Source organism: Streptomyces sp. NPDC005004, from assembly GCF_053600675.1.
The window spans coordinates 1-98,236 of the sequence record NZ_JBSGAH010000022.1 but is presented as its reverse complement, the minus strand read 5'-3'; the positions used below and the strand labels follow the sequence as shown (position 1 = coordinate 98,236).

Genomic DNA, 98,236 nt, shown 5'->3' with positions numbered 1-98,236 from the left:
GTGTTCCCGGTGACGAACGGGCTGATCCCGGGGATGCGGAGCCCGGCGCGGGCGGGGACGGGCCGGGCGGGTGAGCCGGGGCGGCCCGCGAAGATCGGGAAGACGCCCCCTGGCCGACGCGGCAGAACAGGCGCCTCCTTGTGGGGCCCGGGCGGCTGATGCATAGTGCAGCGGTGACCGATCCCATGATCAAGTCCGCCTGGGCCGCGCTGGGCGGAGATGCCGGGCTGCTGGCACGGCTGGTTTCCGTGGAGCGTCCCGCGGCGTTGATCGCACGGCTTCCGGTGCAGCGGCTGGCGCGCGCGTGCGTGGGCACGTGCGCGCTGGCCGCCGCCGAACTCGGCGCGCTGCGGGCCGGGCTCGGCACGGTGCCGCGTGCCGTGGTGGACGACGGGGCGGTCGTCACCGCGTTCCACAGCGAGCGGGTGCTGCGGATCGACGGCCGGGCACCGGTCAACTTCGCGCCCCTGTCGCGCTGGTGGCGCGCGGGCTACGGCTGGGTGCGCACCCACGCCAACTACCCGCACCACCGGCTGCGCCTTCTCGGCGCCCTCGGCCTGCCCGACGGCGCCGAACCGGAGGACGTGGAGCGGCTGCTGCTGGAGCGTTCCGCGCTGGAGATCGAGGAGGCGGTGTACGCCGCCGGGGGTCTCGCGGTGGCCCTGCGCACGCCGGGGCAGTGGACGGCGCATCCGCAGGGCACCGAGGTGGCGCTGCGCCCGCTGGTGGAGCGTGCCCCGATCGGCGCGACGTCGGCACGCGAACTCCCGCCGCTGGACGGCAAGTCGGCACCGCTGCTGCCTGCCGCCGGGCTGCGTGTCCTGGACCTCACCCGGGTCCTCGCCGGGCCCGTGGCCACCCGCACCCTCGCGCTGCTCGGTGCCGACGTGCTGCGCGTGGACGGGCCCGAGCTGCCCGAACTCGCCGACCAGCACGCGGACACGGGCTTCGGGAAGCGGTCCACCACCCTCGAACTCACCGCCGACACCAAGGTGCTGGAGGAGCTGCTGGCCTCGGCCGACGTGGTCGTCACCGGCTACCGCCCCGGCGCCCTCGACCGCTTCGGTCTCTCCCCCGAGGCCCTCTCCGAGCGCTACCCGGGCCTCGTCGTCGCACAGATCTCGGCGTGGGGCGCGTACGGTCCCTGGCGCGAGCGGCGCGGCTTCGACAGCCTGGTCCAGGTCGCCACCGGCATCGCCGCCACCGAGGGCTCGACCATGGAGCCCGGCGCCCTGCCCGCGCAGGCCCTGGACCACGGCTCGGGCTATCTGATGGCGGCGGGCATTCTGCGGGCCCTGGGCGAACGGGCCCGCGACGGACAGGGGCGCCTGGTGCGCCTCGCCCTCGCGCGGACCGCGCACTGGCTGACCCACGAGGCGGGACCCGACCCGTCCCTGGGCGGACCGAAGTACGAGGAGGAGGCGTGGCTGGCCGAACGGGACAGCCCGCTGGGGCGGTTGCGGTACGCCCGGCCTCCGGTGTCGTTCACGGGCGGCCCGACGGACTGGGCGGCGCCGCCGGTTCCGTGGGGGTCGAGCGCGGCCACGTGGAGCTGAGGGTCCAATCCGCCTTCTTCTAGGCGCACTTGTCCAATGTGGGTCCCCTTGGCCAGTATCGGCAGGTGAGTTCTCCGCGCCCCCCTTCCGCCACCTCGCCTGAGGTGCGGGCCGACGTGCGGCGCGGCGTGGCGGTGCTGGTCCTCGCGCCGCTCGCCGCGCTCATACCGCTGTGGGGGCCGGGTGCCGCGCTGCACGGCACCGGGGAGGCGGCGGCGCCCGGTGCGGGCGGGACGGCGCTGCTGCGTGGCGTGCTGTTCGCCGCACTGAGCGTGTCACTGGGTGAGCTGTTCGTGAGGAGGCTGGCGGCCGGACTGCCGGGTGCTCCCGGTGAACGGCCCTCCCGTTGGGCGCCGTCGGCGAACGGGGCCGGCTGCGCGGCCGCACTGGCCCTGGCTTCCGTCGTCGCCACCGGCAATCTCGTCCCCCGCGACCTCGGCCAGATCGACCTCGGCGGTCTCTACGCCTCCCGCGACGGGAGGCTGGCCCTGGTGGAGGTCAACGCCTTTCTGCTGGCCGCGCTGTGCGCCCGTTCGCACCGCCCGGGGCTCCAACTGTGGCCGCTGACGGGCGTCTTGGTCGCGGAGGCGCTGCGTGCCCACCCGTCCCCCGAGCACGGCCCGCTCACCGGCTCGCTGCTGACGCTCACGCACCTGACCTGTGCGGCGCTGTGGACGGGCGGACTGCCGTACACCCTGCGGACGTTGCGGGTCTGGCGGGGCGGGCCCGCGGGCGCCGCGCTGCTCGGGAGGTACGCGCGCGTGGCCGCTGTCCTGCTCGGCGCGCTCATCGCGACCGGCGTGTGGAGCACGCTGCGCCGGATGCCGCCGGGCACGGTCCTGGACCAGCTCACGACGACGGCGTACGGGCGCACCCTGCTCGCCAAGGTGCTGCTCGTCGCCGTCGTCGCCGTGCTCGCGCTGTGGGCGCGGGTGCGGCTGGGCCGCGGCGGTGACCCGCTCGCCGCGGCCGCGCCCGCGCGGGCCGAGGTGGCCGTGCTGGGCGCGGTGGTGGCGGTCTCGGGACTGCTCACGGCGCTGCCGCTGCCGATCCGCTGGTCCTGAACCGCCGTGCCCGCGTGGGGTTTCAGCCGTTGGTGACGAGCACCTTGAGGGCCGTGCGCTCGTCCATCGCCTTGTAGCCGTCCGGGACGCCCTCGATGTCCACGGTCATGTCGAAGACCGGGGAGGGGTCGATCGTGCCGTCGAGCACGTCGGGCAGCAGGTCGGGGATGTAGGCGCGGACCGGGGCGACACCGCCGCGCAGGGCGATGTTGCGGTCGAACATGACGCTGAGGTCGAGGCCGGTGCCGCTGCCGTGGGGCACGCCGACGTAGCCGATGGAGCCGCCGTCGCGGGTGATGTGGACGGCCGTGCTCATGGACTGCTCGGTGCCGACGGCCTCGATCACGCAGTGCGCGCCCTGGCCCCGGGTCAGCTCGCGGACCGCGGCGACGGCCTCCTCGCCGCGCGAGGCGACCACGTCGGTGGCACCGAAGCGGCGGGCGATCTCGGTGCGGACCTCGTGCCGGCCGAGTGCGATGATCCGCTCGGCGCCGAGCCGCTTGGCGGCGAGCACGGCGCACAGGCCGACCGCGCCGTCACCGACGACGGCGACCGTGGAGCCGGGGCGGACGCCCGCACCGAGGGCGGCGTGGTGGCCGGTGCCGAGCACGTCGGAGAGGGTGAGCAGGGACGTCAGCAGGTGGTCGTCGGCGGCCGCCTCCTTGGGCAGCGTGACGAGGGTGCCGTCGGCGAACGGCACCCGCACGGCCTCGCCCTGGCCGCCGTCGTAGCCGACGGAGCCCCAGAAGCCGCCGTGCACGCAGGAGGTGGTCAGGCCCTCGCGGCAGTACTCGCAGGTGCCGTCGGACCACATGAAGGGGGCGACCACGAGGTCCCCGCGCCGGACCGTGCCCACCTCGGAGCCGGTCTCCTCGACGATGCCGAGGAACTCGTGCCCGATGCGCTGACCGGGCTGCCGGGCGGCCTCGCCGCGGTAGGCCCACAGGTCGCTGCCGCAGATGCAGGCGCGCAGCACCCGGACGACGGCGTCGGTGGGCAACTGCACCACCGGCTCGGGCACGTCCTCCACGCGCATGTCGAAGGGGGCGTGGATGGTGGTGGCGCGCATGGTGCGGGTCTTTCTCGTGCGAGGGGGCTCGGCGGTGGTCGAGCGCCTCTCACGGTACGCCGTGCCGGGGGCGTGACGCGCGCCCAGGGGGCGCCCGACCAGGGAAAAGGGAGCACCCCGCGTGAACTCGGCGCCCGCGCGGCGGGGTTCACCGGCTGCCCCCGCCCCGGGTGGGCGCGCCGGACGCGAACAGGTGCTCGCCCGGGGTCGCACAGGCATACGGGCCGGGGCCGTACAGGCATACGACGGCCGACCCGGGAGGGCGGGGAGTGCGCCCCTGGGGGCCCTCGGTGTCGGTGGTGGCCCGTATCCTCAGTGACCATGCTCGAAGACCCTGCGACCGCTGTGTCCTCCCCCGCCCCGTGGCCGGCCGTGTATCCGAAGGGATACGCGGTCGTTGACGTGGAGACCACCGGCCTGGCCCGCGACGACCGGATCATCTCGGCCGCCGTCTACCGCCTGGACGCGCGCGGCGAGGTCGAGGACCACTGGTACACGCTGGTCAACCCCGAGCGTGATCCGGGCCCGGTATGGATACACGGGCTGACGAGCGAGGTCCTCGAAGGGGCCCCGCTCTTCACGGAGGTGGCGGCGGAGTTCGCGGCCCGGCTCGCGGACCGGGTGCTGGTCGCGCACAACGCGGTCTTCGACTGGCAGATGATCGCGCGGGAGTACGCGCGTGCCGGCAAGGAGCCTCCGGTACGGCAACGGCTGTGCACCATCGCACTCTCCAAGGAGCTGGGGCTTCCGCTGCCCAACTTCAAGCTGGAGTCCCTCGCGGCCCACTTCGGGGTCGTGCAGCAGCGCGCCCACCACGCCCTGGACGACGCGCGGGTGCTGGCCGAGGCGTTCCGCCCGAGCCTGCGCGAGGCCGCCGCGGGGAACGTACGGCTGCCGCTGCTGGAGTGCCGTCCGCTCACCGAGTGGTCGGACGCGCCCCGCATCGGCCGCCAGGGCGGCGGCGGTTACGGCGGCTCGTCGAGCTGGCGTCCGGCGCGCAAGCGGCCGGCGTGTCCGTACCCCAACCCCGGTCGGTACGAACCAGGCAAACGCCTCAAGCAGGGCATGAGGGTGGCGTTCTCGGGCGACACCTCCACGGAGCGGGATCTGCTGGAGGACCGGGCGACCGAGGCCGGACTGCACGTCGCGACGAGCCTGTCCCGGCTGACCAGCCTGCTCGTCACCAACGACCCCGATTCGGGCACCTCGAAGACGGCCAAGGCCCGCCAGTTCGGCACCCCCGTGGTGGACGAGGCGGCGTTCGGGCAGCTCCTGCGGGACGTGGAGCCCGCCGACGGAGCGGCGTAACCCGCGCGACCGCGACCGCAGGCGGCGCGCCGCACCGGAACCGACCGGCGGGGCGGGACCCGACCCGGCGGCAGGACGGCACCGGGTGGACCGACGGGCACGCCGGACGACGGGGCGGACGGGTGATTCACCGCGACTCGCCCCGCCCCCGCTCGCCCGGCGCCCCGGAACGGCTCACCCTGAGCCGCATGGCGAGATGCGAAGTTTGCGGCAATGACTACGGAATGACCTTCGAGGTCCACGCGCAGGGCGCGGTGCACGTCTTCGACTGCTTCTCCTGCGCCATTCACCGCATGGCCCCCATCTGCGAGCACTGCCGGGTGCAGATCATCGGACAGGGCGTCGAGGTGGAGGGCCACTGGTACTGCGGTGCCCACTGCGCGCGGGCCGAGGGCAGGACGGGGGTGGTCGACCGGGTGTGACCCGGTACCCGCCCGAATGCGCCCCACGGCTCAGGAGTACCGTCGTGGGGTGCACCGCTACCGCTTCCTGCTGACCCTCCAGTGGGTGATCCTCACCCTCGTCGCGATCGCGCTGATCCCGACGATGATCAGGCTCGGCTTCTGGCAGCAGCACCGGTACGAGGAGCGCACCGCCCGCAACGACCTGGTCTCGCGGGCGCTGCACGCCAAGCCGGTCCCGGTGGAACGGCTCACCTCCCCCGGCCACACCGTGACGCGCCTGGACAAGTACCGCACCGTCACCGCGACCGGCACCTTCGACACCGCCCACGAGGTGGTCGTCCGCCGCCGCACCAACTCCGACGGCGAGGTCGGCTTCCACGTCCTGACCCCGCTGCGGCTGACGGACGGCGCCGTCGTGCTGGTCAACCGGGGCTGGATTCCCGCGAACGGCGTGCAGACGGCCTTCCCGAAGATCCCGGCGCCCCCGTCCGGCCGGACCACCGTCACCGGGCGGCTCATGGCCGACGAGACGACGGCGGCCAGCGGCATCAAGAACGTCAAGGGTCTGCCCGACCGGCAGATCATGCTGATCAACAGCGCGGAGGAGGCCCGGCGCCTCGGCGCGAAGGTGGTCGGCGGCTACGTCGAGCAGACCGCGCCCGCGCCCAGGGGCGACACCCCGGAGCAGATCTCCAGCCCGGGCAGCGAGGACGCCCCGCTGAACTACGCGTACATGATCCAGTGGTGGCTGTTCGCCGCCGCGGTGCCGGTGGGCTGGTGGTTCCTGGTCCGCCGCGAGATCCGCGACCGGGCGGAGGCGGCGGCCGGCGGCGCCCCGCAGGACGGCTCGGGGGACGACTCCCCGGGCGGCTCCGGGGACGGCTCCTCCGAGCCCGAGCCCGCCGCCGTATAACGCCCGCGCCGCCGGGAGCCCGGACCGCACACGACCGAGGCGTCACTCCCCCGGCCGCACCGTCTGATTGCCCCTCAGACCCGCCGGGAACCGGCTTCCCGTGAACGCGCGCATCGAGGACTACGCCGTCATCGGCGACGAGCAGACCGCGGCCCTGGTCGGCCTGGACGGCTCGATCGACTGGCTGTGCCTTCCCCGCTTCGACTCCGGCGCCTGCTTCGCCCGCCTCCTCGGCGACGAAGACAACGGCCACTGGCGGATCGCCCCCAAGGGCGCGCACACCTGCACCCGGCGCGCCTACCGGCCCGACACCCTCGTCCTGGACACCGAGTGGGACACCCCCGACGGCACCGTGCGCGTGACCGACCTGATGCCGCAGCGCGCCCGGGTGCCCGACGTCGTACGGATCGTGGAGGGCCTCAGCGGGCGGGTCACCGTGCGCGGCACGCTGCGGCTGCGCTTCGACCACGGCTCGATCGTGCCGTGGATGCGGCGCTCGGACGGTCACCGGGTGGCCGTGGCGGGCCCCGACTCCACCTGGCTGCGCACCGTTCCGCCGGTGCGCACCTGGGGCGAGGACTTCGGCACGCACTCGGAGTTCACCATCGGCGAGGGCGAGCGGGTGGCGTTCGTGCTCACCTGGCACCCCTCGCACGAGCCGCGCCCCCGGCTGATCGACCCGTTCGACGCGCTGGAGTCCAGCGTGCGCGACTGGCAGAGCTGGGCGCGCCGCTGCCGCTACGAGGGGCCGTACCGGGACGCCGTGGTCCGCTCGCTGATCACTCTCAAGGCGCTCACCTACCGTCCGACCGGGGGGATCGTCGCCGCCGCGACCACCTCGCTCCCGGAGAAGCTCGGCGGGGTGCGCAACTGGGACTACCGCTACTGCTGGCTGCGCGACTCCACCCTCACCCTCGGCGTGCTGCTGGCTGCGGGCTACCACGAGGAGGCCGAGGCGTGGCGCGACTGGCTGCTCCGGGCCGTCGCGGGCAGCCCCGAGGATCTACAGATCATGTACGGGGTCGCGGGCGAGCGGCGGCTGCCGGAGAGCGAGCTGCCCTGGCTCCGCGGGTTCGCGCGCTCGGCACCGGTCCGGATCGGCAACAGCGCGGTGGACCAGCTCCAGCTCGACGTGTACGGCGAGGTGATGGACTCCCTCTGGCTCGCACGGCAGGCGGGCCTGTCGCCCCGGCCGCACATGTGGTCCCTGCAGTGCGCGCTGATCGGCTTCCTGCGCTCGCAGTGGCGTCAGCCGGACGAGGGGCTGTGGGAGGTGCGCGGGGGCCGTCGGCAGTTCACGCACTCCAAGGTGATGGTGTGGGTGGCCGTCGACCGCGCCGTCCGCACCCTGGAGCAGCACCCCGAGCTGCAGGGCGACCTCAGGAGCTGGCGGGAGCTGCGCGACGACGTCCACCGGGAGGTGTGCGCGAAGGCGTACGACCCGGAACGCAACACCTTCACCCAGTACTACGGCTCGCGCACCCTGGACGCCGCGCTGCTGCTGATCCCGCGCGTGGGTTTCCTGCCGCCGGACGACCCGAGGGTGATCGGCACGGTGGACGCGATCCGCGCGGGGCTCGGCCAGGACGGCTTCGTGCGCCGCTACGACACCGAGGACCCCGAGGGACCGGTGGTGGACGGGCTGCCCGAGGGCGAGGGCGCGTTCCTCGCCTGCTCGTTCTGGCTGGCCGACGCCCTGCACATGACGGGCCGCACCGAGGAGGCGCGGGACCTCTTCGCCCGGCTGGTCGACCTGTCGAACGACGTGGGGCTGCTGGCCGAGGAGTACGACCCGGTGACCGGCTGCCAGCTCGGCAACTACCCCCAGGCCTTCAGCCACATCGCCCTCGTGAACACCGCCCGCACCCTCTACGGCGGCGAGGAGGCAGGATAGGGGCATGGATCTTGGACTGAAGGACCGGGTGTACATCGTGACCGGGGCCTCGCGGGGGCTCGGCAACGCCGCCGCGCGGCAGTTGGTCGCCGACGGGGCGAAGGTGGTCGTCACGTCACGGGACGCCGAGCGGGCGGCCGACGCGGCCGCCGAGCTGGGCCCGGACGCGGTGGGCGTGGCCGTGGGCAACGCCGATCCGGAGGCGCCGGAGCGGCTGATCGCGGCGGCGCGGGAGCACTTCGGGCGGCTCGACGGCGTCCTCGTGAGCGTGGGCGGGCCGCCGCCGGGCTTCGTGGCGGACGTGACCGACGAGCAGTGGCGGGACGCCTTCGAGTCGGTGTTCCTGGGTGCGGTGCGCCTGGCCCGCGCGGCGGCGGCCGAGCTGGAGCCGGGCGGGGTCATCGGCTTCGTGCTCTCCGGCTCGGTGCACGAGCCGATCCCGGGGCTGACCATCTCCAACGGACTGCGCCCCGGGCTCGCCGGGTTCGCGAAGTCCCTCGCGGACGAGCTGGGCCCGCGCGGTATCCGCGTCGTCGGGCTGCTGCCGGGCCGGATCGACACCGACCGGGTGCGCGAGCTGGACCGGCTCTCCGCCGACCCCGAGGCGACCCGGGCGGCCGCCGAGTCCCGTATCCCGCTGCGCCGTTACGGCACACCCGAGGAGTTCGGCCGGGCCGCCGCCTTCCTGCTGTCCCCGGCGGCGTCCTATGTGACGGGCGTGATGCTGCCGGTGGACGGCGGGTCCCGGCACGGTTTCTGACGTGTAGTCGACTCTCCTCGCCGGGGATCCGGCTTCTGCCCGGTGGTCAGGTGACGCGTTCGGCGCGGTGCCTGACCACCCGCAGCCGGACCTCGGCGGGCAGTGCCGCGAGGCCCGCCGAGTCCCGGGCGCGGGCCAGGGGACCGGAGGTGAACTCCGCGAGCGCGGCCCCGGGGGGCATGTCCGGCTCCAGCCGGAACCACGCCCGTACGGCGGGCGCGCCGCGGCGGCCGGTCAGCAGCACGTCGCTCTGGGCCACGCCCTCCTGCCCCGAGGCGTCCCGGGAGAGGGCGTTCTGCAGGGCCGAGCCGCGCAGCCGCGCGGTGCCGCCGTCGCCGGTGTCGACCCGTACCTCGGAGACCCGGTGACGGCGCAGCACCGACACCAGCCACCACACGCCGATCAGGAACAGGATCGCCAGGCCGGCGATGAGGGCGGGCCACCACCAGCCGGCGTCCCGGAAAGCGGTGCGCTCGGCCCGGCTCAGCAGCACGTCGTGCGCGCTGGAATGGAGCCACCAGCGCGGGAAGGGCGCGCCGAGTCCGGCGGCCAGCACCACACCGCCGAGGGCGAGCAGCAGCAGGCCGGTGATCGCGAGCAGGACCCGGTTGACGATGCCGGTGCGCATCTGGCTCACCCCTTCTTCCCCGGGCGGCGGACCCGGACGGACAGCTTCGGCGGGCGACTCAGCCCCAGCTCGCGGACCGCGCCGTCCAGCGTGGTGTCCAGGTCCTCGCGGACCTCCTCCGGTTCGCGGAAGTGCGAGACCACCTTCACGTCCGCCTTTCTGCGGCCGACCCGTACGTGTGCCTCGCGGACGCCGGAGATGTCCATGGCACGGTCGCGCAGCAGCACGGCGGCCGCCTCGCGGCGCAGCGCGGCGCGCACGTCGGGGTGCGGGCGGCTCATGGGCAGCAGGCGACGCAGTCCCGGCGTGAGCGCGAGGAAGAGCAGCCAGAGTCCGACGGCGGCGACGAAGGCCGCGCCCGCCAGCACCGGGATCGCGTCGACCCGCTGCTCGGCGAGCTGCCGGGCCAGCTCGCGGCGCCAGTACATCGCGGGGTGCCCGGCGCGCACGGCGGCCACGTCGTACAGCAGGAGGCCCGCGCCGCCGATCAGGCACAGGGCGACGAGGGCGGCCGGGACACGGCGCGCGGACCAGAAGCGGCCGCTGCTCCTCTCGGGCGGGGGTACGGGCTGCTCGTCGGGGTCGAGGACGGGCAGGCGGTGGGTGGTGTTCTCGCTCATGACGTCCTCCCGTGCGCGTCACCGGGGGCGGCCACCGGGTGCAGCCGTTCGACCTGGACGACCACCTCGGGCACCGTCATGTTCGCCAGCGCGCTCACCCGTTCGGTGACCCGGCTGCGTACCGCCGCGCAGCGGGCGCCGATGTCGGCCGGGTAGGCGAGTTCGAGGGAGACCCGCACGCGTGCCGTGCCGAACGGGCCGCCCTCGCCGCGGTGGGCGCCGGAGCCGTGGGAGCGCACGGCGACGGTGGCGTGCGGTTTGCCGACGCCCGGCGGGAGCGGGGCGAGGGCCTCGCGGGCCGCCTGCGCGGCGATCTTCGCGACGGCCTTGTCCGCGATCCGGGTGGCGCCGCGCTCGCCCGCCGGGGTGGGCTCCGTGGCCGGACGGTCGGCCGCCGTCGCGCTCACCGCGCTCACCGCCGCCGGTCGCGCCGGCCGTCGCGGGCGCGGAAGAAGTCACCCGGCTCCAGGTCGCCGTCCAGGAAGCGGCCGACGACGAACCCGACGGCTCCGAGCGCCGCCACCAGCAGGAAGGCCCCGAATCCGCCGAAGTACCCGGCGAATCCCAGCGCCAGGCCGGCGATCATGCCGGCCACGGCCATGCTCATAGCGCTCCTCAGTTCGTCAGGCCCCCACAACCCCGATTCCCCCTACGGCGTGGTGCATACGCGCAGCTCACTGAATACGCGGCTGGGAGGGTTCCTCCTCGTCCTCCTCGTCGGGGAGCTTGACGTCGCTGACCGCGATGTTGACCTCCACGACCTCCAGCGAGGTCATGCGCTCCACGGCGGCGACCACGTTCTCGCGCACCGCGCGGGCGATGTCGCCGATGGAGTAGCCGTACTCGACGACGATCTCCAGGTCGAGCGCGGTCTGCACCTCGCCGACCTCGGCCTTCACGCCCCTGGTGACGGCCTTGGAGCCGCCCGGGACCCGGTCGCGCACGGCGCCGAAGGTGCGGGCGAGCCCGCTGCCCATGGCGTGCACTCCGACCACGTCGCGTGCGGCCATTCCGGCGATCTTCTCCACCACGCCGTCCGCGATCGTGGTGCGGCCCCGGTCCGCCGGGTCACCGCCGCCGCGCCGGGTGGTCTTGCGGGTGGACACCTGCGACTCGTCGTCTCCACCGGGGCTCGTCGTCGTCTCGGTCATCGCCGTGGGTCCCTTTCGGTCGTGGTTCCTGGACCACCGTAAGCACGGCTGCGCGAATGCGCGCCAGGTATACGGCAGGCTGGAGGAATGACGGCGGAGTGGACACAGGCGGTACGTCAGCGGCTGGGCGTGGGCAGACTTCTGCCGCTCGGCGGGAGCCGCGACGGCGCGTGGATCTCGGAGCAGGCGGCCGGGGCGGTGCTGGGGAGCGCGGCCAGGGACGAAGTGCCGGGGGTACGGCTGGGGACCCTCAGGATCGGGCTCGCCGATCCGGCGGAGGCCGGGGAACCGGTCGTACCGCCGCCGCCGAGCGCGCTGCCGCCGGGCGCCCTGCGCGTGACGGCGGACTTCGCGGCGGGCGCGGAACGGCCGCTGCCGGTGACGGCGGAACTGCTGCGGACGGCCCTCGCGGACGCGGCGGTCCGGCGGCTCGGGCTGGTGGTCACCGAGGTGGACCTGCGGGTGACGGATCTGCTGGGCCCGGCGGATCCGCCGCCCGAGCCGCGTCGGGCGCCCGCACCGCCGCCGGCCGCCGAGGCCACGGATCCCGACGGCTATCTGGTGGCCACCGCCGCGCGGGCGGTGCCCGGGGTGACCCGGCTGACGGCGGTGCTCGGGGACCGCTGCGGGGTGGTGCGGACGGAACGGCCCGCCGTGCCCGCCTCGCTCCCCCGGCGCCATGTGTGCGTGGAGGTGGCCACCGACCCCGTCCACCGCACCGCCGACGTGGCCCGCGCGGTGCGTACGGCGGTACGAGACGCGCTGGAGGACCATCCGACGGTGGCGGTGCTGGTCACGGCGGTGGAGGAACCGGAAGCGGAGTCCGGTCCCCTCACCTGAGCCCGGTCGTTCGGGGCGAGTGCTCAGTCGCCGATGCCCGCGAGGTCGCGCAGCCGGCGGGTCTGGGCGGCGCGCTCGGCCGTGCGCTGCTCGTCGTAGGTGCGCTCGGGGGCGCCACGCAGCAGGGCCTTGGTCTCCACCACGGCGTCACGGGGCGCGGCGAGGAGCGCGGCGGCCAGGTCGGCGGTCGCCGCGTCGAGTTCGGCCGCCGGGACCGCCGCGTTGGCGAGCCCCGAGACGACCGCCTCCTCGGCGTGCACGAAGCGGCCCGTCACGCAGATCTCCAGCGCGCGGGCGTATCCGACCAGGCCGACCAGCGGATGGGTCCCCGTGAGGTCGGGCACCAGGCCCAGGCTCGTCTCCCGCATGGCGAACTGCACGTCGTCCGCGACGATGCGCAGGTCGCAGGCGAGCGCGAGCTGGAAGCCGGCCCCGATCGCATGGCCCTGGACAGCGGCGACGGACACGAGGTCGTTCCGGCGCCACCAGGTGAACGCCTCCTGGTACTCGGCGATGGTCGCGTCGATCCCGGCGTCGTCACGGCGCGCGAGGTCGACGAAGGTCGGCTCGCCCTCGATCCCCTCCGGCGTGAACATGCGTCGGTCGAGACCGGCGGAGAAGGACTGCCCTTCGCCGCGCAGGACGACGACACGCACGGTGCCCGGCAGCAGCTTCCCCGCCTCGGCCAGCGCCCGCCACATGGCGGGGCTCTGCGCGTTGCGCTTGGCCGGGTTGGTCAGCGTCACCGTGGCGAGCGCGTCGTCGACGGTGAGCCGTACGCCGTCCTTGTCGAGTACAGGAGCGAGGTCCTGGTCGGGCGAAGCCATGGGGCGCCTCCGGTGGGTGCGGTCAGCACGCGGTGCCCTACGGCGCCGCGAAGTGACTGCACAGTAACCACCCGGGCGATCGCACGACCGACCGGGTGGCCACCATCGAAGCCGACGGGCCGCCCGGAGTCAGGACGATGCGGCCTTCTTGCCCCGGGTCGCTCCGCCACGCCCACGCAGCGTGACGCCCGACTCGCTGAGCATCCGGTGCACGAAGCCATACGAGCGGCCGGTCTCCTCGGCCAGCGCCCGGATGCTCGCACCGGAGTCGTACTTCTTCTTCAGGTCTGCCGCGAGCTTGTCGCGCGCGGCGCCGGTCACCCGGCTGCCCTTCTTCAGAGTCTCGGCCACCCGTGCCTCCTCATGGGAAGTGCGCTCTGGTCTTCTCATGATCACCCCTCCGGGGCGGGATGGCCACCCATTCGGCAAGGTCCGTGAGACAAGGTTGTGACGACAGGAGCACATCCCCACATACGGAATCTCGTATTCCAAGGGGTGATGCGCGGAACCGGGGACGCGCGGATCGATGAAGGTCCAGGTCACAGACGCGGAGCGGCCGGCCCCTCCGCCTGGGGGGACCGGCCGCGAAATCCGTGTACGACACACCTCGGTACGAGGAGATCTCACACAGATGAGGGATCACCGATCGGCCGAATGATCCATGTCCGTGGATCACGCAAGGGCGACGAGGTCCGCGTAGTCGGAGCCCCAGAGGTCCTCGACGCCGTCCGGGAGCAGGATGATCCGCTCCGGCTGGAGCGCCTCGACGGCGCCCTCGTCGTGGGTGACCAGGACGACCGCGCCCTTGTAGGTGCGCAGGGCGCCGAGGATCTCCTCGCGGCTGGCCGGGTCGAGGTTGTTGGTGGGCTCGTCCAGGAGCAGCACGTTGGCCGAGGAGACGACCAGGGTGGCGAGCGCGAGACGGGTCTTCTCACCGCCGGAGAGGACGCCTGCGGGCTTGTCCACGTCGTCGCCGGAGAACAGGAACGAGCCGAGCACCTTGCGGACCTCGACCAGGTCCATGTCGGGCGCGGCGGAGCGCATGTTCTCCAGGACGGTGCGCTCGGGGTCCAGGGTCTCGTGCTCCTGGGCGTAGTAGCCGAGCTTGAGGCCGTGGCCGGGGACGACGCCGCCGGTGTCGGGCTGCTCGACACCGCCGAGCAGGCGCAGCAGGGTGGTCTTGCCGGCGCCGTTGAGGCCGAGGATGACGACGCGGGAGCCCTTGTCGATGGCCAGGTCGACGTCGGTGAAGATCTCGAGCGAGCCGTACGACTTCGACAGGCCCTCGGCCATCAGCGGGGTCTTGCCGCAGGGGGCGGGCTCGGGGAAGCGGAGCTTGGCGACCTTGTCGGACTGGCGGACGGCCTCCAGGCCGGAGAGCAGCTTGTCGGCGCGGCGGGCCATGTTCTGCGCGGCGACCGTCTTGGTGGCCTTGGCGCGCATCTTGTCCGCCTGCGAGTGCAGGGCGGCGGCCTTCTTCTCGGCGTTGGCGCGCTCGCGCTTGCGGCGCTTCTCGTCCGCCTCGCGCTGCTGCTGGTAGAGCTTCCAGCCCATGTTGTAGACGTCGATCTGGGCGCGGTTGGCGTCCAGGTAGAACACCTTGTTGACGACCGTCTCGACCAGGTCGACGTCGTGGGAGATCACGATGAAGCCGCCGCGGTAGGTCTTGAGGTAGTCGCGCAGCCAGGCGATCGAGTCGGCGTCGAGGTGGTTGGTCGGCTCGTCGAGGAGCAGGGTGTCGGCGTCGGAGAAGAGGATGCGGGCCAGCTCGACGCGGCGGCGCTGACCACCGGAGAGGGTGTGCAGGGGCTGGCCGAGCACGCGGTCGGGCAGGTTGAGCGCGGCGGCGATGGTGGCGGCCTCGGCCTCGGCGGCGTACCCGCCCTTGGTGAGGAACTCCGTCTCCTGGCGCTCGTACTGCTTGAGCGCCTTCTCGCGGGTGCCGCCCTTGCCGTTGGCGATGCGCTCCTCGTTCTCGCGCATCTTGCGGATCAGGGTGTCGAGGCCGCGCGCGGAGAGGATGCGGTCGCGGGCGAGCACGTCGAGGTCGCCGGTGCGGGGGTCCTGCGGCAGGTAGCCGACCTCGCCGGAGCGGGTGATCTGCCCGGCGGCCGGGATGCCCTCGCCGGCCAGGCACTTGGTGAGGGTGGTCTTGCCGGCGCCGTTGCGGCCGACCAGACCGATGCGGTCGCCCTTGGCGACACGGAAGCTGGCGTTCTCGATGAGGATGCGGGCACCGGCGCGCAGCTCGATACCGGAGGCGGAGATCACGGACAGGCTCCTGGGCGTACGGGACGGGATCGTCGGGCGGTCTGCTGAGGGCGTTCCCGCCGTCTAATGCGCGAGGAGAAAGGCCATGCGGGCAAGTCTAACGGGGGCGGGCAAGGGGATTTCCTGACGCGGGCCCCGCGAGGGCGGGGCTGGTCCGGTGGTGAGCACTGGTCCTGAGGGGGTGCGCGGGTGAGGATGGCGGCAAGGCGCTGGATGTGAGGCCGACGTGGGACGGAAGGTGTGGGGCCGGTGCAGTTCGATGATGACGCGAATCTCGACACGTCCGAGGTGCAGGACGTGCGCGGGAGCCGGATTCCGGGTGGGCGGGCGACCATCGGGGGTGGCATCGGCGGGCTGATCGCGCTGTTGCTGGCGCTGTTCCTGGGGGTCGGGCCGGATCAGCTCGGGCTGTCGTCCGGGGGCGATCAGGCGGCGCCGCAGCCGTCGTCGCTGGGGCAGGTGCAGGAGTCGTGCCGGACCGGCAAGGACGCGAACACGCGGACCGACTGCCGGATGGTGGCGGTGGTCAACAGCGTGCAGGACTACTGGTCGCAGGAGTTCCGCGGCCAGGGCCGGACCTACACCCCGGCGCCGACCGTGCTGTTCACCGGCCAGATCCGTACCGCCTGCGGGGCGGCGACCTCGGCGGTGGGGCCGTTCTACTGCCCCGGCGACCGGAAGGTCTATCTGGACCTGGGCTTCTTCGACGAACTGCGGACGAAGTTCGGGGCGAGCGGGGGTCCGTTCGCGCAGGCGTACGTCGTCGCGCACGAGTACGGCCACCACGTGCAGGACCTGGAGGGCACGCTGGGCCGCACGCAGGACGGGATGACCGGCGAGAACAGCAACTCCGTGCGCACCGAGCTCCAGGCCGACTGCTACGCGGGGGTGTGGGCACACCACGCGACCACGACCCCGGACCCGGCGACCGGGCGGCCGCTGATCACCAGCCTGACCCCGGCGGACATCAAGGACGGTCTGAACGCGGCCGCGGCCGTGGGCGACGACCGCATCCAGGAGGAGTTCCAGGGCCACGTGACCCCGGAGACCTGGACGCACGGCTCCTCGCTCCAGCGCCAGCAGTGGTTCGACCAGGGCTACCGCACGGGCGACCCGGCCCGGTGCGACACCTTCGGCTGACGGGCGGGGGAAGGACCCGGGGCGTTGTCAGTGGCGGGTGTCACACTGAGCGGCGAGTCACCACGGATCCGGACAGGACCGTCCGGAGTACCCGGCGCACAAGGGAGTGATCGCCATGGCGGTGAGGGACGGACGGCCGAGCGTCTACCCGACGGTGCTCTACGCGGACGCGAAGGCCGCGATCGCGCAGCTGACGGAGGCGCTCGGCTTCACCGAGCTGACGGTGTACGAGTCGGAGGACGGCACGGTGCTGCACGCCGAGCTGGCCCAGGGCAACGGCGCGGTGATGGTCGGTTCCAAGGGCCGCGGCGGCGTCTTCGACTCGGTGATGAAGGACGCCGGGCCCGCGGGGGTGTACATCGTCGTGGACGACGTGGACGCCCACCACCAGCGGGCCGTGGAGCACGGCGTGGAGATCCTGATGCCCCCGACGGACCAGGACTACGGCTCGCGGGACTACATGGCGCGCGACGCCGAGGGCAACGTCTGGAGCTTCGGGACGTACGCCCCGGCGATCGCGCTGTGAGTTCCCGAGCCCCGCGGGGGCCGGCCTCCAGGGGGTCTCCCTGAGGCCTGTCTGACCATTACCGTCGTCGCCCGGAGGGCGGCCGCGCCGGCGTCAGGTGTGTGCTCTCGGCGTGTCGGCCCCAGACCCCCGTACTGGACCGTACTGAGGTCTGGGGCCGGCGCGGCGAGAGTGCGTGCATGACGTCGCGCGGCAGACGAGAACGGTCAGACAGGCCCTAGCCGCCGGTGTGCACCTGGAAGGCGGCCCGGCGCACGGCCTTGGCGAGCGCGGGGTCGGGGTGGGCCGCGGCCAGCGCGACCAGGACCTGCACGGTGCGGGGGTGGCCGACGGCGCGCACCTCCTCCAGGAGGGCGGGGACGGTCGGCTGCACGGCGGCCTCCAGGTGCCGCACCAGCATCTCCGTCTCGCCGTGGTCGGCGACGGCGGCGGCGGTGTCGACCCAGAGCCAGGTGGCCTCCTCGCGGGTGAGCACCTCGTGCGCGTCCTCGGGGTCCACGCCGTCGTGCTCGGCCAGCCACAGCAGGGCGTACGGCCGCAGCGCGGGCTCCTCGACGACCGCGCGGACTTCGGGCTCGGCGGGGGCGCCGACGACGCGCAGCGCCTCGAAGGCGAGGCCGCGCAGCAGGGCGTCCTCGCCGCGGGCCGCCTCGATGAGCTGGCCGACGGCGCCGCCGACGGGGCGGGCGGCGAGCCAGGCGCGGTACTCGGCGCGGGCCGCGTTGGGGCGGAGCTGGGCGCAGCCGCGCAGCATGTCCTCGGCGGACTGCTCGATGTTCCCGGCGGGGCTCTGCGCGGCGACGCAGATCTGCTCCAGCTTGACCCAGACGGCCCAGTTGCCGAGCGGGGTGAGGGTGGCGTGGCCGTCGCCGTGGGTGAGGGCGCCCACGGAGGCCAGCGCCTGGACGGCCCAGTCGAGGAGCGGGGCGAGCGGGGCGTCGGCGGGGCCGTCGTCCGGGGCGGCGAGCGGGGCGGGGACACCGGGGGCGTAGGAGACCTCGCAGCGCTCGGTGCGCAGTTCGGTGACGCGCTGTTCGAGGAGGTCCAGGAGCTGCTCGACGGGCACGGGTCCCGCGGAGAGCTGGAGGAAGGAGAGCACCTGGGGCATGGCCGAGACGACCTCGGCGACGGCGGCCGGTTCGTGGCCCGCCGGTTCGGGGCAGGCGAGCGACCAGGCGTCGAAGAGGGCGACCCAGCCGCGCAGGACGGCGCTGTCGTCGCGGTCCCAGGCGCGCAGGCGCCAGCCGGGGCGGGCGCTGTCGCCGTGCACCTCGACGAGTCCGGCGAGCCGGGCGGTGTCCCAGTCGGCGCGGATCTGACGAGTGGTGAGGCCGAGGTCGGCGGCGGCGCGGGCCGCGGTCGCGTCGGAGAGGGTGGCCTTGCCGTCGGCGGTGGCGGCGTCGCTGCCGGGGCCGAGGGCGGAGTCGGCCCAGCGTGCGACGCGGACGGCGCCGGCCAGTCCGGTGCGGGCCATTCTGGCCAGCTCGGCGGGGGCCGGGGTGCCCTCCGGGGGCCGGGGTGCGGCGCGGCGCGGGCGCCGCTGGTTCACAGCTCTGGGGGCGGCGGCCAGGGGTCGCGGTCGGACGAGTCGGAGCCTGGAGTCGCGCGGGATACGGGACGTCACGGGTGCAGTCTTCCGGTTGACGGTCCGAAAACCCAAACGGGATGTCACGGGCGGCGACGGAGAAGGCCAACGCACCAGCTCGACCGAGGGGCGCGGAGTCAGGATCAGGCCATGGCCCCGGGGGCCTCCGGCGGGGTACGAAGTGGCACGGAACCGGGGATTCCGGCTGGCTGAGGGGGTCGGACCGGCGTCCGCGTCCGGGTTCACATCAGCGGCACCAGGAACCGGCGCAGCCGCTCCTCGTACTCCTCCGGGTCGGCGTTCCACATCGCGGCGTGGGGGGCGCCGGGGACGGTGTGGAGGGCGACGAGGTCGGGGCGGCGGTCGGCGAGGCGGCGGGAGTACTGCCAGGGGGCGACCGTGTCGCCGGGGCCGTGGATGATCAGGGTGGGCGCGGGGACCTCGGGCGGGCCGGACCCAGCCGCTCCGGCGGCGCGCCCGGGGCGCAGTCCGGCCCTGCCCTGCGCGGCGCGCACCGCGAGCGGCAGCAGGGGGCGTGGGAGGTGCCGGGCGTGGGCGAGGGCGCGCAGCGTGGACTCCCAGTCGAGGACGGGCGAGTCGAGGATCAGTCCGGCGACCCGGTCGGCCAGCGGGGAGTGCTGGGCGGCGCGCAGCGCCATGGTGGCGCCGGTGGACCAGCCGAGCAGGACGACCCGGTGGGCGCCGTGGCCGACGGCCCAGCGGATCGCGGCGTCCACGTCGCGCCACTCGGTCTCACCGAGATGGTTGATGCCGTCGGGCGGGGCGGGGGCTCCGGCGTCGCCCCGGTAGGAGAGCGCGAGCACCGGAAGCCGTAGCGCGTGCAGGGCGCGCAGCACGTTCAGGGACTGCTCGCGGGTGGCGCCGAGGCCGTGCACGGCGATCACCCAGGTGTCCCGCTGCCCGGGCACGAACCAGGCGGGCAGCAGGCCGTTCCCGGTGGGCACCTCGACGTCGGCGAAGTCCATGCCCAGGGCGGTGCGCGGGTCTCCGACGTGGACGTGGGGCGTCATCCGCACCGCCTCGCCGGGGGTGAGCGTGCCGTGGGTGACGCGTTCCAGGCGCCGTACGACCGTGTCGGCGGTGTGCTCGGCCGAGTCGAGGACGGGTCCGACGACCGCGTGCACGCCATGGCCCGTGATCCCGTACGTGCCCCGCCGCAGCGAGGCCAGATCCCGGGTGAGCGTGATCCGCCCGGCCTGCGTGGCGTGCACGGTGAGCCGGGGCTCGGTCGGCAGCGGCCGCCCCGAGGGCGCCTTCAGCGCGGCCCCGCTCGCATACCGCCCCACGGCCAGGGACACGGCCCCCGCCGCGACGACGGCACCGACGACGGCAGCGGACACTTTGACTGTACGCACGGCTCCAGTGTCGGGGGGCGGGGCGGCGGTGGCCAGCGGAAGCGGAGTTCGCGCTGGTCAGCCCTGCTGGCCGTAGCTCTTCAGGCGGTCGGTCGCCTCGGCAAGTTCCGCCTCCGTCAGCAGGGACGGGGTGTGGCCCGGTACCGAGGAGGCGGTGAGCCACAGGTGGCACATCCACTCCAGTTGGGCGGTGCGGTCGTATGCCTGGGCGAGGGTGTTGCCGTAGGTGAGGGTGCCGTGGTTGCGCAGGAGGCAGCCGGTGCGGCCGGTGAGGGCGGTGACCGCGTGGGCGGCGAGTTCGGGGGTGCCGTAGGGGGCGTAGGGGGCGACACGGACGGGGCCGCCGAGGGCGCAGGTCATGTAGTGGATCGGGGGCAGCTCGGGGACCAGCGTGGAGACGGCGGTGGCGTGCACGGCGTGGGTGTGGACGACCGCGCGGGCATCGGTGGCGCCGTAGACCGCGAGGTGCAGGGGAAGTTCGCTGGTCGGCCTCAGCGTGCCGAGCACCTGGCGGCCGCTCGGGTCGACGCCGGTGATGTCGTCGGGGCCGAGCCGGTCGTAGGGCACGCCCGTGGGGGTGACCAGCACGGTGTCGCCGACGCGCGCGGAGACGTTCCCCGAGGTGCCGACGACCAGCCCCTCGGCGGCCGTGCGCCGCGCGGTGGCGACCACCTCCGCCCACGCCTCGGCCTCCGCCGCGCCGATCCGTCCCGTGTCACCCCGCTGCCGGTCCATGCGCCGATCCTGCCAGCCGGACGGCGACGGCGGGCGGCGTTTTTGTGACGCGGGGGCCGACCGGACCGTACGTCCGATCGAACGAAAATCATGACACAGCACCACAAATCAACCCCCGCTCCCCGCCCCGCACCTTGAATGGGCCTCCGCCGACCGACCGGACGACGACGCTTCACCGCCACCCCGGGGGACGCATGGCCTTCTCTGCCCACCGCCGCGCCGGAGTCCTCGCGACGGCCACCGCGGCGCTCGCCCTGACGGGCACCCACCTCAGCGCCGCCGGACCGCTCCACGCCACGGCCACCGCCCCCGCACCGCACCGCGCCGTCCTCCCCGCGCTCCCCCGGGGCAACGACGTCTCCTCGCACCAGAAGCGCGTGGACTTCGACCGCGCCCGCGCCCGGGGCGCCCGGTTCGCCTACGTCAAGGCGACCGAGTCGACGAACTACCGCAACCCGTACTTCGCCGGGCAGTACGACGGCGCCCGCCGCGCGGGGCTGATCCGGGGCGCGTACCACTTCGCCCGCCCCGACCGCTCCTCCGGCGCCCGCCAGGCCGCGTACTTCGTCCGGCACGGCGGCGACTGGCGCGCCGACGGCGTCACGCTGCCACCCGCGCTCGACATCGAGTACAACCCGTACGACAAGCACCACAAGTGCTACGGGCTGAGCCATCTGCGGATGGTCCGCTGGATCTGGTCGTTCAGCGACGAGGTCCGCCGCGAGACGGGACGCCGCCCGGTCATCTACACCACCGCCAACTGGTGGAACGCCTGCACGGGGCGCAGCCGCGCCTTCGGTGCGAGCCATGCGCTGTGGGTCGCCGGACACGGCGCCTCGGGGCCCGGAAGGCTTCCCGCGGGCTGGCGTTACTGGACGTTCTGGCAGTACGGCGTCAAGGGCCGGCTGCCGGGTGACCAGGATCTCTTCAACGGCTCCGCGAACCGCCTGCGGACCTTCGCGCGCGCCCGCTGACCCAAGGGGCGCCCGGGCCGTGCGGAATCATTCATTCCGGACGGAATCCGGGCCCCCGCTTCCGACACCGTGATGCCCGGCCGAGTTCACCTTCCGTTCACCCAGGTTGCCTACGTTCATCCAGCCAATGACGCTCGAACGATTGCCTGGGTAAATGGAAAGCTTCTCGCTGATCCTCGCGATTGTGGTGGTAACCGCACTCGCGTTCGATTTCACGAACGGTTTCCACGACACCGCCAACGCGATGGCCACGACCATCTCGACCGGTGCGCTCAAGCCCAAGGTCGCGGTGGCCATGTCGGCCGCCCTCAACCTGGTGGGCGCTTTTCTCTCGGTGGAGGTCGCCAACACGATCTCCAAGGGTCTCGTCGACGAGACCGGCATCCGTCCCGAGGTCATCTTCGCCGCACTGACCGGCGCGATCCTCTGGAACCTCCTCACCTGGCTGGTGGGCCTGCCCTCCAGTTCCTCGCACGCCCTGATGGGCGGCCTGATCGGCGCCACCGTCGCGTCGGCGGGCTTCGGCGCCGTCCACGGCGACGTGCTGGTCACCAAGGTGCTGCTCCCGGCCGTCGCCGCCCCCGTGGTGGCCGGTCTGGCCACCATGCTCGCGACCCGGCTGTCCTACGGCGTCTCCCGGGACTCCGGCGGCGAGGCCACCCGCAAGGGCTACCGCGCGGGCCAGATCGCCTCGGCCGGTCTGGTCTCCCTCGCCCACGGCACCAACGACGCCCAGAAGACGATGGGCATCATCACCCTCGCGCTGATCACCGGCGGCGCCATCGCCCCCGGCTCCAACCCGCCGGTCTGGGTCATCCTCTCGGCGGGTCTGGCCATCGCGGCCGGTACCTACATCGGCGGCTGGCGCATCATCCGCACGATGGGCACCGGCCTCACCGACCTGGAGCCGCGTCAGGGCTTCGCCGCCCAGACCAGCGCCGCGACGGCCATCCTGGCCTCCTCGCACCTCGGCTTCTCCCTGTCCACCACCCACGTCGTCTCCGGCGCGGTGATGGGCGCGGGCCTGGGCCGCAAGGGCGGTGTGGTCCGCTGGTCCACCGCGTCCCGGATGTTCGTCGCCTGGGCGCTGACCCTCCCGGCCGCCGCCCTGGTCGCCGCGGGCGCCGAGTCCGTGACCGACCTGGGCGACTGGGGCACCGCCGCCGTCGCCGTCTTCCTGGTCGCCGCGAGCGCCGCGATCTGGAAGATCTCCCGCCGCGAGGTCATCGACCACACCAGCGTCACCCCGGCCGGCGCGCACGAGGAGCCCGCCGGTGTGGTCACCACCGCCATGGCCGCGGTCACCCCACCCCCCGCGGGCACCGTGGCCGAGGGCCTGACGGCCACCATCCCGGCCCCGGCCGTCGTCGAACCGGCCACCGCGACCCCCGTCGCCCCGCCCGCCTCCGCGGCCTGACCCGGTCTCCGAAGGAGCAACCCCATGCAGATCGACTGGGCGGCCATCGGTTCCGTCTTCGGTGTCAGCCTCGCGGCGAGCGTGGCCCTGGTGGTCCTGTTCACCCTGGGCGTCGGCGGGCTCGCCCGCCGCGAGAAGGCCGCCGCGCGCGGCGAGTCGGCCGCCCTCGCGGTGACCGGCGCGTACCTCTGCTTCGCCGCGTGTGCGGCGGCGGTGGCGTACGGGTTCTACCTGATCGTGGCGAAGGCCTGAGCCGACAGCCCCGGCGGCGCATTACGTGTGTGAGGCCCCTTCCGGCACCCGCCGGGAGGGGCCTCGCGCTTCGCCGGCCCCCCCGGCGTACGCCCCGCCTGTGCCTGACGAGGGCCCGATGTGGGCCCGCCCACACTCTCCCTCCGCAGGTCAAGGGCAGGTTGACGGCCCTTCGGGGGGCGTGGTGGACTTCCGGGGCCATGTACGGCGGCAGAAGAGGAAGCCGGTGCGAATCCGGCGCGGTCCCGCCACTGTCACCGGGGAGTGATCCCCGGGAGCCAGGAACTCCTGCCGTCGGTCTCGTCGAACCAGGGCGTGGACACCCTGAGTGAGGACATACCGCCATGCTCGGCTGCCCGTTGAGTACCCCTCCCAGGACCGCTCCCGCGCCCACGGCCGGCTGAGCCGATGGGTGCCGATCGCTCCTACGCGTACGGCGCCGCCGCCGGCCTCCTGGGCGACCTGCTCCTCGGTGATCCCCGCCGCCGCCACCCCGTGGCGGCGTTCGGACGCGCCGCCGGGGCCGTCGAGCGCGCGCTGTGGCACGACCACCGCGGCTGGGGCGCCCTGCACACGCTGGTGTGCGCCGGGGGCGCCGTCGCGACGGGCGCGCTGGCCGAGCGCGCCGTACGCCGCTCCCCCGCCGCGTCCCTGGCGCTGACCGCCGCCGCCACCTGGGCCGTCGTCGGCGGCACCTCGCTGGCCCGGGAGGCACGCGCCGTCGGCCGTGCCCTGGCCGACGGGGACGTGACCGCCGCCCGCGCCCGCCTTCCGCACCTGTGCGGTCGCGACCCGCAGGCGCTGGACGCCGACGGGATCGCCCGCGCCGTGGTCGAGTCGGTCGCCGAGAACACCTCCGACGCGGTCGTGGGCGCCCTGGTGTGGGGCGCGGTGGCCGGGGTGCCCGGGCTGCTCGGCTTCCGGGCCGTCAACACGCTGGACGCCATGGTGGGCCACAAGTCGCCCCGGCTGCGCCGCTTCGGCTGGGCCGCCGCCCGCCTGGACGACGTGGCGGGATGGCCCGGGGCCCGTCTGACCGCGCTGCTGGCGACGCTGGCCGGCCCCGATCCGCGTGGTGCCGTCCGCGCCTGGCGGGCCGACGCCGACCGGCACCCGAGCCCCAACGCCGGTCCGGTGGAGGCGTCGTTCGCGGGCGCCCTCGGCGTGCGCCTCGGCGGCACGCTGTCCTACGGCGGCCGGGTCGAGCACCGGCCCGTGCTCAACGGCTCCGGGCGTCCGGTCCGGGTCACCGACATCGACCGGGCGGTACGGCTCTCCCGCCGCGTCGGTCTGCTCGCGCTCGGCGTGAGCGCCGGGGCGAGCCTGATCCTGAAGGGACGCGGGAAGTGAACGGTGGTCTCCTCGTCGCGGGTACGACCTCCGACGCGGGCAAGAGCGTCGTGACGGCCGGGATCTGCCGCTGGCTGGTCCGCCAGGGCGTGAAGGTGGCGCCCTTCAAGGCGCAGAACATGTCCCTCAACTCCTTCGTCACCCGCGAGGGCGCCGAGATCGGGCGGGCGCAGGCCATGCAGGCGCAGGCGTGCCGCGTCGAGCCGACCGCCCTGATGAATCCCGTGCTGCTCAAGCCCGGTGGCGAGCAGAGCAGTCAAGTGGTGCTGCTGGGCAGGCCGGTGGGCGAGATGAGCGCGCGCGGCTATCACGGCGGACGCCAGCAGCGGCTGCTCGGCACCGTGCTGGAGTGCCTGGCCGAGTTGCGGGGCACGTATGACGCGGTGATCTGTGAGGGGGCCGGTTCGCCCGCCGAGATCAATCTGCGGCGCACCGACATCGTGAACATGGGGATCGCGCGCGGCGCGCGCCTGCCCGTCCTCGTCGTCGGCGACATCGACCGCGGCGGCGTCTTCGCCTCCTTCTACGGCACGCTCGCCCTGCTCTCCCCCGAGGACCAGGAGCTGGTCGCCGGGTTCCTGGTGAACAAGTTCCGGGGCGACGTCTCGCTGCTGGAACCGGGCCTCGACATGCTGCGCGGCCTCACCGGGCGCGACACCTACGGCGTGCTGCCGTTCCGGCACGGGCTCGGCATCGACGAGGAGGACGGGCTCCGCGTCTCGCTGCGGGGCACCGTCCGCGAGTCCACGGTCGCCCCGCCGGTCGGAGAGGACGTGCTGCGGGTCGCGGTGTGCGCGGTGCCGCTGATGTCCAACTTCACCGACGTGGACGCGCTGGCCGCCGAGCCCGGCGTGATCGTGCGGTTCGTGGACCGCCCGGAGGAACTGGCCGACGCCGACCTGGTGGTGGTCCCGGGCACGCGCGGAACCGTGCGGGCGCTGGCCTGGCTGCGCGAGCGCGGCCTCGCGGACGCGCTGGCCCGCCGGGCCGCCGAGGGGCGCCCGGTCCTGGGCATCTGCGGCGGCTTCCAGGTGCTCGGCGAGCGCATCGAGGACGAGGTGGAGTCGCGCGCCGGAACCGTCGAGGGGCTCGGCCTGCTGCCGGTGCGGGTGCGCTTCGCCCGCGAGAAGACCCTCACGCGCCCCTCCGGCGAGGCCCTGGGCGAACCGGTCGAGGGGTACGAGATCCATCACGGTGTCGCCCACGTCCTGGGCGGTGAAGCCTTCCTGGACGGCTGCCGGGTCGGCCAGGTCTGGGGCACCCACTGGCACGGCTCGCTGGAGTCGGACGGCTTCCGGCGCGCCTTCCTGCGCGAGGTCGCCGCCGCCACCGGACGCCGCTTCGTCCCGGCCCCCGGCACCTCGTTCGCCGCGCTGCGCGAGGAGCAGCTCGACCGGCTCGGCGACCTCATCGAACAGCACGCGGACACGGACGCGCTCTGGCGGCTCATCGAGTCCGGCGCGCCGCGAGGACTGCCCTTCATCCCCCCGGGAGCGCCCGCATGAGCACAGTGTTGTTGTTGTCGACCGCCGACACGGACCTGCTGGCCGCGCGTGCCAGCGGCGCCGACTACCGGATCGGCAACCCCGTCCGCGTGGACGTCACCGGCGAGCTGCCGGGGCTCCTGGCGGGCGCCGACCTCGCGGTCGTACGGCTCCTCGGCGGCAAGCGTGCCTGGGAGGACGGGCTCGCCGCGCTCAAGGCGTCCGGTGTGCCGACCGTGCTGCTGGGCGGCGAGAGCGTGCCGGACGCCGAGCTGATGGCCGAGTCGTCGGTGCCCGCCGGGGTCGTGGCGGAGGCGCTGCGCTATCTGGTCGAGGGCGGCCCGGAGAACCTCCTGGAGCTGTCCCGGTTCCTCTCCGACACCGTGCTGCTGACCGGCGAGGGCTTCGAAGTTCCGCGCTCCATGCCGGAGTTCGGGGTGCACGGCGCGTATGCGCTGCGGGAGGGGCGCCCCACGGTGGGCGTGCTCTTCTACCGCGCCCACGAACTCAGCGGCAACACCGGCTTCGTGGACACCCTGTGCGAGGCGATCGAGGCGCGGGGCGCCAACGCCCTTCCGGTGTACTGCGGTTCGCTGCGCGGTGCGGACCCGGCGCTGTACGAGCTGCTGGGGCGGGCCGACGCCCTGATCGCCACGGTGCTGGCGGCGGGCGGCACGCACGCCTCCCAGGCGTCGGCGGGCGGCGACGAGTCGTGGGACATCGGCGCGCTGGCCGACCTCGACGTCCCGGTGCTGCAAGGACTGTGCCTCACGTCCTCGCGAGCCGCGTGGGACGCCTCGGACGCCGCCCTCTCCCCCATGGACGCGGCCATGCAGGTCGCCATCCCGGAGTTCGACGGCCGCCTGATCACCGTGCCGTTCTCCTTCAAGGAGCAGGGACCCGACGAGGTCCCGGTCTACGTCGCCGACCCCGAGCGGGCCGCGCGGGTGGCCGGAATCGCGGTACGGCACGCGGCACTCGAGCACAAGCCCAACGCCGAGAAGCGGATCGCGCTCGTCTTCACCGCCTACCCCACCAAGCACTCCCGCGTCGGCAACGCGGTCGGTCTGGACACCCCCGCCTCGGCGGTCCGTGTCCTGGACGCGCTGCGGGACGCCGGGTACGGGGTGAGCGGATACCCCGCCGGGGGCGACGAGCTGATCCACCGGCTCATCGAGGCCGGCGGCCACGACGTGGAGTGGCTGACCGAGGACCAGCTCGCGGCCGCGCCCGCCCGGGTGCCGCTCGCGGACTACCGGGCATGGTTCGCCACGCTCGACCCGGCGCTGCGCGAGGCCATGGTGCAGGCGTGGGGCGAGCCGCCGGGGAACCTGTACGTGGACGGCGACGACATCGTGCTCGCCTCCCTGCGGTTTGGGAACGTCGTCGTGATGATCCAGCCGCCGCGCGGCTTCGGGGAGAACCCGATCGCGATCTACCACGACCCCGACATGCCGCCCTCGCACCACTACCTGGCCGCCTACCGCTGGCTGGAGAACAGCTTCGGCGCGGACGCGGTCGTCCACATGGGCAAGCACGGCACGCTGGAATGGCTGCCGGGCAAGGGACTCGGGCTGTCGGGCGGCTGCGCCCCGGACGCCGTGCTCGGCGAACTCCCGCTGGTCTACCCGTTCATCGTCAACGATCCCGGCGAGGGCACCCAGGCCAAGCGGCGCGGGCACGCCACGGTGGTCGACCATCTGGTCCCGCCGATGGCCCGCGCGGACACCTACGGCGACCTCGCCAAGCTGGAGCAACTCCTCGACGAGTACGCCCTCGTGTCCGACCTGGACCCGACGAAGGCCCCCGCCGTCCGCGCCCAGATCTGGACCCTGGTCAAGGCGGCCGAGCTGCATCACGACCTGCACGTGGACGAGCAGCCGGAGGACGACGACTTCGACGCGTTCGTCATGCACATCGACGGCTATCTGTGCGAGATCAAGGACGTGCAGATCCGCGACGGACTCCACGTCCTCGGCGGCGGCCCGGAGGGCGAACCGCGCGTGAACCTGGTGCTGGCCGTGCTGCGCGCCTCCCAGGTGTGGGGCGGCCAGGCGAACGCCCTGCCGGGTCTGCGTGCCTCGCTGGCGGCCCATTTCGGGCTGATGGAGAAGGAGTTGCTGGCCGAACCGGGTGCGGCGGTGAAGGTTCCGGTGGAGCTGACCGCGCTGGTCGACGGCCCGGCGCGGACCGGTGCCGACGCGATCGACCTGCTGGAGCAGTTGTGCCGCCGGATCGCGGAGGGGATGGAGGCGCGGGACTGGAACGCGGCTGCCGTGCCGACGGTCCTGGAGGAGGTGCTCGGCTTCGAACTGGCCGAGGCGTCCTCCGTGCTGGAGTTCGCCTGCACGGAGGTCGTGCCCCGGCTGGCGCGGACCACCGACGAGATCGGTCACATCCTCCGCGCCCTGGACGGTGGTTACGTCCCGGCGGGTCCCTCGGGGTCTCCCACGCGCGGTCTGGTCAACGTCCTGCCGACGGGCCGGAACTTCTACTCCGTCGACCCCAAGGCGATTCCCTCCCGGCTGAGTTGGGAGGTGGGCCAGTCGCTGGCCGACTCGCTGGTGCAGCGCTATCTCACCGACACCGGGGGCTATCCGCAGTCGGTCGGCCTCACGGTCTGGGGCACCTCCGCCATGCGCACCCAGGGCGACGACATCGCGGAGATCCTGGCGCTGCTGGGCTGCCGGCCGGTGTGGGACGACGCCTCGCGCCGGGTCACCGGCTTCGAGATCGTTCCCCTGGCCGAGCTGGGCCGCCCGCGCATCGACGTCACGGTCCGCATCTCCGGCTTCTTCCGTGACGCGTTCCCGCACGTGGTCGGGCTGATCGACGACGCGGTGCGGGCGGTGGCCGGGCTGGAGGAGCCGGCCGATGCCAACTACGTGCGGGCGCACGTGGAGGAGGACGCCGCCGAACACGGTGACCGGCGGCGCGCGACGGCCCGCATCTTCGGCTCCAAGCCGGGGGCGTACGGCGCGGGTCTGCTGCCGCTGATCGACGCGCGCAACTGGCGCTCGGACGCGGACCTCGCCGAGGTGTACGCGGTGTGGGGCGGTTACGCCTACGGCCGCGGGCTGGACGGGCGGGCGGCGCGCGGTGACATGGAGACGGCGTTCCGGCGGATCGCGGTGGCGGCGAAGAACGTCGACACCCGCGAGCACGATCTGGTCGACGCGGACGACTACTTCCAGTACCACGGCGGCATGGTCGCCATGGTGCGGCACCTCACGGGCGGCAACCCCGAGGCGTACGTGGGTGATTCGGCCGTGCCGGACCAGGTGAGGACGAGGACGCTCGGTGAGGAGACCCACCGCGTCTTCCGGGCCCGCGTGGTCAATCCCCGCTGGATGGCGGCCATGCGCAGGCACGGCTACAAGGGCGCCTTCGAGATGGCGGCGACCGTGGACTACCTGTTCGGGTACGACGCCACGGCGGGCGTGGTGGACGACTGGATGTACGAGAAGCTCAGCGCGGAGTACGTCTTCGACGCGGAGAACCAGGACTTCATGAAGCGCTCGAATCCCTGGGCGTTGCGCGGCATCGCCGAGCGGCTGCTGGAGGCGGCCGACCGGGGGCTGTGGGCGGAGCCGGACCAGGAGACGCTGGAGCGGCTGCGGGCCACGTATCTGGAACTCGAAGGGGAACTGGAGGGAGACGAGTGAGCACGCATTTCCCGTTCACGGCCGTGGTCGGGCAGGAGGACCTGCAACTGGCCCTGCTGCTCAACGCGGTGGCGCCGAACATCGGCGGGGTGCTCGTGCGGGGCGAGAAGGGGACCGCCAAGTCCACCGCCGTGCGCGCCCTTTCGGCGCTGCTGCCGGAGGTGAGCGTGGTTTCCGGATGCCGCTTCTCCTGCGACCCGGACTCTCCCGACCCCAACTGCCCCGACGGGCCGCACGATTCGGTGGCCTCCGGGCTCCGCCCCGCACGCATGGTCGAGCTGCCGGTCGGCGCCTCCGAGGACCGGCTCGTCGGAGCCCTCGACATCGAGCGGGCGCTGGCGGAGGGCGTGAAGGCGTTCGAGCCGGGGCTGCTGGCCGCCGCGCACCGGGGCATCCTCTACGTGGACGAGGTCAACCTGCTCCACGACCACCTGGTGGACCTGCTGCTGGACGCCGCCGCCATGGGTGCCTCGTACGTCGAGCGCGAGGGCGTCTCCGTGCGGCACGCGGCGCGGTTCCTGCTCGTGGGCACCATGAACCCCGAAGAGGGCGAACTGCGACCGCAGTTGCTGGACCGCTTCGGGCTGACCGTGGAGGTCGCGGCCTCGCGGGAGACGGACCGGCGGGTGGAGGTCGTACGGCGCAGGCTGGCGTACGACGACGATCCCGCCGGGTTCGCCGCGCAGTGGGCCGGCGAGGAGACCGCCGTCCGGCAACGCGTCGTGGCGGCGCGGGAGTTGCTGCCCAAGGTGCGGCTCGGGGACGGGGCGCTCCGGCAGATCGCGGCGACGTGTGCCGCGTTCGAGGTGGACGGGATGCGGGCCGACATCGTGATGGCGCGTACCGCCACCGCGCTGGCCGCGTGGGCGGGGCGTACGGACGTGCTCGCGGAGGACGTCCGGCAGGCGGCGCTGCTGGCGCTGCCGCACCGTCGGCGCCGCAACCCCTTCGACGCGCCGGGACTTGACGAGGACAAGCTCGATCAGACCCTGGAGGAGTCCTCGGAGTCTTCCGGGTCCTCCGGGGACGACGATCCCGATCCCGACGGACCCGGTGGCGGTGGCGGGCAGCCGTCCCCCGACACGGGACCGCGGGACGGTGACGGGGGTGCCGCCGCGTCCGAGGGCGGGGAGCCGGAGGGCGCCGGTGCCGGTGCGGGCGAGCAGACGCCCGCGCGGGCCGCCGAGCCGTTCAGGACCCGGATGCTCAGCGTGGACGGGATCGGGGAGGGCGCGGCCGGGCGGCGTTCGCGGGCACGGACCGAGCACGGGCGGACCACGGGGGCACGGCTTCCTCACGGCGCCCTGACCAAACTGCACTTGGCGGCGACCGTGCAGGCGGCGGCGCCGCATCAGCGGGTGCGGGGGCGTTCCGGACCGGGGCTTGTGCTTCGGCGGGACGATCTGCGGCAGGCGGTGCGGGAGGGGCGGGAGTCCAACCTCGTGCTGTTCGTCGTGGACGCCTCCGGGTCGATGGCGGCCCGGCAGCGGATGGGCGCGGTGAAGGGCGCCGTGCTGTCGTTGCTGCTCGACGCGTATCAGCGGCGGGACAAGGTGGGTCTGGTGACCTTCCGGGGTTCGGCCGCCGAGGTCGCGCTGCCGCCCACCTCGTCCGTGGATGCCGCCGCGGCGCGGCTCGAGTCGCTGCCCACCGGTGGGCGTACGCCGCTCGCGGCGGGGCTGCTGCGGGCGCACGAGGTGTTGCGGGTGGAGCGGCTGCGCGATCCCTCGCGGCGGCCACTGCTCCTGGTGGTGACGGACGGACGGGCGACCGGCGGTCCGGAACCGGTGGGGCTCGCGGGGCGGGCGGCGCGGCTGTTCGCGGCCGAGGGGGTCGCCTCGGTGGTCGTGGACTGCGAGTCGGGTCCGGTGCGGCTGGGGCTCGCCGGGCGGCTCGCCGGTGAGCTGGGCGGTACGGCGGTGACGTTGGACGAGTTGCGGGCGGACTCCATCGCCGGGCTCGTGAGGGATGTGCGGGGTATGCCGAGGAGGGCCGCGTAATGCCGCAGGGACAGCCGAGTGTCGTACCGGACGACGGGCTGACGACACGTCAGCGGCGCAACCGGCCGCTGGTGGTGGTGCACACCGGGATCGGGAAGGGCAAGTCGACCGCTGCCTTCGGCCTTGCGCTGCGGGCCTGGAATCAGGGCTGGCCGATCGGGGTGTTCCAGTTCGTCAAGTCGGCGAAGTGGAAGGTCGGCGAGGAGAACGCGCTCAGGGTGCTCGGCGCCTCCGGGCAGGGCGGGTCCGTGGACTGGCACAAGATGGGCGAGGGCTGGTCCTGGGTGCAGCGGGACGCGCAGTTGGACAACGAGGAGAAGGCGCGGGAGGGATGGGCGCAGGTCAAGCGGGACCTGGCGGCCGAGACGTACCGCCTGTACGTGCTGGACGAGTTCGCGTACCCGATGCACTGGGGATGGGTGGACACCGAGGAAGTGGTCGAGGTGCTGCGGGCCCGGCCCGGCAACCAGCACGTGGTGATCACGGGCCGTCACGCGCCCGCTCCGCTGGTGGAGTTCGCGGATCTGGTGACCGACATGTCCAAGGTCAAGCACCCCATGGACGCCGGGCAGAAGGGGCAGAGGGGCATCGAGTGGTGACGTCCGTACCCCGGCTGGTCATCGCGGCGCCGTCCTCCGGCAGCGGGAAGACCACGGTCGCCACGGGACTGATGGCCGCGTTCGCCGCGCGCGGGCTCGCGGTGTCTCCGCACAAGGTGGGGCCGGACTACATCGACCCCGGGTATCACGCGCTGGCCACCGGGCGGGTGGGGCGGAATCTCGACGCGTATCTGTGCGGGGCGGACTTGGTCGCTCCGCTGTTCCTGCACGGTGCGCGGGGGTGTGATCTCGCCGTGGTCGAGGGGGTGATGGGGCTCTTCGACGGGGCGGCGGGGCAGGGGGAGCTGGCGTCCACCGCGCAGGTGGCGAAGCTGCTCCGGGCGCCGGTGGTGTTGGTGGTCGACGCCTCGTCGCAGTCTCGGTCCGTCGCCGCTCTGGTGCATGGGTTCGCCTCCTGGGACACGGGGGTGCGGATCGGGGGCGTGATCCTCAACAAGGTCGGGTCGGACCGGCACGAGGAGTTGTTGCGGGAGGCGCTGGAGTCGGTGGGGGTTCCGGTGCTGGGGGTGTTGCGGCGGGGGGCCGCCGTGGAGACGCCTTCGCGGCATCTGGGGCTGGTGCCGGCCGCCGAGCGGGGCGCCGCCGCGGTGGAGGCGGTCGAGGCCATGGGCGCTCTGGTCGCCGAGGGGTGCGACCTCGATGCGCTGCTGGCGCTGGCTCGGGGGGCGGGGGCGTTGCCGGGGGCGGCGTGGTGTGCGGCTGAGGTCACGCAGTCGCCTGTCCACGGCCACCCGTCACGGTCGGCCCAGAAGGGGACCTCCGGTACGGATCGGGGCGCCGAGAAGCGCGCGACCCGTTCGGATCGGGCCGCCGAGGAGGCTCGGCCCCGTATCGCCGTCGCCGGGGGTCCCGCCTTCTCCTTCTCCTACGCCGAGCACACCGAGCTGCTGGCCGCCGCCGGAGCGGAGGTCGTCGCCTTCGACCCCCTGCGGGACGAGGAACTGCCCGACGGGTGTGCCGGGTTGGTGATCGGGGGCGGGTTTCCCGAGGTGTACGCGAGCGAGTTGTCCGCCAACGAGAGGTTGCGGAAGTCGGTCGCGGAGTTCGCGGAGCGGGGGGCGCCCGTTGCCGCCGAGTGTGCCGGACTCCTCTATCTGTGCCGGGAGCTGGACGGCGCGCCGATGTGCGGGGTGCTGGAGGCGTCGGCGCGGATGAGCGAGCGGCTGACGCTCGGGTACCGGGACGCGGTGGCCGTCGGCGACAGTGTGCTGGCGGCGGCCGGGACGCGGATGCGGGGGCACGAGTTCCACCGGACCGTCGTGGAGCCTGGTGCCGGTGCCGACCCTGCCTGGGGGGTGCTCGCGCCCACCCGGCGGGTCGAGGGCTTCGTACGGCGGGGCGTGCACGCGAGTTATCTGCACACCCACTGGGCGGCCGAGCCCTCGGTGGCCCGTCGGTTCACGGAGAGGTGCCGTACGTCATGAGCAGCAGGCTGATCGGGGTCGGAGTGGGTCCCGGCGACCCGGAACTGGTGACGGTCAAGGGGGTCAACGCGCTGCGGGGCGCCGATGTGGTCGTCGTGCCGGTGATGGACACCGGTGAGCGGGGGCGCGCCGAGGCGACGGTGCTGCACTACGTGGACGCCGCGAAGGTGGTCCGGGTGGTGTTCGCGCTGAACGAGCGGACCGACCGGGCGCGCCGGGAGGCGGCGTGGGACGCGGCGGGCGCGCGGGTCGCGGACCTGCTCGCGGCGCACGGGTGCGTCGCGTTCGCGACCATCGGCGACCCCAATGTGTACTCGACGTTCACCTATCTCGCGCAGACCGTCGCCGGGCTGGTGCCGGGGGTCGTGGTGGAGACGGTGCCCGGGATCACCGCGATGCAGGATCTGGCGGCGCGGTCGGGTGCCGTGCTGACGGAGGGCACCGAGCCGCTGACCCTCGTACCGGTGACGGCGGGCGAGTCCGCGCTGAAGGAGGCGCTGGCGGGGCCCGGCACGGTGGTGGCGTACAAGTTCGGCCGCCGGGCCGCCGAGGTCGCCGACGCTCTGCGCGAGTCCGGCCGCCTGGACGACGCGGTGTGGGGTTCGGCGCTCGGTCTGCCGGAGGAGTCGATCCGTCCGGCCGCCGACCTGGACGGCGCGGCGCTGCCGTACCTGTCGACGCTGATAGCGCCGCCGGGACGGAACGGCGGCAGGGGCGGGAAGCTGTGAGGCGGCCGCGCGCGGGGGTGGCGGTGTCAGCCGCCCGACAGACCCACGACCAGCCAGATGAACAACGCCCCCGCCACCGTGCACAGCAGTGTCGAGCGCGCGGGGTGGTCGTGGTGGGCCTCCGGCAGGATCTCGGCGGCGGCCAGGTAGAGCAGGGCGCCGCTGAAGAGGCCGAGGTAGCCGCCGAGCAGGGGCTCTGGGATGTGCACGAAGACCGTGGAGAGCGCGCCCAGCAGGGGTGCGCAGGCGTCGGCGACGAGCATGGCGACGGCGCGGCGGCGGGCGTTGCCGTAGAGGCTCGTGATGGTGAAGGTGTTGAAGCCGTCGGCGAAGTCGTGCGCGATCACGGCGAGGGCGACGGAGAGGCCCATGCCGCCGCCGACCTGGAAGGCCGCGCCGATGGCCACGCCGTCCATGAGGCTGTGGCCGACCATCGCGGCGGCGGCCGTGAGGCCGACCTCGGGGGCCCGGTGGTGGTCGTGCTCCCCGCCGCCGTGCGCGGCCTGGCGCGCGGCGAGGAGACGTTCCACCAGATGGGCCAGGAGGAATCCGCCGACGAAGAGCAGCAGGGCGGCGGGTACGCCGAAGACCTCGCGGCCGGCCGCGTGCAGCGCCTCCGGCAGCAGGTCGAGGCCGACCACGCCCAGCATCAGACCGCCCGCCAGGCCCAGCACCAGGTGGCGACGGTCGGTCACACGCTGTGCCGTCCAGCCGCCGGCCAGCGTCATCACAAACGCGCCGAGCGCGACGAGGACCGCCATAACGACCTTGGTATCCGATGAAGGGCCCTCCGCGCACATCCGACGCCTGTGAAACCACCGCAGACCCTGACATTCCCCTCACTTCTTTTCGTACGAGAGGACCTTTCCCCATGGCCGAGCCCCAGGCCGCGCCGCAGGACGCACCACAAGCCGCGCCGCAGGACGCTCGCGTGGCCGTGCCCGCCGCCACCGTCCCCGCCGGCAAGGTGACCTTCGTCGGTGCCGGTCCCGGCGCCGCCGATCTGCTGACCTTCCGCGCCGCCCGCGCGATCGCCGAGGCGGACGTGGTGATCTGGGCGGCGAGCCTGGTCCGGGCGGAGGTCCTGGAGCACGCGCGCGCGGACGCGGAGGTCCTGGACTCGGCCGCGCTGTCCCTGGAGGACGTGGTGGCGGTGTACCGGCGCGCCCTGGCCGGGGGACTCAAGGTGGCCCGCGTGCACTCGGGCGATCCCGCGCTGTGGGGCGGCACCCAGGAGCAGCTCGACCGGTGCGCGGAGATCGGGATCGCGACGGAGATCGTGCCGGGTGTGTCGTCGTTCTCGGCGGTGGCCGCGCTCGCGGGGCGCGAGCTGACGATCCCCGAGGTGGCGCAGTCGGTGATCCTGACCCGGCTCGGCGGCGGCAAGACGCCGATGCCGCCGGGTGAGGAGGTACGGGAGTTCGCCCGGCACGGAACGACCATGGCGGTGTTCCTGTCGGCGGCGCGCAGCGGCCAGTTGGTGCGGGAGCTGCTGGAGGGCGGCTACCCGACGAGCACGCCGGTGGTGGTCGCCCATCAGGTGACCTGGCCGGAGGAGCTGGTGGTGCGCTGCACGATCGGCACTCTGGAGGAGACGGTCAAGGAGCACCGGCTGTGGAAGCACACACTGTTCCTGATCGGCCCGGCCCTGGAGGCCCACGGCACCCGCTCGCACCTCTACCACCCCGGTCACTTCCACGGCTTCCGCAAGGCGGACCCCGAGGCGCGGCGGGCGCTGCGGGAGCGGGGGGCGAGCAGTTGACCGCGTCGCACCCGGGCGCGCCGCTGATCACGGTCGTCGGCACCGGCACCGGCGCGCCTGTCTCGGCCGACGTCCTCGCCAAGGCCGCGCTGGTCGTCGGCGGCCAACGCCATCTGGACGCCGCCGGTGTCCCCGAGGACGTGCGGCGCATCGCCCTCGGCCCCCTCTCCCCCGCCCTGGACGCGATCGCCGAGACCCTGGCCAAGGAGTTGCCGGTGGTCGTGCTGGCCTCCGGCGACCCCGGGTTCTTCGGGATCGTGCGGGTGCTGGCCGAGCGGTTCGGCCCGGAGCTACTGGACGTGCGGCCCGGGGTGTCCTCGGTGGCCGGGGCGTTCGCGCGGCTCGGACTGACCTGGGACGACGCGGTGGTGGTGAGCGCGCACGGGCGTGATCCGCGTACGGCGGTGCAGTTGTGCCGGGCGTATCCGAAGGTGGCGGTGCTGACCGGGCCCGGGTCCGGACCCGCCGAGCTGGGTGCCCGGCTGGCCGGCAGCGGCCGGACGCTGGTCGTGGTGAGCGCGCTCGGCGAGCCGGAGGACGAGCGGGTGGAGCGGGTGACGCCCGCCGAGGCCGCCCGGCGGGAGTGGGGCACGGCGGTGAACGTGGTGTTGTGCCTGGACGAGTCCCGGGCGCCCCGGGGTCCGCGCACGATGGCGGGCCCGGCCGTGGGGCCGGGCCGCTGGGCGCTGGAGGAGGACGCGTTCGCGCACCGGGACTCGATGATCACCAAGTTCGAGGTACGGGCGCTGGCGCTCGCCCGGCTCGGGCCGCGCCCCGGCGACCTGGTGTGGGACGTGGGCGCGGGGTCGGGCTCGGTGGCGGTGGAGTGCGCCCGGCTGGGCGCGGCCGTGGTCGCGGTGGAGAAGACCGAGGACGGCTGCGAGCGGGTGCGGGCCAACGCGCGCGCCCACGACGTGGACGTGTCCGTGGTGCACGGCACTGCCCCGCAGGCGCTGGCCTCGCTGGACGACGATCCCGACGCGGTGTTCGTCGGCGGCGGGGGGCGTGAGCTGGGCGCGGTGGTCGAGGCGTGCGCTCGGCGGGCGCGGCGCACGGTCGTGGTCGCGATGGCCGCGCTGGACCGGGTGCCCGAGGCGCGTGCGGCCCTGGCGCGCGCCGGGTTCGGCTGTGACGGCGTGCTGTTGCAGTCCTCGCGGCTGGCACCGCTGCCGGGTGACGTGACCCGGCTCGCGGCCACCAACCCCGTTTTCCTGCTGTGGGGCGAGCGTGCCCCGCGGCCGAACGAAGGAGCAGTTCAGTGATCGGCCTGATTTCCGCCACCTCTGCCGGGGCGGCGGCGCGGGACCGGCTGGCGGCGGCGTGGCCGGACCGTACCCGGGTGTACGAGGGCCCGGTGGGGGACGCGGTACGTGCCGCGTTCGCGGAGTGCGAGCAGCTCGTGTGTTTCCTGGCGACGGGCGCGGTGGTGCGTCTGATGGCGCCGCTGCTCCGGGACAAGGCGGCTGATCCGGGTGTGGTGTGCGTGGACGAGGGCGGCCGGTTCGCGGTGTCACTGCTCGGCGGCCACGCGGGCGGCGCCAATGAACTCGCCGCCCAGATAGGCGAGTTGCTGGGCGCGGAGCCCGTGGTGACGACCGCGACGGACGCGGTGGGCGTGGCCGGGCTCGACACCCTGGGGCTGCCCGTCGAGGGCGCGGTGGCCGCCGTGTCGCGGGCGCTGCTGGACGGTGAACCGGTGGCGCTGGAAGCCGAGTTGGCGTGGCCGTTGCCTCCGCTGCCGGTGGCGGAGCGCGGGGAGTACACGGTACGGATCACCGACCGCGCCGTCGAACCGGGCCCGCGCGAGGTGCTGTTGCGTCCGCCGTCCCTGGTGGTCGGGGTGGGTGCCTCGCGGGGCGCGCCCGTGGAGGAGGTGCTGGAGCTGATCGGGTCGGCGCTCACGGAGGCGGGGCTCTCGGTTGCCTCGGTGGCGCGACTCGCCACGGTGGACGCCAAGTCGCAGGAGCCGGGGCTCGTGGGTGCCGCCGAGCGGCTGGGCGTACCGCTGATCGCCCACCCCGCCTCGGAGTTGGCGGGTGTCGCCGTACCCAACCCGTCCGACGCGCCGCTCGCGGCGGTCGGCACTCCGTCCGTGGCGGAGGCGGCTGCCTTGCTCGGCGGAGGTGAACTCCTCGTGCCCAAGCGGAAGTCGGCGGGGAGTCCCGCGATGGCGACCTGTGCGGTCGTACGGCGTCCGGCGCGCGGGCGGCTCGCGGTGGTGGGGCTCGGTCCGGGCGCCCGGGACCTGGTCACGCCGCGCGCGGTGGCCGAACTGCGGCGCGCCTCGGTGCTGGTGGGGCTCGACCAGTACGTGGACCAGATCCGCGATCTGCTGCGGCCCGGCACCCGGGTGCTGGAGTCGGGGCTCGGCGCGGAGGAGGAGCGGGCGCGTACGGCTGTCGCGGAGGCCCGTGCGGGGCACGCGGTGGCGCTGATCGGCAGCGGGGACGCGGGGGTGTACGCGATGGCGTCCCCGGCGCTCGCGGAGGCGTCCGACGACATCGACGTGGTGGGCGTGCCGGGAGTCACGGCAGCGCTGGCGGCCGGGGCGCTGCTCGGCGCTCCGCTGGGCCACGACCATGTGTCGATCAGCCTGTCCGACCTGCACACACCGTGGGAGGTCATCGAGCGGCGGGTGCGCGCGGCGGCCGAGTCGGACCTCGTGGTGACCTTCTACAACCCGCGTTCGCGCGGCCGTGACTGGCAGCTCCCCAAGGCACTCGCGGCCTTGGCGGAGCACCGGGCGCCGTCCACCCCGGTCGGGGTGGTACGCAACGCCTCGCGCCCCGACGAGTCCAGCCGGGTGACCACGCTGGCCGGGCTCGACCCGGCGTCCGTGGACATGATGACCGTGGTGACCGTGGGCAACACCGCGACCCGGGAGATCGCCGGGCGCATGGTGACCCCGCGCGGCTACCGCTGGCAGGCGAGCGCCGAGGAGGGCGCCCGGTGAACCGTGTGGTCCATCCCATCGAGCAGGAGTCCTTCCGGCGGCTGCGCGCCCGCCTGGACACCTCCGGATTCCCGCCGCTGACGAGGGCGGTGGTGGAGCGGGTGATCCACTCCGCCGCCGACCTCGACTACGCGACGGATCTCGTCCTGGCCGAGGCCGACCTCGTGCGCGGACATGCCGCACTGCACGCGGGGGCGCCCGTCGTGGTGGACGTGGAGATGGTCGCGGCGGGGATCACCCGGCGCGAGACCGTCTGCCGGCTGAAGGACGCCAGGTCCGGACCCGGGCTGACCCGTTCGGCGCACGCCGTGCGGCTCGCCTACGAGGAGGTCGGGCCCGGAGCCCTGTGGGTGATCGGCTGTGCGCCGACCGCCCTGGAGGAGCTGCTGGCCCTGGACGCCGATCCGGCGCTCGTCATCGGCCTGCCCGTCGGCTTCGTCGGCGCGGCCGAGTCCAAGGAGGCGCTGCGCGCGAGCGGGCTGCCCGCCGTGAGCAACGTCTCCGAGAAGGGCGGTTCGGCGGTCGCCGCCGCCGCGCTCAACGCCCTGCTGTACCGACCGATTTCCCCCGAGGAGCAACAGTGACCACCCAGCCGCCCGCCCTGCTCGTCGCCGGACACGGCACCCGGGACGAGGCCGGAGCCGAGGCCTTCCGCGATTTCGTCAGGGAGTTGGGCCGCCGTCGCCCCGACCTGCCCGTCGCGGGCGGCTTCATCGAGCTGTCCCCGCCCCCGCTCGGCGAGGCCGTCGCCGAACTGGTCGAGCGGGGGGTGCGCTCGTTCGCGGCCGTACCGCTGATGCTGGTCTCCGCCGGGCACGCCAAGGGCGACATCCCCGCCGCGCTGGCCCGCGAGAAGGAACGGCACCCGGGCCTGACGTACACCTACGGCCGTCCCCTCGGCCCGCACCCCGCCCTGCTGCGGGTGCTGGAACGGCGCCTGGACGACGCCCTCGCGGGCACCGGCCGCGGCGATGTCACCGTGCTCCTCGTGGGGCGCGGCTCCACCGACCCGGACGCGAACGCCGAGGTGTGCAAGGCGGCCCGGCTGCTGTGGGAGGGACGCGGTTTCGCCGCCGTCGAGACGGCGTTCGTCTCGCTGGCCGCCCCGGACGTGCCGAGCGGGCTCGACCGGTGCGCGCGGCTGGGGGCCCGGCGGATCGTCGTCCTGCCGTACTTCCTCTTCACCGGCATCCTCCCGGACCGGGTTCGGCGGCAGACCGAGGAGTGGGCCGCCGCGCACCCGGACACCGAGGTCCGCTCGGCCGAGGTCATCGGTCCCGAGCCGGAGCTGCTGGATCTCGTCCTCGAGCGGTACGAGGAGGCGGTGCGCGGGGATCTGCGGATGAACTGCGACTCGTGCGTCTACCGGATCGCGCTGCCCGGCTTCGAGGACAAGGTGGGGCTCCCCCAGCAGCCGCACTTCCACCCGGACGACGACGGGTCCGACGGACATGGTCACGGGCACGGCCATGGGCACCACCACCATGGCGGCCACTCCCACAGCCATGCCCGCTGAGGAGGGCGGCGGCCCTGACCTGCGCCATCACGGCGACGCCGAGGTCCGTGACGACGGCGCGGCCCTCATCGACCTCGCGGTCAACGTCCGCACGGGGACGCCCCCGCCGTGGCTCCGCGCGGAGATCGCCGCGTCGCTGCCGTCCCTCGCGGCCTACCCCGACGGGCGGGCCGCGCGGGCGGCGGTCGCCGCGCGGCACGGGCTGCCGGTGGAGGGGGTGCTGCTGACCGCCGGGGCGGCGGAAGCGTTCGTCCTGCTGGCACGGGCGCTGGGGGTACGGCGTCCGGTGGTCGTGCATCCGCAGTTCACCGAGCCGGAGGCGGCGCTGCGGGACGCGGGCCACACCGTCGACCGCGTGCTCCTTCGGGAGCGGGACGGCTTCCGGCTGGACCCAGGGCTCGTCCCCGAGGACGCGGACCTGGTGGTGGTCGGCAATCCGACCAACCCGACCTCCGTACTCCATCCGGCGCCGGCACTGCTGCGGCTCGCCCGGCCCGGGCGGACGCTGGTCGTGGATGAGGCGTTCATGGACGCGGTCCCGGGTGAGCGGGAGTCGCTGGCCGGGCGGTGCGACGTCCCCGGGCTGGTGGTGCTTCGGAGTCTCACCAAGACGTGGGGGCTCGCCGGCCTCCGGATCGGCTACGTCCTCGCGGAGCCGGAGGTCATCTCGCGGCTCGAGCGCGCTCAGCCGCTGTGGGCGGTGTCCACGCCGGCACTGGTGGCGGCACGGGCGTGTGTCTCGCCCCGGGCCGTCACGGAGGCGGCGGCGGCCGCCCGGCAGATCGCGGTTGACCGGGAGTTCCTCGTCAAGGGATTGGCGGAGCAGGGCGTGGAGGTGGCCGGCCCCGCGGAGGCGCCGTTCGTGCTGGCCCGGATCTCCGGGACGGCCGATGTACGCGCGCGCCTGCGCGACCTGGGCTACGCGGTCCGCCGCGGCGACACCTTCCCCGGGCTCGGAACGGAATGGGTACGGATCGCGGTACGCGACGCGGCCACGACAGCGGGATTCCTCGCGGCACTCGGCACCGCCCTGAGCCAGGCGGGTTAGAGCCCTAGGGGCGCGTGGCCCGGTACCGCCGAACCGGTCGACGGCACCGGGCCAACTCGCTCAGGAAGTCCGGTCGTTGGTCAACCCCGTCGGCGCCGCGCCACCATCGCCGCTCCCCCGCCCAGCAGCAGCAACGCGAGCGCACCGCCCGCCAGGTAGGGGGTCGAGGAGCCGGCGCCCGTTTCCGCGAGGTCGCTCTTGGTGCCGCCCTGGGGCTTCACGTCGGAGGCGGGCTTGGCGGGGGCGGGAGAGGCGGTGCCGGAGGACGCCGGGGCGGGCTTGGCGCTCGGTGCCGTGCCGCCGTCGCCCGGGGGCGTGCTGGCGGTCGGCTCGTCGTCGCCGCCCGGCTCGTCCGTCTCCGGCGGGGGCGGGAGATGGCCGCCGCCGTGCCCGTGCCCGCCGCCTCCGTGGCCGCCGCCCCAGCCGCCGCGAGGCGTCTCGCAGGTCGCCTTCGCCAGGGTCACCGTGCCCTCGACCTCCGCGACGTTGAGCCGCAACGGGTTGACGGAGACCTTGAGTTCGAGGGCGGTGGCGGCGGCCGTGCGGGAGGTGGTGTGGCGCTGGGAGAGGTCGAGGCGGACCTCGCCGACGCCGGGGACCTTGACGATGGACGGGCCGCCCGCCGTGAGGTCGACGTGCTTGCCGAGGACGGTGACGCCGCCGAGGACGTTGGCGACGGCCTCCGGGCGCTCCCCCGCCTCGCAGGTGGCGCGGGCGGTGACCGTGCCGACCTCGATGACGGACAGCAGCGGCAGGCCGGGGACGTGCACGCGGGCGTGGACCAGCCGTACGGAGCCCTCGGCGCGTCCGGCGGTGGCGGTGGCGTGCGCTCTGGCCACCTCGGCGCCGAGCAAGGAGAAGGGACGGTCTCCGTTCACCCCGTCCAGCCGGGCCGTGAGGGCGGTGCGGTCGGCGTCGCCGGGCGCCTCGACCTCGTTGAGGCTGACCTGGAGCGGGACGTCCACGGTCTTGTGGAGCAGGGACACATCGAGCCCGGTGCGCAGGACGACGGCGGAGGCGTGACCGTGGCGCCCGGTGGCGTGCGCGGTGCCCGCGCCCAGGACCGCGGGACCTGCGGTGAGGGCGGTGACGGTCGCGACGGCGGCCAGACGGCGTGCGGACATGCGGAAGTTGAGGCTGTTCAAGGCGGTGGGCTCCCGAGAAGGAACTTGCTTGGGACGCGTCAACTTTTACGCACTGTGGGTGAACGGTCAGCAATCCTGGGTTACTTCACTCCATCGTGGAGATACCGCACGTCTCTTCGGTTTTCGGGGCACAGGAGTTCCCCCGCGCCCCGGCAGGTCACTGCGTGACCCGCCCGTTCAGCACCACGCGACGCGGGGCGGCGAGGACTCGTACATCGGCGCGGGGGTCGGACTCGTAGACGACGAGGTCGGCGGGCGCGCCCTCCTCCAGTCCGGGGCGGCCGAGCCAGGCGCGGGCGGCCCAGCTCGTCGCGGAGAGCGCGGCCGGGGCCGGGATGCCCGCGGTGACGAGTTCCTCGACCTCCGCCGCGACCAGGCCGTGGGGCAGCGAGCCGCCCGCGTCGGTGCCGACGTACACCGCGATCCCGGCGTCATAGGCGTCGCGCACAGTGTCGTAGCGGCGTTCGTGGAGGCGGCGCATATGTGCGGACCACCTGGGGTACTTGGTGTCGCCGCCCGCCGCCAGGCGCGGGAAGGTGGCGATGTTGACCAGGGTCGGGACGATCGCCACACCGTGCTCGACGAAGAGCGGGATCAGCTCGGGGGTGAGTCCGGTGGCGTGCTCGACGCAGTCGATGCCGGACTCCACCAGGTCGCGCAGCGAACTCTCCGCGAAGCAGTGCGCGGTGACGCGGGCGCCCTGGCGGTGGGCCTCGGCGATGCCCGCCGCGACCGTCTCGCGCGGCCAGCAGGGGGCCAGGTCACCGAGGCCGCGGTCGATCCAGTCCCCGACCAGCTTGACCCAGCCGTCCCCGCGCCGGGCCTCCTGGCGGACGTAGGCGACGAGGTCGTCCGGCTCGATCTCGTGGGCGTAGCCCCGGATGTAGCGGCGGGTGCGGGCGATGTGCCGCCCGGCACGGATGATCTTCGGCAGGTCGTCGCGCTCGTCGATCCAGCGGGTGTCCGAGGGCGAACCGGCGTCCCGGAGCAGCAGGGTTCCGGTCTCCCGGTCGGTCAGCGCCTGCTTCTCGGCGGTCTCCGCGTCCACGGGCCCCTCCGCGCCGAGCCCCACGTGGCAGTGCGCGTCGACCAGGCCGGGCAGCGCCCACCCCGTCACGGTCGTCACGTCCCCGGCGCCCACGGGACGGTCGTACGTGACCCGCCCGCCGACCACCCACAGCTCGTCCCGGACGTCCTCGGGCCCGACGAGCACCCGCCCCTTGACGTGCAGCACCGCCTGATCGCTCATGTACGGCACCTTAAACCGCCTTCCCGGCGGCGCGGCAGGTCCGGTAACGTCCTCCGACGTGAACACCGGACCGGCCCTGACGGGCCACTCACGGACAGGCGACCCGGTGGGTGGCTGATCGCCACCCGGGTGCGCCACACGCGCGCCCTCGCCCGGCGTCCCCGCCACCCGTCCCGCGGACCTCCCCGCGCCCGAGCACCGAGCAATCCCTCAACTCCGTGCCGGACCACAGCGAGGTCAGCCGTATGACAGTCACGTTCAACCACACGATCGTCGCCGCCAAGGACAAGGACGTCTCCGCCCGGTTCTTCCGGGAGCTGCTGGAGCTTCCCGCGGCGCCGTCCTGGGGGCCGTTCCGCAACGTCCAGCTCACCGACGGGGTGCTGCTCCAGTTCGCGGAGCCGCCGGTGGAGATCCAGATGCAGCACTACGCGTTCCTGGTCGACGACGAGCTGTTCGACCGGGCGTACCGGCGCCTGTGCGAGCGGGGCGTCACGCACTGGGCCGATCCGCAGATGCGGCGCCCCGGCGAGATCAACCACGAGCACGGCGGCCGGGGTGTCTACTTCAAGGACCCCGCCGGGCACGCGATCGAGCTGATCACGCGCCCGTATCTGTAGGCGGACACGGCCCGGCCGGGCACCCGCACGGAGGGTGCCCGGCCGGGCCGGTGTCACGTCGTGGCCATCGCGGCCGTCAGGCGCCGGTCTTCTCCGGGCCCGTCCCCACCGGTCCGTCCGTCTCCTCCACCTCGGCCATCGCCGGGTCGAGGACGCGGGAGAGGAAGTGGCGGGTGCGTTCGTTGCGGGGGTTGCCGATGACCTGTTCGGGGGTGCCGTCCTCGACGATGACGCCGCCGTCCATGAAGACGACGCGGTCGGCGACCTCGCGGGCGAAGGTCATCTCGTGGGTGACGACCATCATGGTCATGCCCTCCCGGGCGAGCCCGCGCATCACCGCGAGCACGTCCCCGACCAGCTCGGGGTCGAGCGCGGAGGTCGGCTCGTCGAAGAGCATCACCTCGGGGCCCATGGCGAGCGCGCGGGCGATGGCCACGCGCTGCTGCTGGCCACCGGAGAGGGCGGCCGGGTACGCCTCGGCCTTCTCCGAGAGACCCACCCGCGCGAGGTTGTCGGCGGCGATCCGCGCGGCCGTCGCCTTGTCCCGGCCGAGGACCCGGCGCTGGGGCAGCGTGAGGTTCTCGGTGACGTCGAGGTGCGGGAAGAGGTTGAACTGCTGGAAGACCATGCCGATGCGGCGGCGGACGGCGTCGAGGTCGACGTCCGGGTCCGTCAGCTCGGTGCCGCCGACGAAGACCTTGCCCTCGCTGGGCTCCTCGAGCAGGTTGACGCAGCGCAGCAGGGTGGACTTGCCGGAACCGGAGGGGCCGATGACGCAGACCACCTCGCCCTGGCCGATCTCCAGGTCGACGCCGCGCAGGACGTGGTTGTCGCCGAAGGACTTGTGCAGCCCCTCGATACGGATCTCGGGGGTGCTCACCGGATCGCCTCCTGGGACCTGGACTCCATGCGCCGCACGACGAAGCCGAGCGGGACGGTGACCAGCAGATAGCACAGGCCGGCCACCAGGATCGGCGTGGAGTTGGCGGTGGTGCTGGCCAAGTCGTTGCCGAACTTGGACAGTTCGCGCTCCTCCAGGGTGACGCCGAGGAACAGCACCAGGGAGGAGTCCTTGAAGAGCAGGACGAGTTCGTTGGTGAGCGGCGGCAGGATGATGCGGAACGCCTGCGGGATGACGATCGAGATCATGGCCCGCGCGGGTGAGAAGCCGAGCGAACGGGCCGCCTCCATCTGCCCCTTGGGCACCGCCTGGATGCCGGCGCGGATCGTCTCGGCCATGTAGGCGGCGGAGACGAGTCCGAGCGCGACGGCGACCTTGCCGTAAGTACCGCCCGGATACTGCACGTTCGGGAACGCCAGCGGCACGCCGACGCCCACGAAGATGAAGATCAGCAGGGCGGGCAGGCCGCGGAAGATCTCGATGTACACCCCGGCGACCCAGCGGTAGGGCGCCACGGAGGACAGCCTCATCAGGGCGACGACGATGCCGAGACCGAGACCGACGACGAAGCCGGAGAGGGTGTAGAGCACCGTGTTCTTCAGCGCCAGGGTGATGACGTCCGGGAACATCTGCGCGGCGATGGGCAGTTGCAGGAACTGGTTCTGCAGCCGCCCCCAGTCCGCCGAGAACGCGAAGGCGAGTACGGCGGCGACGAAGACGGCGTACTGCACGCCGCGCGAGACCCGCCGTCGCTGGCGGCGGGTCAGGCCGTGCTTCTTCGGCTGGATACGGGTGTCCGTGTCGGTCATGAAGTCAGCGGGATTCAGGAGGAGGGGGTCGCGGCCGGGGAGGCGGCCGAGGCGTCGTACGGGCCGATCCACTTCTCGTAGATCTTCTTGTAGGTGCCGTCGGACTTGGCCTTGGCGAGCTGCTTGTTGACGACGTCGAGGAGGGCGGTGTTGCCCTTCTTCACCGTGAAGCCGTACTGCTCGCCGGTGCGCAGATTGCCGACGATCTTGAAGGCGTCGGCGTTGGACTTGTCCTTCAGCCAGCTCTGGACCACCGGGTAGTCGACGATGATCGCCTGGACCTGGCCCGTGCGCAGGCCGTTGAGGAGCGCGTCGGAGGAGTGGAAGGAGACCGGGTCGATGCCCTTGCTCTTCGCGTAGTCCTCGCCGGTGGTCTGCGCCTGGGCGCCGAGCGACTTGTGCTCCGCCTTGATGTCCTGGAAGGACTTCAGACCGCTGTTCTTGCCGACCAGGACGGCCTGGGTCGCCTCGAAGTACGGGTCGGAGAAGTCGACGTTCTTCTTGCGCTCGGGCGTGATGGTCATGCCCGCCGCCGCCAGGTCGCACTGGCCGGAGTTGAGGAACGCGCCCGTCTTGAAGTTCTCGAAGGGGGTGTCGAGGATCTGCTGCTTGACGCCCAGGTCCTTGGCGACGAGATCGACCAGGGAGACGTCGAAGCCCTGCACCTTGCCGTCGATCACCGACTGGAACGGCGGGTAGGGCAGATGGGTGCAGACGGTGAGCTGACCGGCCTTGACGAGGTGGACCCCCTTGGCGGTGGCGTTGCCGCTCCCGCCGCCGTCCGAAGAGGAACAGCCCGCGACGAGCGCGACCGCGCCCGCCACGGTGGCGGCTGCCAGAAGACGGGTCCGGCGCCCGAGGAGCGTTTTCATGGGGGATCTCCCTGTGGGGGGAACTGTGGGTTCTGATTATAAGGAGAGGTTTGGGTCTCTCAAATCAAACCGATGGCCTGGAAGCCGTCTGGCCTAAGAAGTCGCCGGTCAAAGCGGCATGGAGGCCGCGAGTTACCCTCGTCACCATCGGCCTCCGGCCGGTTCCGTGTACCCGTGTGAGCGAAGAGAGCACCCCGTGACCCACCCCTTCCTCGACCTGCCCCCGCTGACCGCCGCACGGTTCGCCGCCGTCGAGGACCAGGTGGCCGCGCTCCTCGAGACCCGGCAGGACGTGCTGATCACCCAGGGCGAGGCACTGCTGCCGCTGGAGGGCGCGATCCGCGCCGCCGCGGGTCCGGGCACGGTCGCCCTGAACGTGATCACGGGACCCTACGGCCAGACCTTCGGCAACTGGCTGCGCGACAGCGGCGCCACCGTGCACGACCTCGCGGTCCCCTTCCACGCGGCCGTCGCCGCCGAGCAGATCCGGGAGGTGTTCGCCGAGCACCCGGAGATCGACTTCGTGTCCCTGGTGCACGCGGAGGCGGCGACCGGCAACACCAACCCGGTCGCGGAGATCGGCGAGGTCGTGCGGGAGCACGGCGCCCTCTTCTATCTGGACGCGGTGGCCTCGGTCGGCGCGGAGCCGGTGCTGCCGGACGCGTGGGGCGTGGACCTGTGCGTGATCGGGGCGCAGAAGGCGATGGGCGGCCCGGCCGGGGTGTCCGCGATCTCCGTGAGCGAGCGCGCCTGGGCCCGGATGGCGGCCAACCCGCGGGCGCCGCGCCGCTCCTACCTGTCCCTGCTGGACTGGAAGGAGCGCTGGATCGACGCGGGCCGCGCCGTCCTGCCGCACGCCCCGGCGCAACTGGAGATGCTGGCCCTGGAGGCGTGCCTGGAGCGCATCGAGGCGGACGGCCTCGACACCGTCATGGCCCGGCACCAGGCCGCCGCGCGGGCGACGCGGGCGGGCGCGCTCGCGCTCCGCGGCGGTCTGGAGCCGTACGTCCACCAGGCGCGCGACGCGGCTCCGGTGGCGACGACGCTGCGGGTGCCGGAGCGGGTGGTGGCCTCGGAGCTGGTGGCCGAGGCGCTGCGCACGGACCCGGGGCTGCCGCTGGCCGCCGGGGGCGGCGCGCTGGCCAAGGAGATGATCCGGGTCAACCACTACGGTCCCGACGCGAACCTGGACGCGGTGCGCCGTTCGCTGGCGGCACTGGGCGCGGCCATGGCCGCACAGGGGCTCGCGGTGGACCCGGAGGGCGCGCTGCGGGCGGCGGGGGAAGCCTGGCGCTGACCGGTACCCCGAATCCGGCCGACGGCCCGCGCGAATTCGCGCGGGCCGTTTTTCGCACCCGCTCCCCCGTCCGCCCACTTTTTCACTAATTCCACATTCTCCGCTCAATTCCGAGGGGACAGGGCCCGGGTATTCATCTGCCCGCTTTTTGCAACACTAAACAAGATGAAACACAGAGCGTTTTCCGTGCTGTGACGCACCCCACAGTGCGCCCTTTTTCTCCCTGTTCTTCCCAGGTCAAACCAGTCATATCGCCGACCCGGTCGTACACAACCGGCTGCACTGCCGTGCATTTACGCATTCGCCTCGCTAAATTCGTGCCGCATGACCGCAGCACCCGCAGACCTGATCGTCGACAGACCGGCGGTAACCGATGGAGCCGCCCTCTGGCGTCTCGCCAAGGAATCGAAAACCCTCGACCTGAACTCCTCGTACAGCTATCTGCTGTGGTGCCGGGACTTCGCCGCCACCTCGGCGGTGGCGCGCGGCGCGGACGGCGAGCCGGTCGGTTTCGTGACCGGTTACGTACGGCCCGACCGTCCGCACACCCTGCTCGTCTGGCAGGTGGCCGTCGACGACGCCCACCGAGGACGCGGGATCGCCGCCGCGCTGCTGGACGGGCTGACCGCCCGGCTGGCCGCCGAGCGGGGGATCACCGGCATCGAGACCACGATCACCCCCGGGAACACCGCCTCCGAGCGGTTGTTCACCTCGTTCGCCGCCCGGCACGGCATCGAGCCGGAGCGCGAGGTGCTGTTCCCCGCCGAGCTCTTCCCGGACGGTCCGCACGATCCCGAAGTCCTGTACCGCATAGGCCCGTTGACGCACACCCCGGCCCACTGAACGCCGCACCGAGGAGCGAATCACCGTGACCATCACCCAGCCCGACCTGAGCGTGTTCGAGACCGTCGAGTCCGAGGTGCGCAGCTACTGCCGCGGCTGGCCCACCGTGTTCGACACCGCGCGGGGCAGCCGGATGTACGACGAGGACGGCCGCGCCTGGCTCGACTTCTTCGCCGGGGCCGGATCGCTCAACTACGGTCACAACAACCCCGTTCTCAAACGGGCGTTGATCGACTATCTGGCCCGTGACGGCGTGACCCACGGACTGGACATGTCGACCGTGGCCAAGCGGTCGTTCCTGCGCACGTTCCAGGAACTGGTCCTCGGCCCGCGCGACTTGCCGTACAAGGTCATGTTCCCGGGGCCGACCGGCACCAACGCGGTGGAGTCCGCGCTGAAGCTGGCCCGGAAGGTGAAGGGGCGCGAGGCGATCGTGTCGTTCACCAACGCGTTCCACGGCATGTCGCTGGGCTCGCTCGCGGTCACCGGCAACGCCTTCAAGCGGGCGGGGGCGGGCATCCCGCTGGTGCACGGCACGCCGATGCCGTTCGACAACTACTTCGACGGGCAGGTCCCGGACTTCCTGTGGTTCGAGCGGCTGCTGGAGGACCAGGGGTCGGGGCTGAACAAGCCCGCCGCCGTGATCGTGGAGACCGTGCAGGGCGAGGGTGGCATCAACGTCGCCCGGCCCGAATGGCTGCGCGCGCTCAAGGAGTTGTGCGAGCGGCAGGACATGCTGCTCATCGTCGACGACATCCAGATGGGCTGCGGGCGCACGGGCGCATTCTTCTCCTTCGAGGAGGCGGGCATCGTCCCCGACATCGTCACCGTGTCCAAGTCCATCAGCGGCTACGGGCTGCCGATGTCGCTGTGCCTGTTCAAGCCGGAGCTGGACGTCTGGGAGCCGGGCGAGCACAACGGCACCTTCCGCGGCAACAACCCGGCGTTCGTCACCGCGACCGCCGCGCTGGAGACGTACTGGGCCGACGGCGCCGCCATGGAGAAGCAGACCCGCGCCCGAGGCGAGCGCGTCGAGCGGGAGCTGGTCTCCATAGCCGAGGAGAACCCCGCCGCGGTGAAGGACTACCGGGGGCGCGGACTGGTGTGGGGCCTGGAGTTCCACGACAAGGAGCGGGCCGGCCGGGTCGCCGCCCGCGCCTTCGAACTCGGGTTGCTCATCGAGACGTCGGGCCCCGAGAGCGAGGTCGTCAAGCTGCTGCCCGCGCTCACGATCACCCCGGCGGAGCTGGACGAGGGCATGAGCATCCTCGCCCGGGCCGTCCGCGAGACCGCCTGACACCCCGGACCGTGCGGCGCCCCGACCGTACGGCGCCCCGGCCGCCTGGCGCCCTGACCGCCTGACCACGAGACCGCCACCGACACGGAACCACAGGAGGCACCCACCGTGATCGTCCGATCGTTCAAGGACATCGAGGACACCGACCGCCACGTCCGGGCCAGGTCCGGCACGTGGGAGAGCAAGCGGATCGTGCTCGCCAAGGAGCGCGTCGGCTTCTCCCTGCACGAGACCGTCCTGTACGCCGGGACCGAGACGTCGATGTGGTACGCGAACCACATCGAGGCCGTCGTCTGCACCGAGGGCGAGGCCGAGCTGACCGACCACGAGACCGGGGAGACCTACACGATCACCCCCGGCACGATGTACCTCCTCGACGGGCACGAGCGGCACACGCTGCGCGTCAAGGAGGACTTCCGCTGCCTCTGCGTGTTCAACCCGCCGGTGACCGGACGGGAGGACCACGACGAGAACGGCGTCTACCCCCTGCTGACCGAACCCGAGGAGGTGTGATCCCATGACCACGATCCCCACCGCGCCCGTCACCGATCTCTACCCCAGCCGCGGTACCGCCGAGGTCGCCGTCCCGCGCAAGGACCCGGTCGTCTGGAGCGCCCCCGGCGCCTACGGCCCGATCACCACGGCCGACCTGGAGGGGTACGAGCGCGACGGCTTCCTGAGCGTGGACCAGCTCATCACCCCGGCCGAGGTCGAGGTGTACCGGCGTGAGCTGGAGCGGCTGGTCGCCGACCCGCTGATCCGGGCCGACGACCGGGCGATCGTGGAGCCCCGCTCGAAGGAGATCCGCTCGGTCTTCGAGGTCCACCGGCTCAGCGAGCTGTTCGCGAACCTGGTGAGCGACGAGCGCCTGGTCGGCCGGGCCCGGCAGATCCTCGGCTCGGAGGTGTACGTCCACCAGTCCCGGATCAACGTCAAGCCCGGGTTCGGTGCGAGCGGGTTCTACTGGCACTCGGACTTCGAGACCTGGCACGCCGAGGACGGGCTGCCCCGGATGCGCACGGTGTCGGTCTCGATCGCGCTGACCGAGAATCACGACACCAACGGCGGCCTGATGATCATGCCGGGCTCGCACCGGACGTTCCTGGGCTGTGCGGGCGCGACGCCCGAGGACAACTACAAGAAGTCGCTCCAGATGCAGGACGCGGGCACCCCGTCCGACGAGGCGCTGACGCGGATGGCGAGCGAGCACGGCATCCGCCTGTTCACCGGCAAGCCGGGCTCGGCGACCTGGTTCGACTGCAACTGCATGCACGGCTCCGGCGACAACATCACGCCGTTCCCGCGCAGCAACGTCTTCATCGTGTTCAACAGCGTGGAGAACGCGGCGGTGGAGCCGTTCGCGGCACCGGTGCGCAGGCCGGAGTACATCGGGGCGCGGGACTTCACGCCGGTGCGGTAGTCACCGCGGTGAGCCGCACTCACCGAACCCCGGGCCGGGGCCTCCTTGTTGTGGGACGGGAGGTCCCGGCCCGGTCATGTCGTCGCGCGCTCAGCCGGAGAGCGCGTCCAGCAGCCGGTCCACCTCCGCCTCGGTGTTGTAGAGGTGGAAGGCGGCGCGCAGGTTGCCCGCCCGTGCGGAGACCTCGATGCCCGCGCGGCTCAACTCCTCCTGCCGGGGGCCGAGTCCGGGCACGGAGACGATCGCGGAGCCGGGTGAGGGCAGCGGCTCGTGGCCGAGGGTGGCGAGGCCCGCGCGGTAGCGGTCGGCCAGCGCCGTGTCGTGGGCGTGGATCGCGGACACGCCCAGTTCCTCGACCAGTTCGAGGGAGCGGCGCAGTCCCGCGTAGTCGACCAGAGGGTGGGTGAGGTCGAACCGCCGTGCGGAGTGGGCGAGTTCGGTGACGGGGCCGTAGCAACTGTCCCAGGGACGTTCGCCCGCGATCCAGCCGGCGAGGAGCGGGGCGAGGCCGCCGAAGTCCTCGGGCATCACGAGGAAGGCGATGCCGTGCGGGCCGAGCAGCCACTTGTAGGCGACGGAGGCGCTGAAGTCCCACTCCCCCGCGTCCATCGGGAGCCAGCCGGCGGCCTGGGAGAAGTCGACGTAGGTGCGGGCGCCGTGCGCGCGGGCGGCCTCCCGCAACGCGGCCAGGTCGACGATCCGCCCGTCGGCGGACTGCGTGGCGCTGACCGCGACGAGGTCGGTCTCCGGGCGGACGGACTCCGCGATGCGCTCGACGGGCACCGCGCGCACCTTGAGGTCGCCGCGGACGTGGAACGGGTTGAGCACGGAGGTGAAGTCGCCCTCGGCGGTGAGGACTTCGGCGCCCGGCGGCAGCGAGGCGGCGATCACCCCGGTGTGCGCGGCGACCGAGGCGCCCGCCGCGACGCGCTCGACGGGGACGTGGGCGAGCCGGGCGAAGGCGGCCCGGCACTCCTCCACGTCCTCGAAGAGCGCGGTCAGCGGACGGCCCTGCGCCCGCAGCAGCGCCGCCTCGTGCAGGGCGGTGACGGTGCGGGCGGGCAGCAGGCCGCTGCTCGCCGTGTTGAGGTAGGTGCCTACGGGGGTGAACTCGGCGCGGACGAGGTTGTCGAACGTCTCCGTGGTCTCCATGGGTCCACTGTGCGTCCCCATGGAGTCACCGTCCATTGCGCTTTTTTACGCGGTGTCTCTCAGCGATCCTTATGGATGGCCTCCCACCTGCGATTTCCTACTTCTGCGGCACCGCGCACCCGTCCGGGCCGCAGGTGTCGGCGTCGTCCTGGCCGAGCACGGTGAGCGGGGAGCGCGCGTCCCACGCCTGGGTGAGCGCCCGGGTGAAGACCTCGGCGGGCTGGGCGCCGGAGACGCCGTAGGCGCGGTCCAGGACGAAGAAGGGGACGCCGTTCGCGCCGAGCTGCGCGGCCTCGCGCTCGTCGGCGCGGACCTCGTCGGCGTAGGCGGTGGGGTCGGCGAGGACCTGGCGGGCGGCCTCGGGGTCCAGGCCCGCCTGCTCGGCCAGCTCCACGAGGCGCTCGTCGCCCTCGGTGAAGACGGACCGCTCCTCGGCGAAGTTGGCCCGGTACAGCAGTCCGATCAGCTCGTCCTGCCTGTCGTGCTCCTTGGCGAAGTGCAGCAGGCGGTGCATGTCGAAGGTGTTGCCGTGGTCGCGGCCCCGGGTGCGGTAGGGCAGGCCCTCGGCGGCCGCCTGGGCACCGAGGTTGTCCTCGCCGGCCTCGGCCTGGGCCTCGCTCATGCCGTACTTCCTGGTGAGCATGGTGAGCACGGGCTGGACGTCGCCCTTGGCGCGGCCGGGGTCCAGTTCGAAGGAGCGGTGCACGACCTCGACGTCGTCGCGGTGCGGGAAGGCCGCGAGCGCCTTCTCGAAGCGTGCCTTTCCTACGTAGCACCACGGGCAGGCGATGTCGCTCCAGATCTCGACGCGCATTCTTCGGGCTCTCTTCGGTTCGTCACCGGGTGAGGGACCTCCCCACCCGGTACGTGAACCTTCAAGCAGCCGGGTTCATTCCCCGGGCGCGCTCCAGCGCAGGAAGAGGTGGTGGTCGCCCTCGGCGGGCGGGTTCTCGGGGTCGGGCACCCAGCCCCGACGGGCGTAGAAGTCCTGGGCGCGCTTGTTGCCGACGTGGACGTCGAGCACGGCGACCCGCTTGCCGTCGGCGAGCCAGTGCTCCACGCAGGCGGCGTGCAGGGCGGTGCCGATGCCCGCGCGCCAGTGGTCGGGGTCGACGTGGAACTGGAACAGCTTGACCTTCTCCGGGGGCGCGCCCTCGGGGGTGCGGAAGGAGGCGACGGCGACGATCCGGCCGTCCTGGACTCCGCACAGGACCCGGCCGTCGGGCCGCTCGATGGAGGCGCGCCAGGAGTCCGTCCAGTCGAAGTCGGCGGGCGGCGGGCCGCCGGGGTAGTAGGTGGACCGGGCGCGCTCGTGCAGCGCGGCGACCGTCTCGGCCTCGGCGGGCTCGGCCGGGCGGATCACCAGGGCGCTGTTCGCTCGTTCACTGATCACGCCGGTGAGGACGTGGCACCGGAGGGCACGGTTGCGTACCGGCGGAACTGGCCGCGGTAGGCGCTCGGGGTCAGTCCGGTGCGGCGCACGACGTGGGCGCGCAGCGAGTCGGCGGTGCCGAGGCCGCAGGCGGTGGCGACCTGGTCCATGGGCAGGGTGGTGGTCTCCAGGAGTTCCTTGGCGCGTTCGACGCGCTGGTGCAGCAGCCACTGCAGGGGGCTGACCCCGCTCTCGGCGTGGAAGCGGCGGGTGAGGGTGCGCACGCTGACGCCGCAGTGGCGGGCGAGGTCGGTGAGGGTGAGCGGCTTGTCGAGGTTGCGCATGGCCCAGCCGCGCACGTCGGCGCAGGCGGTGCCGCGCTCGGGCGGCAGCGGGGTGTGCGCGAACTGGGTCTGGCCGCCCGGCCGTACGGGAGCGACCAGGGCGCGCCGGGCGACCTCGTTGGCGACGGCGGCGCCGTAGTCGGTGCGGACGATGTGCAGGCACAGGTCGATTCCGGCGGCGTATCCGCTGGAGGTGAGGAACTGGCCGTCCTCGGTGTAGAGCACGTCGCCCTCGAAGGCGATGGCGGGGTGGCGGCGGCGCATCTCGTCGGCGTGCGCCCAGTAGGTGGTGGCCCGGCGGCCGTCGAGGAGTCCGGCCTTGGCGAGGGAGAAGGCGCCGGTGCAGATGGAGGCGATGCGGGTGCCCGTCCCGGCGGCCTCGCGCAGCGCGGCGACCACGCGGAGGTCGGGCTCGTAGGTCTCGCCGGTGCCCGCGACGAGGACGGTGTGCGCCTCGCGCAGCGCCTCCAGGCCGTGCGGCACGGTGAGTTCGAGCCCTCCGGTGGTGGCCACCGGACCCGGGTCCGGCGCGCAGACGACGACCTCGTAGCCGCGCCCGCCCGCCACCTCGACCTTGCCGAAGAGCAGGTCGGGGATGGCCAGGTTGAACATCGACACGGGCGGGGCGGCGATGACGACGACACGAATCATGGCCAGAACCTCCGGACGTATGGCAATCAGGCCACTACTGTACGCGCCGCGTGATCCGCAAGCTGGAGCCATGTCCCTGAACAAGACCCTCAGTCCTCCCCAACCCGTCCTCTTCGAAAGCCCGTTGGAGCAGAGGACGGCACCCGTCCTCGCCCTGGCCGCCGCCCTGCTCGGCTCCGCGCTGATCACCCTCGACGCCTCGATCGTGAACGTCGCCCTCCCCGCCATCGGCTCGGGGCTCGGCGGCGGACTGCGCGGACTGCAATGGGTGGTGGACGCCTACACCCTGCCCTTCGCGGCCCTGATGCTCTCCACCGGCGCCTTCGCCGACCGGGCCGGGGCGAGCCGCGCGTACGGCATCGGCATCGCGGTGTTCACGCTGGCGTCGGCGGCGTGCGGTTTCGCGCCGAACCTCGCGCTCCTGACCGCCGCCCGGGTGGCGCAGGGCGCCGCCGCCGCCGTGGTGCTGCCCGCCTCGCTGTCCCTGGTGCGCGAGGCGTACGCGGACGCGGCGCGCCGGGCCCGGGCGGTTGCCGTGTGGGCGGCCGGCGGCTCGACCGCGCTGGCCCTCGGCCCGGTGGCGGGCGGCGCGCTGACCACGGCCTGGGGCTGGCGGGGCATCTTCTTCGTCAACCTGCCGGTGGGCGCCGTCGCGCTGGCCCTGCTGCTGCGCGCCCCGCGCTCCACCCGCCGGCCCGCACCGCTGGACCTGCCCGGACAGGCGGCGGCCGCGCTCGCCCTGACGGGGGTGACCTTCGCGGTGATCGAGGGCGGTACGACGGGCGTGGTGGCGCTCGCGGTGGCGGTGGCCGCGGCGGCGCTCTTCGTGCGGGTGGAGACGCGGCGCGCGCATCCGGTGGTCCCGCTCGGGATGTTCCGCGACCGGGCGGTGCGCGCGGCGGTCGCGGCGGGGGCGGCGTGCAGCGTGGCGTTCTACGGCGTCCTGTTCGTCTTCTCGCTCTTCTTCCAGCAGGTGCAGGGACGTTCGGCGCTGTACGCGGGACTGATGTTCCTGCCGATGACCGGCGTGATCGCGGTGACGAACCTGGTCTCGGGCAAGCTGACCGGGCGCTACGGCCCGCGGGTGCCGATGACCGCGGGCCTCGCGCTCTCGGTGGTGGGCGTGCTGGGGCTGTTCGGGGTCGGCACGTCGACGCCGACCGTCGGGGCCGCGCTGCTGCTGGTGCCGCTGGCGCTGGGCTGCGCGCTGGCCATCCCGGCGCTGACGGCCGTGATGCTGGACGCGGTGCCCGCCGGGCGGTCCGGGCTCGCGGCGGGCGTGCTCAACGCGGCTCGGCAGGTGTCCGGCGGACTCGGCATCGCGGTGTTCGGGGCGCTGATGGCGGGCGGCTTCGTGACCGGGCTGCGGATGGGCCTGGCCGTCTGCGCGGCCGCGCTGCTGGTGGCCCTCGCGCTCAGCTTCCGTCTCGCAGGTCGTCCGGCCACCGGGGCCTGAACTCCAGGTGGTCGTAGGTGACCACACAGCCCGCGCCGAGCGGCGACTGGGTCATGAAGCCGACCAGGGCGTTCGACGTCTCCTTCTCGTCGCCCAGGGTGAACAGGCGGACGAAGGTCCAGCGTTCGCCGTCGCGGGAGGCGTGGAAGGCGAGGGCGCGTCCGGTGCGGCTCAGCCGAAGCCAGACCGAACTGCCGCTCACGGTGAAGGAGTTGGCGTCGTCGGAGTGGCCCCGGGTGACGACCGTGCAGACGGTGGCCACGTCCGGGGAGTACTCCAGGCAGAGCTTGGCCCAGGCCCGGTCGCCGACGTGGACGTAGAGCGCCCCGGCGTCGAAGGAGGCGTTGAAACCGACGGTGACGCGGGCGATCAACTGGAAGTCCCCCTCGGGCGACCCGAGCAGCCGGGGCGCGTCGGTGGCGGGGTCCAGGGCCTCCCCGGTCGGGGTGACGAACCGGTCCTGGCGGGGTCCGGCCCAGCCGGTGAGCACGCCGTCCTCGTGGGACCAGTCGCCGTCGGGCCCGTAGGTCCGCAAAGGGAAGGGGAGTTCGGGAAGGGCTATGTCCATCCGGGGATTCTCGCAGGGGGCGCGACGGGGACCGGGGCGTTCCGCCCCGTTCCCGGGAGCGGTTCGTCCAGGGGGCGTTCAGCGTTCCAGTACGCCGTCGCAACGGCGGGGCAGACCCAGTGGGTTGTCGTCCCGCAGCTCCGGCGGCAGCAGCGGCGCGGGGGTGTTCTGGTACGCCACCGGACGCAGCCACCGCTCGATCGCCGTGCCGCCGACCGAGGTCGAGGTGGAGGTGGTCGCCGGATAGGGTCCGCCGTGGTGCTGAGCCGGGGCGACGGCCACGCCGGTCGGCCAGCCGTCGACCACCAGCCTCCCCGCGAGGGAGGTCAGTCGGGCGAGCAGTCCGGCCGCGTCCCCCTCGCCCGCGGCCTCCGCCGAGGACAGATGGACGGTGGCCGTGAGACTGCCGGGCAACCGGTCGAGAACGCAGGCAAGTTGAGCCTCGTCGTCGTAGCGCGCCACCACGGTGACCGGGCCGAAGCACTCCTCCAGGAGCACGTCGTAGGAGGCGTCGGCCAGTTCGGCCGCCGGGACGGTGAGGAACCCCGCGCTGACCGTGTGGGGGCCGCCGGCGCCCGGGGTGACCGGGGACTCCACGCCGGGCAGCGCCGCGCGTTCGGCGACGCCCGCGACGAAGGCGTCCCGCATCCGGGGGTCGAGCATCACCCCGGAGTCGGTGTCGCTCACCGCGTCCACGAGCGCCTTGACCACGCCGTCGCCGGACGTGCCCGAAGGCACCAGCACCAGACCGGGCTTGACGCAGAACTGGCCGACGCCGAGCGTCATGGACCCGGCGAGACCCAGGCCGATCTCGTCGCCGCGCTCGGCGGCGGCCGCCTCGGTCACCACGACCGGGTTCAGCGAGCCGAGTTCGCCGTGGAAGGGGATCGGCACCGGGCGGGCGGCAGCCGCGTCGAACAGCGCCCGGCCGCCGCGCACCGAGCCGGTGAACCCGGCGGCGGCGAGCAGCGGATGCCGGATCAGCTCCACGCCCGCGTCGAAGCCGTGCACCAGTCCGACGACGGCCTCGGGGAGACCGTGCGCGGCGGCGGCCCGGCGCAGCACCTTGGCGACCAGCTCGGACAGCGCCGGATGGTCGGGGTGGGCCTTGACGACGACCGGGCAGCCCGCCGCGAGCGCGCTCGCGGTGTCGCCGCCCGCGACGGAGAAGGCGAAGGGGAAGTTGGAGGCCGCGTAGACGGCCACGACCCCGAGCGGGATCTTCATGCGGCGCAGGTCGGGGACGGGCGGGACGGCCGCGGGATCGGGGTGGTCGATCACCACGTCCAGGAAGGCACCCTCGGCCACGACGCCCGCGAACGCACGCAACTGATATGCGGTGCGCGCGAGTTCACCGGTGAGCCGGACAGGACCGAGGGCGCTCTCGGCGTCGGCGACCTCGATCAGCAGGTCCCGTACCGACTCCAGGCCGTCCGCCGCCGTGCGCAGGAAGGCGGCGCGGACGGTGCGGTCGGCGAGGCTGCCGCGCGCGGCGTGCGCGGCCCGGACGGCCGCGTCGACCTCCTCGGCCGTGGCCTCCACCGCCACTTGCTCCCGCCGCTTCCCGGTGCGCGGGTCGACGCTCCACACTGGTGCTGCTGCCACCGCGGGTACCTCCAGACAACGCCGTACGGTCGAGGCCGCTCATCAGCCGTGTTCGCTATATTGAACGCCGTCTTCGATGGTGAACCGGCAGTCCGGAGTCTAGGGCGCCGGGTCTTCGGACTTCCAGGTCGCCGTCGGACGAAGTCGAACGAGATCGAACGACGCCGAACCGGATCCGGCGCGAGCACGCGGGACCGGACGAGGCCGAGCGAAGGAGCCGGGGGCGATGTCGGCAGCGGAGGCGGGCGGCGGGGCGCAGGTGAAGTCCGCGGTGCGGACGGTGGAACTCCTCGAGTACTTCGCCGGGCGCCCCGGGATGCACTCCCTCGCGGACGTGCAGGAGTCGGTCGGATACCCCAAGTCCAGCCTGTACATGCTGCTGCGCACGCTCGTGGAGCTGGGCTGGGTGGAGACGGACGCGACCGGCACCCGGTACGGCATCGGGGTGCGCGCGCTGCTGGTCGGCACCGCGTACATCGACGGCGACGAGGTGGTCGCGGCGGCCCGCCCCACCCTGGACCGCCTCGCCGACGACACCACGGAGACCATCCATCTGGCACGGCTCGACGGCACCGACGTGGTCTACCTCGCCACCCGCCAGTCGCAGCACTATCTGCGCCCCTTCACCCGCGTCGGCCGCCGGCTGCCCGCGCACGCGACCTCGCTCGGCAAGGCGCTGCTCGCGACGTACACCGACGAGCAGGTGCGGGCGCTGCTGCCGCGGGAGCTGCCCGCGCTCACCGAGCACACCGTCACCGACCGCGAGAAGCTCATCGAGGAGCTGCACCGCATCCACGAGCAGGGCTTCGCCGTGGACCGCGAGGAGAACACGCTCGGGCTGCGCTGCTTCGGGGTCGCGGTGCCCTACCGGACCCCCGCGCGGGACGCCGTGAGCTGCTCGGTCCCGGTGGCGCGGCTGACGGACGCCCACGAGCAGACGATCAAGGACGCGCTGTTCGACGCGCGGGAGCGGCTGACGCTGGCGACGCGGAGGCTGTGAACGCGGCGGCCGGGAACCCCGCAGTCCGGGAACCCAGAAGCTGTGAACGGGGTCAACGGGCGCATCGGCGTTCGCCCCTGCCTCGCCCCGCCTGAGCGTTCCGTGAGAAACACAAACGGAAGGGAACGTTCCGCTCAGACCGGTCGTCTGTCCGAGCGGGATGAACAAGACGATCAGACACGCGTCCGTCTTCGCACTGCTGCTCGTCCTGGGGCTGCTGCTCCGGGCGACCTGGGTGCAGTTCTACGAAGGCAAGGCGCTCGCGGACGACAACGACAACCGCCGCAACGCGATCGCGACGTACTCGCGCCCGCTCGGGGACATCATCGTGGCCGGTAAGGCGGTCACGGGCTCGGCACGCACCAAGGGCGACCTCGCCTACAAGCGCTCCTACAAGCACGGCGAGCTGTACGCCGCGGTGACCGGCTACGCCTCGCAGGCGTACGCCCCGACCCAGCTGGAGGGCGTCTACGCCGACCTGCTCAACGGCACCGACAACCGGCTGACCACGATGATGGACACCATCACCGGCCGGCGCGCCGATCCCGGTGACGTGGTCACGACCATCGACCCGGACGTGCAGAAGGCGGGGTACGCGGCGCTGGGCGACAAGAAGGGCGGCGCCGTCGCGATCGACCCGAAGACCGGGAAGATCCTCGCGATGGTCTCCACCCCGTCGTACGACCCCGGGCAGCTCACGGACGCGAACACGGCGGGCTCCGCCTGGGTCCGGCTCACCAAGGACCCGGACAAGCCGCTGACCAACCGCGGGATGCGCCAGCCGCTGCCGCCGGGCTCGACCTTCAAGCTGGTCGTGGCCTCCGCCGCGCTGGAGGACGGGCTGTACTCCGACGTGGACCAGCGCACCACGAGCCCCGAGCCGTACATCATGCCGGGCACCAGCAGGCCGCTGCCGAACGAGAGCGCCTCGGCGCCGTGCGAGAACGCCTCGATCCGGGTCGCGCTCCAGTACTCCTGCAACAACGTCTTCGGCAAGCTGGCCGTGGACCTCGGGCAGGACAAGGTGCGGGCGATGGCCGAGAAGTTCGGCTTCAACAGCGAAAAGCTGGACGTTCCGGCGCGGGCGTACACCAGCGTGTACCCGTCGAAGATGGACAAGGCGCAGACCGCGCTCTCCGGCATCGGACAGTTCGACGTGACCGCCACCCCGCTCCAGATGGCCATGGTGTCGGCCGCCATGGCCAACGACGGCAAGCTGGTGTCCCCCCATATGGTGTCCCAGCTCACCAGCGGCGACGGCGATCTGTTGAAGGACTACGACGGGGACGCGGGGACGAAGCGGATCGTCAGCGCGCGTACGGCCGAGCAGTTGCGCTCCGCGATGGAGACGGTCGTCCGCGACGGCACCGGCCGCAACGCCCTGATCGACGGCGTGACGGTCGGCGGCAAGACGGGCACCGCGCAGCACGGCGAGAACAACAGCGGTACCCCGTACGCTTGGTTCACCTCGTACGGCAAGTCGGACGCCACCGGCAAGGAGGTGGCCGTCGCGGTGATGGTCGAGCAGTCGAACGCGGCGCGGGGCGAGGTCAGCGGCAACGGGCTCGCGGCTCCGGTGGCGCGGGCGATGATGACGGCGGCGCTGAAGTAGGCGCGCGGACGGGTGGGGCGGTCGGTGTCGCGTGCACCGGCCGCCCCCCACGCGTGTACGGCTCGGCTCACTTCACGCCGAGGAGCTGCTCCACCGGGTCGATCGCGAAGTACACCAGGAACAGCACCGAGACGGCCCACAGCAGCCAGTTGACCTCCTTGGCCTTGCCCACGACCGCCTTGATGACGACGTAGGCGAGGAAGCCCGCGCCGATGCCGTCGGTGATGGAGTACGTGAAGGGCATCGCGGCGATGGTGAGGAAGGCCGGGACGGCGATCTCGTAGTCGTCCCAGTCGATGTGCTTGACGTGGGTCATCATCAGGAAGCCCACCGCGATCAGCGCGGGCGCCGCCGCCTGGAGCGGGACGATGGTGAGCAACGGGGTCAGGAAGAGCGCGAGTCCGAAGAGGCCGCCGGTGATCACGTTGGCGAAGCCGGTGCGGGCGCCCTCGCCGACCCCGGCGGCGGACTCGATGTAGGCGGTGTTGGAGGAGGCGGAGCCGACGCCGCCCGCGACGGCCGCGGCACCGTCGATGAAGAGCACCCGGCCGATGCCGGGCACCTTGCCCCGCTCGTCCAGGAGTCCGGCCTCGGCGCTGATGCCGACGATGGTGCCCATGGCGTCGAAGAAGTCGGACAGGACGAGGGTGAAGACCAGCAGGACGGCGGTCAGTACGCCCGCCTTGGCGAACCCGCCGAACAGGTCGAAGTGACCGACGAGCCCGAAGTCCGGCGCGGCGACGACGCTGTCGGGGACCTTCGGGGTGGTCAGTCCCCAACTCTTCACGTCCGCTATCGCGTTGACGACGATCGCGACGACGGTCATCGTGACGATGCTGATGAGGATCGCGCCCTTCACCTTGCGGGCGAGCAGGGCGATGGTGAGCAGGACGCCGATGCAGAAGACGAGGACGGGCCAGCCGGTCAGCCGGCCGGTGGCGCCGAGTTGCACGGGGACCGTGGTGTGGGCGGCGTCGGGGATGCGGCTGACGAAGCCCGAGTCCACGAGCCCGATGAAGGCGATGAACAGGCCGATACCGACGCCGATGGCCTGTTTGAGCTGCTGCGGGATGGCGTTCATGATCGCCTCGCGCAGTCCGGTGAGGACCAGGACGCAGATGACGACGCCCTCGATGACGACCAGACCCATCGCGTCGGACCAGCTCATCAGCGGGGCGAGCTGGAAGGCGACGACGGCGTTGAGGCCGAGGCCCGCGGCGATGGCGAGCGGGAGGTTGCCGCCGACGCCCATGACGATCGTCATCACGCAGGCCACCAGGGCGGTGGCCGTGACGAGTTGACCGGTGTCGAGGGTGTGCCCGAACTTGTCCTTGGCGCTGCCCAGGATGATCGGGTTGAGCACGAGGATGTAGGCCATGGTGAAGAACGTGGCGACGCCGCCGCGTATCTCACGCCCGAAGCTCGATCCCCGCTCGGATATCCGGAAGTACCGGTCGACCCCGTTGCCGGCGGGGGGCGCGGCTCTGCCGGGCTGTGAATCCACCTTCTGCGTCTCGGACATGGGCGTACTCCTCGTCGCGCCGCCGTGGCGGGTGTGGGTGCGGATGCTGGCTGGATTGTTCCCCTGTTCCACCGGTTTCAGGTTTTCCCCGTGTAACGGAATCGGACATGACTCCGGCCCCGGCGGGAGGGCCGGGGCCGGACGACAACTGCCGCTTCTGCCAAGCTCGGTTGAGCCTTAGCCGACGAAGTACGTCGGGTTGGGCAGCTTGTAGGTGCGGTCGGCGTAACCGCCGTCCAGGTCCGAGTACTGGTCGCCGAAGTTGGCGATGATGTCGTACCCGAGGTCCTTCTCGATGTGCTCGCGGGTGCCGCCCTTGTACTGCACGGTCGTGCAGGTCCAGGTGCCCGGCGTGGCGCAACCCGACAGGTAGGCGGGCGGGTTGGCCTTGTCCTTGAGGAACATGTGGGCCGGGTCGAGGTTCACGTCGGCGCCGACCTTCTTCAGGTTCTCGACCGCACCGGCGCGCTGCGACTCGCTGAGCCCGGAGTTGTAGAAGACGGTGACGCCCTTGGACTCGGCGTACCGTACGAGAGCCGGGCTGCCGAAGACCTCCGGCCGGTCGGCACGGTTGACGTAGTCGTTCCAAGTGGTCGGGTTGTACGTGTAGTTGTACCGCTTCTCGTAATCGAGGCTCAGCAGCAGCGTGTCGTCGATGTCGAACACGACGGCCGGCTTGCGCCCCCGGTGGTGCGCCTTGCGCGCCGCCTGGTCGATGTAGCGCTTGGCGTCGGCGTCGATCCGCGCCAGGTCGTCGGCGTACGGGCTGGCCGGCGACGCCTGGTACACCCCGTCGCTGTCGGCGGTGGTGCCGTAGTAGGTGTCGATGTCCTTGACCAGAACCCCGATGTTGTAGGGCTCGTGGGTGGAGTTCGCCGTCGACTGCCCGGCGGTGGCCGCACCGGCGCCGTACAGCAGTCCCCCGGCGAGCGCACAGGCGGCGGTGGCCGCCGCGATCCGCAGTGATTTATGCATGACAGGTTTTCTACGCGCGTCATCGCCGCGGCGGGGCGGACGTTGCACGATCGATATCAAGCCATGGCCCTCCGGGGGTACGGGACCGAACCGGACGAACTACCTCCGCCACGCCGGGTCACGGCCGCTCAGTCCGAGCGCCCGGTCCAGCAGGGGCGCGTCCACGGGGACCCGGACGATCGGGCCGAAGAGGCCGGCGGGGCGGTCGGGGAGGTCGGCGGCTGCCTGGAGGAAGGTGTGGGCGCAGAACAGGGCGTCGGGGTCGGGGGTGTAGGGGAGATCCAGGGCCCGGGCGAGGTCCCAGGCGTGGACGACCAGTTCGTCGGCGGCCACGGCGCCCGCGACCTCGCCGGGGAGGGCGACGCCACCGGCGCGGGTGTCGCCGGTCCAGGCGGACGGGTCGCGCCAGGCCTCGGCCAGGGCGTCCAGGGCCTTGGGCAGCTCCGTGCGCCAGTCCGGGGAGAGGACGGGCTTGGCGGTGGTGGGGGCGGTGTCGGTCCTCGGGCCGAAGTCCTTGAGCGCGGCCGAGCGGAAGGCGAGGGACAGGGTGTGCAGGTGGGCCAGCAGGTCACCGACCGTGTAGTCCGGGCACGGGGTGGGGACGGTCAGGTGGTCGTCGGCCACCTGGTCGGCAAGCCGGGCCACGATCCGGGTCTGGGGGCCGAGGTCGGGCAGCGGGGCGGTCGGATCGGTCATGGCGGGCTCCTCACGCGCAGGGGCACGGCGGGCGTTCGTGTCCGGAGGTATGACCCGGTCGAGGGGGTGAACTCATCGGCGCCTCCCCGGACGGACCCCTGACCGGCCCCGGATAGGGCATCCTCCCGATCCCCGAGCCCCCTCCTCAGACCCACGATCGGTGGGCATGACGACTTTCTCGACCGTGCGGCGCGTGCTGCGGGACCGGTCCGCGGGGCTGTGTCTGGCGACCACGGTGGTGTCCGGGTTCGGCTCGTCCGCGCTGTGGCTGGCGTCGGGGGTGTGGGTCAAGGACGTCACCGGGTCCGACGGGCTGGCGGCCCTGTGTGTGTTCGCCCTGTGGGCGCCCACCCTGGCCGGACCGGCCCTGGGCGCGCTCGCGGACCGCGTGCGCAGACGCCCCCTGATGATCACCATGAACCTGGCCCTGGCCGCCCTGCTGCTCCCGCTGACCGCCGTCGGCTCCCCCGCCCGCCTCTGGCTGCTGTTCACCGTGCTGTTCCTGTACGGCGCCGCCGACGCCGTGCACGACGCGGCCGAGTCGGCCCTGGTCGGAGCCGCCGTGGACCCGGAACTGCTCGGCGCCTTCAACGGGCTGCGCACGACCGCCAGGGAGGGCGTGAAGCTGCTCGCGCCTCTGGTGGGCGCCGGGCTCTACACCGCGTACGGCGGCCCGGCCGTCGCCCTGCTCGACGCGGCCACCTTCGTCCTTGCCGCCGCTCTGTGCGCCCTGTTGCGGGTACGCGAGGCGCGCCCGGGCGGACACGAGCCGCCGCACATCACCCAGGGAGTCCGCCACGTGTGGGCCCACCCCACCCTGCGAACGCTCGTCATGGCGGCCGGCACCACGATGCTGTTCGCCGCGCTGAACGGCGCCACGGTGTACGCCGTCGTGGACCGCCTCGGCCGCACCCCCGCCTACGCGGGCGTGCTGTACGCCGCCCAGGGCGCCGGTTCGGTGGTGATCGGCGTGGCCGCCGGACCGCTCCTCGCCCGGTTCGGAGCCCCCCGGTTCGCCGCGGCCGGGATCGCCCTGACGGCGCTCGCGGTGGCGGCACGGGTGGTGCCGTCCGCCCCGGTGGCGCTGGCGGCGGGCGCGGCGGCCGGGGTCGGGCTGCCGTGCGCGCTGATCGCGGCGTTCACGGCCGTGCAGCGCGGGACGCCCGAGGACCTGCTGGGCCGCGCCTCGGCCGCCACGAACACCCTGGTGTTCGCCCCGAACGTGCTGGGTCTGGCCCTCGGCGCCGCCCTGGTCGAGGCCGCCGACCTGCGGCTGCTCCTGCCCCTCTACGCCCTCCCCCTGCTGGTCACGGCGGCCCTTCTCGCTCAGTGCCCCGACAGCGCCTCGCGCACCGCGGCGAGGTCGCCGTCGGATGCCAACCCGGCGTGATAGAGCCGCAGTTCGGTGGCGCCGGCGTCCTGCGCCCGGGCCGCGTCGGCCGCGAGGGTGTCCGGGCTGCCGCCCAGTCCGGAGACGATGGTGAAGTTGGCGGCCAGGACCGTGTCGAGGCCGGCCCGTGCGGCGAAGGGCGTCAGCGTCGCCGTACCGCCCACGCAGGGGACCACCACACCATCCGCGACGGAGAGTATGTGGGCGGCATCCACCCCGGCGTTGGCGCCACAGTGGTACGCCACCGGGTCCGCGTGCAGGAGCACCTGGAAGCCCTCGGGTGCGGCGGCGCGTACGGCCGAGACGGCGGCCTCCTGAAGGGTGCGGGCGGTGTGCCCGCGCCAGGCCAGCGTCGCCGCCGCCGTGTCCGCGCCGAGCAGCCGCTCCACGTCCGCCCACCCCTCGCCGTCCGGCGCCCCGCGCCACACCGGCTCCAGGGCGCCCCGTACGACCGCCGCCAACTTGTCGGCGTCCAGGCCGTGTTCGCCGTACCCCTCCCGGCAGTCGGGGCAGAAGCACAGCGACATCAGATACTCGCCCGCGTCCCCGAGCGCGACCCCGCCCGTCTTGTCGTGGGCGTGCAGGTGCCGCAACCCGTACCAGCCGAGGGACTCCAGCTCGGTGCCGTGCGCGCCGGGGCGTACGGCGGCCTCGGCGGCCAGGTCCACCAGGTAGGCGCGGACGGCGGGCTGGGCGACGCAGGGCGCCCAGGGGTAGCGGTCGCCGTAGGCGTTGACGACCGAGGTGTGCGGATGCTCCGCGCCCAGACGGGAGTTGTGGGCGAGCACCACCCAGGTGTGCACCTCCAGACCCGCCGCCGCGAGCGCCCCGGCCGCCGCCCCCCAGGCGTCGCCGGGTGCCCAGTCGCCCGCAGCATGGGGGCGGAGCACACGACCCGCCCACCGGTCCCCCGGCGGATAGAGCACCGCCGCGTGCTCGGCGGTGACGATCCGGTGGCCGGGGTGGCGCGGGGTGAGCGCGCGGGTGGAGTGGTAGGCGGCGGCGAGCGTCGCCTGTTCCACGCCGAGCCCCGCGATCCGGTCGGCCGCGCCGGGATCACCGACCACGTCCCAGGGGTAGACGAACGCCGACGCCTTCACGTCCCCACCTCCGGCGGCACGGCCGGAGCAGCGTACGGGGTGTATCCCTGACCGGCGTCCAAGTCCATGAACAGCGGCACGCTACGGTCCCGTTCTCGGGCGGGTCAAGGCATCCAACAAGCCACCCGGACCCGGGTGTTCCGTCCCATGATGTCCCCTTGACCGGTCCCGGTGACGCTCCTTAGCTTGCCCATGTATGTGAATCACGTTCGCGCATACGACCGGCAGTCCAGCGGCAAGGAGACCACATGCCCGCCCCCCGCACAGCGCCCCGCACCATCCTGCTCACCGGCGCCTCCGGTGGAGTCGGCACCCTGATGCGCTCCCTGCTGCCGCGGTACGGCTACACGCTGCGCCTGCTGGACGCCCGTCCCGTCGAGGGCGAGCCGGACGCGATCACGGCCGATCTCGCGGACCTGGAGGCCCTGCGTGAGGCGGTGCGCGGGGTGGACGGGATCCTCCACCTCGCGGGCATCTCCCTGGAGGCGCCGTTCGAGAAGATCCTCCGCGCCAACATCGAGGGCACCTACCACCTCTACGAGGCCGCCCGTCTCGAAGGCGTCCCGCGCGTGGTCTTCGCCTCCTCCAACCACGCCGTCGGCTACACCCCCGCACCCCTCGACGGCGGCCGGCCGATCCCCGCCGGCACCCCGCACCGCCCGGACACCTTCTACGGCCTGTCCAAGTGCTTCGGCGAGGACCTGGCCCAGCTCTACTGGGACAAGCACGGCCTGGAGACCGTCTCCGTGCGCATCGGCTCCTGCTTCCCGGAGCCCACCAGCGTGCGGATGCTGTCGATCTGGCTCAGCCCCGCCGACGCCGCCCGCCTCTTCCACGCGGCCCTGACCGCCGAGGGCGTCGGCCACACGGTCGTCTACGGCGGCTCGGCCAACACCCGCGCGTGGATGGACCTGAGCGGCGCGCGGGCGCTCGGCTACGAGCCGCAGGACGACTCCGAGCCGTACGCGGCCGACCTGATCGCCAAGGAGGGCGAGCTGGACCCGGCGAACCCGGCCCACCACCACCTGGGCGGCCCCTTCCTCGTCGACCCGCCGATCTGGCCGTACTGAACCCCGCCGCACCCCGGTGCGGCCGAAAACGATCCCTCGTGGCGGCGGGCGGGCACCAAACGGGCCCGCCCGCCGCCGTTTCGGGCACTCCTCACGCCCGCTTCGATCTCCGTTCGGGCAGCCGCGCAGGTCCGGGGCGGGCATGGCGCTGTGTGAACGGGCACACACGGGCAGGATCGGACACCCAACAGACCTGGTCAGCGCCGCGCGACCGCTGTAGAACTCTCCCCAGGGCCCGAACGGGCATCTCAATGACGAGAGCGGGTGACTACATGGGCACCAACACGGCCGAGGAGCGCCAGCGCGCGATCGTGCGCGCGGCACGCGCCACCGGCGCCGTGGACGTCTCCGCCCTCGCCGCCGAGCTGGGCGTGGCCAAGGAGACCATCCGGCGCGATCTGCGCGCGCTGGAGGACCACGGCCTGGTCCGCCGCACGCACGGAGGCGCCTACCCGGTCGAGAGCGCCGGCTTCGAGACGACGCTCGCCTTCCGTGCCACCAGCCACGTTCCCGAGAAGCGCAGGATCGCGGCCGCCGCGGCCGAGCTGCTCGGGGACGCCGAGTCGGTCTTCGTCGACGAGGGCTTCACCCCGCAGCTCATCGCCGAGGCCCTCCCGGCCGACCGCCAGCTCACCGTGGTCACCGCCTCCCTGCCGGTCGCGGGCGCCCTCGCGGAGGCCGAGAACGTCTCGGTCCTGCTGCTCGGCGGCCGTGTCCGGGCCGGAACCCTCGCCACGGTCGACCACTGGACGACCAAGATGCTGGCCGGGTTCGTCCTGGACCTCGCGTTCGTCGGCGCCAACGGCATCTCCCGCGAACACGGTCTGACCACGCCCGATCCCGCCGTGAGCGAGGTCAAGGCGCAGGCCGTCCGGGCCTCGCGGCGCACGGTCTTCGCGGGCGTCCACACCAAGTTCGGGGCGGTCAGCTTCTGCCGGTTCGCCGATGTCGGCGCGGTGGACGCGATCGTCACGAGCACCCAGCTCCCGGCCGCCGAGGCCCACCGCTACTCACTCCTCGGGCCGCAGGTCATCAGGGTCTGACCGCGAGGCCCGAAGCCGCCTCTCCGCACGCACCGCCACCCACGTACCCGCACCACCCGGCCGTCCGCCGTACCCCCGGCGAGCCGCACGGCCGGTTCCGCCACACCCCGAGCACCACCCGAGCACCACCGGCAACACCCGCATCACCCACCTTCCGCTTACGGGACCGACAAGCGATCAGGAGCACCCCAGCCATGCCAACCCAGAGCCGACGTACGCCTCGCGTTCTCCTCGCCGCCGCTGCCGCGGGAACGCTCGTCTCGCCCCTGCTCACCGGCTGCGCGGGCGCGGGCGGCGCGGGAGGCGGCGGGTCCACCGCCCACTCCATCAACGTCCTGATGGTGAACAACCCGCAGATGGTGGAGCTGCAGAAGCTCACCGCCGCCAACTTCACCAAGAAGACCGGCATCAAGGTGAACTTCACGACGCTGCCGGAAAACGATGTCAGAGACAAGATCAGCCAGGACTTCGCCAACCAGGCGGGCCAGTACGACGTCGCGACCCTGAGCAACTACGAGATCCCGATCTACGCCAAGAACGGCTGGCTGCACTCGGTCGACAGCTACGTCAAGAGCGACAAGGGCTTCGACCAGCAGGACATCCTCACGCCGATGACGCAGGCGCTGACCGGCACGGACGGCAAGCTCTACGGCGAGCCCTTCTACGGCGAGTCCTCCTTCCTGATGTACCGCAAGGACGTCCTGGAGAAGAAGAAGCTGAACATGCCGGCCCACCCCACCTGGAAGCAGGTGGCCGACATCGCGGCGAAGGCGGACGGCGCCGAGCCCGGCATGAAGGGCATCTGCCTGCGCGGTCTGCCCGGCTGGGGCGAGGTCATCGCCCCGCTGACCACGGTGGTCAACACCTTCGGCGGCACCTGGTTCGACAAGGACTGGAACGCCCGTCTGACCTCCCCCGAGTTCAAGAAGGCCACGCAGTTCTACGTCGACCTGGTGCGCAAGCACGGTGAGTCGGGCGCGGCGCAGTCCGGCTACGCCGAGTGCCTGAACAACATGACCCAGGGCAAGACGGCCATGTGGTACGACGCCACGGCGGGCGCGGGCTCGCTGGAGGCGGCCGGTTCCCCGGTCAAGGGCAAGATCGGCTATGTGTCGGCCCCGGTCGAGAAGACCAAGAGCTCCGGCTGGCTCTACACCTGGGCGTGGGGCATCCAGAAGGCGTCCAAGCACCCCGACGACGCCTGGAAGTTCATCTCCTGGGCGTCCGGCAAGGGCTACGAGAACCTGGTCGGGCAGAAGGCCGGCTGGTCCAACGTGCCCGCGGGCAAGCGCGCCTCGACCTACGAGATCCCGCAGTACACCAAGGAGGCGGGCGCCTTCGCGGACGTCACCAAGGACGCCATCGCGAGCGCCGAGCCGAAGAACCCGGGCGTGCAGCCCCGGCCCGCGCCGGGCATCCAGTTCGTCGGCATCCCCGAGTTCACCGACCTGGGCACCAAGGTCGCCCAGGAGATCAGCTCCGCCATCGCCGGCCGTCAGTCGGTGGACAGCGCGCTGAAGAAGTCGCAGGCGTACGCCGAGGCCGTCGGCAAGAAGTACCGGAAGTAAAGAAGTACGAGGATCATGACCGTCACGACATCGGCCCCGGCCGCCGCCGCCACCGCGCGGCCGGCGGCCCGGCCCTCGGACCGCATCCGCGCGTGGGCGACCCGCGCCCCGCTCCTGCCCGCCCTGGTCTTCATGATCGCGGTGACCCAGTTGCCCTTCGTGGCCACGCTGGTGATCTCGTTCTTCGACTGGAACGCCCTCTACCCGAAGGCGCGTCATTTCGCCGGCGTCGACAACTACCGCCAGGTGCTGACCGACGCGGACCTGCGCCACTCGGTGTGGGTGACCGTGCTGCTCACCGTCGCGGTGGTGCTGACCAGCCTGATCATCGGGCTGGGTCTGGCGCTGCTGCTCGACCGGAAGTTCCCGGGCCGCGGCGTGGTGCGCACCCTGCTCATCGCGCCCTTCCTGGTGGTGCCCACGGCCGCCGCCCTGCTCTGGAAGCATGTGCTCTACAACCCGGAGTACGGTCTGTTCAATGGGTTGCTGCACTATGTGGGCGGCCCACAGCCCGACTGGATCTCGAACACCCCGCTGCTCGCGGTCGAGGCTTCGCTGGTGTGGCAGTGGACGCCGTTCATGATGCTGATCCTGCTGGCCGGACTGCAGAGCCGGGACCAGCAGCAGATCGAGGCCGCCCGGGTGGACGGGGCGAGCGACTGGCAGATCTTCCGCCATCTCACCCTGCCGCACCTGCGCCGTTACCTGGAACTGGGCGCCCTGCTGGGTTCCATCTACATCGTGCAGAACTTCGACGCGGTGTTCACGCTGACCTCCGGCGGTCTCGGCACCGCCAACCTGCCCTACACCGTGTACCAGACCTTCTACCAGGCGCACGAGAACGGCCTGGCCTCCGCCGCGGGCGTGCTCGTCGTCATCGGCTCCATCGTCATCGCGACCTTCGCCCTGCGCGTGGTGTCGTCCCTGTTCCGCGAGGAGGTGTCGCGCGGATGAGCGCCCTGACCGCGAAGCGGCGCGGCGGCATCGGTCTTGGCCTGGTGGCCTGGCTGGCCGGCATCGTCTTCTTCCTGCCCATCGCCTGGATGGCACTGACGTCCTTCCACTCCGAGACGGACGCGGCGACCAACCCGCCGTCCTTCGCCGCCGCCCTCACCCTGGACGGCTACCGCGACTTCTTCGGCGCGAACGGCGGGGCGAGCCCCTGGCCCGCGCTGATCAACTCGGCGATGGCGTCGGTGCTCTCGACCGTCTTCGTGCTGCTGCTCGCCCTTCCGGCGGCGTACGCGCTGTCGATCCGGCCGGTGAAGAAGTGGACGGACGTCCTGTTCTTCTTCCTGTCCACCAAGATGCTGCCGGCCGTGGCGGGCCTGCTGCCGCTGTACCTGTTCGCGAAGAACACCGGGATGCTGGACAACATCTGGCTCCTGGTCATCCTCTACACCTCGATGAACCTGCCGATCGCGGTGTGGATGATGCAGTCGTTCCTCGCCGAGGTGCCGGTCGCCATCATCGAGGCGGCCCGGGTGGACGGGGCGCCGCTGCCGATGATCCTGGCGCGCGTGGTGGCCCCGATCGCCCTTCCGGGCATCGCGGCGACGTCCCTGATCTGCTTCATCTTCAGTTGGAACGAGCTGCTGTTCGCCCGGGTCCTGACGGGCGTGGTCGCCCAGACCGCCCCCGTGTTCCTGACGAGCTTCATCACCAGCCAGGGCCTGTTCCTGGCCAAGGTGTGCGCCGCGTCGCTCGTCATCTCCCTGCCGGTGCTCGCCGCGGGGTTCGCCGCCCAGGACAAGCTGGTCCAGGGCCTGTCGCTTGGAGCCGTGAAATGAAGGCCGCCGTCATCGAGTCCGTGGGCCGCGCCGTCGTCATGGAGGTCCCCGACCCGACGCCCGGACCCCGCGAGGTCGTCGTCGAGGTCGCGGCCTGCGGCCTGTGCGGCACCGATCTGCACATCCTCCAGGGCGAGTTCGCGCCCAAGCTGCCGATCATCCCCGGCCACGAGTTCGCGGGCGAGGTCGTCGGGATCGGCAGCCAGGTCACCGAGGTCGCGGTCGGCGACCGGGTCGCCGTCGACCCCTCCCTCTACTGCTACGAGTGCCGGTTCTGCCGCGACGGCCACAACAACATGTGCGAGCGGTGGGCCGCGATCGGCGTGACCACGGCGGGCGGTGCCGCCCAGTTCGCGGTGGCCCCCGTGGCCAACTGCGTGAAGCTGCCCGAGCACGTGCGCACCGAGGACGCGGCCCTGATCGAGCCGCTGTCCTGCGCGGTGCGCGGCTACGACATCCTCAACTCCCGCCTCGGCGCCCATGTGCTGATCTACGGCTCGGGCACCATGGGCCTGATGATGACGGAGCTGGCCAAGCGCACCGGCGCCTCCAGCGTGGACGTCGTGGACATCAACCCCGCCCGGCTGGAGACCGCCAAGCAGCTCGGCGTCTCGGGCGCGGCGGCGAGCGCGGACGAGCTGGACCGGCCACAGGGCTGGGAGGTCGTGATCGACGCGACCGGCAACGCGGCGGCGATCCAGGACGGTCTGGGCCGGGTCGCGAAGGCGGGTACGTTCCTGCAGTTCGGCGTGGCCGACTACGCGACGCGGGTCACCATCGACCCGTACCGCATCTACAACCAGGAGATCACCATCACGGGCTCCATGGCCGTGCTGCACAGCTTCGAGCGGGCGGCGGAGCTGTTCGCGAACGGTGTGCTGAACCCGGAGGTGTTCATCAGCGACCGGATCGCGCTGGACAACTACCCGCAGGCGCTGGAGCAGTTCGCGGCGGGCGTCGGCCGCAAGATCGTCGTGGTGCCCTGACCGGGCACCGCCGCCGCCCCCGCCCGACCCGGGGCATCGCCTGGTGCCGTGACCCGAACGGGGGTCGCGGCACCGGGTAAGGGAACGGCAAAGTGATGTCGTTCGTTCATCCGGCATGACCGCTATGACCCCCGGTTCGAACGTCCCGCTGCCGGCCGCCCGTGTCTCCGTGGACGTCGCCGCGCCCGTACGGCTCGACGTGTCGGGCCTGCTGCTCACCGCCGACGGCAAGGTGCGCTCCGACGACGACTTCATCTTCTACAACCAGCCGTCCGGCCCCGGCGTGTCCTACGCCTCCGGCGGAGGCGGGGCGCCTGACTCGATCACGGTGGACACCGCCGCCGTGCCGCCGGACATCGAGAAGATCGTGGTGACCGCGAGCCCGGACGCGGCGGGCCAGACCTTCCAGGGCATCGAGCCGACGGCCACGATCCGCGACGCGGACGGCGGCGCGGTCCTGGCCACCTTCACCCCGCCGCACCTGGGCGGCGAGACCGCACTGGTGGTCGTGGAGGTCTACCGGCGCAACGGCCAGTGGAAGGCCCGCGCGGTCGGCCAGGGCTATGCGAACGGTCTGGCGGGCATCGCCACGGACTTCGGCGTGACAGTGGAGGAGCCGGCCCAGGCGGCGCCCCAGGCCCCCGCTCCCCCACAGCCCGCGGCCCAGCCGGCCGCCGCACCCCCGATGCCGTCCGCTCCCCCGGCCCAGCCCGCTCCGCCCGCTCCCGGCGCGGGCAAGGTCAACCTGGACAAGGGCCGGGTCAGCCTCCGCAAGAACGAGACGGTGTCGCTGGTCAAGGGCGGCACCCCGCTGCTCTCCCGGGTCCAGATGGGCCTCGGCTGGGAGCCCGCCTACCGGGGCAAGGACATCGACCTGGACGCCTCGGTCATCGCCTACGGCCCGCAGCGCAACGCGGTCGACGCCTGCTACTTCGGCAAGCTGTCGATCCTGAACGGCGCGATCAAGCACTCCGGCGACAACCTCACCGGCGAGGGCGGCGGGGACGACGAGGTGATCACGGTCGACCTCGGCCGCATCCCCCAGGAGGTCACCGGTCTGGTCTTCACCGTCAACTCCTTCTCCGGCCAGAAGTTCACCGAGGTCGCCAAGGCGTACTGCCGCCTGATCGACCCGGTGACCGGCGACGAACTCGTCCGCTTCGACCTGACCTCCGCCGAGCCCCAGACCGGCGTCCTCATGGCCAAACTCATCCGCCAGTACTCCGGCGAATGGGACATGACCGCCCTCGGCGACTTCGTGAAGGCCCGCACGGTGAAGAACATGACGGACCCGGGCGCCCGGGCCCTGTGACGGTCCCCGCGCTCAGCACACGCCGGCCGCCGGTCTCCTCCGCCGCCCCTCCGGGGTGAAGCGGAAGGACCGGCGGAACGGCTCGTCGGAGCGGCGGACGGCGAGAAGCGACGGCTGTTCACGCCCGGCGTCCGCCGACGCGCCGTCGTTCCACAGGTCGAAGAGAATCATCGGCCGCGTGAGGTCGGCGCAGAGATGGCCGAGCGTCTTCCCGTACCTCGGGTTGCTCCCTCCGAACAGGACGGAGGGAGCGCCGAACTCGGCGGTGATGTCCGGCCATGTCCGGTCCTCCCGCGCCCACTCCTCGACCCGCCCGGCGAGCGCCTCGTACTCCTCGGACGTGAGCGTGCGGTCCGGCACGAGCCAGCCGCGCCGCCGGGCGAACTCGGCGTACACGGAGGCCGGTCCGCACTCGTAGGAGCGGCCGGGGATCAGGTCGCGGAAGGCACCGGTCACTCCCAGCGGCGACCAGGCCCCCTCCTCCTCCCACCTGCCCCGCAGTTCCTCCCAGGCGCCCGGGTCCCGCTCCACGAAGAGCAGATGCCCGACCAGGGCGCGCAGCGCCGGTTCGCCTCCGTACATCCCGGGGCTGCGGAGCGCCGAGTTGAGCTGCCCGACGAAGTAGGCATGAATTTCTTCGGTGGTCGCGTACGTGGGCGGAAGCGTCATCCGCCCAGTCTTCTACGGCCGCAGCCCCTCCGTCAGCATCGACAGATAGCGGCGGATCTCCCGGCCCTCGCCGTCGGCCAGCTCCGAGGCGGTGGCGACTCCGTGGGCCAGGCGGAGGAGATCGACCGGGGAGAGGTCGGTGCGGAGGGTGCCTTCGGCCTGGGCGGCGGACACCAGGCGGGTCACCGCGCCCTTGACCACGGCGCCGCAGGTGGTCAGCGGGACCGAGGTGCCGTCGGTGACGGCCTTGCCCAGCAGGGACTTCATGCCGCGGACCTGGATCGAGGCGACACAGAGTTCGTAGAGCCACTCCGAGAGGGCCTCGCCCGGGGGCAGGCGTTCGGCGAGGTCGTCGGCACGGGCGCCGAGGGCCTCGATCCGTTCCACGTACGCCGCCTCCAGCAGTGCCTGGCGGGTCGGGAAGTGCCGGTAGAGAGTCCCGGAGCCCACCCCGGCGCGCTTGGCGATGTCGTCGAGCGACGCGTTCTCCCCATGCTCGGCGAACGCCTCGGCAGCCACCTCCAGCAACCGCTCATAGTTCCGTCGAGCGTCCGCCCGCATGGGCCTGACCTGCGCCATCACCTGACTCCTTGCAAACCGGAGACCGTCTCCGTATCTTGTCGAGCACTAAGCGGAGACTGTCCCCGCTTACTGCCGTCGTCCTCCGCGGACAGGACCCTGCCCGTCCTGCCCGGACGCGCCGCCGCGCCCGGGGACCTGGCCCAGAACCGGGAGCGCCCTCATGCCGACCCCGCCCAACCTGTCCAGCACACCCGACGCCGCCACCGCCTTATCCACGACCGAGCGGCCGCCCGGCCTCACCCTCCTCGTCGTCGTCACCGCCTACCTGATGGTCGGTGTGGACTCCACCGTCGTCAACGTCGCACTGCCCGACATCGCCTCGGACCTCCACTTCAGCCGCACCGGACTGTCCTGGGTCCTCAACGCCTACACTCTCGCGTTCGGCGGCCTGCTGCTGCTCGGCGGCCGGACCGGCGACATCGCCGGGCGTCGCCGCACCCTCACCGCGGGCACCCTGCTGTTCGCCCTCTCCTCCCTGCTCGGCGGGCTCGCCCCGGACAGCGGCTGGCTGCTCGCCGCCCGCGCGCTCCAGGGAGTCGGCGCCGCGCTGATCGCACCGAGCACGCTCGCCCTGATCACCACCAACTTTCCCGAGGGGCCGCGCCGCCACCACGCCCTGAGCGTCTACGCCGCGATGGGCGGCGTCGGCGGCTCGCTCGGTCTGCTCCTCGGCGGCGCCCTCACCTCGCTCGCCTCCTGGCGCTGGGCCCTGCTGGTCAACGTGCCCATCGGCCTCGCCGTCGCCTGCGCGCTCCCCCGGTCCGTCACCGAGACCCCACGCCACGCGGGCCGCTTCGATCTGGCCGGGGCACTCACCGGTACGGCCGGGACGACCTCGCTGGTGTACGCGTTCATCCGTGTCTCGGAGGCGAGTTGGAGCGACACCCGCGCCCTGCTCGGCTTCACGGCCGCCGCCGCCCTCCTCACCGGCTTCGCCCTCGTCGAGGCCCGCACGCCCCAACCGGTCCTGCCACTGCGCCTGTTCGCGGACCGCGACCGCGCGGGCGGCTACGCGGGCATCCTGCTGCTCCCGGCGGGGATGTTCGGCGCCTTCTACTTCCTCACCCTGATCTGCCAACAGGTCCTGGACTACAGTCCGTTGCGTACCGGAGTCGCCTTCCTGCCGATGACCCTGGTGATGTTCACGACCGTACGGCTCGTGCCGCGCCTGCTCGCCCGGTTCGGTGCCAAGCCGGTGCTGCTGACCGGGATGACTCTGGTCGCCGTGGCGAGCGTCCTGCTGTGGACCCTGAACCCGGGGGACGGTTACGCCGCCGGACTCCTCGGCCCGCTCCTGCTCCTGGGCCTCGGCGTCGGCCTGAGCTTCATGCCGCTGAACGCCACGATCCTGGCCGCCGTCGCCCCGGCGGACGCGGGCGCGGCGTCCGGACTGCTCCAGACCCTGCAGTGGATCGGCGGCACGCTCGGCCTGTCCGTCCTGGTCACGGTCTACGGAACGGCGACCCGGCACACGACCGGCTCCCCGGACGCCGTCCTGGTGCACGGCGCGGCCCACGCGTTCGGCGCGGGCGCGCTGATCGCGGTGGCGGCGCTGACGACGGCGGCCGTGGTCCTCACCGGGCGGCGGACAGCGGGCCCGGGGAGGACGCCGTGAGCGGCCGCGAACCCGAGGAGAACGCCGTAGGCCCGCTCGGACGGCGGACCGCGGTCACCTCGCTCAAAGCCCCTGCTGCGACCGTGCCTTGAACGCCGCCTTGCGGGCCTCCTTCGCCACCCGCTTGTCCGGGTGGAGCCGGCCCATCGCCTCCAGTACCTCCGGGGTCGCGGGGTGGTCCACGCGCCAGGCGGCGGCGAAGAAGCCGCTGTGCTGGGCGGCCAGTCCCTCGACCAGTGCCTGGAGTTCCTCGGAGTTCCCCTCGGCCTGGAGCTGGGCGGCGACGGTGTCGACGGTCAGCCAGAACACCAGGTCCTCGGTGGGCGGGGGCACATCGGCCGCGCCGCGCTCGCTGAGCCAGACCCGGGCAAGGCCGCCCAGCTCCGGGTCGTCCAGTACCTCGCGCAGGGCGGGGTCCGCCTCCGGACCGACCAGGGACAGCGCCTGCTGGCAGTGCAGCCGCCGCAGCGGGGCCCCCGCGTCGGTGCCCCGCGCGGCCGCGAGCAACTCCCGCGCGGCGGCCAGCGGTTCGCGCTCGGCGAGCCACCGCTCGGTCTCGGCGAGCGCGGCCCGCGGGCCGAACCCGGCGGTGCCGTCGAGCAGCGCGTCGGCGCCCTTGTCCGCGAAGTCGCCGACCGCCGGCGCCTCGAACCCGGCCTCCAGCAGCCGGGCGCGCATCCCGTACACCCCGAGCGGGGTGAGGCGGACCATGCCGTAGCGGGCGATGTCGTCCTCGTCCACGGGCGCGGCGGGCTCGGTGTCGGCATCGCCCAGCAGCGCCTCGTCCATCGGCTCGTACTCCACCACGCCGACCGGCGCGAGCAGCCGGAACTGGTCGTCGAGACGCATCATCGCGTCGGAGACCTGCTCCAGGACGGCGTCGCTGGGGTCCTCCATGTCGCCGGGCACGATCACGGAGGCGGCGAGGGCGGGCAGCGGCACCGGGCTCTCGCCGGGACCGTCCTCGCCGGCGGACAGCAGATAGAGATTGCCGAGGACGTTGTCGAGGAACTCCGCCTCCGCCTCGGGGTCCCAGCCGAGCGACGCGAAGTCGATCTCGCCGCCCTCCTCCAGGGCGTCGACCAGACCGTCGAGGTCGGGCACGCTCGCGTCCGCGAGGACCGTCTCCAGGGCGGCCAGCCAGATGCCGAGCACGTCCTGCGGGGAGCCGGTGAGCAGGGCGAGGCCCTCGCCGGGCGCCACGGTCCCGGCCTCCTCGTCGGTGATCTCGACCAGCCCGGCGTCCACCGCGACCCGCCACGCCCCGGCGGCGTCGGCGGCCGCGTCCTCGTCGTCCAGCCCGAGCAGCGCGGCGGCGGCCGGGAGCTGCTCCTCGACCAGGCTGCCGCCCGCGTCCACCCGGGTCTCGGGACCGGCCCAGCGGGCGAGACGGGCGGCGCGGGAGAGCAGCGGGGTGGACAGCGCGGCGCGCGCCAGCTCCGCTTCGGGGCGCAGCCGCACGGGCGGCAGGGGTGCGCTGTCTGACATCGGCTGGTTCTCCTCGGACCGTGAACGGGCTCGACCGCTCAGCCTAGACGGGTTTCCTCCACGGTCCCCCAGTTCATCCGTGCGTCATCACCCGTCCATGGCGTGAACCTTGACAACTCCCGCCGTCAGGCAGGAGATTGACGCGCGTAGAAGTCGGGGGGACTCCTGTTCGCTCGGTTCTGCGCGCGTCACGGAGGGCCACCGGCCCGACACGCAACCGTATTTCCACCCTCGTTCCGGCGTTCTCGTACGTCCCCGGAGGCATCCCTTGCCGAGCAGGTCTTCCGCGCGTCTCGCCGCGCTCACCGTCGCCGCCGTGTGCAGCGCGACGTCCGTCGTCGTCCTCACCTCGCCCGCGCACGCGGACGCGGTGCGCGTCCACGACATCCAGGGCACCACCCGTATCTCGCCGTACGCCGGCCAGAAGGTCGCGGACGTGCCGGGCATCGTCACGGCCGTGCGGGGCTACGGCTCGTCCAAGGGCTTCTGGCTCCAGGACCCGACGCCGGACGACAACCCGGCCACCAGTGAGGGCGTGTTCGTCTTCACCAGCTCCGCGCCGAAGGCCGCCGTCGGCGACTCGGTGACGGTCTCGGGCACGGTGTCCGAGTACGTGCCGGGCGGCACCGCCTCGGGCAACCAGTCGCTGACCGAGATCACCAAGCCGGTCGTCACGACGGTCTCCACCGGCAACCCGGTCCCGGCCCCGGTCGTCATCGGCAAGCACTCGGTGCCGGACAGCTACACCCCCGCCGGGGACGCGAACGGCTCCGTCAACAGCGAGCAGCTCGACCCCTCGACCTACGCCCTGGACTACTACGAGTCCCTGGAGGGCATGAACGTCCAGGTCGCGAACACCCGTGTGGTAACCGGCACCGACCCCTACAGCGAGCTGTGGGTCACCGTGAAGCCCGGTGAGCACCGCACCCGGCGCGGCGGCACCCTCTACGGCTCGTACGACGCGCAGAACACCGGCCGTCTCCAGATCCAGTCGCTCGGCGCGACCGCCGACTTCCCGCAGGCGAACGTCGGCGACACCCTTCAGGGCGCCACGACCGGCCCGCTGGACTTCAACCAGTACGGCGGCTACACCCTCGTCGCGAGCAGCCTCGGCACGCTTGAGAGCGGCGGCCTGGAGCGGGAGACGACGCGCAGGCAGTCCGCGGGGCAGCTCGCGGTGGCGACGTACAACGTCGAGAACCTGGACCCCTCCGACAACACCTTCGCGCAGCACGCGTCCGCGATCGTGAACAACCTGCGTTCGCCCGACGTCGTGTCCCTGGAGGAGATCCAGGACGACAACGGCGCCACCGACGACGGCACGGTGTCGGCGGGCGTGACCGTGAACAAGCTCATCGACGCGATCGTCGCGGCGGGCGGCCCGCGCTACGACTGGCGCTCGATCGACCCCGTCAACGACCAGGACGGCGGCGAGCCCGGTGGCAACATCCGCCAGGTGTTCCTGTTCAACCCGGAGCGGGTGTCCTTCGTCGACCGCGCGGGCGGCGACTCCACGACCGCTGTCGGCGTGACCAAGGACCACGGCAAGGCGCATCTGACCGCCTCGCCCGGCCGGATCGCCCCGTCCGACGCGGCCTGGAAGTCGAGCCGCAAGCCGCTGGCGGGCGAGTTCGTCTTCCGGGGCAGGACGGTCTTCGTCATCGCCAACCACCTCAACTCCAAGGGCGGGGACCAGCCGCTGACCGCGCAGTACCAGCCGCCGACGCGCAGCTCGGAGACGCAGCGGCACGCGCAGGCGACCCTGGTGAACGGTTTCGTCAAGGACATCCTGTCCGTCCAGAAGGACGCGAACGTCGTCGCGCTCGGCGACATGAACGACTTCGAGTTCTCCGACACCGCCAAGATCCTGGAGGGCGACGGCGAACTCTGGTCGGCGATCAAGTCGCTGCCCAAGAAGGAGCGTTACACCTACGACTACCAGGGCAACGCGCAGGTCCTGGACCAGATCCTGATCAGCCCGGAAATCAGGCGGGAGGGCTCCTTCGCGTACGACAGCGTGCACATCAACTCGGAGTTCCACGACCAGATCAGCGACCACGACCCGCAGGTGCTGCGCTTCCGCCCGTAACCCTTCAGGGTTGCTTAGCGATACCTGGCAGCAGATTTAAGTGGAGCTTTACGGTCGAGGGTGCCGAGACTACGTCCATGACGCCTCGCACCGCACCCTTCGGCCGTACGCTCTGCGCGATGGTCACCCCGTTCACGCCGGCCGGCGCGCTCGACGTGGACGGGGCGGCCCGCCTCGCCGCCCATCTGGTGGCGGAGGGCTGTGACGGCCTGGTCCTGAACGGCACCACGGGGGAGTCCCCCACGACCACGGACACGGAGAAGGCCGAGCTGATCGCGGCGGTCCGCGCGGCGGTGGGCGCCGGGGTCTCCCTGGTCGCAGGCGTGGGCACGGCGGACACCCCCCACACGATCGAACTGACCCGAGCGGCCGAAAAGGCTGGCGCCGACGGCGCGTTGGTGGTCACGCCGTACTACAGCAAGCCGCCGCAGGCATCGGTCGAGTCCCACTTCCGCCGGATCGCGGACGCGACCGGACTCCCCCTGATGCTCTACGACATCCCCGGCCGCACCGGCACCCGCATCGAACCCGCGACGATGATCCGCCTCGCCGCCCACCCCCGCATCGTGGCCGTCAAGGACTGCTCCTACGACTTCCTCGGCGCCCAAAAGGTGCTGGCCACGACCGACTTGGCCTACTACGCGGGCTGCGACGAACACATCCTCGCCCTGTACGCCGTGGGCGCGGCGGGGTGCGTGAGCACCGTCGCGAACGCCGTACCGCGCCAAGTCGCCGCCATCCTGGACGCGTTCGACTCGGGCGACACGGCGCGCGCGACCGAACTCCAGCTCCGCGCGACCCCGTTCATCGAGACGATGATGAACGCCGGCCTGCCCGGCACGGTCACGACGAAAGCCCTCCTCGCCGAACTCGGCCTCCCCGCGGGCCCGGTACGCGCCCCGCTGCTGCCCGCCGACCGCGAGACGGTCGAGGGGCTGCGCGCGGAGTACGAACGGGTCGCGGGGCCGGCGTGATCAGCGGTCGGCGAAGACGGGCATCCAACGCCCCGCCGCCGCGGCGTTCCCCGTGCGGAAACCGCTCAGCGGTACGACCTTGTCGCTGCCGATCGTGACGAGCACGAGCCGGTTGTGGAACTCGCCCCCCTTGCCGCCCGTGTCCCAGGCGACCAGCGTGTTGTCGTCGGCCCAGGAGAGCAGCTGCTGACCGTGCACCTCGGTGATGTGCCGGCCGGTGCGGGGATCGAGGATCCAGGAGGAGGTCTTCATCCGCTCGCCCGCGAAGTCCCCGGCGACGCGCTTGCCGTCGGGCGAGAGACCCGCGGCGACGAACCAGTCCACCTGCCCTTCCCCCGACGGCGCTTCGACCTCGTTTCCCTGCCGGTCGAAGTACTGGTGGCCGGACGGGGTGTCCGCGCCGCTCCAGACGAACCGTCCGTCACGGCTGAAGGCGAAGTCCTGGCGGCTGTTGAGGTTGGTCACGTCCCCGCCGACCTCGGCCCAGGAACTGCTGCCCGAGGCCACGTCGACGACGAGGAAGCCATTGCGGTCCGCCGCCCGGGGGTCCGTCTGCCAATCCGGGACACCTTCGATCTTGTACCGCTCGTCGGGGTTGCCGCCGTAGGCCGTCGCGACGATCTTGGTGCCGTCCCGCGAGAAGGCGAGCCCCCCGACCGGATGGTCGACGGAGATCCACCGCTTGATCTGCCCGGACGCGAGGTCGAGCAGGCCGATCCGGTGGGTGGGCAGGCCCTGTTCGAGGACGGCGGCGGTCCGCAGCCCGGGGGCGACGGCGACCCAGGACCACTTGGCCGTCCTCTCGTACGTCCGCGTCTTCGGGTTCAGCAGCCAGTAGGTGCGCGTGGCCACGGCCCGGTCGGCACCGTGTTTCACGGTCTTCAGGGTGTAGTACGCGGCCAGCGCCGTCCGCCCGGCGGCGATCATGTCGCGGGGTGGCGACTGGTCGGGGTGGGCCGTGACGCCGCCCCCCTCGGGCCCGACCACGCTCGCGGGCAGCACCTCGGTCCACCTCGAATCCACCAGCGGTACCGCGACCGCGATCGCCACCGCGGCGGCGACGGCCGCGAGCCTGCGAGTGCGGCGGCGACGGCGGACGGCCAGCACGCGATCGGCGAACCCGGGCGGTGCCGCCTGCTGTTCACCTGCCTGTTCCCGCAGGGTGTCGCGCACGAATTCGTCGACGTTCACGGACGCACCTCCACGGGCGAGAAGTCACGGGACGGCTGCTGTTCGGCCGCCGCCGGGCCCAGGGCGGCCAACTCGGGTGCGAGAGCGCGCAGTCGGGCCAGGGAGCGGTGGGTGGTGGACCGTACGGTGCCGACGGAGCAGCCGAGGAGGCGGGCCACGTCGGCCTCCTGGAGGTCCTCGTAGTACCGCAGCACCAGCATGGTGCGCTGACGTGCCGTCAGTCTGGCGAGCGCGGCGCGCAGCACGAGACGCAGTTCGGCGGCGGACGAGGCGGCGTCCGGGGCGGCGTGGCTCTCCGGCGGTTCGGCGACGCTGAGTTCGCGCCGTCGCCACTTCAGGCGCCAGCGGCCTATCTGCTGCCGGTACAGGATCTGCCGTACGTACGGCTCGGGTTCGTCGATCCGGTGCCAGTGTCCGGCCGCCTTGACGAGCGCGTTCTGCAACAGGTCCTCGGCCGCGTGCCGGTCGCCGCCGGCCAGCAGCACGGCCGTCCTCAGCAGGGCGGACGACCTGCTCGCCACGAATTCCCGGAAGCTCTCCTGGCTTTCGGCATCCATCGTCACCTTCTCTTTCCCCGGACCGATCCTGTGCCCGGCCCCTGCACCCCCTGTGACGCGCGGGTCCGCCCCGCTATGCCGGTGAGCACGAAGAAGAAGTCTTTCCCGCGACACACCCGAGCGCCCTCCCGGCCGGCCCCCGGAGGGGCGGTGGAAGGGCGCTCGGTGAAGGGACGGCGGCAGCCGGTCAGTTGTGGCTGTGCAGCACGTCGTTCAGGCCGCCCCACACCGCGTTGTTCGGGCGGGCCTCGACGGCGCCGGTGACCGAGTTGCGGCGGAAGAGGATGTTGGAGGCGCCGGAGAGTTCGCGGGCCTTGACGATCTGGCCGTCGGGGAGGGTGACGCGGGTGCCCGCGGTGACGTAGAGGCCGGCCTCGACCACGCACTCGTCGCCCAGCGCGATGCCGACGCCCGCCTCGGCGCCGACCAGGCAGCGCTCGCCGATGGTGATGATGACGTTGCCGCCGCCGGAGAGGGTGCCCATGGTGGAGGCGCCGCCGCCGATGTCGGAGCCGTCGCCCACGACGACGCCCGCGGAGATACGGCCCTCGACCATGGAGGTGCCGAGCGTGCCCGCGTTGAAGTTGACGAAGCCCTCGTGCATGACCGTGGTGCCCTCGGCCAGGTGCGCGCCGAGGCGGACGCGGTCGGCGTCGGCGATGCGCACGCCCTTGGGGGCGACGTAGTCCGTCATGCGCGGGAACTTGTCGATCGAGGTGACCTGGAGGTGCAGGCCCTCGGCGCGGGCGTTCAGCCGTACCGTCTCGATGGCGTCCACGGCGACCGGGCCGAGCGAGGTCCAGGCGACGTTGGCGAGGTGGCCGAAGATGCCGTCCAGGCTCACGCCGTGCGGCTTGACCAGACGGTGGGAGAGCAGGTGGAGGCGCAGATAGGCGTCGTGCGCGTCGACCGGCTTCTCGTCCAGCGAGCCGATGACCGTGCGCACCGCGACCACGTCGACACCCCGGCGGGCGTCCGGGCCGAGCGCGGCGACGACCTTGTCGCCGAGGTACTCGGCGGCCCGGTCGGCCGACAGCCGCTCGGTGCCGGACGGGCCCGGCTCCGCGACCAGCTCGGGGGCCGGGAACCAGGTGTCGAGGACGGTGCCGTCGGCGGCGATGGTGGCGAGACCGGCGGCGACGGCGCCGGTGGTACGGGAAGCGGTGTCGGTCATACGTGCAAACCTAACGTGGGGTGGGGGCAGGTACGCACCCGCGCGCGCTCGCGCCGGGTGTGCGAAGGCGGCGGCACCCGAAGGCGCCGCCGCCTCGCTCACAAAGAGCCCGAGGGGACCTCAGACGTTGAACCCGAGGGCCCGCAACTGCTCGCGGCCCTCCTCGGTGATCTTGTCGGGGCCCCACGGCGGCATCCAGACCCAGTTGATGCGCAGCTCGTTGACCAGGCCGTCCGTGGCGGACTTGGCCTGCTCCTCGATGACGTCCGTGAGCGGGCAGGCCGCGGAGGTCAGGGTCATGTCCAGCGTCGCGACATTGGAGTCGTCGATGTGGATGCCGTAGATCAGGCCGAGGTTGACGACGTCGATGCCCAGCTCGGGGTCGACGACGTCGTACAGGGCTTCGCGGAGTTCTTCCTCCGAGGCCGGCTTCATCTCAGCGGTGTCGGTCATGCCGTCTTCCTTTCGGCTTCGGCGCCACCCAGCGCCTGGGCCGTGGCGTCCTTCCACGCCATCCAGCTCAGGAGGGCGCACTTGACGCGGGCCGGGTACTTGGAGACACCGGCGAACGCGACCGCGTCCTCCAGCACCTCCTCCATCGCGTCGTCGGGCTCGATCCGGCCCTTGGACTGCATCAGCTCCAGGAAGGTCTCCTGGATCTTCTGCGCCTCGGGCAGGTCCTTGCCCACCAGCAGTTCGTTGAGCACGGAGGCGGATGCCTGGCTGATGGAACAGCCCTGCCCCTCGTACGACACGTCGGCGATCCGGCCGCCGTCGTACTTCACCCGGAGGGTGATCTCGTCGCCGCAGGTCGGGTTCACATGGTGCACCTCGGCGTCGCCGTCCCTGAGGCCACGCCCGTGCGGATTCTTGTAGTGGTCCAGGATGACTTCCTGGTACATGGAGTCCAGCTTCATGCGATCGCTCGTCCCGTCAGCCGAAGAAGTTCCGTACGTGCTCCAGCCCCTCGACCAGTGCGTCGATCTCGGCGGGCGTGGAGTACAGGTAGAACGACGCCCGGGTGGTCGCCGGAATTCCGTACCGCAGGCAGACCGGCCGCGCGCAGTGGTGGCCGACGCGCACGGCGATGCCCTGCTCGTCGAGGACCTGGCCCACGTCGTGCGGGTGGATGTCGCCGAGCGTGAAGGAGATCGCCGCGCCCCGGTCCTCGGCCGTGGAGGGGCCGATGATGCGCAGGTCGGGGACCTCGCCCAGCCGCTTCACCGCGTACTCGGTGAGGGCGTGCTCGTGGGCGAGGATCTTGTCCATGCCGATCGAGTCGAGGTAGTCGATCGCGGCACCGAGACCGACCGCCTGGGCGATCGGCGGGGTGCCCGCCTCGAACTTGTGCGGCGCCGGGGCGTAGGTCGAGGAGTGCATCGAGACGGTCTCGATCATCTCGCCGCCGCCCAGGAACGGGGGCAGGTCCTCCAGGAGCTCCTGGCGGCCCCAGAGCACGCCGATGCCGGTCGGACCGCACATCTTGTGGCCGGTGAAGGCCACGAAGTCGGCGCCGAGCGCCTGGACGTCCAGCGGCATGTGCGGCGCGGCCTGCGAGGCGTCGACGCAGACCAGCGCGCCGACCTCCTGGGCGCGGCGCACGATCGCCTCGACCGGGTTGACCGTGCCCAGGATGTTGGAGACCAGCACGAAGGAGACGATCTTCGTCTTCTCGGTGATGATCTCGTCGATGTTGGACAGGTCGAGACGGCCGTCGTCGGTGAGGCCGAACCACTTCAGCTTCGCGCCCGTGCGCTGCGCGAGCAGCTGCCACGGCACGATGTTGGAGTGGTGCTCCATCTCCGTGATGACGATCTCGGTCTCGTGGTCGACCCGGTAGGGCTCGTCGGCCCAGCCGAGCATGTTGGCCACGAGGTTGAGGGACTCGGAGGCGTTCTTGGTGAAGATCACCTCGTCGCGGCTGGGCGCGTTGATGAACGACGCGACCTTGTCCCGCGCGCCCTCGTACAGCGCCGTGGCCTCCTCGGCGAGCACGTGCACGCCGCGGTGGACGTTGGCGTTGTACCGCTCGTAGTACTCGCTCAAGGCGTCCAGCACCTGGCGCGGCTTCTGCGAGGTCGCCGCGTTGTCCAGGTATACGAGCTTCTTCCCGTCGTGGACCTGGCGGTCCAGGATGGGGAAGTCCTTGCGGATCGCCTCTGTGTCGAGGAGGCCCGGCATCTGTGTCACGCGGTTACGCCGCCCTTCGTGTAAGCCTCGTAGCCCTCGTTCTCCAGCTTGTCGGCCAGCTCCGGACCGCCGGACTCGACGATGCGGCCGCCGGCGAAGACGTGGACGAAGTCGGGCTTGATGTACCGCAGGATGCGCGTGTAGTGCGTGATCAGCAGGGTGCCGGTCTCGCCCGTCTCGCGGACGCGGTTGACGCCCTCGGAGACGATGCGCAGTGCGTCCACGTCGAGGCCGGAGTCGGTCTCGTCCAGGATCGCGATGTGCGGCTTGAGCAGTTCGAGCTGGAGGATCTCGTGGCGCTTCTTCTCACCGCCGGAGAAGCCCTCGTTGACGTTGCGCTCGGCGAAGGAGGAGTCCATGTGGAGGCGCTCCATGGTCTCCTTGACCTCCTTCACCCAGGTGCGCAGCTTGGGGGCCTCGCCGCGGATGGCGGTGGCGGAGGTGCGCAGGAAGTTGGAGACGGAGACACCGGGGACCTCGACCGGGTACTGCATGGCGAGGAAGAGGCCGGCGCGGGCGCGCTCGTCGACGGACATCGCGAGGACGTCCTCGCCGTCGAGGGTGACGGTGCCGCCGGTGATCGTGTACTTCGGGTGACCCGCGAGCGAGTAGGCGAGGGTCGACTTGCCGGAGCCGTTGGGGCCCATGATGGCGTGCGTCTCGCCCTGCTTCACGGTGAGGTCGACGCCCTTGAGGATCTCCTTCGTGGCGTTGTCGGCCTCGACGGTGACGTGCAGGTCTCGGATTTCAAGCGTTGCCATGGATGCCTCAGGACTCCTGGGAGAGGGAGACGAGCACGTCGTCCCCTTCGATCTTTACGGGGTAAACGGGGACGGGGCGCGTCGCGGGCGGGCCGGACGGCTTGCCGGTGCGGAGGTCGAAGCACGAGCCGTGCAGCCAGCACTCGATCTGGCCGTCCTCCACCTCGCCCTCGGAGAGGGAGACGTTCGCGTGCGAGCAGATGTCGTAGATCGCGTACACCTCGCCCTCGGTCTTCACGACCGAGACCGGCGTGCCGTCGAGCTCCACCCGCTTGGGGGTGTCCTCCGACAGCTCGCTCAGCCCGCAGGCGCGTACGAAGCTGCTGGTGGTCATCCGACCGACGCCTCCAGCTCCTCCTCGATCTTGGCGAGCAGGCGCTCCTCGATGTCGGTGACACCGATCTGCTGGACCAGCTCGGCGAAGAAGCCGCGGACCACGAGACGGCGGGCCTCGTGCTCCGGGATGCCGCGGGCCATCAGGTAGAAGAGCTGCTCGTCGTCGAAGCGGCCGGTGGCGGAGGCGTGACCGGCGCCGACGATCTCGCCGGTCTCGATCTCCAGGTTCGGCACCGAGTCGACACGCGAGCCGTCGGTGAGGACGAGGTTGCGGTTCATCTCGTAGGTGTCCGTGCCCTCGGCCTTGGCCTCGATGAGCACGTCACCGATCCACACGGCGTGCGCGTTGTCGCCCTGGAGCGCGCCCTTGTAGACGACGTTGGACTTGCAGTGCGGGGTGTTGTGGGTGACCAGGAGGCGGTGCTCCTGGTGCTGGCCCGCGTCGGTGAAGTACAGGCCGAACAGCTCGGCCTCGCCGCCGGGGCCCGTGTACTCGACGCGCGGGTGCAGGCGGACCACGTCGCCGCCGAAGGTGACGACCACGGACTTGAAGGAGGCGTCCCGGCCGATCAGCGCGTTGTGCTGGGCGACGTGCACGGCCTTGTCGTCCCAGTCCTGGACGGAGACGACGGTCAGCTTGGCGCCGTCACCGAGGACGTAGTCCACGTTGGCGGCGAGCACCGCGTCACCGGTGTGGTCGATGACCACGACGGCCTCGGCGAAGGCACCCAGCTCGATCACCTGGTGGCCGAAGGCGGTCCCGCCCTCGCCGTGCACCGCGATGCGGATCGGCTCGGTGAGGACGGTGTCCTTCGGGACGGTCACCACGCCGGCCTGCTCGAAGGCGGAGAACGCCTGGGCGGCGACGCGGTCCACGGGGGTGCCCGCCTTGCCGATCCGGGCGTCGTCGCGGCCGACGGTCTCGACGATGACGCCCTCGGGCGCCTCGACGGCGACCTTCACGCCCTCGCCGGTGGCGACGGCGGTGCCGTCGTGCAGACCGCGCAGGCGCTCCAGCGGGGTGAACCGCCACTCCTCCTCGCGGCCGTGCGGGACGGGGAAGTCCGTCACGTCGAAGGAGGGGGGCGCGCTCATGCGCGAGACGACGGTCGACTCCGCGGCGACCGCGATCGAGCCGGCGGTGGTGGAGCCCACCGGCGGGGGTCCCCCCGCTCGTTCGGAGCCGAGAGTGGGGGAGTTCTGAGCCTCAGCCATGGCTGTCGTAGTGCTCGCTTTCCTTTGCGTAGGGGGCCGGACGGGGTGCGGGTCGGCGGGTCAGCCGACCGCGCCCTCCATCTGCAGCTCGATCAGCCGGTTGAGCTCCAGCGCGTACTCCATCGGCAGCTCCTTGGCGATGGGCTCGACGAAGCCGCGCACGATCATCGCCATCGCCTCGAACTCGGAGAGACCGCGGCTCATCAGGTAGAAGAGCTGGTCCTCGGAGACCTTGGAGACGGTGGCCTCGTGGCCCATGGACACGTCGTCCTCGCGGACGTCCACGTAGGGGTAGGTGTCCGAACGGGAGATGGTGTCGACCAGCAGCGCATCGCACAGCACGTTGGACTTCGCTCCGGCCGCGCCCTCGCCGATCTCGATGAGACCGCGGTAGGAGGTACGGCCGCCGCCGCGCGCCACCGACTTGGAGACGATGTTGGACGACGTGTTCGGCGCCATGTGGACCATCTTGGCGCCGGCGTCCTGGTGCTGGCCCTCACCCGCGAAGGCGATGGAGAGGGTCTCGCCCTTGGCGTGCTCGCCCATCAGGTAGACGGCCGGGTACTTCATCGTCACCTTGGAGCCGATGTTGCCGTCGATCCACTCCATGGTCGCGCCCTCGTACGCCACGGCGCGCTTGGTGACCAGGTTGTAGACGTTGTTCGACCAGTTCTGGATGGTCGTGTAGCGGCAGCGGGCGTTCTTCTTGACGATGATCTCGACGACCGCGCTGTGCAGCGAGTCCGACTTGTAGATCGGGGCCGTACAGCCCTCGACGTAGTGCACGTAGGCACCCTCGTCGACGATGATCAGGGTCCGCTCGAACTGGCCCATGTTCTCCGTGTTGATACGGAAGTAGGCCTGGAGCGGGATCTCCACGTGCACGCCCTTCGGCACGTAGATGAAGGAGCCGCCGGACCACACGGCCGTGTTCAGCGAGGCGAACTTGTTGTCACCGACCGGGATGACCGTGCCGAAGTACTCCTTGAACAGCTCGGGGTGCTCACGGAGCGCGGTGTCGGTGTCCAGGAAGATGACGCCCTGCTCCTCCAGGTCCTCGCGGATCTGGTGGTAGACGACCTCCGACTCGTACTGCGCGGCGACACCGGCGACCAGGCGCTGCTTCTCCGCCTCCGGGATGCCGAGCTTGTCGTAGGTGTTCTTGATGTCCTCGGGCAGGTCCTCCCAGGACTCCGCCTGCTTCTCCGTGGAGCGCACGAAGTACTTGATGTTGTCGAAGTCGATGCCCGAGAGGTCCGAGCCCCAGTTGGGCATGGGCTTCTTCTCGAACAGCTTCAGGCCCTTGAGCCGCAGCTTCGTCATCCACTCCGGCTCGGACTTCTTGTCCGAGATGTCACGGACGACGGCCTCGTTCAGGCCACGCTTCGCTGCGGCACCGGCCACGTCGGAGTCGGCCCAGCCGTATTCGTACTTGCCCAGACCCTCGAGTTCGGGGTGGGCAGTCTCCGTGGGGAGAGTCATGCGGGGTTCCTCCCGGCCGTGCTTGCAGGTGCGTCGGTGATGGTCTTGGGGATGAACGTCGTGCAGACGCCGTCGCCGTGCGCGATGGTCGCCAGCCGCTGGACGTGGGTCCCCAGCAGTTCGGCGAAGAACTCCGTCTCCGCCTCGCAGAGCTGGGGGAAGCGTTCGGCGACGTGGGCGACCGGGCAGTGGTGCTGACAGAGCTGCTCGCCGACCGGTGCGCTGCGCGCTGTAGCAGCGTACCCGTCCGCGGTCAAGGCCTTGGCCAGGGCTTCGGCGCGGTGCTCGGGGGCGACGCCCTCGACGGCCTTGCGGTAGCCGTCCGCCTGGGCGGCGATCCGGGCGCGGGCGAAGGCGGCGACCGCCTCGTCCCCGCCCTCGCGCTCGGCGATCCAGCGCAGGGCGTCCACGGCGAGCTGGTCGTAGGACTGGTCGAAGGCGTCCCGGCCGCAGGGGGTCAGGGCGAACACCTTGGCGGGTCGGCCGCGGGTACGGGCTCCGTACACCCGCTGCTCGCGTGCCTCCACGACGTCGTCGGCGGCCAGCGCGTCGAGGTGCCGGCGTACGGCGGCCTGGGTCAGACCCAGCCGCCCGGCCAGCTCGGCGACGGTGGACGGGCCGTGATCCAGGATGGACCGCGCGACCCGGTTGCGCGTCGAACGCTCACCGGTCGCTAGCTCCTCCTGCGGGGTACCCACCGGGGTCTCCCGAGCCTCGCCGACGTTTTTCACAACGCCATTGTTGCGTAATTCTTCGGAGCCTGACAAGCCGGGCCCCGCCGGGCGGACGGTGCCCTGCGTCACTTAGGCCCACCTAACCTGACCTGCGGAAACGATCTCCGGATCACCATCGGCGACCCCCTCACCAGGCAAAAGCGGTGGCCCCGCCCGACCCCGGCGGGCACACTCCAGCCATGCCCGCGCCCGCTCCGAACGGCCCCCTGATCACCCGCGACACGATCTCCGCGCGGCTGCGCGAGATGGGTGTCGCGCCTGGTGAGACCCTCCTCGTCCACTCCTCGCTGAGTTCCCTCGGCTGGGTGAACGGCGGCGCCGTCGCCGTCGTCCAGGGACTCCTCGACGCCCTCGGCCCGACCGGCACGCTGACGGTCCCCACGCACTCGACCGATCTGTCCGACCCGGCGCGCTGGCGCAATCCCCCGGTGCCCGAGGAGTGGTGGGACGACATCCGCTCGACGATGCCCGCCTACGACCCCCGGATCACACCCACACTGGGCATGGGGGCGATCCCGGAGACCGTCCGCACCTGGCCCGGAGCCCGGCGCAGCGCTCACGCCCACACCTCGTTCGCCGCGCTCGGACCGCGCGCCGCCGAGATCACCGAAGGCCACGCACCCGACTGCCGGCTGGGCGAGCACAGCCCGCTGGCCAGGCTGGAGCGGGCCGGGGCGCGGGTCCTGCTGCTCGGTGTGGGATACGGCTCCTGCACCGCCTTCCACCTCGCCGAGTACCGCGTACCGTCCCCGTCCGAGCGCATCGGCCGGCCCGCGCCCGGCGGCGGCTGGGAAGAGGCGACGGACGTGTCCGTCGACTCGGAACGGTTCGACGAGCTGGGCCACGACTTCGAGCGGGACCGCCCTGTCGTGCGCGAGCGGATCGGCACCGCCGACGTCCGGCTCTTCCCGCTGGCGGACGCCGTGTCGTACGCCGAGCGCTGGCTCCCGGTGCACCGGCCCCGGGAGGAGGAGTTCTCCGACCCCCGCGCCTGAGCGCCCGCGCGGCTCCCTAGACTCTTGGGTCATGCGAAGTGAGCCCGTGGTCCAGGTACAGGCCCTGGTGAAGCGTTACGGCCCCAAGACCGCGGTGAACGGCCTCGACCTGGAGGCGCGGGCGGGGGTGACCGCCGTACTCGGTCCCAACGGGGCCGGCAAGACGACCACCGTCGAGACCTGCGAGGGGTACCGGAAGCCGGACTCCGGCACGGTGCGCGTCCTGGGGCTCGACCCCGTGAAGCAGTCCGCCGAGCTGCGGCCCCGGATCGGGGTGATGCTCCAGTCCGGCGGCGTCTACTCCGGCGCCCGCGCGGACGAGATGCTCCGCCATGTCGCCAGGCTGCACGCCCACCCGCTGGACGTGGACGCGCTGATCGAACGCCTCGGGCTCGGCTCCTGCGGGCGGACGAGCTACCGGCGGCTGTCCGGCGGCCAGCAGCAGCGGCTCGCGCTCGCCATGGCCGTCGTCGGCCGCCCCGAGCTGGTGTTCCTGGACGAGCCCACCGCCGGGCTCGACCCGCAGGCCCGCCGCGCCACCTGGGACCTGGTGCGCGCCCTGCGCACCGACGGCGTCTCGGTCATCCTCACCACCCACCACATGGACGAGGCCGAACAGCTCGCCGACGACGTCGCGATCATCGACGGCGGCCGGGTCATCGCCCAGGGCTCCCCCGAGGAGCTGTGCCGCGGCGGCGCCGAGAACACCCTGCGCTTCACCGGCCGTCCCGGACTCGACCTCGCCGCACTGCTCAAGGCGCTTCCCGCCGACTGCACGGCCGCCGAGCTGACCCCGGGCTCCTACCGGGTGACCGGCAAGATAGACCCCCAGCTGCTCGCCACGGTCACCTCGTGGTGCGCGCAGCACGGGGTGATGCCGGACCGGATCTCGGTCGAGCGGCACACCCTGGAAGACGTATTCCTCGAGCTGACCGGCAAGGAGCTGCGCTCGTGACCACCCCCGCGGACACGACCGCCCCGGGCACCACCCCCTCGGGCGCCTACGCCCCGAAGCCCGGAGCCGCCCCGCTCCCCCGCATGATCACCGCTCAGGCCGCGCTGGAGACGCGGATGCTGCTGCGCAACGGCGAGCAGCTGCTGCTGACCGTGGTCATCCCGACCCTGCTGCTCGTGCTCTTCAGCCTGGTCGACATCACGGACACCGGTCCCGGCAAGGCCGTGGACTTCCTGGCCCCGGGCGTTCTGGCCCTGGCCGTCATGTCGACGGCGTTCACCGGCCAGGCCATCGCCACCGGCTTCGAGCGCCGCTACGGCGTCCTGAAGCGGCTCGCCGCCTCGCCGCTGCCGCGCTGGGCCCTGATGACCGCGAAGACCGCCTCCGTGCTGGTCACCGAGGTGCTCCAGGTGATCCTGCTGACGGTCATCGCGTTCGCGCTGGGCTGGTCCCCGCACGGCAACCCGGCCGCGGTCCTGCTTCTGCTGGTCCTCGGTACGGCCGCCTTCTCCGGGCTCGGGCTGCTGATGGCGGGCACGCTCAAGGCGGAGGCCACGCTCGCCGCCGCCAACCTCGTCTTCCTGCTGCTGCTCGTGGGCGGCGGGGTGATCGTGCCGCTGGAGAAGTTCGGCTCCGCCGGACAGCACGTGCTCGGCCTGCTGCCGATCTCCGCGCTCTCCGGCGGTCTGCGCGACGTCCTCCAACACGGCGCCGGGACGCCCTGGGGCGACCTGGCGATGCTCGCGGTGTGGGCGGTCGTGGGGCTCGCGGCGGCGGGGAAGTTCTTCCGCTGGGAGTAGACGGCTGGAGGCGGGCAGCGCGGCGCTTGACCCGCGCACGGCGCTGACCTCGGGAAACCGGCGTAGCCCAGACCCTAGTGAAAGCGTGCACAAGCGGGCATCTACTATTACGCGCGTGCCAAAGCTGACCCCCGCCGACACCGCAGCGGCCCTGCGCAACCCGCTCGCCTTCATCGCCGAGCGCTGGACCCCGGACCCCCGTACGGTCCGCCGGGCCGCGCTCGCCGCACTCGTGATGGCGGTGGTCATCGTGGTCACCGGCGGCGCGGTGCGGCTGACCAGCTCGGGCCTCGGCTGCCCGACCTGGCCCACCTGCACCGCCGACTCGCTGACCACGACCCGCGCGATGGGCTTCCACGGCGCGATCGAGTTCGGCAACCGGATGCTGACGTACGTGCTGTGCGCCGCCATCGGCTGGGCGATCATCGCCGCGCGCTCCGCGAAGCCCTGGCGGCGGAGCCTGACCCGGCTCGGCTGGGCCCAGTTCTGGGTGGTCATGGGCAACGCGGTGCTCGGCGGCATCGTGGTGCTGGTCGGTCTGAACCCCTACACCGTCGCCGCGCACTTCCTGCTCACCACCGCGCTGATCACGGTCGCGACCGTGATGTGGCAGCGCACCCGGGAGGGCGACGGCGAGGCGCGTCCGCTGGTCGGCGGGGCGGTACGGCAGCTCGTGTGGTTCCTGGTCGCCGCGTCCGCGCTGCTCGTCGTGGCCGGCACGGTGGTGACCGGCGCGGGTCCGCACGCGGGTGACTCCAGCGAGGTCGAGCGCATCCCGGTCGACTGGGAGACGGTCGCCAAGCTGCACGCGGTGCTCGCCTGGATCGTGGTCACGCTGACCTTCGCCCTGTGGTTCGTCCTCAAGGCGGTCGACGCCCCGAAGGCCCCGCTGCACCGCACCCGCGAGCTGTTCGTCGTGCTTCTCGCGCAGGGTGTCATCGGCTACGTCCAGTACTTCACGCACCTGCCCGAGGCCCTGGTCGCCCTGCACATGCTGGGCTCCTCGGTGATGTGGATCTGGGTGCTGCGCGTCCTGCTCTCGCTGCGCGAGCGCCCCGCCGACGCGGTGGCGGTGCCCGGCCCCTCGGCCGAGGTCACGGTCGGCACCTCGGCCTGACACGTTCGGGCCCGCAGGGCTCAGTCCAGCCCGTACACCCTGAGCGCGTTCTCCGCCGCCACCATGCGGGCCACCCGGCGCGCGTCCGTCAGCGACCAGGCGCCGTCGGTGACCCAGGTGCCGAGGACGCGGTTCAGGGACTCGCGGAAGAGCCGGGCGGCGACGACGTGCAGCTCCGGCAGGGAGCGCGCCCCGCTGGAGAAGAGGATCTTGCCGAAGGGGGCCAGCTCCAGGATCTCCGCGAGCACCGTGGCCGCGCGGACGCCGGTACGGAGGAGCGCGGCGCCGGAGTCGGCGTAGACGTGCGGATGGGCGGCGGCCAGATGGGCGGCGTACCGGTGGTGCGGGTAGCCGTGCAGCAGGACCAGGTCCGTCCCGAGGCCGGCGGTGGCCCGTACGAAGCCGGTCAGCGGGCCGGGGTCGGCCGACACGCCCGACACGCCCGGGGCGCCGAGTCCCGCGTGCAGTTGGAGCGGACGTCCGGAGGCGACGGCGGTCCACAGCAGATGGCGCAGCAGCACCGGATCGGCCGGCGCCTCCCCCACGCGTCGCCCCGCCAGCCAGCGCGAGGCCGCGCCCCGCACCTCGCCGGGTCCGGGCGGCTCGGGCGAGAGGGCCGCGCCGTCCGCGAACCCGGCCCCGGTCGTGAAGGCGACGGCGTGACCGGCCGCGCCGTGCACCGACTCGGCCAGGTTGGCGAGGAAGGACGCGACGCTGCCCGAGGTGTCCGCGACCTGCGCGGCCAGCGGCTCGAGCCGGACGATCTCCCGTGCCTCGGCGTCCCCGGCGGCGGCCATCTCGTCGGGTCCGGTGAGGTCCCCGGGCAGCCCGGTGTCGACCAGATAGGTCGTGATCCCACTCCCCCGCAGCAGCCTGCGCCCCGACTCCAGGACGCCCAGCTCCCGCCGCCGCGCCAGATACCGCGCGGGCGCGCAGTGCGGCTCGAGACCGAGCAGCGGCGGACACCACCGCCGCACCGCGAACCCCGTCTGCGTGTCGAACAACGTGGTCCCCGCCGCGGGTGGCCCCTCCATACGCCCGAGCTGGGTCTCGAACGTCCCGAGCCCCAGTTCGGTCCGCAACACCCCATGACAGTGCTGATCCACGAGCGACGCCGTATCGATCATCCCGAGCTCCCGTAAGGACGGTGTGCTGCCTTACCGTCCTAACGGCGCGAAGGGAGTACAGGTGGCGCTCGCCGGCCGAAGGCGCGTGGGACCCTGTCGGTGCGCGGCTCCGCCGCGTGGGCCCGACAAGCCGCGGCGCGCCCGCACCCCGCGACGCCCGCACCCCGCGACGCGCGGACCCCCCGCCCCGACTCAGATCTGAATGCCGGCCATCCGCTTCCACTCGTACGCGCTCGTGCGGATCTTCGCCGCGAACTCCCCGTCGAACTCCTCGTGGATCTCGACTCCCGCCCTCTCCAGCGCCTGCCGCCCGATCTCCACGCTGGGCGCCACCAGGTTCCCCCACTCCCCGTCCTCGCCGACGAGGGCGATCCGGGCCCCCCGCTCACCGAGGTACGCCACGTTGCCCCCGGCCCCGCCGTGCGCCTTGGCGAAGGTGCCGATCTCGTGGGCGAGGCGCTTCACCTTGCGCTCGGTCTTCGCGTCAACCTGCTCCGTGTCTGCCATGGTCAGGATGCTACCGACGGGTAGATGAAACGGCGAAGGGAGGGGCGCGTGGCCTTGGCCACGGCTTCCGCACCCGGGACGGCATCGCCGAGATCGAGGGCAACTACCCGAGCAAGGGAGCCCGGGGCGAGCGGGGGGCCTGGTTCCGGGACA

Annotated in this window: 94 protein-coding genes, 1 pseudogene and 1 riboswitch; of the genes and pseudogenes, 51 read left to right on the top strand and 44 right to left on the bottom strand. The window is 72.6% G+C overall.

The annotated features are described in order from the left end of the window. The first annotated feature begins 185 nt into the window (after positions 1-185). Positions 186-1,556, top strand: a complete 1,371-nt coding sequence (locus ACWEEU_RS26450; RefSeq protein WP_451735397.1) for a CoA transferase — start codon at positions 186-188, stop codon at positions 1,554-1,556. Between the two features lie 65 nt (positions 1,557-1,621). Next, positions 1,622-2,620: a CopD family protein gene (locus tag ACWEEU_RS26445; protein ID WP_451735390.1), complete on the top strand. Its 999-nt coding sequence runs from the start codon at positions 1,622-1,624 to the stop codon at positions 2,618-2,620. A 22-nt stretch (positions 2,621-2,642) separates the two neighbouring features. Here ACWEEU_RS26445 and ACWEEU_RS26440 read toward each other — a convergent pair whose 3' ends face one another. Beyond that, complete coding sequence (locus tag ACWEEU_RS26440; RefSeq protein ID WP_366804043.1) at positions 2,643-3,689, bottom strand: zinc-dependent alcohol dehydrogenase family protein; 1,047 nt, start codon at positions 3,687-3,689, stop codon at positions 2,643-2,645. Between the two features lie 321 nt (positions 3,690-4,010). On the opposite strand from ACWEEU_RS26440, the gene ACWEEU_RS26435 reads away from it, so the two are divergent. The 5 genes from ACWEEU_RS26435 to ACWEEU_RS26415 all read left to right on the top strand — a co-directional run bounded on the left by ACWEEU_RS26435 (position 4,011) and on the right by ACWEEU_RS26415 (position 8,968). Beyond that, entirely contained in the window at positions 4,011-4,997 is a 987-nt protein-coding gene (locus ACWEEU_RS26435; RefSeq protein WP_385746029.1) for a DEDDh family exonuclease, read from the top strand. Positions 4,998-5,185: 188 nt separating this feature from the next. Then, a complete protein-coding gene (locus tag ACWEEU_RS26430; protein WP_020939201.1) occupies positions 5,186-5,419 on the top strand; it encodes a hypothetical protein in 234 nt (77 codons plus the stop codon). A gap of 49 nt (positions 5,420-5,468) precedes the next feature. Next, positions 5,469-6,314: an SURF1 family cytochrome oxidase biogenesis protein gene (locus ACWEEU_RS26425; RefSeq protein WP_451735388.1), complete on the top strand. Its 846-nt coding sequence runs from the start codon at positions 5,469-5,471 to the stop codon at positions 6,312-6,314. A 100-nt stretch (positions 6,315-6,414) separates the two neighbouring features. Further along, entirely contained in the window at positions 6,415-8,208 is a 1,794-nt protein-coding gene (locus tag ACWEEU_RS26420; RefSeq protein WP_385746032.1) for a glycoside hydrolase family 15 protein, read from the top strand. Positions 8,209-8,212: 4 nt separating this feature from the next. Beyond that, positions 8,213-8,968, top strand: coding sequence for an SDR family oxidoreductase (locus ACWEEU_RS26415; RefSeq protein ID WP_385746033.1), 756 nt, complete (start codon positions 8,213-8,215; stop codon positions 8,966-8,968). A 46-nt stretch (positions 8,969-9,014) separates the two neighbouring features. On the opposite strand, the gene amaP is transcribed toward ACWEEU_RS26415, so the two are convergent. The 5 genes from amaP to ACWEEU_RS26390 all read right to left on the bottom strand — a co-directional run bounded on the left by amaP (position 9,015) and on the right by ACWEEU_RS26390 (position 11,367). Next, positions 9,015-9,596: an alkaline shock response membrane anchor protein AmaP gene (amaP, locus tag ACWEEU_RS26410; RefSeq protein WP_385746035.1), complete on the bottom strand. Its 582-nt coding sequence runs from the start codon at positions 9,594-9,596 to the stop codon at positions 9,015-9,017. Between the two features lie 5 nt (positions 9,597-9,601). Then, positions 9,602-10,216 carry a DUF6286 domain-containing protein gene (locus ACWEEU_RS26405; RefSeq protein WP_451735385.1) on the bottom strand — a complete coding sequence of 205 codons (615 nt, stop codon included), beginning with the start codon at positions 10,214-10,216 and terminating at the stop codon, positions 9,602-9,604. After that, complete coding sequence (locus tag ACWEEU_RS26400; protein ID WP_451735383.1) at positions 10,213-10,623, bottom strand: hypothetical protein; 411 nt, start codon at positions 10,621-10,623, stop codon at positions 10,213-10,215. Before ACWEEU_RS26400 ends, ACWEEU_RS26405 begins: the two co-directional genes overlap by 4 nt. 5 nt (positions 10,624-10,628) lie before the next feature. Continuing rightward, positions 10,629-10,823: a hypothetical protein gene (locus ACWEEU_RS26395; protein ID WP_018545846.1), complete on the bottom strand. Its 195-nt coding sequence runs from the start codon at positions 10,821-10,823 to the stop codon at positions 10,629-10,631. Positions 10,824-10,890: 67 nt separating this feature from the next. Continuing rightward, positions 10,891-11,367, bottom strand: a complete 477-nt coding sequence (locus tag ACWEEU_RS26390; protein ID WP_385746041.1) for an Asp23/Gls24 family envelope stress response protein — start codon at positions 11,365-11,367, stop codon at positions 10,891-10,893. Positions 11,368-11,454: 87 nt separating this feature from the next. On the opposite strand from ACWEEU_RS26390, the gene ACWEEU_RS26385 reads away from it, so the two are divergent. After that, positions 11,455-12,207: a nucleopolyhedrovirus P10 family protein gene (locus ACWEEU_RS26385; protein ID WP_451735381.1), complete on the top strand. Its 753-nt coding sequence runs from the start codon at positions 11,455-11,457 to the stop codon at positions 12,205-12,207. A gap of 23 nt (positions 12,208-12,230) precedes the next feature. On the opposite strand, the gene ACWEEU_RS26380 is transcribed toward ACWEEU_RS26385, so the two are convergent. The 3 genes from ACWEEU_RS26380 to ACWEEU_RS26370 form a co-directional block, all read right to left on the bottom strand. Next, positions 12,231-13,034 carry an enoyl-CoA hydratase/isomerase family protein gene (locus ACWEEU_RS26380; RefSeq protein WP_385746045.1) on the bottom strand — a complete coding sequence of 268 codons (804 nt, stop codon included), beginning with the start codon at positions 13,032-13,034 and terminating at the stop codon, positions 12,231-12,233. A gap of 129 nt (positions 13,035-13,163) precedes the next feature. Continuing rightward, positions 13,164-13,385 (bottom strand): helix-turn-helix domain-containing protein, encoded by a 222-nt coding sequence (locus tag ACWEEU_RS26375; protein ID WP_004002281.1) that lies wholly within the window; start codon positions 13,383-13,385, stop codon positions 13,164-13,166. A gap of 321 nt (positions 13,386-13,706) precedes the next feature. Next, on the bottom strand, positions 13,707-15,305 hold the full coding sequence (locus ACWEEU_RS26370; RefSeq protein WP_385746047.1) for an ABC-F family ATP-binding cassette domain-containing protein: 1,599 nt from the start codon (positions 15,303-15,305) through the stop codon (positions 13,707-13,709). Positions 15,306-15,554: 249 nt separating this feature from the next. On the opposite strand from ACWEEU_RS26370, the gene ypfJ reads away from it, so the two are divergent. Both ypfJ and ACWEEU_RS26360 read left to right on the top strand, forming a co-directional pair. Continuing rightward, on the top strand, positions 15,555-16,445 hold the full coding sequence (gene ypfJ, locus ACWEEU_RS26365; RefSeq protein WP_385746051.1) for a KPN_02809 family neutral zinc metallopeptidase: 891 nt from the start codon (positions 15,555-15,557) through the stop codon (positions 16,443-16,445). A 115-nt stretch (positions 16,446-16,560) separates the two neighbouring features. Beyond that, positions 16,561-16,971 carry a VOC family protein gene (locus tag ACWEEU_RS26360; protein ID WP_385746053.1) on the top strand — a complete coding sequence of 137 codons (411 nt, stop codon included), beginning with the start codon at positions 16,561-16,563 and terminating at the stop codon, positions 16,969-16,971. 217 nt (positions 16,972-17,188) lie between these two features. Here ACWEEU_RS26360 and ACWEEU_RS26355 read toward each other — a convergent pair whose 3' ends face one another. The 3 genes from ACWEEU_RS26355 to ACWEEU_RS26345 all read right to left on the bottom strand — a co-directional run bounded on the left by ACWEEU_RS26355 (position 17,189) and on the right by ACWEEU_RS26345 (position 20,667). Then, a complete protein-coding gene (locus ACWEEU_RS26355; protein WP_385746056.1) occupies positions 17,189-18,595 on the bottom strand; it encodes a hypothetical protein in 1,407 nt (468 codons plus the stop codon). Positions 18,596-18,798: 203 nt separating this feature from the next. Further along, on the bottom strand, positions 18,799-19,932 hold the full coding sequence (locus ACWEEU_RS26350) for an alpha/beta hydrolase (RefSeq protein WP_451735377.1): 1,134 nt from the start codon (positions 19,930-19,932) through the stop codon (positions 18,799-18,801). Between the two features lie 57 nt (positions 19,933-19,989). Further along, entirely contained in the window at positions 19,990-20,667 is a 678-nt protein-coding gene (locus ACWEEU_RS26345; protein ID WP_451735375.1) for a class II aldolase/adducin family protein, read from the bottom strand. Positions 20,668-20,861: 194 nt separating this feature from the next. Here ACWEEU_RS26345 and ACWEEU_RS26340 point away from each other — a divergent pair, with 194 nt between their 5' ends. The 10 genes from ACWEEU_RS26340 (at position 20,862) to cobI (ending at position 34,581) form a co-directional block, all read left to right on the top strand. Next, a complete protein-coding gene (locus tag ACWEEU_RS26340; protein WP_451735373.1) occupies positions 20,862-21,641 on the top strand; it encodes a GH25 family lysozyme in 780 nt (259 codons plus the stop codon). 154 nt (positions 21,642-21,795) lie between these two features. After that, positions 21,796-23,058 carry an inorganic phosphate transporter gene (locus ACWEEU_RS26335; protein ID WP_451735371.1) on the top strand — a complete coding sequence of 421 codons (1,263 nt, stop codon included), beginning with the start codon at positions 21,796-21,798 and terminating at the stop codon, positions 23,056-23,058. A 24-nt stretch (positions 23,059-23,082) separates the two neighbouring features. Further along, positions 23,083-23,310, top strand: coding sequence for a hypothetical protein (locus ACWEEU_RS26330; protein ID WP_451735369.1), 228 nt, complete (start codon positions 23,083-23,085; stop codon positions 23,308-23,310). Between the two features lie 168 nt (positions 23,311-23,478). Next, positions 23,479-23,620: riboswitch (cobalamin riboswitch) on the top strand. A 98-nt stretch (positions 23,621-23,718) separates the two neighbouring features. Then, the gene (locus tag ACWEEU_RS26325) at positions 23,719-24,660 is read left to right on the top strand and encodes a cobalamin biosynthesis protein (RefSeq protein ID WP_385746067.1); all 942 of its coding nucleotides are present in this window, start codon (positions 23,719-23,721) and stop codon (positions 24,658-24,660) included. Beyond that, positions 24,657-26,165, top strand: a complete 1,509-nt coding sequence (locus tag ACWEEU_RS26320) for a cobyric acid synthase (protein WP_451735367.1) — start codon at positions 24,657-24,659, stop codon at positions 26,163-26,165. Before ACWEEU_RS26325 ends, ACWEEU_RS26320 begins: the two co-directional genes overlap by 4 nt. Beyond that, a complete protein-coding gene (gene cobN, locus ACWEEU_RS26315) occupies positions 26,162-29,809 on the top strand; it encodes a cobaltochelatase subunit CobN (RefSeq protein WP_451735365.1) in 3,648 nt (1,215 codons plus the stop codon). The genes ACWEEU_RS26320 and cobN overlap by 4 nt, the downstream gene beginning before the upstream one ends. Then, positions 29,806-31,809, top strand: coding sequence for a putative cobaltochelatase (locus tag ACWEEU_RS26310; protein ID WP_451735363.1), 2,004 nt, complete (start codon positions 29,806-29,808; stop codon positions 31,807-31,809). The genes cobN and ACWEEU_RS26310 overlap by 4 nt, the downstream gene beginning before the upstream one ends. Beyond that, positions 31,809-32,408 carry a cob(I)yrinic acid a,c-diamide adenosyltransferase gene (gene cobO, locus ACWEEU_RS26305; protein WP_385746075.1) on the top strand — a complete coding sequence of 200 codons (600 nt, stop codon included), beginning with the start codon at positions 31,809-31,811 and terminating at the stop codon, positions 32,406-32,408. The genes ACWEEU_RS26310 and cobO overlap by 1 nt, the downstream gene beginning before the upstream one ends. Beyond that, a complete protein-coding gene (locus ACWEEU_RS26300) occupies positions 32,402-33,853 on the top strand; it encodes a cobyrinate a,c-diamide synthase (RefSeq protein WP_451735361.1) in 1,452 nt (483 codons plus the stop codon). Before cobO ends, ACWEEU_RS26300 begins: the two co-directional genes overlap by 7 nt. Then, the gene (gene cobI / locus ACWEEU_RS26295; RefSeq protein ID WP_451735359.1) at positions 33,850-34,581 is read left to right on the top strand and encodes a precorrin-2 C(20)-methyltransferase; all 732 of its coding nucleotides are present in this window, start codon (positions 33,850-33,852) and stop codon (positions 34,579-34,581) included. Before ACWEEU_RS26300 ends, cobI begins: the two co-directional genes overlap by 4 nt. Positions 34,582-34,607: 26 nt before the next feature. Here cobI and ACWEEU_RS26290 read toward each other — a convergent pair whose 3' ends face one another. Then, positions 34,608-35,342, bottom strand: coding sequence for a ZIP family metal transporter (locus ACWEEU_RS26290; protein WP_385746081.1), 735 nt, complete (start codon positions 35,340-35,342; stop codon positions 34,608-34,610). Between the two features lie 110 nt (positions 35,343-35,452). Here ACWEEU_RS26290 and cobM point away from each other — a divergent pair, with 110 nt between their 5' ends. The 6 genes from cobM to cobC are packed head-to-tail and all read left to right on the top strand — an operon-like array spanning position 35,453 to position 41,860. Then, entirely contained in the window at positions 35,453-36,343 is an 891-nt protein-coding gene (gene cobM / locus ACWEEU_RS26285) for a precorrin-4 C(11)-methyltransferase (protein ID WP_451735357.1), read from the top strand. A 23-nt stretch (positions 36,344-36,366) separates the two neighbouring features. Continuing rightward, positions 36,367-37,605 carry a precorrin-6y C5,15-methyltransferase (decarboxylating) subunit CbiE gene (cbiE, locus tag ACWEEU_RS26280; protein ID WP_385746100.1) on the top strand — a complete coding sequence of 413 codons (1,239 nt, stop codon included), beginning with the start codon at positions 36,367-36,369 and terminating at the stop codon, positions 37,603-37,605. Then, entirely contained in the window at positions 37,602-39,296 is a 1,695-nt protein-coding gene (gene cobJ / locus ACWEEU_RS26275) for a precorrin-3B C(17)-methyltransferase (RefSeq protein WP_451735355.1), read from the top strand. Before cbiE ends, cobJ begins: the two co-directional genes overlap by 4 nt. Next, on the top strand, positions 39,293-39,880 hold the full coding sequence (locus ACWEEU_RS26270; RefSeq protein ID WP_451735353.1) for a precorrin-8X methylmutase: 588 nt from the start codon (positions 39,293-39,295) through the stop codon (positions 39,878-39,880). The genes cobJ and ACWEEU_RS26270 overlap by 4 nt, the downstream gene beginning before the upstream one ends. Beyond that, on the top strand, positions 39,877-40,812 hold the full coding sequence (locus tag ACWEEU_RS26265) for a sirohydrochlorin chelatase (RefSeq protein ID WP_451735351.1): 936 nt from the start codon (positions 39,877-39,879) through the stop codon (positions 40,810-40,812). Before ACWEEU_RS26270 ends, ACWEEU_RS26265 begins: the two co-directional genes overlap by 4 nt. Continuing rightward, a complete protein-coding gene (gene cobC / locus ACWEEU_RS26260; protein WP_451735349.1) occupies positions 40,802-41,860 on the top strand; it encodes an Rv2231c family pyridoxal phosphate-dependent protein CobC in 1,059 nt (352 codons plus the stop codon). Before ACWEEU_RS26265 ends, cobC begins: the two co-directional genes overlap by 11 nt. An 80-nt stretch (positions 41,861-41,940) precedes the next feature. On the opposite strand, the gene ACWEEU_RS26255 is transcribed toward cobC, so the two are convergent. Together ACWEEU_RS26255 and ACWEEU_RS26250 are read right to left on the bottom strand one after the other, a co-directional pair. After that, positions 41,941-43,005: an SCO1860 family LAETG-anchored protein gene (locus tag ACWEEU_RS26255; protein ID WP_451735347.1), complete on the bottom strand. Its 1,065-nt coding sequence runs from the start codon at positions 43,003-43,005 to the stop codon at positions 41,941-41,943. Between the two features lie 157 nt (positions 43,006-43,162). Next, the gene (locus ACWEEU_RS26250; RefSeq protein WP_385746094.1) at positions 43,163-44,254 is read right to left on the bottom strand and encodes an amidohydrolase family protein; all 1,092 of its coding nucleotides are present in this window, start codon (positions 44,252-44,254) and stop codon (positions 43,163-43,165) included. Between the two features lie 245 nt (positions 44,255-44,499). Between ACWEEU_RS26250 and ACWEEU_RS26245 the strand changes: the two genes are divergently transcribed. Beyond that, positions 44,500-44,874 carry a VOC family protein gene (locus ACWEEU_RS26245; RefSeq protein ID WP_385746096.1) on the top strand — a complete coding sequence of 125 codons (375 nt, stop codon included), beginning with the start codon at positions 44,500-44,502 and terminating at the stop codon, positions 44,872-44,874. Between the two features lie 76 nt (positions 44,875-44,950). Here the strand turns inward: ACWEEU_RS26245 and ACWEEU_RS26240 are convergent, their stop codons facing one another. Genes ACWEEU_RS26240 through ACWEEU_RS26230 form a run of 3 tightly spaced genes read right to left on the bottom strand, consistent with a single transcriptional unit; the run spans position 44,951 to position 47,456 of the window. Further along, on the bottom strand, positions 44,951-45,754 hold the full coding sequence (locus ACWEEU_RS26240; RefSeq protein WP_385751407.1) for an amino acid ABC transporter ATP-binding protein: 804 nt from the start codon (positions 45,752-45,754) through the stop codon (positions 44,951-44,953). Beyond that, positions 45,751-46,584, bottom strand: coding sequence for an amino acid ABC transporter permease (locus ACWEEU_RS26235; protein ID WP_385751409.1), 834 nt, complete (start codon positions 46,582-46,584; stop codon positions 45,751-45,753). The genes ACWEEU_RS26240 and ACWEEU_RS26235 overlap by 4 nt, the downstream gene beginning before the upstream one ends. A 14-nt stretch (positions 46,585-46,598) precedes the next feature. After that, on the bottom strand, positions 46,599-47,456 hold the full coding sequence (locus ACWEEU_RS26230; RefSeq protein WP_385751412.1) for a transporter substrate-binding domain-containing protein: 858 nt from the start codon (positions 47,454-47,456) through the stop codon (positions 46,599-46,601). Positions 47,457-47,652: 196 nt separating this feature from the next. Between ACWEEU_RS26230 and ACWEEU_RS26225 the strand changes: the two genes are divergently transcribed. From ACWEEU_RS26225 to thpD, 5 genes are all read left to right on the top strand, one after another. Next, positions 47,653-48,753, top strand: coding sequence for a pyridoxal-phosphate-dependent aminotransferase family protein (locus ACWEEU_RS26225; RefSeq protein WP_451735343.1), 1,101 nt, complete (start codon positions 47,653-47,655; stop codon positions 48,751-48,753). Positions 48,754-49,077: 324 nt separating this feature from the next. Then, positions 49,078-49,596, top strand: coding sequence for a diaminobutyrate acetyltransferase (ectA, locus tag ACWEEU_RS26220; protein WP_385749263.1), 519 nt, complete (start codon positions 49,078-49,080; stop codon positions 49,594-49,596). 25 nt (positions 49,597-49,621) lie between these two features. Further along, positions 49,622-50,893, top strand: a complete 1,272-nt coding sequence (gene ectB / locus ACWEEU_RS26215; protein WP_385749262.1) for a diaminobutyrate--2-oxoglutarate transaminase — start codon at positions 49,622-49,624, stop codon at positions 50,891-50,893. A gap of 108 nt (positions 50,894-51,001) precedes the next feature. Further along, a complete protein-coding gene (locus ACWEEU_RS26210; protein ID WP_199586575.1) occupies positions 51,002-51,406 on the top strand; it encodes an ectoine synthase in 405 nt (134 codons plus the stop codon). Positions 51,407-51,410: 4 nt separating this feature from the next. Continuing rightward, positions 51,411-52,313, top strand: a complete 903-nt coding sequence (thpD, locus tag ACWEEU_RS26205; protein WP_451735340.1) for an ectoine hydroxylase — start codon at positions 51,411-51,413, stop codon at positions 52,311-52,313. Positions 52,314-52,403: 90 nt separating this feature from the next. Here thpD and ACWEEU_RS26200 read toward each other — a convergent pair whose 3' ends face one another. The 4 genes from ACWEEU_RS26200 to ACWEEU_RS26185 all read right to left on the bottom strand — a co-directional run bounded on the left by ACWEEU_RS26200 (position 52,404) and on the right by ACWEEU_RS26185 (position 55,832). Further along, positions 52,404-53,465 carry an aminotransferase class V-fold PLP-dependent enzyme gene (locus ACWEEU_RS26200; protein WP_451735338.1) on the bottom strand — a complete coding sequence of 354 codons (1,062 nt, stop codon included), beginning with the start codon at positions 53,463-53,465 and terminating at the stop codon, positions 52,404-52,406. A gap of 97 nt (positions 53,466-53,562) precedes the next feature. Continuing rightward, on the bottom strand, positions 53,563-54,279 hold the full coding sequence (locus ACWEEU_RS26195) for a DsbA family oxidoreductase (protein WP_385749253.1): 717 nt from the start codon (positions 54,277-54,279) through the stop codon (positions 53,563-53,565). 75 nt (positions 54,280-54,354) lie between these two features. After that, positions 54,355-54,858 (bottom strand): GNAT family N-acetyltransferase, encoded by a 504-nt coding sequence (locus ACWEEU_RS26190; RefSeq protein WP_385749250.1) that lies wholly within the window; start codon positions 54,856-54,858, stop codon positions 54,355-54,357. Then, positions 54,855-55,832, bottom strand: a complete 978-nt coding sequence (locus tag ACWEEU_RS26185) for a GlxA family transcriptional regulator (protein WP_451735337.1) — start codon at positions 55,830-55,832, stop codon at positions 54,855-54,857. Before ACWEEU_RS26185 ends, ACWEEU_RS26190 begins: the two co-directional genes overlap by 4 nt. Positions 55,833-55,902: 70 nt before the next feature. Between ACWEEU_RS26185 and ACWEEU_RS26180 the strand changes: the two genes are divergently transcribed. Next, the gene (locus tag ACWEEU_RS26180; RefSeq protein ID WP_451735335.1) at positions 55,903-57,288 is read left to right on the top strand and encodes an MFS transporter; all 1,386 of its coding nucleotides are present in this window, start codon (positions 55,903-55,905) and stop codon (positions 57,286-57,288) included. Here ACWEEU_RS26180 and ACWEEU_RS26175 read toward each other — a convergent pair. Continuing rightward, entirely contained in the window at positions 57,248-57,856 is a 609-nt protein-coding gene (locus ACWEEU_RS26175) for a DUF1349 domain-containing protein (protein ID WP_401555457.1), read from the bottom strand. The two genes, ACWEEU_RS26180 and ACWEEU_RS26175, sit on opposite strands and share 41 nt — an antisense overlap. Positions 57,857-57,934: 78 nt before the next feature. Next, the gene (locus tag ACWEEU_RS26170; protein WP_451735332.1) at positions 57,935-59,461 is read right to left on the bottom strand and encodes an aldehyde dehydrogenase (NADP(+)); all 1,527 of its coding nucleotides are present in this window, start codon (positions 59,459-59,461) and stop codon (positions 57,935-57,937) included. A gap of 226 nt (positions 59,462-59,687) precedes the next feature. Between ACWEEU_RS26170 and ACWEEU_RS26165 the strand changes: the two genes are divergently transcribed. Further along, positions 59,688-60,461: an IclR family transcriptional regulator gene (locus ACWEEU_RS26165; protein WP_451735330.1), complete on the top strand. Its 774-nt coding sequence runs from the start codon at positions 59,688-59,690 to the stop codon at positions 60,459-60,461. Positions 60,462-60,621: 160 nt separating this feature from the next. Beyond that, positions 60,622-62,073, top strand: coding sequence for a peptidoglycan D,D-transpeptidase FtsI family protein (locus ACWEEU_RS26160; RefSeq protein ID WP_385749235.1), 1,452 nt, complete (start codon positions 60,622-60,624; stop codon positions 62,071-62,073). Between the two features lie 67 nt (positions 62,074-62,140). Here ACWEEU_RS26160 and ACWEEU_RS26155 read toward each other — a convergent pair whose 3' ends face one another. From ACWEEU_RS26155 to ACWEEU_RS26145, 3 genes are all read right to left on the bottom strand, one after another. Further along, positions 62,141-63,595, bottom strand: a complete 1,455-nt coding sequence (locus ACWEEU_RS26155; RefSeq protein WP_385749232.1) for an NCS2 family permease — start codon at positions 63,593-63,595, stop codon at positions 62,141-62,143. A gap of 177 nt (positions 63,596-63,772) precedes the next feature. Further along, positions 63,773-64,570 carry an HAD family acid phosphatase gene (locus ACWEEU_RS26150; protein ID WP_385749231.1) on the bottom strand — a complete coding sequence of 266 codons (798 nt, stop codon included), beginning with the start codon at positions 64,568-64,570 and terminating at the stop codon, positions 63,773-63,775. A 99-nt stretch (positions 64,571-64,669) separates the two neighbouring features. Further along, positions 64,670-65,266, bottom strand: coding sequence for a TIGR03086 family metal-binding protein (locus ACWEEU_RS26145; RefSeq protein ID WP_451735329.1), 597 nt, complete (start codon positions 65,264-65,266; stop codon positions 64,670-64,672). 166 nt (positions 65,267-65,432) lie between these two features. Between ACWEEU_RS26145 and ACWEEU_RS26140 the strand changes: the two genes are divergently transcribed. Next, the gene (locus ACWEEU_RS26140; RefSeq protein ID WP_451735327.1) at positions 65,433-66,656 is read left to right on the top strand and encodes an MFS transporter; all 1,224 of its coding nucleotides are present in this window, start codon (positions 65,433-65,435) and stop codon (positions 66,654-66,656) included. On the opposite strand, the gene ACWEEU_RS26135 is transcribed toward ACWEEU_RS26140, so the two are convergent. Next, on the bottom strand, positions 66,593-67,756 hold the full coding sequence (locus ACWEEU_RS26135; RefSeq protein ID WP_451735325.1) for a hypothetical protein: 1,164 nt from the start codon (positions 67,754-67,756) through the stop codon (positions 66,593-66,595). The two genes, ACWEEU_RS26140 and ACWEEU_RS26135, sit on opposite strands and share 64 nt — an antisense overlap. A gap of 248 nt (positions 67,757-68,004) precedes the next feature. Here ACWEEU_RS26135 and ACWEEU_RS26130 point away from each other — a divergent pair, with 248 nt between their 5' ends. The 7 genes from ACWEEU_RS26130 (at position 68,005) to ACWEEU_RS26100 (ending at position 75,525) form a co-directional block, all read left to right on the top strand. Then, positions 68,005-68,826, top strand: coding sequence for an NAD-dependent epimerase/dehydratase family protein (locus ACWEEU_RS26130; protein WP_385749220.1), 822 nt, complete (start codon positions 68,005-68,007; stop codon positions 68,824-68,826). A gap of 272 nt (positions 68,827-69,098) precedes the next feature. Continuing rightward, positions 69,099-69,869, top strand: a complete 771-nt coding sequence (locus tag ACWEEU_RS26125) for a DeoR/GlpR family DNA-binding transcription regulator (protein ID WP_385745879.1) — start codon at positions 69,099-69,101, stop codon at positions 69,867-69,869. Between the two features lie 194 nt (positions 69,870-70,063). After that, the gene (locus tag ACWEEU_RS26120; protein ID WP_385745881.1) at positions 70,064-71,437 is read left to right on the top strand and encodes an ABC transporter substrate-binding protein; all 1,374 of its coding nucleotides are present in this window, start codon (positions 70,064-70,066) and stop codon (positions 71,435-71,437) included. A gap of 15 nt (positions 71,438-71,452) precedes the next feature. Next, positions 71,453-72,391, top strand: a complete 939-nt coding sequence (locus ACWEEU_RS26115) for a carbohydrate ABC transporter permease (protein ID WP_451735322.1) — start codon at positions 71,453-71,455, stop codon at positions 72,389-72,391. Continuing rightward, entirely contained in the window at positions 72,388-73,227 is an 840-nt protein-coding gene (locus tag ACWEEU_RS26110) for a carbohydrate ABC transporter permease (RefSeq protein ID WP_385745885.1), read from the top strand. The genes ACWEEU_RS26115 and ACWEEU_RS26110 overlap by 4 nt, the downstream gene beginning before the upstream one ends. Beyond that, positions 73,224-74,213 carry a zinc-dependent alcohol dehydrogenase family protein gene (locus tag ACWEEU_RS26105; RefSeq protein ID WP_451735320.1) on the top strand — a complete coding sequence of 330 codons (990 nt, stop codon included), beginning with the start codon at positions 73,224-73,226 and terminating at the stop codon, positions 74,211-74,213. Before ACWEEU_RS26110 ends, ACWEEU_RS26105 begins: the two co-directional genes overlap by 4 nt. Before the next feature lie 124 nt (positions 74,214-74,337). Next, positions 74,338-75,525: a TerD family protein gene (locus ACWEEU_RS26100; RefSeq protein ID WP_385745938.1), complete on the top strand. Its 1,188-nt coding sequence runs from the start codon at positions 74,338-74,340 to the stop codon at positions 75,523-75,525. A 12-nt stretch (positions 75,526-75,537) separates the two neighbouring features. On the opposite strand, the gene ACWEEU_RS26095 is transcribed toward ACWEEU_RS26100, so the two are convergent. Both ACWEEU_RS26095 and ACWEEU_RS26090 read right to left on the bottom strand, forming a co-directional pair. Next, positions 75,538-76,194 carry a hypothetical protein gene (locus ACWEEU_RS26095; RefSeq protein ID WP_385745889.1) on the bottom strand — a complete coding sequence of 219 codons (657 nt, stop codon included), beginning with the start codon at positions 76,192-76,194 and terminating at the stop codon, positions 75,538-75,540. 12 nt (positions 76,195-76,206) lie between these two features. After that, a complete protein-coding gene (locus ACWEEU_RS26090) occupies positions 76,207-76,773 on the bottom strand; it encodes a TetR/AcrR family transcriptional regulator (protein WP_385745890.1) in 567 nt (188 codons plus the stop codon). 163 nt (positions 76,774-76,936) lie between these two features. On the opposite strand from ACWEEU_RS26090, the gene ACWEEU_RS26085 reads away from it, so the two are divergent. Further along, positions 76,937-78,391, top strand: coding sequence for an MFS transporter (locus tag ACWEEU_RS26085; protein WP_451735317.1), 1,455 nt, complete (start codon positions 76,937-76,939; stop codon positions 78,389-78,391). Positions 78,392-78,454: 63 nt separating this feature from the next. Here the strand turns inward: ACWEEU_RS26085 and ACWEEU_RS26080 are convergent, their stop codons facing one another. Continuing rightward, positions 78,455-79,879, bottom strand: a complete 1,425-nt coding sequence (locus ACWEEU_RS26080) for a hypothetical protein (protein WP_385745894.1) — start codon at positions 79,877-79,879, stop codon at positions 78,455-78,457. A 268-nt stretch (positions 79,880-80,147) separates the two neighbouring features. Between ACWEEU_RS26080 and ACWEEU_RS26075 the strand changes: the two genes are divergently transcribed. Together ACWEEU_RS26075 and dapA are read left to right on the top strand one after the other, a co-directional pair. Then, entirely contained in the window at positions 80,148-81,968 is a 1,821-nt protein-coding gene (locus ACWEEU_RS26075) for an endonuclease/exonuclease/phosphatase family protein (protein WP_451735315.1), read from the top strand. Between the two features lie 77 nt (positions 81,969-82,045). Further along, positions 82,046-82,942, top strand: coding sequence for a 4-hydroxy-tetrahydrodipicolinate synthase (gene dapA / locus ACWEEU_RS26070; protein ID WP_451735313.1), 897 nt, complete (start codon positions 82,046-82,048; stop codon positions 82,940-82,942). Here dapA and ACWEEU_RS26065 read toward each other — a convergent pair whose 3' ends face one another. The 11 genes from ACWEEU_RS26065 to ACWEEU_RS26015 form a co-directional block, all read right to left on the bottom strand. Beyond that, on the bottom strand, positions 82,943-84,133 hold the full coding sequence (locus ACWEEU_RS26065) for a WD40 repeat domain-containing protein (protein ID WP_451735311.1): 1,191 nt from the start codon (positions 84,131-84,133) through the stop codon (positions 82,943-82,945). Further along, complete coding sequence (locus ACWEEU_RS26060; RefSeq protein ID WP_451735309.1) at positions 84,130-84,690, bottom strand: SigE family RNA polymerase sigma factor; 561 nt, start codon at positions 84,688-84,690, stop codon at positions 84,130-84,132. Before ACWEEU_RS26060 ends, ACWEEU_RS26065 begins: the two co-directional genes overlap by 4 nt. A gap of 187 nt (positions 84,691-84,877) precedes the next feature. Continuing rightward, positions 84,878-85,864: a 2,3,4,5-tetrahydropyridine-2,6-dicarboxylate N-succinyltransferase gene (dapD, locus tag ACWEEU_RS26055; RefSeq protein WP_385745904.1), complete on the bottom strand. Its 987-nt coding sequence runs from the start codon at positions 85,862-85,864 to the stop codon at positions 84,878-84,880. 120 nt (positions 85,865-85,984) lie between these two features. Next, a complete protein-coding gene (locus ACWEEU_RS26050; protein ID WP_199586546.1) occupies positions 85,985-86,317 on the bottom strand; it encodes a metal-sulfur cluster assembly factor in 333 nt (110 codons plus the stop codon). Then, entirely contained in the window at positions 86,314-86,781 is a 468-nt protein-coding gene (gene sufU / locus ACWEEU_RS26045; protein ID WP_385745906.1) for a Fe-S cluster assembly sulfur transfer protein SufU, read from the bottom strand. Before sufU ends, ACWEEU_RS26050 begins: the two co-directional genes overlap by 4 nt. Positions 86,782-86,797: 16 nt before the next feature. Next, on the bottom strand, positions 86,798-88,054 hold the full coding sequence (locus ACWEEU_RS26040; RefSeq protein WP_385745908.1) for a cysteine desulfurase: 1,257 nt from the start codon (positions 88,052-88,054) through the stop codon (positions 86,798-86,800). Beyond that, entirely contained in the window at positions 88,051-88,815 is a 765-nt protein-coding gene (sufC, locus tag ACWEEU_RS26035; protein WP_451735306.1) for a Fe-S cluster assembly ATPase SufC, read from the bottom strand. The genes ACWEEU_RS26040 and sufC overlap by 4 nt, the downstream gene beginning before the upstream one ends. A gap of 7 nt (positions 88,816-88,822) precedes the next feature. Beyond that, a complete protein-coding gene (locus ACWEEU_RS26030) occupies positions 88,823-89,149 on the bottom strand; it encodes a non-heme iron oxygenase ferredoxin subunit (protein ID WP_018545775.1) in 327 nt (108 codons plus the stop codon). Continuing rightward, on the bottom strand, positions 89,146-90,366 hold the full coding sequence (gene sufD, locus ACWEEU_RS26025) for a Fe-S cluster assembly protein SufD (RefSeq protein WP_385745912.1): 1,221 nt from the start codon (positions 90,364-90,366) through the stop codon (positions 89,146-89,148). Before sufD ends, ACWEEU_RS26030 begins: the two co-directional genes overlap by 4 nt. Positions 90,367-90,426: 60 nt before the next feature. After that, entirely contained in the window at positions 90,427-91,848 is a 1,422-nt protein-coding gene (sufB, locus tag ACWEEU_RS26020; RefSeq protein WP_385745914.1) for a Fe-S cluster assembly protein SufB, read from the bottom strand. Continuing rightward, a complete protein-coding gene (locus ACWEEU_RS26015; protein ID WP_366803964.1) occupies positions 91,845-92,579 on the bottom strand; it encodes a helix-turn-helix transcriptional regulator in 735 nt (244 codons plus the stop codon). Before ACWEEU_RS26015 ends, sufB begins: the two co-directional genes overlap by 4 nt. A gap of 182 nt (positions 92,580-92,761) precedes the next feature. Here ACWEEU_RS26015 and ACWEEU_RS26010 point away from each other — a divergent pair, with 182 nt between their 5' ends. From ACWEEU_RS26010 to ACWEEU_RS25995, 4 genes are all read left to right on the top strand, one after another. Next, positions 92,762-93,577: an aminoglycoside N(3)-acetyltransferase gene (locus tag ACWEEU_RS26010; protein WP_451735303.1), complete on the top strand. Its 816-nt coding sequence runs from the start codon at positions 92,762-92,764 to the stop codon at positions 93,575-93,577. A gap of 31 nt (positions 93,578-93,608) precedes the next feature. After that, positions 93,609-94,532: an ABC transporter ATP-binding protein gene (locus ACWEEU_RS26005; RefSeq protein ID WP_451735301.1), complete on the top strand. Its 924-nt coding sequence runs from the start codon at positions 93,609-93,611 to the stop codon at positions 94,530-94,532. Between the two features lie 83 nt (positions 94,533-94,615). Continuing rightward, positions 94,616-95,332 carry an ABC transporter permease gene (locus tag ACWEEU_RS26000; protein WP_451735394.1) on the top strand — a complete coding sequence of 239 codons (717 nt, stop codon included), beginning with the start codon at positions 94,616-94,618 and terminating at the stop codon, positions 95,330-95,332. 106 nt (positions 95,333-95,438) lie between these two features. Next, a complete protein-coding gene (locus tag ACWEEU_RS25995) occupies positions 95,439-96,449 on the top strand; it encodes a COX15/CtaA family protein (RefSeq protein WP_451735392.1) in 1,011 nt (336 codons plus the stop codon). Positions 96,450-96,469: 20 nt separating this feature from the next. On the opposite strand, the gene ACWEEU_RS25990 is transcribed toward ACWEEU_RS25995, so the two are convergent. Beyond that, positions 96,470-97,576, bottom strand: a complete 1,107-nt coding sequence (locus ACWEEU_RS25990) for an amidohydrolase family protein (protein WP_385745920.1) — start codon at positions 97,574-97,576, stop codon at positions 96,470-96,472. A 192-nt stretch (positions 97,577-97,768) separates the two neighbouring features. Next, entirely contained in the window at positions 97,769-98,083 is a 315-nt protein-coding gene (locus ACWEEU_RS25985; protein ID WP_199586535.1) for a hypothetical protein, read from the bottom strand. A gap of 62 nt (positions 98,084-98,145) precedes the next feature. Between ACWEEU_RS25985 and ACWEEU_RS25980 the strand changes: the two are divergent. Next, positions 98,146-98,236: pseudogene (locus ACWEEU_RS25980) on the top strand (VOC family protein); the annotation flags it as partial.

What these genes read in the sequence shown, in the direction of transcription:
- ACWEEU_RS26145 (WP_451735329.1), bottom strand. Translation starts at nt 65,266, where the DNA reads ATGACCGATCCGACCGCCCCGCTGCCCGACCTCGGCCCCCAGACCCGG.
- sufC (WP_451735306.1), bottom strand. Translation starts at nt 88,815, where the DNA reads ATGGCAACGCTTGAAATCCGAGACCTGCACGTCACCGTCGAGGCCGAC.
- cobO (WP_385746075.1), top strand. Translation starts at nt 31,809, where the DNA reads ATGCCGCAGGGACAGCCGAGTGTCGTACCGGACGACGGGCTGACGACA.
- ACWEEU_RS26120 (WP_385745881.1), top strand. Translation starts at nt 70,064, where the DNA reads ATGCCAACCCAGAGCCGACGTACGCCTCGCGTTCTCCTCGCCGCCGCT.
- ACWEEU_RS26200 (WP_451735338.1), bottom strand. Translation starts at nt 53,465, where the DNA reads ATGGAGACCACGGAGACGTTCGACAACCTCGTCCGCGCCGAGTTCACC.
- ACWEEU_RS26360 (WP_385746053.1), top strand. Translation starts at nt 16,561, where the DNA reads ATGGCGGTGAGGGACGGACGGCCGAGCGTCTACCCGACGGTGCTCTAC.
- sufB (WP_385745914.1), bottom strand. Translation starts at nt 91,848, where the DNA reads ATGACTCTCCCCACGGAGACTGCCCACCCCGAACTCGAGGGTCTGGGC.
- dapA (WP_451735313.1), top strand. Translation starts at nt 82,046, where the DNA reads ATGACGCCTCGCACCGCACCCTTCGGCCGTACGCTCTGCGCGATGGTC.
- ACWEEU_RS26090 (WP_385745890.1), bottom strand. Translation starts at nt 76,773, where the DNA reads ATGGCGCAGGTCAGGCCCATGCGGGCGGACGCTCGACGGAACTATGAG.
- ACWEEU_RS26095 (WP_385745889.1), bottom strand. Translation starts at nt 76,194, where the DNA reads ATGACGCTTCCGCCCACGTACGCGACCACCGAAGAAATTCATGCCTAC.
- ACWEEU_RS26165 (WP_451735330.1), top strand. Translation starts at nt 59,688, where the DNA reads ATGTCGGCAGCGGAGGCGGGCGGCGGGGCGCAGGTGAAGTCCGCGGTG.
- ACWEEU_RS26405 (WP_451735385.1), bottom strand. Translation starts at nt 10,216, where the DNA reads ATGAGCGAGAACACCACCCACCGCCTGCCCGTCCTCGACCCCGACGAG.
- ACWEEU_RS26005 (WP_451735301.1), top strand. Translation starts at nt 93,609, where the DNA reads ATGCGAAGTGAGCCCGTGGTCCAGGTACAGGCCCTGGTGAAGCGTTAC.
- ACWEEU_RS26085 (WP_451735317.1), top strand. Translation starts at nt 76,937, where the DNA reads ATGCCGACCCCGCCCAACCTGTCCAGCACACCCGACGCCGCCACCGCC.
- ACWEEU_RS26150 (WP_385749231.1), bottom strand. Translation starts at nt 64,570, where the DNA reads ATGCATAAATCACTGCGGATCGCGGCGGCCACCGCCGCCTGTGCGCTC.
- ACWEEU_RS25985 (WP_199586535.1), bottom strand. Translation starts at nt 98,083, where the DNA reads ATGGCAGACACGGAGCAGGTTGACGCGAAGACCGAGCGCAAGGTGAAG.
- ACWEEU_RS26195 (WP_385749253.1), bottom strand. Translation starts at nt 54,279, where the DNA reads ATGCGCGTCGAGATCTGGAGCGACATCGCCTGCCCGTGGTGCTACGTA.
- ACWEEU_RS26390 (WP_385746041.1), bottom strand. Translation starts at nt 11,367, where the DNA reads ATGACCGAGACGACGACGAGCCCCGGTGGAGACGACGAGTCGCAGGTG.
- ACWEEU_RS26115 (WP_451735322.1), top strand. Translation starts at nt 71,453, where the DNA reads ATGACCGTCACGACATCGGCCCCGGCCGCCGCCGCCACCGCGCGGCCG.
- cobC (WP_451735349.1), top strand. Translation starts at nt 40,802, where the DNA reads ATGCCCGCTGAGGAGGGCGGCGGCCCTGACCTGCGCCATCACGGCGAC.
- ACWEEU_RS26080 (WP_385745894.1), bottom strand. Translation starts at nt 79,879, where the DNA reads ATGTCAGACAGCGCACCCCTGCCGCCCGTGCGGCTGCGCCCCGAAGCG.
- ACWEEU_RS26340 (WP_451735373.1), top strand. Translation starts at nt 20,862, where the DNA reads ATGGCCTTCTCTGCCCACCGCCGCGCCGGAGTCCTCGCGACGGCCACC.
- amaP (WP_385746035.1), bottom strand. Translation starts at nt 9,596, where the DNA reads ATGCGCACCGGCATCGTCAACCGGGTCCTGCTCGCGATCACCGGCCTG.
- ACWEEU_RS26100 (WP_385745938.1), top strand. Translation starts at nt 74,338, where the DNA reads ATGACCCCCGGTTCGAACGTCCCGCTGCCGGCCGCCCGTGTCTCCGTG.
- ACWEEU_RS26325 (WP_385746067.1), top strand. Translation starts at nt 23,719, where the DNA reads ATGGGTGCCGATCGCTCCTACGCGTACGGCGCCGCCGCCGGCCTCCTG.
- thpD (WP_451735340.1), top strand. Translation starts at nt 51,411, where the DNA reads ATGACCACGATCCCCACCGCGCCCGTCACCGATCTCTACCCCAGCCGC.
- ACWEEU_RS26435 (WP_385746029.1), top strand. Translation starts at nt 4,011, where the DNA reads ATGCTCGAAGACCCTGCGACCGCTGTGTCCTCCCCCGCCCCGTGGCCG.
- ACWEEU_RS26235 (WP_385751409.1), bottom strand. Translation starts at nt 46,584, where the DNA reads ATGACCGACACGGACACCCGTATCCAGCCGAAGAAGCACGGCCTGACC.
- ACWEEU_RS26330 (WP_451735369.1), top strand. Translation starts at nt 23,083, where the DNA reads ATGCAGATCGACTGGGCGGCCATCGGTTCCGTCTTCGGTGTCAGCCTC.
- ACWEEU_RS26125 (WP_385745879.1), top strand. Translation starts at nt 69,099, where the DNA reads ATGGGCACCAACACGGCCGAGGAGCGCCAGCGCGCGATCGTGCGCGCG.
- ACWEEU_RS26180 (WP_451735335.1), top strand. Translation starts at nt 55,903, where the DNA reads ATGTCCCTGAACAAGACCCTCAGTCCTCCCCAACCCGTCCTCTTCGAA.
- ACWEEU_RS26030 (WP_018545775.1), bottom strand. Translation starts at nt 89,149, where the DNA reads ATGACCACCAGCAGCTTCGTACGCGCCTGCGGGCTGAGCGAGCTGTCG.
- ACWEEU_RS26440 (WP_366804043.1), bottom strand. Translation starts at nt 3,689, where the DNA reads ATGCGCGCCACCACCATCCACGCCCCCTTCGACATGCGCGTGGAGGAC.
- ACWEEU_RS26060 (WP_451735309.1), bottom strand. Translation starts at nt 84,690, where the DNA reads ATGGATGCCGAAAGCCAGGAGAGCTTCCGGGAATTCGTGGCGAGCAGG.
- ACWEEU_RS26010 (WP_451735303.1), top strand. Translation starts at nt 92,762, where the DNA reads ATGCCCGCGCCCGCTCCGAACGGCCCCCTGATCACCCGCGACACGATC.
- ACWEEU_RS26395 (WP_018545846.1), bottom strand. Translation starts at nt 10,823, where the DNA reads ATGAGCATGGCCGTGGCCGGCATGATCGCCGGCCTGGCGCTGGGATTC.
- ACWEEU_RS26185 (WP_451735337.1), bottom strand. Translation starts at nt 55,832, where the DNA reads ATGATTCGTGTCGTCGTCATCGCCGCCCCGCCCGTGTCGATGTTCAAC.
- ACWEEU_RS26290 (WP_385746081.1), bottom strand. Translation starts at nt 35,342, where the DNA reads ATGGCGGTCCTCGTCGCGCTCGGCGCGTTTGTGATGACGCTGGCCGGC.
- ACWEEU_RS26415 (WP_385746033.1), top strand. Translation starts at nt 8,213, where the DNA reads ATGGATCTTGGACTGAAGGACCGGGTGTACATCGTGACCGGGGCCTCG.
- ACWEEU_RS26335 (WP_451735371.1), top strand. Translation starts at nt 21,796, where the DNA reads ATGGAAAGCTTCTCGCTGATCCTCGCGATTGTGGTGGTAACCGCACTC.
- ACWEEU_RS26000 (WP_451735394.1), top strand. Translation starts at nt 94,616, where the DNA reads ATGATCACCGCTCAGGCCGCGCTGGAGACGCGGATGCTGCTGCGCAAC.
- ACWEEU_RS26430 (WP_020939201.1), top strand. Translation starts at nt 5,186, where the DNA reads ATGGCGAGATGCGAAGTTTGCGGCAATGACTACGGAATGACCTTCGAG.
- ACWEEU_RS26450 (WP_451735397.1), top strand. Translation starts at nt 186, where the DNA reads ATGATCAAGTCCGCCTGGGCCGCGCTGGGCGGAGATGCCGGGCTGCTG.
- ectA (WP_385749263.1), top strand. Translation starts at nt 49,078, where the DNA reads ATGACCGCAGCACCCGCAGACCTGATCGTCGACAGACCGGCGGTAACC.
- cobN (WP_451735365.1), top strand. Translation starts at nt 26,162, where the DNA reads ATGAGCACAGTGTTGTTGTTGTCGACCGCCGACACGGACCTGCTGGCC.
- ACWEEU_RS26140 (WP_451735327.1), top strand. Translation starts at nt 65,433, where the DNA reads ATGACGACTTTCTCGACCGTGCGGCGCGTGCTGCGGGACCGGTCCGCG.
- ACWEEU_RS26130 (WP_385749220.1), top strand. Translation starts at nt 68,005, where the DNA reads ATGCCCGCCCCCCGCACAGCGCCCCGCACCATCCTGCTCACCGGCGCC.
- cobI (WP_451735359.1), top strand. Translation starts at nt 33,850, where the DNA reads ATGAGCAGCAGGCTGATCGGGGTCGGAGTGGGTCCCGGCGACCCGGAA.
- dapD (WP_385745904.1), bottom strand. Translation starts at nt 85,864, where the DNA reads ATGACCGACACCGCTTCCCGTACCACCGGCGCCGTCGCCGCCGGTCTC.
- ACWEEU_RS26245 (WP_385746096.1), top strand. Translation starts at nt 44,500, where the DNA reads ATGACAGTCACGTTCAACCACACGATCGTCGCCGCCAAGGACAAGGAC.
- cobM (WP_451735357.1), top strand. Translation starts at nt 35,453, where the DNA reads ATGGCCGAGCCCCAGGCCGCGCCGCAGGACGCACCACAAGCCGCGCCG.
- ACWEEU_RS26250 (WP_385746094.1), bottom strand. Translation starts at nt 44,254, where the DNA reads ATGAGCGATCAGGCGGTGCTGCACGTCAAGGGGCGGGTGCTCGTCGGG.
- ACWEEU_RS26230 (WP_385751412.1), bottom strand. Translation starts at nt 47,456, where the DNA reads ATGAAAACGCTCCTCGGGCGCCGGACCCGTCTTCTGGCAGCCGCCACC.
- ACWEEU_RS26175 (WP_401555457.1), bottom strand. Translation starts at nt 57,856, where the DNA reads ATGGACATAGCCCTTCCCGAACTCCCCTTCCCTTTGCGGACCTACGGG.
- ACWEEU_RS26380 (WP_385746045.1), bottom strand. Translation starts at nt 13,034, where the DNA reads ATGGCTTCGCCCGACCAGGACCTCGCTCCTGTACTCGACAAGGACGGC.
- sufU (WP_385745906.1), bottom strand. Translation starts at nt 86,781, where the DNA reads ATGAAGCTGGACTCCATGTACCAGGAAGTCATCCTGGACCACTACAAG.
- ACWEEU_RS26345 (WP_451735375.1), bottom strand. Translation starts at nt 20,667, where the DNA reads ATGGACCGGCAGCGGGGTGACACGGGACGGATCGGCGCGGCGGAGGCC.
- ACWEEU_RS25990 (WP_385745920.1), bottom strand. Translation starts at nt 97,576, where the DNA reads ATGATCGATACGGCGTCGCTCGTGGATCAGCACTGTCATGGGGTGTTG.
- ACWEEU_RS26105 (WP_451735320.1), top strand. Translation starts at nt 73,224, where the DNA reads ATGAAGGCCGCCGTCATCGAGTCCGTGGGCCGCGCCGTCGTCATGGAG.
- ACWEEU_RS26155 (WP_385749232.1), bottom strand. Translation starts at nt 63,595, where the DNA reads ATGTCCGAGACGCAGAAGGTGGATTCACAGCCCGGCAGAGCCGCGCCC.
- ACWEEU_RS26110 (WP_385745885.1), top strand. Translation starts at nt 72,388, where the DNA reads ATGAGCGCCCTGACCGCGAAGCGGCGCGGCGGCATCGGTCTTGGCCTG.
- ACWEEU_RS26050 (WP_199586546.1), bottom strand. Translation starts at nt 86,317, where the DNA reads ATGACCGACACCGCTGAGATGAAGCCGGCCTCGGAGGAAGAACTCCGC.
- ACWEEU_RS26160 (WP_385749235.1), top strand. Translation starts at nt 60,622, where the DNA reads ATGAACAAGACGATCAGACACGCGTCCGTCTTCGCACTGCTGCTCGTC.
- ACWEEU_RS26385 (WP_451735381.1), top strand. Translation starts at nt 11,455, where the DNA reads ATGACGGCGGAGTGGACACAGGCGGTACGTCAGCGGCTGGGCGTGGGC.
- sufD (WP_385745912.1), bottom strand. Translation starts at nt 90,366, where the DNA reads ATGGCTGAGGCTCAGAACTCCCCCACTCTCGGCTCCGAACGAGCGGGG.